Origin of the sequence: Prevotella melaninogenica, from assembly GCF_018128065.1 — a bacterium.
In the GTDB taxonomy this organism is placed as follows: Bacteria; Bacteroidota; Bacteroidia; order Bacteroidales; family Bacteroidaceae; genus Prevotella.
This window is the reverse complement of sequence record NZ_CP072359.1, coordinates 460,704-576,046: the sequence shown is the minus strand read 5'-3', so window position 1 is coordinate 576,046 and position 115,343 is coordinate 460,704. Positions and strand designations below refer to the sequence as shown.

Sequence of the window (115,343 nt, the reverse complement as noted above, 5' to 3'; positions counted from 1 at the left end):
CTTGTCAAGCTGTGCTTGAATCTTCTCCCAGATAGCATAGCCGTATGGCTTGATAACCATACAACCACGAACAGCAGACTGCTCAATCAAGTCTGCCTTTATTACCAAGTCATTGTACCATTGAGAGTAGTTATCTGCTCTCTTGGTCATTTCTTTCAGTTCTTTTGCCATAAATATATTATTCTATTTTTTATTTTGCACCTTTAGGGGATTTCCCATGCTATTATAGGCATTTCCCTTTTGCGAGTATGCCTTGAAACACTAACTTTGCACACAGATACGGCTGAGAAAGTCAAGAACAAAGGGAACCCCGTTCCCACTTGCTAATACCAGCCTATCCTTTGTGAAAATAATGCAAATGAGTGCAAACGAAACTTGCTTCACTTTGCCGAGTTAGCTTTATTTTTGCAAAAATACAAAAAAATGTTGGCAATGAATGCTATACAGCACATATTTGTTTAACTTTGCACGAATTAAAATGAATTAAGGTGCGGCTGTAAAGCCAAGCCAGAAGGTAAAAGATATTAATCAATAAGTACGTTTGATTATGAAGAATATGAAAATGATGGCAGTAGGTATGTGTTTCCTCACTGTCGTAAGTTGTCAGACAAAACAAGGTTCAGGTGCATTAATCGGTGGCGGTGCTGGTGCAGCATTGGGTGGCATCGTTGGTCAGATTATAGGTCGTAACGGTAAGAGCACAGCCATTGGTGCTGCTATCGGTGGTGCTGTAGGTGCTGGTGCTGGTGCCCTCATCGGTCGTCACATGGACAAGGTAGCACGCGAGGCAGCACAGCAGTTGCCAAACGCACGTGTTGACAAGGTGACAGATGCTAATGGTTTAGACTGTGTGAAGGTTACCTTCGACTCTGGTATCCTCTTCCCATTGAATGGTTCAAACCTCAGTGCTGCGGCTAAGAACGACCTCACAAAGTTCGCTTCTTTGATGCAGCGCAACTCTAACTGTGACGTTGCTATTCAGGGTTACACCGATGCTTCTGGTAACGACAACATCAACCTCCCATTGTCCCAGCGTCGTGCTGATGCTGTATCATCTTACCTCAAGGGTCGTGGTGTAAGCAGCCGTCAGATTCGTTCAGTACAGGGTTTTGGTAGTGCAAACCCTATCGAGAATAAGACTATTAGTCAGGCTAACCGCCGTGTAGAGGTTTACCTCTATGCTTCATCAGAGATGGTTCGTCAGGCAAACAACGGTTCATTGTAATCAAATTGAAAACATTGGGACATACGTGTCTCGTGTGTCCCACAAACTTTGCTAAATAAATTCTCACAAAAAGGATATTGCTTCGGCAGTATCCTTTTTTCGTGTTGACGAGTTAACGAGTGGACAAGTTAACGAGTTAATAGCGATAGGGGGAACTGAGACAGAGTATTAGAAGACAAAGTAACAGAAGAACGCCTTTTGCCCTTTGACGTTTAACCTTTGATTCTTGATGTTTGACTTTTGAAATATTATTACATTCTGCCTAACAAAAAGGCGAGGAAAAGAGCTAAAAACGAGTATTTTTAGTATCGTTGTAAGCCGCTTGTTATCAAATAGTTGCAAAGGTAGTTTCGAAAAGGTGCTTAATAAGACTTCAAAAGGGCGTTAGTAAGAGGCTTAAAGGGCATCTTTTGCAATCGAAAAGGGCGTTAATTGAAAGCCAATTAACGCCCTTTTATTTTTCAGTCTTTGATTTTTCTTTACAAAACGGAGTAGCGGATGCGATAGGAGAAACAAAATGAACAAGCGAATATACACGCAGCTCATCAACTACTCATAAGGGGGGGGACCCTCGCATTTCACTCCCTGAGACCTCACCCCCCAACCCCCTCTCCAATGGGAGAGGGGGAGTGCAGGAAACAATTCGCTTAGAAACTTCTAAAAGACTTTCCCTAATCAATAGGGGTAACACGCATTCTACTCCCCTCTCCAATCGGAGAGGGGCTGGGGGTGAGGCTTTTTTTATTATCTCCTTTGCACATTAAACCCAGCGCAAATTCCCATACCATTCTGCACATTGCTGTAAGTAGTACGGATGTTGGAGAGACCAGCTTGGGCAAGAGAGTTGTTTGAAACATCGTTCAACGCCTGCAAGAAACGGTAGTAGGCAGGGGTGATATGATAGAATTCCAATTCCACACCCTCCTCGATATTATACAATCTCTTCAGCTCCTTCGCCGCCTCATCAGACATATTTGTGGCACGCACAAACGGCTGAATGTTCAGATGAAGGGTATAAGTTTTGCCGTTGATAGTAGCATCATCAAAGATATAGAAGTTCTGATAGAAGTCACTACTAAAGTCGAAGTCATCGTCTATATCAGATAATGGATTCAACAGCGGTTCACTTGCCGTAGAAATCGGCACATAGAGTTGCTGTAATTGATACTTTACAGCCACGCTATCCCAATGTTCGGTCTTTCGTGCAGCCATAAACTCATCGTAAGAATAGAAGTTTATCACCTCTTGCATATAACCGCCAAAATTACGGAAGCATGTCACATAAAGGTAGGACAGCCTATTGGTTTTCGCACGTACAGCGTAATAATCGTGTGTCTCGGCAGGGTCGGTGAAGGTTGCTTGTAGCTGCAGGAAGTCTTTTACATTTGAGGAAGGGTCTTCCTTCATTCGCACCATACGCGTTGCGAGGTGGCTTATACCGATTGGTTGTGGAATCTCTGTGGATGTCTCAACAGCCTCTAAGCCCTGTGCTTCAACACGTAACTGCACCTTATCGCCCGCTTTCTGCAGTCCCACAACACGGTAGCGACCATTGCCCAAGGCTGTCACTGGCATCGCTTGTCCGTTCAACTGATAGCTGATAACGGCATTGTCAATCAGCGCATTCTGCTGTGTTGCGTTATATTGCTTTAACGGAATACTGCGTGACACGGTGATATAAGTGGTGTCAGCAGTAGAAGGCATACAATAAACCACCAACTTTGGCTTTGCATCAGGCAGATTGCTGACACTGAAATCATCCTTGCAACTCATTACTGACAGGGCAAGGAAGAGGAGAAATAATATCTTTTTCATGCTCGGAACTTAGAATTTAAATGTATAACTGAACGATGGGATAACAGGGATAAACGCCATGTTCTTAATCTTCATTTGGTTATTGCTGTTGATTTTCACACGCACCCACATAGAGTTCAGATGGCAATAGGCATTATAGAAGCTGAGGTTCCAAATGCGCTCATTGCCCTTCTTGGTCGTATGACGGAAGTCGAAGCCTATGTCAAGACGGTGATAAGCCGGCAGGATAACGTTATTAGGCTGTTCGTAAGCAAAGTTCAAACGGTTGTCGTCGGGCGAAGTAAAGTTCAATCCTCCCTCCGTCTGGGCTGGAACGTTAGGCAGTGGAATATACTGTGTAGGGATAGTCATGCGGTTACCGGTGCGGAAAGTCCATGCGGCAAAGGCTGCAATCTTCTTTGTTATGTTCCATCGTCCAGTGAGCGTGAGCTTATGACGGTTGTCAAACTTATCATAGTACCAACCATCGTAGAAGTCATTAAACTTCTTTTCAGTCCATGAGAGGGTATAAGAACCGTGCAGATTGAGGTTGGCAATGTTGTAATCAGCATCCAATTCAACACCGTAAGAGCGACCGTCACCCTCCATTACCATGTAGTCCCAGTTGGCAGCTGGTGGCTCTAATCCTGCCCAACTTGAATACTGCAGGATATGACTTGAACGCTTGTAATAAGCTTCCAACGAGAGCAACCAGTGCTTGTTAGGTTTCATATAGGCTCCTGCAGCCACCTGCCAAGAGCGCATTGGGTGTAGACGTGCAGTCGTTGGCACCCAGTAGTCGGTTGGTAGGTCGAGGAAAGAGTTGGCAATCTTATGCACAAACTGACTCATCATTGTGTAGCTTGCCTTGAAAGAAAGACGGTCGTTTGGCTGGAATTTCATCGCCAGACGTGGACTCAATGTTGAGAAGGTCTTACCGCTGATATGGAAGACATCTGCATTCACACCACCGTTGAGGCTCCATTGCTCGTTGAGTATCATCTCGTCTTCGGCATAGAAGGTCAACTGATGCGCCACATTCTTGTTATAACTGTGGCTGGCAATGGTGTCACCCTTTGCAGTACCATCGGTCTTATAGCTGTCAAAGCGGTTGTTGGTCTGTGGCTGGAAGCGGTGATAAGTATAGTCATGACCGAAACGAATGTGATGACGTGGATTCGGACGGAAGTCGAAAGCAGCACGATAGCCGATGTCATCAATAGAGGAACGATAGCCATGTGAGCTTGTCGTCAGCTGGTCTACCTGCTCATTTCTAATCACTTTCCATTCGTCCGAACTCGTTACCGTTGAACGATTGTGCGTGTAGACGGCTGTGAAGTTAGCAAAGAGCTTCGGTGAGAACTGGTAATTCCAGTCGAGTGCAGCATTGAAGTTGCCCCAGTGGAAGCGATTATCATAAATATCTATATCTTCATAACCATAACCATTTTTGTAATACGACTCGTCTTTTGCATCCAATCGGTCTTCACCCGAATAGACACTCAGCGACATACGTGAGCGGTCGTTGAAGATATTGGTCAGCTTAAAGTTTAAGTCGTGGAAGAAATAAGACATATTTATCTTGTCCTCGCTGTCTCTCTTGCTGTTCATAATCGCAAAAGCAGGGCGAGTCAAGAGGTCTAACCAGCTACGGCGCAAGCCGAAGTTATAGGATGTCTTGCCCTTTCTGATTGGTCCTTCTATGTGGAAAGCGCCATCGAGCAGACCGATACGATAGCTGCCGTGGGTGTGATAGAGGTCGCCATCGGCCGTACGCACGTCGATGACACTCGACAAACGACCGCCATAGCGTGCAGGGAATCCACTCTTATAGAAGTCGACATTCTTCACTACATCCGCATTGAACGAAGAGAAAAGACCTAAGGTGTGATTGGTATGATAGAGTGGTGTACCATCGAGGAGGAAGAGGTTTTCGTCGCTGTTTCCACCGTGTACGTAGAGTCCGCTGGCAAGTTCCAATCCGTCTGACACACCGCTCGTACGCTGCAAAGTCTTGATAACGTCTGGACTACTTAACAATGCGTATTCTGTCTTAATATCTTTCGGTGAAAGAGAAATCTTACCAGTCTGCGTTTTCAGCAAAGGCGAGTTAAGGTCGGTTGTCACCACCACTTCATCTAACTGTGCTTCGTTCTGAAGAATGATGTCATGGTTCTGATTGGCAGTAAGTTCTATGGTTTCGACAAGGGTCTTATAGCCTACGTAGCTACATCTGATTTCGTGCCATCCTTCGCCTAATGTGAGCGAGAAATGTCCGTAGGCATTGGTCATCGTACCCTGCCGTGTGGTGAGGTCGTAGATTGTTGCATTGATAAGTGGTTCACCATTACGGTCTTTCACATATCCACTGAGTGTAAAACGCTGTCGTGTTTTGTCCTCATCAATACCCCGAATTATTCTTTGTACAGGCGCATTACTTTTCAAAGTAGTAGCCTCAGTATCAGTAGTCTTATGTGCATACAAACCCAAAGGGCAGAGCCATAAGATAGCCATTAAGAAATGTTTATTCATCAATGTATAAAATTTAACGAGTGCAAAGATAAATATTTTAATTCAGAATTCACAATTATGATTACTGTATTAATTTATAATTCAGAATTCATAATTATTCGAACGGAGTTCTCAGCAGTACGTCATAACTATGATTACCGAAAAGGAAAAGGGTAAAAGGAAAGTATTCAAGTTCTTCACATATAGTAAGTTGAGGAGCGAAGAGAGTAGAATAGACAGAAATAATAAAAGACAAAGTAACAAAGGAACAGGAGACGGAAGACAGGGGAATGGAAGACAAAGTAACAAAGGAACTACACGAATGTCGCGAATAAGGGATAAGGATTTGCGTAATTCGTGTAATTCGTAGTCTTAGAAGTTAAGTTCAAAGGTAAAAGGTGCATCACTTCAAACTTTGGAAGAGTCTTATACTTTTCATTTTTTCTTAGGAATAATATTGAAGTGATAGACGGCATGTAGCATCACGTAGCGGGGAATAACATTACTGTAAGTTTCTGTGATTCCTTGTGCATTCATCGTCCGTGTGACATTATTCAGTTGACCAAGAATGTCGAAGCCATCAAGCAATAAGGTAAGTTGTCCTTTGAAGAATGATCGTGACAGACGGGCGTTCCACACCAAATCATCACTATTCATCGACTTATCTAAATAACCTCGGCGATTGTACATTGTCAGGTCAGTCCCAAGTCGGAAATCCCATGGCAACTGTAATTGTGCTGTTAAACCGTAATTGAAATCACTCACATTAAATGCCTCAAAGTCTTCACGAGTGCCATCGATATGTGCCCAGTTTCCTTTACTAATGAAACCAATGGAAGATTGCCCGAGCCTATAGTTCAGCTGTAAATCACCAATGTAGTTTACCGATTCTACTATGCTCCTATTAGATGCAGACGTGCCTGCCAAACCAATAAGGTCGACACTCTTCTCATATCTTAATCCAGCCATAGCTTTAAAATCTAACTTGCGATTTTTGGTCAATGGTCCAGCGCCACCTAAAGCAAGCTGACCTCGCCAATTACCATTCACATTGTCTGGTCTGAATGTTCGCTGTCCTGTAGCCTTGTCGTAGGTATAGCCCATAGCAATAGCGTTAACAGTGGGGATATATTGAGCCTCTATTAACCACATCATACCTTTTTTCGGATATATACGTAGGAAGTGTGATATAAGTTCGTGCTTATAGGATGGTTTCAAGTTGGTATTACCCATTGTTACGTTTAATGGATCAGTGGTATTGAGGATGTTTACAAACAGGTTCATGTCTGGAGCTTGCCCGTCCACATGATATTGAAGCATGAATTCATATTTGTGATCAGTACTACGCCATTTGATGAACGTACTATACATATTGTAAAGTATAGAACGTTTCGTAAAAGTCGTATCTACATTTCCACTATGATAATGCATCGTCCGTGAAAGCAGCGATAAATTAGGTACAAGCTGTGCCCACCACTCCGACTTCGTCGTTTTCTTATTCCATACAAGAAAGGCACCGAGGGTATGGGTATTATCCGTCTGTCTGCTGTCATAGCTATTATGAATATCCATTACTCTGTTATAAGCATCCACAGAAGGAAGTGTTCCAAGCTCGCGCGCTGAATTAATTCCCCAATCTGCTAACTGGTCAAGACGATAGAGTGAAGAATATCGGTTTGAGGTAGTCCGATTGTATTTATAACTAAAGTCGAAGAACAAGCCCCGCTTTACTAAATAGCTGTAAGTCACTTTACCTGTCATGCTGTAGCCGTGGTCAGGACGGTTGTTGAAATATCGATTGCGGAAGTCTGTATTACTTTGCTGACCGTTGGTATAATAATCAATTCGGTTACGGTCAAAGCTATCCTCTGTAGCATGCCTCAAAGAAGCATCAGCATAAAGGGTGATATGGTCGGGAGAGTGCTTGAACTTAATTAACGACTCCATCGAAACCGAACCTTCTAAAGAATGTCCAATTGATAATCCATTGCGAAGATTTCTGTTAATAGCTGTACGAATCAACTCCCTACCTATCATTGGTGTGTACAAACTATCCAACTGTGCCTTTGAGAAAGACGTAAAACTACGATTAAGCGTCAGCGAAGAATATCCGCTTTTATTGTTATAATATTGGTAGTTAAAACGTGGCTTGATATTCAAGTTGGCATTCTTAAACTCAAAATAGAACTGATGATCGGTGGAGAAAGTAAAATTGTGATTTCTATTATTAGCTACCATACGGTCGTATGTATCTCCGTTAGCAAGGAAATTTGTACGATTAGTGTTATTCACTATCGTGTTGTCAGCATGCCTAACCTGTGCATTTCCACTAAGTTTATACTTACCACTGCGTGCATCTATATTATAGTCAAGACCTCCTAACTGTTGCTGCGTCAACCCACCAAAAAGATCAGAAGGCGACCAATTGTCATTCTCACCGGGCTTACGGTCGTCGTTTAGATTGTTAATATTTCCATAGACAGCCAAACGGGAGTGATCAGTAAACCGCATAGCAAACAGACGAGCCAAGTAGCGTTCTTTTGTTCCTGCACCAGTTTCCACATTACCTACCCATCCAATGTTGTATTGCTTTTTCAGTTGAACATCCATCACGTATTTCTTGTCTCCTGCCACCTCTTGCCCGAGAAAACGACTATTTTCACCAAGACGGTCATACACCTTTACTTGGTTTACCATATAAGTAGGCAGATTCTCTAACATAACAGTATTATCTCCACGGAAAAAATCTTTTCCATTGAGAAGCAAACTCTCAACAAACTTTCCATTAACATATATGCGTCCATCCTTGCTTAGCTCAGCACCGGGCAACTGACGAATAAGGGCGTCGAGCATAGAGCCTTCACCTAACTGGAAAGCGTCGGCATTATAAACAATCGTGTCGCCTTTATGATAGAACTTCACCTTTGTAGCCTTAACAACCACCTCATTTAAGTCTACTGTTTTCGGTCGTTTCAGAAAGATGGTACCAACTTCTCTGCTTATCTCTCGCTTGTAAAAATGATGCAGTGGGAGCTTTACGTAGGTAGGCATAAAACCATCTTCGGTAACGCGAAGGATATAATCACCCTCCTTACGTGGAATCGTTATCCTATATTCAGATGTTTTCCAGCTCTGTTCGCCACTCTGATATTCTTCAAGAGCCTTCGTTGAAGCAACGACTGAGCTGTCATTAGCATTTAGCACTTCAACTAAGCAACCAGGGACATCTACATGAGTAACAAAGTCTTGCACTCTACCTTCAATGGTAATAGTATTGTCTAAAGTTTGTGCTGATATGCAGACAGTAAGGCATAACAAAATTAAAGTTGTACAAAAGGTTTTCATATTTTATTCTCAATGTTTGATTCGTATTGTTTACAATAGGTATGGTGTAATAGAGATTCCTCTAAATTATCTTTTAGGTAAAGAAATAACGCTTGCTTGTAGGTTGTAAATCCAGAAGATTCTTTCTAAGATATATCAAGAAGGTAGAGCATTTTAGCCATATCCTACGTTTTTGTCTGATCATACTCTGTCCAATAATGATTAGAGTTCTTGGACGAAAAGAACCGAATGGATTTTACAGGCATAAACCGAACTTTTCTATCCGTTTGCCTGCAATTATATTCTCTACAAGAGGTGTATTTCATAATTTAAAACTTGTCTATCAATCGTATTCTTTATATTAACACGCTGCGAATATACAAAATGTTTTTTTTTTAAACAAGAAAAATCGTTATTTTTTTTCATTGTCGCTATATCCGCATTGTTTCGTAGTCATTAAAGGTACATATCATAAAGTTCAATGTTCAAAACTCAAAGTTCAAAGGTAAGAGTTCAAAGGCTAAAGGGCATCTTTAGCAAGCCAAAAGGGCGTTAATTCACATGGAATTAACGCCCTTTTAAATCTCTAACACTGCTTTCTTCTCTTTATCCCAAGCAACTTGTTAACTTGTCAACTCGTTCACCATGTTACTTTGTCTTATTACTCAAGCAACTTGTTTACTCGTCCACTCGTTTACTTGTCCACTCGTTTACTTGTCTACTTCTCCGGATAAACGAGGTTGGCATCGGTGATATTGTCCAGCACCTCGGTGAGGAACTTACGTGACTCCCACTTCGCCATAGGCAGGTCGTGGAGCAGGTAGTTACCACAGTCGCGTGGAGCAGCACCAGGGATTTCACCCTCGAAGTCGGCAACGAATTGGAAGGTGCGGCGCATGAGGTCGACAATCTCTTTCGACTCAAGGTCGCCACGAAGGATGAGGTAGTTACCAGTCAGACAGCCCATTGGACCCCAATAGATAACACGATCTTTCCACTCGTCATCATTACGGAGGAAGGTGGCAGCCAAATGTTCAATAGCGTGGATAGCACCGACGTGCAACACTGGCTCACGATTTGGTTCTTTCATACGGATGTCGAAGGTGGTAACGGTCTCGCCACCCACTTCGTCCTTACGACTCACATAAATGCCACGCAGCAAACGCTCGTGGTCAATGGTAAAGGAAGGAATCTTGTTTAATTCAGAATTCATAATTCACAATTCATAATTATGATTACCGATGTAATCTATTTTTTTAACTCATTATTCTCACTTAAAACAGAAATCATATTTAATTCAGAATTCATGTTTAATTCATAATTCAAAATTCAGAATCCGTTATTAATTCAGAATCCATAATTCACAATTCATAATTATGATTACCGCTGTTAGCTTCAGTTTATTGCCACAAGTTGCTTGTAAACTTATAAACTCGTTATTTACCTATTAAGATTATCGATATTAGCTTCAGTTTATCCACGAACTTTAGATTATACGTGGGGAAAGGTAGCTAAAAGGAAATCTAACCATTTGTGGGGATTAAGTGGACGAGTAAATGAGTTGCTTGTACCTATAAACTCTACCCACATCGGTAATCATAATTATGAATTGTGAATTATGAATTCTGAATTAAATTAATAAATTGTTTCGTTACCTCAAAGCTGCCGTTGGCGATACGCTCCCAGAAGTCATAGTACTGGCTGGCTTTGTTGTCTTTGAGCGGAACATCGCTGATAACTCGGAAGGAAACGAAAGGTGTTTGATAGATATGGCAGACCTGCGCAATAGAACAACTCTCCATGTCAACAGCTGTTGCCTCAGGGAAGTGGTTCATTATCTCTTGCATCTTCTCACGTGAGTTGACAAACCATTCGCCACTAACTGTCAGTCCCGCCTTGACATGCAGGTCCTTACAATCAGGCAAGTTATTCAACGACAATGCCTTTTCAATCAGCTCAGCAGGAGCCTTGAAGCGAGCAGGCATACCGATAATCTGACCGAAAGCCACCTCATCACCACAGTAGGCATCATGATACGCACACTCTGTTGCCACCACCACATCAGTAACTTCCAATGAAGTGTCAGCACCACCAGCACAACCACTTGAGATAACAAGGTCGGGATGGTAATGGTTTATCATCTCCACCGCACCGATGGTAGAGTTAACCTTACCAATACCGCACTGCTGCAGAATGATTTCCTTCTCTCCCAACCGTCCCGTAACGAAGTCTTTATGGTTGAAATGCTCCGTCTCGGTATTGGAAAGAATTGCTTTAAGTTGCTCGAACTCTTTGTCCATTGCAACGATGATTCCTATTTTCATACTGCAAAGGTACGAAAAAGTTACAAGTTGGATATTGTAAGTGCTTTGTTTTTTGTAACTTTGCAGAGATTAATCCATAAGTCAGACAAAAGCAAAAATAAATAATAATGAAAACTTGGAAAAGATTTCTACCCGACGTAGTGGTAGTTGTGTTGTTTGCGGTCATCTCGTTCGCTTACTTCTTCGTGCCGGTTACTCAGGGTAAGATTCTCTATCGCCACGATGCCTCAGCAGGTGTCGGTTCGGCACAGGAAATGACAGAGTTCCAGAACCGTACAGGTGAGGCAACACGCTGGACAAACGCCATCTTCGGTGGTATGCCTACCTATCAGATGTCGCCATCTTATCAGTCAACAGACGGACTTTCGCAGGTGATGAACGCTTATCACCTCTGGTTACCAGAGAATGTATGGTTCCTTTTTGTCTATCTCTTAGGTTTCTATATTCTGTTGAGAGCCTTCGACTTCCGCCAATCGTTGGCAGCCTTGGGTAGTATCATGTGGGCGTTCTCGTCCTACTTCCTAATCATCATTGCTGCCGGTCACCTCTGGAAAGTTATGGCTTTGGCTTATCTTCCACCGATGATTGCCGGTGTTGTCTTGGCTTATCGAGGACGTTATCTGTCGGGATTTATCGTGACAGCCATCTTCACAGCCTTTGAAGTAAAGGCGAATCACGTGCAGATGACTTATTATTATCTGTTTATCATCCTCTTTATGGTCATTGGCTATCTCGTGCAAGCCGTTCGTGAGAAGCAACTTGCAGGCTTCCTCAAGGCTTCGGGTGTATTGGCAGTAGCGGCATTGATTGGCGTTGCCATCAATCTCTCAAGCCTTTACCACACATGGCAGTATCAGAAAGAGAGTATGCGTGGCAAGAGCGAGTTGCTGAAAGCTGATGGCGCGAACCAGACAAGTTCAGGACTTGATCGCGACTATATCACTCAGTGGAGTTATGGCATTGATGAGACGATGACCTTACTCGTCCCTGATGCAAAGGGTGGAGCAAGTGTTCCATTAAGCCAAAGCAGTACGGCTATGTCGAAGGTTGACCCACAGATACAGTCAATGATTCCACAGCTCTACGATGCTTTCCCACAGTATTTCGGCACACAGCCGGGTACGAGCGGTCCTGTTTACGTAGGAGCATTCGTCCTCTTCCTCTTTATCTTAGGACTTTTCTTGGTAAAAGGCACTACGAAGTGGGCATTGTTGGCAGCTACAATATTATCCGTTCTCCTATCATGGGGACATAACTTCATGGGCTTCACCAACTTCTTCCTCGATTACATCCCAATGTATGCGAAGTTCCGAACGGTGGCAAGTATCCTTGTTATCGCTGAGTTCACCATCCCTCTCTTGGCAGCTCTGACCTTAAAGCGCCTTATTGAGGAGCCAGAACTCTTAGGACAGAAGATGAAGTATGCCTATATCAGCCTTGCCTTGACAGCGGGTGTGGCAGTCTTAGTAGCTGTATTCCCAGACATGATGGGTCCATTTATCAGCGATCAGGAACGCCAGATGATTAATAGTATTCAGGGCATGGACGGCAATACGGCAGGAACAATCCTCGCTAATATCTCCGCTATGCGTGCTGCAATGGTCAGCTCAGACGCTTGGCGTTCGGTTATTATCATCCTCATCGGCTTCGCTCTGCTCTTTGTTTATAAGATGAAGAAGCTGCGTGCCGACTATATGATAGCTGCTTTGTTAGTCCTTAGCCTCGTTGATATGTGGCAGGTCGACAAGCGTTACCTCAATGACGAGATGTTCGTACCAAAGAGTGAGCGCGATATGCCACAGCAGCCAACGGCAGCCGACCTTGAGATTAACAAGGACAAGAGCCTCAACTATCGTGTATTGAACTTCGCTTCTAACACGTTCAACGAGAACGAGACTTCTTACTTCCATAAGAGTATCGGTGGTTATCACCCCGCTAAGCTCCGTCGTTATCAAGAGATGATTGATGCTTACATCGCTCCAGAAATGCAGAAGACGATGCAGGCGATTGCTGCAGCAGGTGGTAATATGCAGGCGGTAGATGGCGTAAAAACCTTCCCAGTACTGAATATGCTGAACACGAAGTACTTTATCCTTCCACTGCAGGGTGGCACAACGGCACCAATACAGAACCCATATGCACAGGGCAACGGCTGGTTTGTTAACAAGCTCACCTATGTCGACGATGCCAACGCTGAATATGCTGAGGTGGGTAAGATTGACGTGCGCCATGAGGCAGTAGCCGATAAGAAGTTTGAGGCAGCTTTAGGTCAGGCGAAGGCGAACGACTCTACTGCAATCGTGAAGCTCGATAAGTATGAGCCTAACAACCTGCAATACACTGTCAACTCAAAGAATGGTGGTGTTGTCGTCTTTTCTGAGATCTACTATCCGGGTTGGACAGCAACCGTTGATGGTCAGCCAGTAGAGCTTGGACGTGTGAACTACATCCTCCGTGCTGTGAGCGTGAAGCCGGGTAAGCACACCGTAGTCCTCGACTTCCACCCAACAAGTATCTCTACTACTGAGACTATTGCTTACATTTCTATCCTTATTCTCCTCTTGGCGATTGCAGGAGCAGGGTATATGGAGTGGAAGAAGAAGTAAAAGAAGAAGAAAGTAGTGGTTCCTCCCTCGTCCCCTCCCCCATAGGGAGGGGCGTGATTAGCGTGATACCCCTATTGGTTTAGGTAATGAAAGAAAGGCTTACACAAACCAAATCGTTCAAAAACGCTATAATCCTCAACAAATTAACTCGGATAAGGATTATCATCATCAAACAAATTTGCAACTCTTTAATTTGATACGCTCGGCATGAGTATTGTCTAATGGGCGTAAGTCCCGGTAAGCTCTAATAGCGAGAATTACATAGCCAAAGGCAAGGGTGTTTGTCGTGAGGTGAAATCTGAAGGAAGCCAGTGGCAAACATCTGACCTAACGGACAGAAACTTCATACAAGGCATATGAGCGTGAATGAGATTGCTAAAAATTATATAGGTGCCTATCCCTTGGAGAGAATGCTGCAATATAATTGGTATTTACTGAATGACAAAACGCAAGATGGCAAAGAGGCTCTTATCGCTCTACTCAAGAAGATGACCGATGAAGAGCGCAAGCAATTATTAGCTTCGTTGTAAATAAGTTTATTCTAAACAGAAACGAATAAGATTTGTTTAAGTTATAAATAATCTATATATTTGTAGTCATTAACAAGAATGAAGATGGAAGAGAACCTTTATAACATGCAAGAAATCAGTTCATACAGGGAGGGAAACCGACTGGAAGCTAAGAAGGCAAAAGGAGGTATCCCTAACTCGATGTGGGAGACATATTCTTCTTTTGCTAATACCGATGGTGGTATTATACTGCTTGGTGTTGACGAAAAGAAAGATGGCTCTTTTGAAGTGTCGGGTGTGCAGAATGCTGACCAAATGCTGAAGGATTTTTGGAATATGGTCAACAACCGCCAGAAAATCAATGTCAATCTTCTTGTTGAAAAGGATGTGACGGTAGAGGACTACGAAGGCAAGAAAATAATCTCTATTCGTGTGCCTCGTGCCGACCGATACCTTCGTCCTGTCTATGTCGGTCAAGACCCGATGTCCGGCTCATACCGGCGCAACGGTGAAGGCGATTACCATTGCTCTCACGAGGAGGTATCGGCCATGTATCGGGATGCTTATCAACTGACCCAAGACCGTAAATTGCTCAAACACCGCGATATGAAAGTGTTCTGCATGGACACAGTGCATAGCTATCGGAATATTTTTAATATTTCTCATATCAATCACGTTTGGTCGAAACTGGATGATGAAGAATTTCTTGGTAAAATAGGAGCCATTGGTTACGATGCAGATGAAGGTAAGTTTTATCCTACAACGGCAGGATTATTGATGTTTGGGTATGAAAACGAGATTCTCTCAGAATATCCTCAATATTTCCTCGACTATCAAGACCATCGAGATCCGAGCATCCGTTGGGTGGACAGACTGGCTTCTTCAACGGGCGAATGGAGTGGCAACGTATTCGATTTCTTCTTTGCCGTTGCTAACAAACTTAGCCACGACCTTCCTCGTCCTTTCAAGTTGGAGGGAATGATGCGAGTGGATGATACCCCACTTCATAAGGCCGTGCGCGAAGCATTATTGAACACGTTGGTTAATGCCGACTATTATGGCAGACGTGGGGTGGTCATCAAGAAATATCCTGATGGTTACACCTTCGAGAACCCGGGTGATTTCCGAATTGGTGTGAAGGAGGCCATGAGTGGTGGAGTTTCCGATCCACGCAACGCGATTCTCTTTAAGATGTTCGCACTAATAGACCTTGGAGAGCGCGCTGGTAGTGGCATCCCAACCATCATTGATGGCTGGAAATCGTCATATGGTGAGCAGCCAACATGGGAAGACACGCACAACCCTGACCGAACCATTTTGAGACTACATTGCAAAAACCTTTCGGAGGTGTTGTTTGAGAAGGCTTCCGGTAAAGATACTGTTACTGAAGATACTGGCGACAAAACAATGGACATATCGGCGATAAATCCAGAGACTGGCGATAAATCGGCGATAAATAACAATTCTGGTAATAAAAAAGATAACCAAACGGCGACAAATGCAGAAATTAGCGATAAAACCGGCGATAAAATGCAGATGATATTGGATTATATTGCGAAGAATGGAGAAGTCAAGACATCTGATATAATGCAAGCATTTGGATTGAAGTCATCGCAATCTCGTTATTATCTCAGTTCCTTAGTGGAACAAGGACTAATAGAAGCCTGTGGAAGTAATAAGAACCGAACCTATAAAGCCAAATAATCATTTAGCGTATGACATTGCACGATTTCTTTCAAGAAAAGATTACCCCTTTCTTTAAGGGTGATTACCAGAACTTCAGTTCAAAGGCTGTTGATGGATATTCACTTTTTATCGCCCAATGGGATAAGTCACCAAGACAGGCTATGATTACTTTTGATACACAGACTCAACTACAACGCATTTTTGAGAAATATTCTGCCTTCACGGATAGTAGAGAAGGCGATTTGCAAAGTTCGTAAATAAGTCGCTGGTATGTGAATGGCTTTACTTTGGTATACAATTACTGCCGGAGATACGATCTGGATCGTCTCTATGAGCATACGGACTTTGTGCAATTAGCAGAAAAATTAAAATCATTTGATAATGTCAATCGTGACGAATGGAACTTTGATATGTTCCGCAAATACACAATTAACTTTGGTCGGCATGAGGGCACATTGTTTTATGTGGCCGAGAAAGAAAGCTGTAGTGGATAAATGGCAAATGGGCAGGACGGCCATAAAGATAATACGAACAATTTCTCACCAATTGTATCTAAGGTAGAAAATGATTATCATTTCCCTGATGACTTGATGGAAGAACTTTATGAGAGTTTTAACGGAAAAATATTCAAAAACATAACCACACCAGAAGAATTCAAAAGCATTATTACCCACAGATCGCATATAGATTACCTCTCAGAATGCTCACAGAAAAGAATGCTCATGTATAAAATTCTTCATGATTTATCTCTCTTGTTGCCCGAGGATATTCGTGCCACTTGGTTCGAAGATATAGCCAAAGAATGTGGCTATAAAGTTGAAAATATTAACAAGAAGTACAAAGGGAGCGATAGCGTGACAGAAGAGTACCGTAAAAAGATGGAACAGATTCGGCATCTTTTCAGGAAATATAGTCGTACATGACAATTTTCTATATCTATCCTATACTCAAATAGCGTATCTCCACTTCGGAAATACGCTATTTGTGCGTTTCATACGATACCATGTGATTCCCAAACACGCCCACTTATCCCCACTTATCTGTCGTTGGCCAAAATACAGAGTAAAACCGCACATTGGAAGCTATTGTATATCAGTGGATTATTCACAAAAATATCAAAGGTTACATTTTTCTTTAGGTGCCACTTGCAGCCACTTTTCCACCTGTGATATTTGCAGCATAACTTTTAAATTTCGTGTTATGCAAGGTAATTTCATTATGCTGCAAAAGGAAGACCTCAAGGAGGCCATTGCAGAAGTATTAGAGATGATGGTGGGCAAGAATCTGCTGAAAGAACCTGTTTCGACAGCATCCACCGAGTATTTGACCCGTAACGAGCTTTGTGCACACCTTCACATTACTTATACCACGCTCTGGCGTATGGAGAAGCGTGGGGACATTCAGGTGCATAAGATTGGTAGGCACAACCTGTATTCTAAGCAGGAGGTGGACGCATTGATTTCCAAAGGGCTTCCTACTAACGCAAATAATCAATAGGGTAATGCTATGGATGAACTGATTAAGACGCTTCGCCAACCGGTAGACGTGGATTACATCCGGTCCTCCTTTCATGAGTTGCAGGAACAGGGAGCCATTGATGCCGGTGGCTTTCATGTGTCTTCCATGAATGACTGTGTAAGGAAAGGCAAGTCGCTTCCCCCTCTTGTGGTACTCTATCCCAATATTGTCCTCGAAGGTGACCTTTGCATCATCTTCGGACAGTCAGGTATCGGCAAGACCATCTTCGCCATGCAGGTGGCAAGAGATATTGCCGCACAGGGGAAGCGCGTACTCTACGCCGACTTTGAGATGACGCTGCGTCAGCTGGCCCTGCGGTACGAGGTTTCGGACTTCCCTCCTACTTTCTTCCGTGCGGAGATGGACAGGGACAATCTCGTTGATGATGTATTGAAGGGAATAGAAAAAGCAGCCGTGGCGAATCTTGCGGAGGTGGTGTTCATCGACAATATTACCGCCCTCAGCCAGTCGCTCGACAAAAGCTCTGACGCGGGCTCGCTCATGGCATCGCTGAACGCCTTGAAACGGAAGTATAACTGGACGCTGGTCGTCCTCAACCATGTTCCCAAGATGTTCTCCAGTTCAGTTCCTCTTTCCCTGTCGGCCATACAAGGCTCCGCCAAACTCAACCAGTTGATAGACGATGCCGTGGGACTGGGGCAGTCAGTCCGTGACAAGTCGTTGGTCTATGTGAAGCAGTGCAAGTGGCGCAACGGCGAAGTTGTGCTCGATGCCGACAATGTGGCTCTGTATGAGCGAGCCAAGAACAAGGACGGCAATCTTTGCTTTACCTTTCGCGGCTATGACACGGAGGCCGCCCATCTGGAAACAATAGGTACCAGTGGGCGTGAGGAACTGAAATCAAGGGTCAGGGAATTGTCCTCGCAGGGCATGAAACAGCAGGACATAGCCAGGGAATGCGGTATCACCCAAAGCAAGGTGTCAAGGCTCTTGAACCGTTGATTATTCACTTTATGCAGTTTATGCAATATGCATAAGTGCATAAACTGCATAAAACGCATAGCAAAAATGGAAAATCAGGACTTAAAGAGAATGTCGGTGAGCAAGGCCGAGCCCAATGATCAGATGTTGATAGAGATATCCAAACAGGATATAGGATGCCATTATTCTTCCCTTACGGATTATCTGGATAAGATGGCTGGTTATGATTCCAAACTGTTGTCGGGCATTGGTCGCTTGATGATGGGATTTCATTTGGGTGCCGTCACCAAACTGGTGAACGGACACTGTGGCACGGTGTTGCCTCGGATAAATCGGAACAACAAGGTCGTAGGAGGAAGTGTGCAGTACTTTGATACGGACAGTGGGGCAATCCTGCAAAGAGAGTCCTTGGTGGAACATCTTTATAGCTGGTATTGCTTCGACTATTATACGGACAAGGAGGTGTTCTTCGGTGAACATCTGTTATCAGGCAATCCTGTTGCCATTATCACAGAAGAAAAGGCCGCCCTGCTCGGTACGCTTGCCGAACCGTCCGTTGACTGGCTGGCGGTTGGCGAGGGCTGCAATCTTACCAATGGCATGATGAGTAAACTGGCTGGCAAGCGAGTGGTTCTTTTCCCTGATGATATAAGCTGTGATTACTGGAAAGAGCAGTTTGGGGCAAGGTTCAAGGTGGACCGTGGCTTTGTCCATCGGGACATTAACCGATACCTGATTGACAGAATCAGAGGTCGTGGCAGTCCTTGAACTCGGGGGGGAAGAACATGGCTCTGCCCTTGTTATAGCCCACTATAACTACCCGCTGCGCTTTCGTAGTTGTGGGCCCAAGACCAGCCTTGGGGAACCGGCGGGAGTGACTCTCTCCCTGCACCCTCCACTCGGTGGCATCTGCCCCCAAGACCCCTGACCAGAGCGTGACCCTCTCTCTGGACTCTCCGCTTAGGGAGCCTCCCTAAGAACCCATTGCAAAGAAAAATTTTCTACCACATTAAACATTGCTGATTATGACACAAATGACATCCGTACACATCAAGCCCTGCAATATCGGGCAAAGTGAGGCACACAACCAACGGACAAAGGTATATCTTGACCACATCAATGCCGAGAAGCTTTATATCAGAAAAGACCTGATACCTGAGAATCAATCGTGGACATCGGAACTGCAAGGCGATATGACCTTGCGGCAGTATTACGATGCCATTGGCAGAATGGTGAAGGAAAAGACGGGCAGGGCCATGCAGACCAAGGAACGGGAGCGAATCAACAAGAAGACGGGCAAGGTAACCAAGATAGCTGGCTGTACTCCCTTGCGCGAGGGCGTCGTGGTGTGCAAGGCAGACACCACCATGGAGCAGTTGCGTCATTTCGCCGACCTTTGTCGGCAGCGTTTCGGCATTACGGCCATACAGATACACCTCCATTGTGACGAGGGGCATTGTCTTGATCCGAATGACACATCTACATGGAAGCCTAACTATCACGACCATGTCATCTGGGACTGGATGAACCATGAGACGGGTAAGTCCTACAAGCTGGACAATGAGGACATCAGCCTCGTGCAGGACATGGCGGCCGAGGCATTGGGAATGGAGCGCAGCGTTTCCAAGTTGGAGACGGGCAAGCGGCATCTTGAACGGAATGACTATATCGTGGCAAAACAGAAGTGCGAGTTGGAGGAAAGCAAGAAACAAGCGGAGAAACTGGCAAAGGAGAACGAGCAGAAAATCCTTGATAGTGAAAAGTTGGACAGGGAAATTCACGACAAGCAGGTGAAAGGCAATCGGGAAAATGGCAATGCTATTCTATCCGGCTTGGCTTATATTGCAGGAAAGGGTAAGTACGCTCAGTTGGAAACGGAAAATGAAGAAATGAAGCAGCAGGTGGCACTGATTCCCGATAGGATAGCGGAAGGTGTGGCGGAGCGAACAGCTGAACTGGAGAGAATCTGTGAAAGAGAAAGGCAGATCGCAGAACTGCGCTTGGATGAGTACAACAAGCTCACTTGGAGTTACAACAGGTTATTGAAGAATTCCCAAAATGACAAAAGAACCTATGAGCTTAATCTCTCACAGAAAGATTATGCCATCGCCATCCTTAGAGCCGCTTTTCAGAAGATGGTAGAGTTGTTGGACGTTGCATGCCGCAAGGCTTTGCAAGCCGTCATCGACTTTGCCAAGAAACCAACTGCCAGACGGTTTACATTCGGGCAAGCCTGTGCTGTCAATGACTTTCTTGATACCGACACTGACAGACAACATGCTGCAACCACTTTGTCTGTACTATCCCATCCCTTTCTCACGGAAGACGAACACGCCAAAGGGAGATTGGAAGTACAGAATGTGGCCAACAACTTTTCAGAGTACGAAAGGATTAAGAATGAAAAGCAAAGATGGGACATCCGCCCATCGCGAGGATTGAAAATATAAGAAGTAAGATGTATCTTCGTGTAGCTATGAAAATATTGCTATCAGGTCGTCTGCCACTCTTGCTAAGTATTCTCGCTTCCTTAACCCATCAATGTACTTCTGGGGAATGGTATTATACCCGAATTTGGCCCCTAACACTGCGCAGGCTACAGCAGCATTTGTGTCGGCATCGCCCGCTTCGTTGACAACCGCTAACAATCCCTCTTCAAAATTGTGGGCATGAAATAAGCACCACAAGGTAGCCCCCATGGCCTTCAGTGTGTAGCCTATGCTCGACGGCTCATCAAGTTCCAGACGGTCAATGCTATCACAATATGCTTTGTCAATATATTCCGCTATTCTGTTGTCATATTGGTTGCCGATAGTGATTATTTGTGAATAGGAGAGTTGTTCGCCTTGCCATATTAGATGGCTGATGATTTCAGAGACGATAACACATGAGCCCACACAGCGGGAATCAAAATGGGTCAGCTTGCAAACATCCTCGGCAGTCTGTGCCACATTGTTCTTCAGTAACCCGGTTATCGAAGTTCTCATCACAGCACCATTGGCAGCATTCTTTGTGCGCGACATCTTCCATATCAGCTCTGCCACCTGCTGCGGTTTCTCCACGTAGTCCGCTATTGCCAGCACCTTGTAGGTGGTTTGTCCTACGCCCCGCGTGTCGGGAGCATAGAACCAGTCCTTGAAGTTTCTCGCTATTGTGTGCAAGTTTATCCCTTTATCCTCGATGATGGCATTGGCTATACAAAGCATCATGTCTGTATCATCGCTCCACATCCCCGGCTGGAAATTGATCCGATGATAATCTCTGATAATTTGACTATATTCCGTCAATCCATTAGGATATTTTTCTTTTGCCTCCGTCTTCGTCATAAACTCTGTGCCCAGGCCAAGCGCATCACCGATGGCTTGACCAAAGAGACAACCATAAATTTTGTCTTTTATCCCCATCTTCATATTTTATCTTTATCATAGATTGCGACGTATACAGAACGAGCCACCTTTCCGCGCCCTGTAGCAGTCTATGGCTGTTTTGCGTCTAACATAGGTAATCGTGCCATCATCACTTGAGTCCTGTTGAAAACCCATAGCCTTGATTTGTTTGATATAAAACCAGTAAGCATTCTCGTTGAACACCTCGATAACAATACATGGGCCGAATCCCACAGAGGCAATTTGTATGATACAGCTGTTACCTTTGTCAAAGTATATAGGTTCGCCTTTCCTGTTTAATCGGCAATTTTTATAATAGAAGTCGGCTCCGTAGAAATCATTCAGTCTTTCGGCGTGAATCCAACCTTTATGTTTGTAGCCTTTCTTTTTCAATGTAGGCACTATGCTATTTCCCTTTTTATAAAGAGTTGCCAGTTCTCGCATACTTGCCAAGTCTGAAAGAGACTGAGCATGAGCAAAGAGCATGAACAATAAAATTATTGTTGTAGAAAGAAACCTTTTCATAATTCGCACAATAGGATCTAAAGGCATCCAAGTTTATACTTAACTGTTTTACTTTTACTTATTTTGTGCTACCAAATAAAAAATATCCATAGTAGACCTTTGGCTTCGGAAATAATGCCATCTATAAAAATAATCTCAAGAATTGAGTCTGTACGACAGTATCCTATAAAGAATACTATGGTCATAATTTGGCTGATAATTCCATAAAGGTACAGGAGACAGCCACCAACATTAGATAAGAAATTACTTGATTCCATAATTTAAGGGTTATAAGATTGAGAATCTTTGAATGAATAATTTAATGTACCCCTTTTCGGCCTATCCAGTGGGTACTTACTCTTTTCCATGTTGATGTTGATGGGGTTGATTGACTTCTACGAAGCACAATACAATAAGGAAAACAGCGACGACAACATCAACCACATTCCATAGCGTTCTTCCCAAAGCTATTTTGAGGAAAGGTTGAAAGAGTACAGCCAGTGCAACAAAGGCTGTGCCCAGCCCGTTTTGTTCTCGACTATAATAATGGTATGCCATGATGGCAAAACCAAACATGGCAATAAAACGAATTAGCTGATAATACCCGTATGGCATATGTGCGAGGCAGAGCAGCAGTAGGACTGATAAAATGATGTGCAGATACTTCATTAACTTTAAATATTGATATTAACTTTAGAACCAATTTATAACAAGATAGATGGCTGTCAGGATTTCAACGGTAGCAACAACTGGCCTTGCTATGACTACTCCAAGTGTCCTTGTAATAAATACCGCCAGCAAAGGCAACCAAGTTACGCCAGAAAGGAGAGTAAAAGCTAAAAGCCACCAAGTCGTAGAGAAACACAGAATAAACAATGTTATAATTCCGATTACATTACATAGAATGATAGCACCTTTATACCAGGGCTGCCAATATAGAAGAGGAATATCATTTAGTTTCTGCTCTATATAATTACAGTAATTCTCTTCCCAAGCTACGAGCATGAGAATGCAATAGGGAATAAACAAGGGAGATGCAGTAAGTGTATCCATGCTTTTACGCTATTTTATTAGTGTACGTAGAGCTTTTAAATCGCTATTAGAGAAATTTGCCGTATATGTTTTTTGTAAACCATTCTTGATATATGTGTTTATATAGCACAAACCTATTCCGCATTGCGCACAAAGAAGAATTATTTCCTGGTCGGGATTTTCCTCGTTTAAGAACGATTGGGATATAAACTTCTTAAATTGAGAATCTGTTATATCTATTGGCTCTGTCACGTAAGTCATAGAAATGTGTAGAATGTTATTTCGTATTTCCCTTGGTCCCATTTTTAGGATGTGAGGGGCACTGCTGGATAGGTTTACTAATCCCATATTGTCATAAGCAACTATAGCCTTTAGTCTTTGCAAGGCCGTTGTAGGTGAATTTAAGATTTTCCCTGTATGTATTTTAGAGGTAATAGTCAATCCTGATGATTTTCCTTTGAATACTAAGTTTACTTCAGCCTTGTTTTTGAGAATTTTAGGTGTGAGAAAAGAGAACAGTCCTTTATCCCCCAAGAAATAAATACAGCATTGTTTTCCAAAGTCTGAGTTGTTTTTTAGTTGATTCATCGTGGTACCATTCGGTGATTCATTTACATCGCAGTTTATAGAAATCACATTGTTATTATAGTTCCAAGAACTGATTTCACAGAAATCAGCCATTGGAATAGGAGCCTCCTCATTTATCTTCTCTAATTCGGTCTGCAAAGATTCTGAATCTATTAAATCAGTATTGTCGTCTAAAGCGATGTTCACAGTATGAGATTTTGAACCTTTTTGCTTTAAGATTCTAATAGTGGTCTTGAAATCATCTACAATATAATCTGCGAAAGCCTTGTCTGCTACTATCTTATTTGCTGTATTCTTGTCTTTGACAATGCTATAAATATTTCTTGGGTTTGCAAACTCACAATAAATATAATCAACTATGCTGTCGTTCTTTTTTACATAACAATCGATTTTATCTTGTTCAACGTTATATTCCCAGATATTATATCCATCAATATCAGCAAATTCTTTTGCATTAAGAATCCTGCTGGGATTACCATGCGTAGTTTGCAGATCCTTCAATGATATTTTATTCTCAAAACCATGAAAAAAGGACATATCCACAGCACTATAGATATTATGCACTTTGTAGTTTTCAATACTCCAACCTAAATTTGTAAGTATTGTTCTTGTACATTGGTTGCATGATGAGAGGAGTGACAGGATTACCAGCCCTCCAAAGCACATACAAAAAGACCTTAATACTTTCATATCTTTCAAAGTATGTGGATAGTGCTCCCACACATATACCGTATTTTTTGTTTACATTTACATATACGAAAAAGCGTGGGAGTCTGTACCTGTTACCCGTCCCACAACCTTAGGCGTCTCGCATTGCCCATTGCAGTCTGAACGAGCAACGCAGAAGCCCACGCCGATATGTAAATCTATTGCACATAACCCAAATGGTCATATAACAATAAGGTATTACACACCCATGGACATCTACCGCTGCTATGTTCTTTGACTGCTAATGAAATTTGCGAGACTTCAAGGTTGTCAAGAACAAAGCGTCAAGTAAACGCCTTATCATATATGTATCCCCACCCTCCGGACTTCTGCTTTCACAGGAAGTCCATCTGATAGGAATGTTGCAAATTTAGTATTTTATTTTTGATAAAGCAATAAAAAGCGAATAAAATCTTATGTAATCTTCTGTAATCCAATTATTACAATAATTCAATCTTTGCGCTCAGAAAGGTCACCTAAAGGTCACCATAAAAAGAAAAAGCACCTACAAAATCTTTGTAAGTGCTTGATATTCAGCGTGGACCAGCCTGAACTAATCCACAATATGTCCTTATCGCTGTTAGCTAAATATTTACCTTTTTGTACTGACAGTCTCTGTAGCAGAAATGTAGCAGTAAACTGACTGGTTTATGACCGCTATTTTGACTATCTATTGAAAGCACACTCACTCCCATTCTCAGAGTACAAAGTTAGATCTTTTTGTTTATATCTCCAAATCTTTGTGCCATAAATATTTAGAGATTTTACTGCTACATTTTCCAGTGCAAGGTGCAAGCCCTTATATATAAAGGGACTTGCACCTTGCACTGGAGTTTTACAAAACAATAATAATTATACAAAGATATAAGAGTGATAAAATGTTTTAGATTTAGTTCGTTATATTTATTGGTACACTGTGTATTCCGCTACTAACAAACAAACTTGCACCGTCTGCAAGACGGATTGCATAGTGTACAAACATTTGCATGTGGCGGGTTGCTCTTGTAACGGTGCTTTAGTAACTTTATAAGTATGAAAAAGTTATTGGAAATGCTGAAGTCAGCAAGAGTGAAAAATGGTTATTCGCAGGAGTATCTGTCTGTTATTCTGAAAGTTAGTTCGAGTCGGATTTCGCGCTGGGAAAGAGGAAAGACAGCAATGACTCTTGAACAAATTCTGATGTACGCTTCAAAGGTGGGCATCCAGTCTACCAAAATATTTGAGTTTCTTGCACGTAATGGGCAACCTGGCCCTTTACCTATAGCAGAAATTCATCTGGAGGTTTTTACTGAGGAAGCATTCAGAAGACTTTCACAGTTAGTCAGTGAACTTGGAATAGAACATGTAACAATTAAAACCAAACGATTACGCTGATGGAAATAATAGCAGTAGAAAGCCAAGCCTATCAAGAACTGATAGACAAGCTCAATCGTATTGAGCAGTATGTTGAGCGCACCTCCCGTCTTATTCAAGACATTGACGACGAGCTGGAGATGACCACGAAAGACCTAATCGGGACTCTGAATATTTCAGAGTCCACCCTTTACCGCTGGCGCAAGAAGCAGTTGGTACGGTATCGCTACACGGAGGGCGGTGATGTGCGCTACTTTTTCAAATCAATTATTATTGCCGTGAAATGTAACCGACTCCGCGTATCAGGTATGAGAAACGATGAAGTTCTTGGGCGACTCAACCGTTTCAAGGACAATCTCATCATGAGTTCATGTCTTAACCCTAAAAACCGACAATTATGATAGAAAAGGAACAGATTCTTTTACTTACACAAGGAGGTCTGAATGTGTTTTCACATTTCCTTGGCTTTGAGGTAAACCTTCATCGCAACTTCCGAAGTCCTTTCTATGACGACAGGCGGGCTTCCTGCCATATCTACTACGACAGGAAGACTTCTTCTTACAAATTCTATGATCATGGAGATACCACCTATTCTGGGGATTGCTTCTGGTTTGTGGCAACCCTCCGTAATTTGAACCTGAAAACAAGTTTTCCCGAAGTATTGGAAACGATAGTACAAGAACTTGGATTGTATTCTTTATGTAATGGTGAAAAGCATAGCAGCCATATCACGTCAGCATATAAAGAAACTATTGTTCCCACTCCTAAGGCTGATATGAACAAGTGTACGGAAGAACGTCCATATAGTTTTGAGATACAGCCATTTGACGATGGGCTGCTGAACTATTGGGCACATTATGGCATCCATGAGGATACACTCCGTCGCTTTCGTGTACGGAGTCTTAAACGCTACGAAAGTGTATCTGCTGAAGGCAAGAAGTTTGAACTTTATAGCTCACCTACGGAACCTATGTTTGCCTATATCGGAAACGGCTATGTAAAGATATACCGACCTCACAGTCCAAAAATCCGCTTTCTTTATGGTGGACGGATGCCTGCCACTTATTGCTTTGGAATGGAGCAGATTCCTGCCAAAGGAGATATGCTTTTCATTACAGGTGGAGAAAAAGATGTCCTCTCATTGTATGCACACGGCTTCAATGCAATTTGTTTCAACAGTGAAACGGCACAGATACCGACAAGTATCATTGAGAGCCTTCAGCTTCGTTTTAGGCATATAATACTCTTGTATGATGCGGATGAAACAGGTGTACGAGAGGCACATAAACAGTCTGAACATCTGGCGGAATACAAGGTCTTGAACCTTTCACTTCCGCTCTGTGGCACGAAGTCCGAAAAAGACATTTCAGATTTCTTTGCCTTAGGCAACGGGGCAAAGGAACTGAAAGAGCTGCTTGCCAAGATGTTCTCAGATCTATATAGCCAAACCATGATGATGTTACGTTCCTGTGAGATTGATTATGAGAATCCACCAGACATTTCCAAATCGGTTGTGGCTGTGAATGGTGTTCCACTAGGAACGCAGGACAATCTGTTCTGCATTACCGGAGGTGAAGGTACAGGCAAGAGCAACTATGTGGGTGCTATCCTTGCCGGGACATTGGGAGAAAAACGATTGCCGATAGAGAAGACCTTGGGATTGGAGATTACCGCCAATCCCAAAGGCTTAGCGGTCCTACACTATGACACGGAACAGTCCGAGGCACAGCTGCACAAGAACTTGGGTAAGACACTGCGTAGGGCTTCTTTGACGGCAGTACCGGAGTTTTGCCATTCCCTGTACCTTGCCTCTATGTCCCGTAAGGACAGGCTGAAACTTATCCGTGAGAGTATGGATTTGTTTCATCACAGGCATGGAGGTATCCATCTTGTGGTGATTGACGGAATAGCCGACTTGATACGTTCTGCCAACGATGAAACGGAAAGTATTGCCATTGTGGACGAGCTCTATCGCTTGGCAGGGATTTATAATACCTGTATCATTTGCGTGCTACACTTCGTACCGAATGGTATTAAACTCCGTGGGCATATCGGCTCAGAATTGCAGCGCAAGGCAGCGGGAATTCTTTCCATAGAGAAAGATGACAATCCCGAATACTCGGTCGTAAAAGCATTGAAAGTCCGTGACGGAAGTCCGTTGGACGTACCGATGATGCTTTTCGGCTGGGATAAGGCAGAGGACATGCACGTCTATCGTGGCGAGAAGTCTAAAGAGGACAAGGAAAAGCGCAAGACTGAAGAACTCATTGCCGTTGTCAAAGAAGCCTTCCGAAATTCTTTCAAGCTCACTTACCAAGAACTTTGTGAGGTTCTGATGCGCGAAATGGAAATCAAGGACAGAACAGCAAAGAAATACATCGCCTATATGAAAGAACAACGTATCTTGGCACAAGATACCAATGGTAACTATCAAAAAGGAGAACTATGCCGTACATAGATTATAAAACCGAAGACACTTGGCAAAAACGCCTGTTCGACAAGCTGATAAGCGTCGAGGATAAACTCGACCGCCTGCTTGTCCTGCAGGATCAATCTGTTGACACAACCGTCCATCCTCCCTTGAAACCCGAATACTTGGATATCATTGATGTATCCAAGATTCTCAAAGTGGAGCAAAAGACCGTTTACAACTGGGTTTGGGCAGGAAAAATTCCTTATCTCAAAGCCAATGGGCGATTACTTTTTCTCAGGGAAGAGATTGACGAGATGCTGAGAAGGCGAGATAGTTGGTAATGCGTATTTGTTGGTTTTTATTGTTGTTTTTTTGTGTAAATGCAAGCAGTTACATTACAAAATAACGGTTACAAAATTGATAATACGTACATTAATACTGGCATAGCTCGTTAAGCTCGTACTTTTCTCTGTTTTTTGTGCTGATTATGAGATTTTATATGTACCTTTGTTGTCGTGAATAATGCATTATTTTGCGACAAAATACAATTATAATTATGACAAAAAGCATTGAAAGTAAAATACTTATAAAATCAAAAAAGTGCGGACGTGGTTCTGTTTTTTTTGTGGGGGATTTTATTTCGTATGGCAATCGAGATGCCGTTAATAAGGCTTTGGAACGTCTCGTAGAAAAAGGACAGATGCTTAGAGTTGCACGTGGCATTTATTGCTATCCCAAAATGGAAAAAGTATATGGTCTGGGTATGGTTCCTCCATCGCTTGAGGATATTGCCAAAGCAATGGCAAAAAGGGATGGCGCAAGAATTGTCCCAACGGGGCTTTATGCCCAATACCAGTTAGGACTGACTCAACAGATACCGATGAACATAGCTTACTTAACCGATGGCGTCTCACGTACTATAAATCTTGGCGAAGGGAAAAACATAAAATTCAAGCGCGTCTCTCCCAGATATTTCTCCATCCGTAGCCGGTTGGCCCTTCTCTTAACAACAGCTCTTAAAGACTGGAAAGTAGAGAACCTGACTGATGAGCAGGTTGCTACCATTAAAATGAAGTTAAACGAAAATCCTCACCTTCAAGTTGCAGACCTCAAACTGATGCCTTCAAAGGTAAGGGAATTTATAGTTGGTCTATATGAATAGGTTTCTTGGATTATCCGACTCACAACGGAAAAGCGTCTATGAATCAATTGCAGATAAAGTCGGGTTACCCGCACAAGTGATAGAGAAAGATTTTTGGGTAACTGCAATCTTGCAAACTATCTTTTCACTTCCTATAGCAGAGCATCTTGTTTTCAAAGGCGGCACAAGTCTGAGCAAAGGTTGGAAACTTATAGAACGATTCTCGGAAGATATAGATGTTGCTGTCAATCCTGTTTTTCTTGGTGCTCCTGAAGGAGATCTCACGAAAAAACAAATCAAGAAATTGCGTAAGGCATCATCGCTTTTTGTTTTAGAGGAACTAACCCCTATGATGTGTGAAGAACTAAAAAGACAAGGCTTGCTGTCGTTTGTCACAGTTAATGCCCAACCCAATGGCGAAGGTGACGCCACCTATCCCGAGCCACGTCAGATTTATCTTCACTACAAATCAGTTTTTGACAAGGAGCTTACATATCTCCGCCCTGATATTGTATTGGAAGTGAGTGCACGTTCATTGCTTGAACCGACAGAATCAATACAAATTAAAAGTATTATTGGAGAGCATCTTCCGATTACACCATTGGCTGACAGTGCCATTTATACTGCTATTCCCGCAAAGACATTCCTTGAAAAGGCATTCTTGCTTCACGAACTCTTCTCCATTCCCGGACACGGAATGATAGCAGAGCGCAAGAGCCGACATCTTTATGACCTTTACACCATGATGAATAAAGATTTTGCACAGAAAGCCATTGAAGATGATGCATTATGGGAATCTATTCGTCATCATAGAGAAATTTATACTTCAGTGAAAGATGTGGATTATACTCCCGATGTACGCAAACGTCTCCGGATTGTCCCCCGAGAAGATATTCTTGAAGAATGGAAATCAGACTATCAGGCAATGATGGAATCAATGATTTATGGGAAAAAACCTTCATTTGAAGAACTATTAGCTGCACTATCCGAACTTCAAGAAAGGTTTAGGATAAGCAAATAGTAAACAACACAAGCAATCTATTAGATTTTGGCAATAACAAGCGTTATTTGCCAAAATCTAATAGAGAGAACTAAGGTGGAATAACGTTAAGGATAATGCCGCCATTTCGGTTTGAAACTCTGCGAATGTTTCTCCTCTTTTGCATCCTGAACAGAAAGGTTATCATTCCCTTTCCCGACAGAATGATTGTTGCCGGACAGACCCTCTCCTTGTTTCATTTCATCCTTTGCATCTTGTTCCTCTTCCTGAGGTGAAAGTGTTAAGGCTATTTTTCTGTCCAGCTCTGCTGCCTTCCCCTTGAGCGCACGAAGTTCGTCCTCTTTTTTCCAAGAACTGTTAGCAATGTTAGTGTAAACGTCTTTGTTGGACAAAACCTTTGCCATTTCCTTCTCATGCGACTCTATTACCTTTGGAATACGCTCCAAGGCATTAATGAAGTTCTGACACGCAAGTTTCGGGTCAGTTGCCAACTTACCGTTATTATAGGTATAGTAGATACTCTCCTGCCCTTTCACAAAGAAGCGGTTCACCGAACAGTCGAACAAGTCTTTGGAAGTACTCTCCGTCTTGACCATTATGGAAAAACCATAAACTTCACCGATTTTGTTGTATTCTCCTTTGGTGCGTGCTTTTTCGTCAATCTCTTGCAGACGGGTAGCAATGGCCTTGATGTCGGTACTGTCTTCCATGCCCTTGATAGTCAGTTTGTTAATGGGCTGCCCATCGGTATCACGTTCTACACGCTGCTCAAATAGAGCTAAGTCTGACTGTGCCTCTTTGATTTTGTCCGAATGGAAGGACACTGAACTCTCAATCTCTGCCAACTTGCCGTTTGCTGCATCACGTTCACGGAGGAAGTTCTTGCGCTCGGATTCCAAAGTGGCAATCTTCTTGTCGAGTTTGGCTTTCTCTAACAAGTCCGTATTACCAGATAGCACGGCAACATACTCTGAAAAGTTCATACCGCTATCCTCGTCCATCGAACCCTCGTCAATGGTACGACTGCCGAGCGTGTTGGTCTTCAGCTGATTGATAAACAATTGCTTGTTATGTAGTAGGTTGAACTTATAACTGTCCAACGACCGCTCCACGGCATAGATAATCACATCGACCTTGTTGTCCGCAAATTCTTTGGCAACCATATTGCCTTTACGGATTGCCCGACCATTGCGCTGTTCTAAATCTGAGGGTCGCCAGGGTGTGTCAAGTTGATGCACCGCCACCGCACGTTGCTGGGCATTAACTCCCGTTCCAAGCATGGATGTAGAACCGAAGATAATGCGAATGTCACCACGGTTCATGGCATCTACCATCGCTTTCTTTGCCTTCTCGTTCTTGCACTCCTGAATGAAGTGTATCTCGTAGGACGGGATATGATAGTCTTCTACCAGCTTACGCTTGATTTCCGAATAGACATTGAAGTCTCCACCGGGCTTATAAGTACCTAAATCAGAGAAAACAAACTGTGTCCCTTTCTGTGCGTCGAACTTTTGGTAATAGTCATTGAGCATCTTGGCACAGTGACTTGCCTTGTTGTCGATATGGTCTGAGTAAACATTTTCATCAATCATGCGTAAATCAAGGCTCATCTTGCGGGCATAATCAGTCATTAAGAATTAAGGGAAATAGGGGGAAACGCAAGGAATGTAACTATTTGAAATAATATCATTTAGCATTTTCTTACTATTTTGAGGGTAAGCAAGAACGAGCATCAAACGGCAGGAGTTCCGTTACCAAATCGTAACCCATCAGGGAAAAAGCAAAAAGGGGTTACGAATTGAATGTAAACAACTGTGTCATAGGTTTTTATTCTTCATCTTTCATTTTTCTGCATCGCTCAGGAATACTTGTTCATCTGTACCTTTGCAAGCAAAGGAAATTTAGAAAAAACGACAGAAAAATGAAAGAAAACAAACTCAAAGTATCGTTCTTCGTTCAGGCGAAACGAACCGACAAGAGAGGACTTGTGCCTGTCATTGGGCGAATCTCCGTTGGCAGAACCCATTCGGGCTTCTCCACCAAGTGCAAGACTCCGCTCACTCTTTGGGACAGTCGTAAGCAAAGGCTTATCGGCAAGAGCAGCATGGCTGTGTCCGTCAATCAGAAACTCGGTGAATGCACCGCACTTATCCACGCACGCTTTCACGAATTCAGTGAAAGAGAAGAAACTTTTACCGCCACAGACGTGAGAGATGCCTATCAGGGGCAAATCCACCGTCAGGCCTTGCTCTTGGAGAGTTTTGGGGAGTATCTCACACTGACAAAGGAACGTATCGGTATCGACCGAGCCTTAAAGACGTTCAAACTCCGTACCTACCAACTCTCCCTGCTTCGTGAGTATGTGCAGAAGAAGCACAGGGTAAGCGACGTTCCCCTTTCACAGTTGGACAAAGCCTTTATCGAGGGCTTCGAGTATTATCTCACCATTGACCGAAAGCTGAAACGCAGCAGTATATCGAGTACCTTGTCTACTTTGCAGACCATCGTCCGCATGGCGGTGAAGAAAGGCGTGCTGGACTTCTATCCGTTCTTGGGCTACAGTTACGAGCGACCAAAAGGCGAACCGAGAAGCATTACGCAGGAAGAACTTGAGCGCATCATCGAGTTGAAGATTGAATGGGAAAACTACCGCATTGTCCGTGATTTGTTCGTCTTCTCCTGCTTTTCAGGGCTGGCAATCTCCGACGTCCGTAATCTTCGGGAGGAAAACATCGTTTTGGAAGAAGGCGAACTCTGCATCAAGGGCAGACGAATGAAGACCAAAACCCCGTACCGAGTACAGGTACTTCCCCCTGCTTGGGCGATAATGGAGCGGTACAGGGGAAAGCGTGCAGGTTTTATATTTGATGTTCCTACTACCGATATTATTCTCAATGGAATGCACTACATACAGAGAAACATCGGGATGGAAACTCCGCTGACCTTTCACATGGCAAGACACACCTTTGCATCGCTTATCACGCTTTCGGCAGGTGTACCTATTGAAACGGTGAGCCGTATGCTCGGACACACAAATTTGAGAACAACACAAATCTATGCAGCTGTTTCCTCCGAGAGAATCCATCGGGACATGCAGGAAGTGCAACAACGTATACAAGATACATTCACCTTAAAACTTTGACATTATGGCACGAAGCACATTCAAGACACTCTTTTATATCAACCGTTCCAAAGAGAAAAAGAACGGCAAATGCCCGATTATGGGACGCATCACCATAGACGGTGAGCAGGTGCAATACAGCACGGGTAAGGAAATCGCTCCCGAACTTTGGGACAGCCATAAGGGACGGTGCAAAGGAATAGGCGAAGAAACAAAGGAAATCAACCGCTACTTGCAAACCAAAGAGGAACAAGCCAAAGGCAAATACCAAGAATTGGTTTGGCAACGTGGCTATATCACCGCCGAGTTACTGAAGCGTGAACTCATGGAAGAAGACAAGCCCAAAGGTTTTCTTTTGGAGGAAGCCCAACTATTTATTGAGGAAAAGCGTCCTTGCGTAGGAATAACGGTAGCCAAGCCGACCTTTGCCAACTACATCTATGCAGCACAGCTTATCGAGTCCTATCTGCGTGAACGCTTGGGGCTGGAGGATATTCGCTACTCATCGCTTGACTATGGTTTTGTCGAAGGGATGGACTTTTACCTTAAATCAGAGCGCAACCTTTCTCTTGCCACTATTCAGGTAGCGATCATCTTCCTTAGAAAACTCATCGGCATAGGTCAGCAGAAGAAGTATATCCGCATCGACCCCTTTGTAGATTACAAGGCGGAACTACCACACCGAACACGCAGGTATCTCACAACCGAAGAACTGCAACGAGTACTACAAACGCCCATTATTGACAAGCAGTTCGAGCGTGCAAGACAGCTCTTCCTTTTCTGTGCCTTTACTGGTCTGGCTCGTGTGGATATGCAACGGCTCAAACCGAAGCATATCATCCGTAATGCAGACGGCACGGAGGAAATCCGCATCAAAAGGCAGAAAACGGACGTGGAAGCCATCATTCCACTTCTACCTATTGCGAGGCAAATCCTTTCGCTCTATGTCAAGGACAAGAAATCGGACGACTTGATATTCCCCAATCTTACAATAAGGAAAGCATCCTTTGCGTGTGTGAACATCGGGCAGATATGCCGGATAGATAAGGGCTTGACCTTTCACATGGCTCGCCACACATTCTCAACCACGATTTGCCTTTCCAATGGTATTTCGATGGAAACGCTCAGCAAGATGCTCGGACACAGCAATATAGGTACGACACAGATTTATGGAAAGATAACCGACCATAAGATACAAGAGGATATGACTGCACTCACAGACAGGGAGCATTCTGTTTTTGAGGGTTATTGTGAGTCTATAGCACGGCAAAACGTTCCATTGCAACAAGCATAAAAGGAAGTAATTACCAAACATTTATTATTCACGATTAAAGACCAAATGATAATGAAACAGAACAACAAACAGGAACTTTCCTATTTTCGATTGAAGTTAAGAAGTTATATGAGTGAGCATCACCCCGAAAGATTGCACGACACGGAGTTTATCACCGCTCGGGCTGATATGGCTCTCACTGCCTACTGCGATGCCGTGGCGCAAGGTTTCACTCACCCCGAAGCGGAGAGCATAGCAAGTGAGGTGTTGTATCAAGGTTTGCACTTTTCCAAGTACGACACGCTTGTATCTGTATTGGAAAATGAGTTTGAAAGGGAACTGCCTGCACCCCTCCCCGATAAGCTTGCACCCATATTGTTGTCGAACAAGGCTGTTCAAGCCACATTCGACAAGTTCGGTTTGACGGACACATTTGCCGCAAGCGAACAATACGACCGTCTTTACACCGAACTCACAGGCACAATAGTGCTGCTCACCAAGAGCAATCATTTGCCAATAGTCGGTCAGTCAGGCGGATAACCCCAACATTTTTCTTCGTACACTTCGTAAGCCATACTTATGCAAAGCCCCTGATGCCGTTTCTTATCGTGCAAATGTACAACGGCAGCCAATCTTCCCTGACAAGGTCAAGTCCTGCGGATGGAGAGAAGAATCTCCACCGCAGGATTTTTCTGTTTCAAGGCGGTATTGCCATTTTCTGTATTCGTGCGGTCGTATTCATCTCTCCCAACCTTGCAGGGCAGGGCTGCCGTAAGAGAGTATAGGCACGACAAGAATACGGCATACTCAGGCTCTTTGGACGCAAGGCGTAACAACCAACAACAGATAGGACTGACGATAATACAGACAATCTGTTGTTTGTACAATTTGTTGTCATGACTATCTGTTGTCAAAACTATCTGTTGTCAAAACTATATATAGTCAAAATAATCTATCGATAAAACTATCTATCGATAGTTCTACATATCGATTTGTCGAACTATCGAACTGTCGAGAGAATAATTGCTATGTGATAAAAGGAAAGAGCCGGCACCTCTTCTCGTTACCGCAATCATACCATTCTTATACAAAGCATAAGAGTTTTTCTGCGGCGACTCCAAATCTGATAGGGAAAGCTACCAGCCTTTGCCCTTAAAGATTATAAGCTTTCTATGAAAAGCTTATAAGCAATCTATAAAAAGCTTATAAGTAATCTAACAAAAGCTTATAAGCTTTTTGCTAAAAGCTTAAGAGCTTTTTGGCGAAAGCTTAGGAGCTTTTCAGACTGACAAACTAATTTCTCTTCTCTTCCTTCTATTTCCTTGCTTTTCTGCGTTGCTTTGTTCAATGTAGTTCTACGCTTACCTTTGCGTACGACAATAGTGGCAACAGACTGTATATGAGTTTGTTTGCCGAGTAACAATAACGTAATCAAAATAAAAAGAATGCAATGAAACTTATCATTATCGACCGCAAGGCGTGGGAGCGACACCACTCCGAATTTGCAGACTTTATCCATCGTATCGAACAACTCATCGGCAATCCGCCCGAAACGGACGAATGGCTTGACAACGAAGCCGTGTGCAAGCGTTTGGGCATCAGCAAGCGTACCCTGCAATCATACAGAGATACGGGAAAAATCCCTTTCTCAATGATTGGACATAAGTGCTATTACAAGGAGAGCGACATCACGGAATTACTGAACGCAAACAATGAATGAATTATGTCGGAGAATGAAATTATTACGCAGGAAGACCCTCAGATGCTGATGTTTTCACAACTGATGGAGGGCACATTGAAGAAATTGGAGCGGTATTGCGCTACCGCCCGTCCGATGCTGGGCGGAGAGGTTTACCTCACTGGCGAAGAGGTTTGCAGCCAATTACGGCTCAGCACACGTACGCTCCAAGAGTACAGAAACTTAGGAACACTTCCTTTCTACAAAATCGGAGGGAAGATACTTTACAAACAGAGCGACATACAAACAATGCTTGAAAGGCATTATAACGCAATACCCAAGAAATTATGGCAAGAATAGATGAACAAAGGAAACAGCGTATAGAACAAGCCCTTCGAGATATGGGCAATTATGGCGTTAAGCTCCGCAAGCCCGAAGAGTTGCCCGATTTTGATCAGCCCATAGATTATGAAGAGGAAAAGAAAAGATTTGAGCCTGTTAAAGTTGAGGAACAAAATGACAAGGAGAGTCACAAGGACTATTCTCAACCGTCCAATCAAGAAACAGAGTTGTCACCAACGGAAAGGGCTACTTCTACCGAAGAGAATCATCAACGAATGGGAAAAACAAGGGACAGGAAGCAATTATCCGAGTTTCAGGGGAAATATCTCCAGCCCTTTCGCAACAGCCACCGCAAAGCCGTGTATGTCTCGGAGGAAACCCAAAGGAGACTTGACTATGTGGTGCGGAAGATTGGCGAGCAGGGTGCAAGTATTTCTGGATATGTGGAGCAGGTGCTCCGGGAACACCTTGACTACTACAAAGATGATGTGGAAACGTGGCGGAAGCTCTGAACTGCTGCGTTCACCGAACGCAAGCCTACGCTGAGTTACTGTATTCAATGAATGCAGTAACACGGCATGGGCTTATAATCCCATTTTCTACATCAGCAAGGTGTGTCTTTGTACCACAAATTGCCATTTGTACCACAAAGCCCCTTGCCCCAATTGGGGATTAAATCACTCCAAAGTCGTGATTAGAAAGCAATGAAAAAGCAGAAACAAAAGAAGCCAGACGGCAGATGTGCCACCTGCCCAAGATGGGACAGATGGCACATCAGGATACCTAATTCTGAAGACCAGCAGAAGCTTATCAGACTCTACCGCAAGTCGGGAGCAAAAACGAAAAGTGATTTTGTCCGAGCAAGACTTTTAGGTGGAGCCTTTAAGGTCATCATCCAAGACCCTGCCAAAGAACCTTACTTGGAGAAACTCTCCGAAATCGTCTCCATGACTCATAAGATAGGCGTGCTATACAACGAAGCCGTGAAAGCCCTCAATACTTATCATTCTGTCGCCACTGCTCAACGAATACTGGATAAACTCGAAACTTATTCTCAACTTCTCATCAGATTCCAACATCAAGTAGTGCAACTGACAAAATCTCTTGACTTACATCGATAGCGCTGTTTCTCTGTACTACTTTTACCACTTCTGATAATACGATTAGAGTTGTAATGTGCTCATCAACTAATAGTTCACCATACGGCAGGTAAGCATCATACTGGGTGATGTTGGCTCTGTCGTCTGTGATGTAGGATGTGCTGCCGAGGTGGTCACTGTGATAGAAGAAGGACTCCTCCTTCGTTGTGTCGTTTGGAATGTAGCCATATCCAGCCTGTGGGTCATCAGGGTTGCTCGGGTCATTCCAGCTTACAGGTGGACTGGGGTTAGTATTCGGTGTGGTGTTAGGGCGTGGAGTCTGAATCCAACCCTGTGGCACATCATGGTTGCCGAGTTCTGTGAGGACGGCATTATAACCAACACCCGTGTTCTCTGGGTCACCATACGCACCCTTCATTGTAGGTACACCAGGAGCTACACCTACCTTCTTATAGTACGCCTCCTTCTGTGTCTGAATCTGATTCATACGCTCAGCGTAGTCCTGCTGACCGGCAGTTACGTATGAGCCGTTGCGTCCATAGACGTTGTTAAACAGTCCCGTCCCTATCCTTGAAGCAACTCGTTTGGCACCAAGGAAGTAATGCTTTGTGAAGCGATTCTTGTTGATGCTGATTATCGAAGCAGGATAAAGCGTGAAGTTGTCAGTCTCATGGAATGTGATGCCCTGCGGTGCACCATTGATATACACACCCTCCATCGTGCCGTAGCTCTTCATGATACGTTCACCGGCTGCATTATACGTATAGCGTGAGGTTTTGCCATTGTCAGAGAGTACCATCAGGCGGTTGTCCTCGTCCCAGTACATCTCACGGGTAGCGTTGGTCGAGTCGTTGGTCATGTCTGTCTCGCCCGCGTCGGGGTGGTTCACCATCAGCTTGCGTCCCAGCTGGTCGTATTCGTATCTGGTCTCCCTGCCGTTAAGGTGCGTAACCGTCGTCACCTCGTTCACGGGATTGTAGGCATATTTCAAGGTAATGTTCTCACCACCGTCCTATCGGGGACATCCGTCACCTTCGTCTCCAGCATCGGAATACCCTTGCATGAAGAAAAAGGTATCAATTTCCGTCACCACTTTCACTATTAATAAGTATCAAAACTCTTCATCTATCCAATATCTTACCTCATTGAACCTTATATCAATTAGTTAAATCTGATATTTCTTTTAAAATCTGGTCACATTTAACTAATGAAAATTTAATCTCATTTGAATAAGGGATTTTGATCCAATCTCCACCATCATCATCGAGTGCAGAGTAAGCTATCGGCCGAATACAAATATTACCAGAAATAAGGCAGAAGCCATAAAACTCTTTCATTTCGAATATAGAACGAAGAGATTTAGGAAAGCTCAGTACCTTTTTATTTATGACTTTCTGTACCATAGGTGTAGTTATAAGGTTAACCTGATATACATTGCCTTTCCTAACAATAAAAGTAAAAGGCTTTTCACTGTAGCCCCTATGAAACCCTTCGTCTATAACGGAATACAGAAAACTTACGAAATTGTCCTTCCTATATGAAAATAGTTCTATGTCCTCGATAAAAGAGTGATTTGAATAACTCTTGTACATTTTATCACACATAAGTGATATGTGATTTAATTTATTAAATAGAATTCCTCCATCTTTTCTTATATGTAAGAAAGTATTCTCTCCTGAGACAATTGTATCTATTTTTACAAAAGAGTTTCTTAAATTACTCTTTCTACTATCATTTAAATACAGTTTAATTTGTTCTGGTAAAGTTATTTTATTATTGTCAATTGAAGCAGTGTTAACTGTAGCAATATAAACTTGACTCATATTGCTTTTTGTGTTTAGACTTTTACCTTTGCAATACAAGAATGTTCCTATAGATAAATCATTAGGATGAGAATATACGTTTTTATTAATTTCATACTCTTCTTTATTATTTAGTTTAAATTATCTTGAGGGTATTTTAATTTTAGATTCTTTGTATCCCTTAAATGGATCCGCTGAAAAGATCTTATAATTTTCAGCCATTTTGGTATCATATTTGTTATCTTTATAACTAGGACCATTATAGAGACGTGCAAATGTAGCCCAATCATGATTTAGCAAAGCTTTTCGCATTGCATGATTAGCAGAAATATAATTTGTAAATGCATCGAGCATTTTATCCTCGTCAGCACTAAACATAGCGTCACCAAATTCCTTAGCAGATTTATAACCTGCATCCTTATAGTTGCTCCCCATAATTTGAAAACTCCCATAAGATATTGAGGAATACGCTGCTTCCTCATCCAGTTTTTTAGCCTTCTCAAACCGACGATATTGGTTAGAAGGATTGCCATATTGATCAATTTCAGGAGTTGCCACTTCTTTGCCTTTCTCCTTATGAGTTTTCCCTTTAAAGGGAGTAGGTGCTGATATATCTCTATCTTTATTATATTTACCATGTGTAAATTTACTAAAATAATGGCGCTCATACAAAATCTTTATACGACCATCCTTTGTATAAGTTTGACCTCCTGTCTCCGTCTGAAATACAGCCCTAATGACAGATAACTCTACACCTAATTTTTTAGCAGCCTTTCTCAAGGCTGAAAGAGATGGCTTGTAACCAACCTCATCTATAAATTTCACAGGGTTATCGAGCGTATATACATAACCACATACTGTTGGATATTTCTCTGTTAGTTTGTCCACCCCATACCACAAACTCGTTACTGGGTTCATGTACCTTGCACCATAATAGTACAAACCTGTCTCTTCATCGAAATGTTTACCGTTGAACTTGTACGGTAGGTCTTCACTGCTGCTGTGTTCATCAACGAGGAGTTCCCCGTATGGCAAGTAGGCATCATACTGGGTGATGTTGGCGTGGTCGTCCGTGATGTAAGACGTACTGCCAAGGTGATCACTGTGATAGAAGAAGGTTTCCTCTTTCGTAGTGTCATTAGGGATGTAGCCATAACCAGCCTGTGGGTCATCAGGGTTACTCGGGTCATTCCAACTTACAGGTGGACCGGGGTTGGTATTCGGTGTGGTGTTGGGGCGTGGAGTCTGAATCCAACCCTGTGGCACATCATGGTTACCGAGTTCTGTGAGAACGGAATTATAACCAACACCCGTGTTCTCTGGATCACCATACGCCCCCTTCTCTGTCGGTACACCAGGAGCTACACCCACCTTCTTATAATAAGCCTCTTTCTGCTTCTGTATCTGATTCATACGCTCTGCATAGTCCTGCTGACCAGCCGTTACGTATGAGCCGTTGCGTCCGTAAACGTTGTTAAACAGACCTGTTCCTATTCTTGAAGCAACTCGTTTGTCACCAATGAAGTAATGCTTCGTAAAGCGATTCTTGTTGATGCTGATTATCGAAGCAGGATAAAGCGTGAAGTTGTCCGTCTCGTGAAAAGTGATACCTTGTGGTGCACCATTGATATACACACCCTCCATCGTACCATAACTCTTCATGATGCGTTCGCCGGCAGCGTTGTAAGTGTAACGACTCGTCTTGCCATTATCAGAGAGTACCATCAGGCGGTTGTCTTCATCCCAGTACATCTCACGAGTCGTATTCGTAGAGTCGTTCGTTACCAGCGTTGGATTACCATTGGCATCGTATGTATAATGGTCGTGACCAATCTGTGTTGGAGCCGTCGGGTGACTGCTGTCCTCGTACTTATAAGCAAAGTTATAAGACTTCGCAGTTGTTGTTGAATCCACCTTCTGCACCTTTGTCAGCGGTTCACTCATCCGTCCGAACGACATCACCATATCATACGATGCACGCTTAGCCTTACCACTTGCATGAACAAGGCGGTTCAGCTCATCATACTCATACGTATGCGAACTCCTTCCTCCCAGCTTCGCCTTGTTGAGTTTTGTAAGCGACGTTGGGTTAGCAGCATTAGTGATACCAAGGATATTATCCACAGCATCATAACGGTACCTATTCTCCATCACAGTCTGACCATCCGCTGTAAGGTTCATCACCTGCAGACGTTCACGCTGCTTATCGTAGGTATAGGTTGTCTCCGTGCCATTACCAAGCTTCGTATAGACCGTATGGCCCTCCTTATCGTAACCTATCCTATCAACAATAACGCTCTGACGTCCCTGTTTATTGCTCGTAAGACTCTCCACCTGTCCTGCAGCATTGTAGTGATAAGTCACCACTTCACCATCAGGGTAAGTCATCGTCTGCACACGGTTCCAACTGTCATACGTAGCACCATAGACATAAGTCCTGATATCCGCCACACTTGCCATGACTGTACGTACAGTCTTTGTCACCTCACCCTGTCTGCCATAGTAATACGCTTCACCACCCGAAGCATCCTCAACGAGGGCAAGACGACCGGCACGGTTATACTTATCGCCAGCCTTACCATAGGTATAAGTAACACGATTGAAGAGATTTTCTGGATAAAGCACCTCATGGAGTCGCTCGAAGTCGTAGGTGTAAGAGATATACCCCTTGTCAGATATCGACTTCCTAAGCTCTGCCGTGAGCTTCGTCAGGAGGTTGCCTGCCGCATCATAGGTCATATTCGTTTCTCCAGCATCAGGATGGTTCACCATCAGTTTGCGACCAAGCAAGTCGTAGGCATACTTCGTCTCCCTACCGTTAGGATGCTGAACTTTCATCACCTGACCAACAGGGTCATAGCTGTACTTCACCGTGATATCCTCACCACGAGCATGCTGCACCGTTTCACGGTTGCGCCCCTTGGCATCGGTATAGCTCTCCGCATGTCGTCCCAGTGCATCCGTGACCGTTGTCTGGAGCATTGGTTCACCGTCATGGCTACCGATACTGTAGGCTGTGCGTGTCACACTGCCATCAGCAAGCGTCACACTCGTGGTACGGTCGTGCGCATCATACTCTGTCTTTGCCTGCAAATCACCTGTAGCATGGTTGTAAGTACCAATATTACCATGGCTCTCCGTCATTGGATAATAAGCCGCAATATTACGTCCAAAGGCATCGATAACAACCCTTCCACTGACGATGGAGACCTTTTGATTGCTGCCACCAGACCACACCACACCCGTCTGCTTCGTCTGGACGGCACGCCTATGGTAAGAACAGGGATTACTATGCACATGAACTTGTTACGAGTGAATATCTCTATACCGCTGATGGAAAGAAACTGCAGGGCGCTGTCTATGACTACGACCTGAAGACACTTGCCGTTGGTAATAATACGACAGATGCTGTTGTCTTCCCTGCCCTAAAGACACTCGTTCAAAGTAACTTTGATGAAGTCAGTGGGGACAGTCTGTCGGTTGCTGTCAGCAATACTTACGATGACTATGGTAACCTACAGGGATATAAGGAGACTACAACAGCCTATAGCTTAGAGGCAAACATTAACTATCATAAGATTGCCGACAAGTATATCGTCAGTATCCCGAGCCATATCACTGTCAGCAGTGGTAGTAAGATTTATCGTGAACGCTCAACGAAGGTAGACGGCAACGGTGAGATAACGGAAATCATGCTCCATAACGGTGACAAGCCTTCTGTCTATAACATGACTTACGATGGCTATGGCAACATCACACGCATGACGAAGCCGGAGAACTATAACCATCAGCGTATGTTCTATGCTTATACGTATGATGACCTCTATCACAGTCTTGTGACAAGTGTCAAGGATGCCTACGGCTATAGCTCCAGTACGGCTTATGATGGTCTTTGGAATGCTCCGGCCGTAACGACCGACCTTAACGGGCAGAAGATGGAATACACCTACGATGCACTGGGCAGACAGAGGACTATCCGTGCTCCGTATGAGATAGAGAGCGGTCAGCCGTTTACTATCCGCTTTGAGTACTTCCCTGCAGAACGTAAGGCACATACCATTCATTATTCTAAGGAAGGCAACATAGATACCTACACCTTTGCCGACTCGCTGATGCGTGCCGTCCAGACGAAACAGACAGGTGTGGTCTGGTCTGGTGGCAGCAATCAAAAGGTCTCCATCGTCAGTGGGAGGGCTGTTATCGATGCCTTTGGACGTAATATTGCGGCTTATTATCCAATGACGGAGAGCCATGGTAATATTGGTACTTACAACCATGCTACAGGTGATCTGCAGGCAAAGACAGAGTATGATGCGCACGACCGTACCATGAGTGTTACGCTTGCTGACGGCAGTGTGACACGCACAGCCTACAGTATCGGTAGTCATGACGGTGAACCGATGCTTCAGACAACGGTCACGGATGCACTGGGACGACATGCGGAGAGCTATACCGATGCCAAGGGGCGTAACCGGGAGACGGTGCAGCATGCTCGTGGTGAGGATATCACGGTGAAGTACAGCTATGACCCTGTCGGTCAGGTGATGACAGTTCAGCATCCTAACGGTAGGGAGACGAAGTATGCCTATGACTTGCTTGGTCGCAAACTGATGGTGAACCATCCTGATGCAGGTGAGACGGATATGACCTATGATGCGGCAGGCAACCTCCTGACGAAGCTCACGGCAGAACTTAGGAAGTCGATATCTGACAAGGGTTACATCTCTTACACCTACGACTTCGAACGGCTTCACGAGGTGCTTTATCCCGAAAATCTCTTCAACCGTGTTACTTATACCTATGGTAAGGCTGGCGATAAGTACAACCGTGCCGGTCGTCTTGCCCTCGTAGAGGATGCGAGTGGCGGTGAAGTCTACTACTACGGCAGACAGGGTGAGGTGACAAAGACTGTCCGTACGGTCATGGCGAGCGTGGCGGATATCAGGACTTATGTCTATGGTGCTACGTATGACAGCTGGAACCGTGTGCAGACGATGACTTATCCTGACGGTGAAGTGGTGACTTATCACTACAATGCTGCAGGACAGGTTGAGAGTCTTACGAGCAATAAACAGGGACGTCAGAGCGTTATTGTTGACAGGATAGGTTACGACAAAGAGGGTCATACGGTCTATACGAAGCTCGGTAACGGCACGGAGACTACCTATACCTACGACAAGCAGCGTGAACGTCTGCAGGTGATGAACCTTACAGCGGACGGTCAGACTGTGATGGAAAACAGATATCGTTATGATGCTGTGGATAATATCCTCGGTATTACGAATGCTGCCAACCCAACGTCGCTGACGAAACTCAACAAGGCGAAGCTGGGAGGAAGGAGTTCGCATACGTATGAGTATGATGAGCTGAACCGTCTTATTCATGCAAACGGTAAGGCAAAGCGTGCATCGTATGACATGGTGATGTCGTTCGGACGGATGAGTGAACCGCTGACAAAGGTGCAGAAGGTGGACTCAACGACGACTGCGAAGTCTTATAACTTTGCTTATAAGTACGAGGACAGTAACCACCCGACGGCTCCAACACAGATTGGTCACGACCATTACACATACGATGCTAATGGTAATCCAACACTGGTAACGAACGACTCAACGAACACTACCCGTGAGATGTACTGGGATGAAGACAACCGTCTGATGGTTCTCTCTGACAACGGTAAGACAAGTCGTTATACTTACAACGCTACTGGCGAACGTATCATGAAGAGTTACGGTACGATGGAAGGTGTGTATATCAACGGTGCACCACAAGGCATCACGTTCCACGAGACAGACAACTTCACGCTTTATCCTGCAAGTATTCTCTCTGTAAACAAGAATAGATTCACGAAGCATTACTTCATTGGTGACAAACGAATCGCCAGCCGTATCGGTACAGGATTGTTCAATAACGTCTATGGACGCAACGGTTCATACGTAACGGCTGGTCAGCAGGACTATGCAGAACGTATGAATCAGATTCAGACACAGAAAGAGGCGTATTATAAGAAGGTGGGTGTAGCCCCTGGTGTACCTACAGAGAAGGGTGCGTATGGTGATCCGGAGAACACGGGTGTTGGTTATAATGCCGTTCTCACAGAACTTGGTAACCATGATGTGCCACAGGGCTGGATTCAGACTCCACGCCCCAACACCACACCAAATACCAACCCTGGTCCACCTGTAAGCTGGAACGACCCAAGCAACCCTGATGACCCGCAGGCTGGTTATGGCTACATCCCTAATGACACAACGAAAGAGGAAACCTTCTTCTATCATAGTGACCACCTCGGTTCAACGTCTTACATCACAGACGATCATGCCAACATCACCCAGTATGATGCTTACCTTCCATACGGTGAACTGTTAGTTGACGAACATAGTAGCAGTGAAGAACTGCCATATAAGTTCAATGGCAAACAGTTCGATGAAGAGACCGGCTTGTACTATTACGGTGCAAGGTACATGAATCCTATGACAAGTCTATGGTATGGAGTGGATCCTGAAATCGAAAAAGTTCCAGGATGTTCACCTTTTACCTATACATTTTCTAATCCTATTACTCTAATAGATCCTAACGGGCAATCCGCAAAAGTTACTGTAAATGCTCATTCTAAAACAATAGTAGTAAGTGCCACTCTTGTTTTTTATGGAGAATGTGCTTCTGCTGCAATTGCAGCACAGACAGCTGCAGATATTCAGAATGGTTGGAATGAGGCTCATGGTACAGTAAAATTAGGTAATACCACTTATAATGTAATATTTAAAATTAAGGGAGAATATCGTGATGTAAGTGGCTGGTTAGGATTAAAGCGAGCTGAACTTAAGTTGGAAATGGCGAAGAATACTGATCCTGAAATAAATTACATAGAAGTTGTTAAGTATGCTACCAAAGGTAGTATTCCAGGTATTTCTAATTTCGACATAGGAGGAAACCGAGGTGAATTTCAGTATAATAATATTCAAGGCTCTGGTACAACAACGGAAGCGCATGAATTTGGTCATGGATTAGGGTTGAAACATCCTGATAGGGATCTTCGAAAGAAAGGGCAACCTGGAATAATGGCTCCAAGAAATACTCTTGTAGATCCTAAATACCAGTATAATCCGAAAGCAAAACCTGATTCACGTAACGGAGGAACTCTGAATCCAGCAAAGAGAAAAGTTACACAAGAAGATATTGACAATTTAAAAATTAATAAATTACATTTTAAGGATGGGAAAGCATATCTCGGTCACGCCACTTAAATTTTTGATGGCATTGTTATTATGGATATTTTTCTTGGCTTATTCTTGCAGTAATCGTGTTAAATCTTATATTGATTCTAACCAAATAGTGGGATGTTGGCATTTAGAAGATGAGAGTGGTGCCTTATGTTATAATCAACTAACATTCTATAAGGACTCAACAGCAATAGTTGATAATAAAATAGATACGCTTATGTATTTTAGATATAAAATAATAAATGATACATTATATCTAAGAGATATAGATAATCGTATAACAATCGGAGTTATCAATTCCTTGGATTCATGTGAACTGCTATTTGATAATTTCCGAGAAAAAAAGCATAAAATGGAATATATTAGGGTTAAAATGGATACTAAAGATTTGGACAGCTCTTTTGTTAAAGAATTTATCCCCAATTGAAAATAGTAAAAAAATATAAGGTCCTTTTGCATTGTTAGGTTGTACAACAACTGCAAGTATGATGCTGTGGATAATATCCTCGGCATTAGTAATGTAGTGAATCCTCAAGATATAAACAAACACAACCCGGCTAAGCTCGGCGGTGCGTTCAGCCACAACTATCAGTATGACGAGCTGAACCGCCTTATTCATGCAAGCGGTAAAGCAAAGCGTGCATCATATGATATGGTGATGTCGTTCGGACGTATGAGTGAGCCACTCACTAAGGTGCAGAAAGTGGACTCAACGACGACTGCCAAGTCTTATAACTTTGCTTATAAGTATGAGGACAGTAACCATCCGACGGCTCCAACACAGATTGGTCACGACCATTACACATACGATGCTAATGGTAATCCAACGCTGGTAACGAACGACTCTACGAATACTACCCGTGAGATGTACTGGGATGAAGACAACCGTCTGATGGTACTCTCTGATAACGGCAAGACGAGTCGTTACACTTACAATGCTGCTGGTGAGCGTATCATGAAGAGTTACGGTACGATGGAAGGTGTGTATATCAATGGTGCACCACAGGGTATTACCTTCCACGAGACGGACAACTTCACGCTTTATCCTGCAAGTATCCTCTCTGTTAACAAGAATAGATTCACGAAGCATTACTTCATTGGTGACAAACGAATCGCTTCAAGGATAGGAACGGGTATGTTTAACAACGTTTATGGACGCAACGGTTCATACGTAACGGCTGGTCAGCAGGACTATGCAGAACGTATGAATCAGATTCAGACACAGAAAGAGGCGTATTATAAGAAGGTGGGTGTAGCCCCTGGTGTACCAACAGAGAAGGGTGCGTATGGTGATCCGGAGAACACGGGTGTTGGTTATAATGCCGTCCTCACTGAACTCGGTAACCATGATGTGCCACAGGGTTGGATTCAGACTCCACGCCCCAATACTACACCGAATACCAATCCTGGTCCACCTGTAAGCTGGAACGACCCAAGCAACCCTGATGACCCGCAGGCTGGTTATGGTTACATTCCAAACGACACCACAAAAGAGGAGACCTTCTTCTATCACAGTGACCACCTCGGCTCAACGTCTTATATTACAGATGATCATGCCAACATCACACAGTATGATGCTTACCTGCCGTATGGTGAGCTGTTGGTTGACGAACATAGTAGCAGTGAAGAACTACCATATAAGTTCAATGGCAAACAGTTCGATGAAGAGACTGGCTTGTACTATTACGGTGCAAGGTATATGAATCCTGTCACCAGCTTGTGGTATGGAGTGGATCCAAAATGTTATAAAAATATTCATTTAGGTAGTTATGTTTATTGTTCCTCAAATCCAATAGTTAGAATAGACCCAAACGGAGAAGATGATTATGTTACAAATGTAAAGACAGGAGCTATAGCTATTATTCGAACTAAGGATAATACACATTCGTTCTATATAACGAATGGGCAAAAAACTATAGAAGTAGGAACATATAAATATAACAGTCATAATCTTATAGGTATGAGTGGCAAAGTTTCTTTCTCTAATTTTGAGGGAGCAGAGTCTCGTATAACATTTAAGTCTGGTAATGAAAAGGAAAATTATATTAGTCCTTTGGCTTTAGCAGCATTGATAGGAGCAACATCAGATGTTGGTGCTAATGATGTTTATGTTAATCATTTTAGCAACGCCGATGGTTCTTCTCCAGCACCTAGCCATTCACATAAAAATGGAATTAACGGTGATCTTCGTTATTTTAGTAAAGATCATTCTGGCTCTAGGAGACTTGTGTCCGATGCTCAGTTTGATGAAGAGAGAGAGATTCGCTTTGTAAAGGCTTTGCATAAATATGGGTGGGCTCAGACGAAATCTATGATGGTTTCTGAACGATATGGTAATCATAAATTACTACCTTATACTTGGTCAGCAAAAGAGCATAAGATTCCGTCTGCTCATAATAATCATTTACATCTTCAAGGATTTAGGCCAAATGTTTCAACCATGTATTATGGTGGAAATCTAAATGAAGTAGTTGTCACGACAAAAGTAAATCATCATGAATAAATATTTTTTGCTTGCATTTATAGTACTCTCTCTCTCTCAAGTTTTGGGGCGATGTGGTACTCTGACACTTAATACTAAGAAAGAAATAACAAAAGTAGTTTCTCAATATAGAGACACCTTGAGCATTGTCTGTTTATATCAAGACTCTCTGGGAAATGCTATTTCAACAGATAGTGTATATATTTTGTATAATCAAGATATGACACCTTTTTGTAAAATTGAGAAAAATGAAGAAGGAGACCCTGTTTGTGAGAAACTAAAAGGAAAGATAGTCTCATATTACCCTAGTTGGTCTATTATAACTTTATTTAGTAGAGACTTCAATAAAGAGTATATGGAGGTAGAGGTTGGTGGGACTTGGAAATTATTAAACAAAAAAAGTATTCACAGGTCTTGTGATCTAAGAAATTTTTTACAGAGTTTATGGTATACTCCACAGTTAGGGGATAGCCTTTATTCGTTGGACAGAAAATCAATTAAGAAAGTTAAGAAATCGGATATGACCTTTAATATTATTGATGTTCAAGGTGATTGGATAAAGCTAAAAGCTCTTAATAATCCAAGTTGTTATTGGTTTAGATGGAAAAATAATTGTAGAGTTTATCAAGATAGATTAATGTATGAATGAGTATTTCCCTCAACGAAATAGGAATTAATTCCGGCAAGAAGCTACAGAGAGGCATCTATTCCTATAAGCTCATTGATGTAAAGGATACTCGTAAAGCCGTAGGTACAGTCGGTGCCCATCACGATAACATCGAGATTCTCTTCCCGGCACTTTCCGCCCTCAGCCAGTCCAACTTCGACGAGCAAAGCGGCGACAGTCTGATCACCAAGGTTGAGAACGCCTATGATAACTTCGGTAACCTCGTGACCTATAAGGAGACGGCAGCAGGTGAAACGCTCGATGCCAAGATCGACTATCACAACCTCTCTGATAAGTACATCGTCAGTGTACCAAGCCGCATCGTGGTAAGCAGTGCGGGCAAGACCTACCGTGAGCGTTCCACCGAGGTGAACCAGAACGGCGAGATTACCGAGATAACGCTCAGCAACGCACCCAAAGCCATCAGTCTATAACATGACTTACGATGGCTATGGTAACATCACACGCATGACGAAGCCAGAGAACTACAATCATCAGCGTATGTTCTATGCTTATACCTATGATGACCGCTATCATAGTCTTGTGACAAGTGTCAAGGATGCCTACGGCTATAGCTCCAGCACGGCTTATGATGGTCTTTGGAATGCTCCGTCTGTAACGACTGACCTTAACGGACAGAAGATGGAATACACCTACGATGCACTGGGCAGACAGATGACAATCCGTGTTCCGTATGAGATAGAGAGCGGTCAGCCGTTTACTATCCGCTTTGAGTACTTCCCTGCAGAGCGTAAGGCACATACCATTCATTATTCTAAGGAAGGCAACATAGATACCTATACCTTTGCCGACTCGCTGATGCGTGCCGTCCAGACGAAGCAGACGGGTGTGGTGTGGTCTGGTGGCAGCAATCAGAAAGTCTCCATCGTCAGTGGAAGGGCTGTCATCGATGCTTTTGGACGTAATATTGCGGCTTATTACCCAATGACGGAGAGCCATGGTAATATTGGCACTTACAACCATGCTACAGGTGATTTGCAGGCAAAGACAGAGTATGATGCGCACGACCGTACCATGAGTGTTACGCTTGCTGACGGCAGTGTGACACGCACAGCCTACAGTATCGGTAGCCATGACGGTGAACCGATGCTTCAGACAACGGTCACGGATGCACTGGGACGACATGCGGAGAGCTATACCGATGCCAAGGGGCGTAACCGGGAGACGGTGCAGCATGCCCGTGGTGAGGATATCACGGTGAAGTACAGCTATGACCCTGTCGGTCAGGTGATGACGGTTCAGCATCCTAACGGTAGGGAGACGAAGTATGCCTACGACCTACTTGGTCGCAAACTGATGGTGAACCATCCTGATGCTGGTGAAACGGATATGACCTATGATGCGGCAGGTAACCTCCTGACGAAACTCACGGCAGAGCTTAGGAAGTCGATATCTGACAAGGGTTACATCTCTTACACCTACGACTTCGAACGACTGCATGAGGTGCTTTATCCAGAAAATCTCTTCAACCGTGTTACTTATACCTATGGTAAGGCTGGCGATAAGTATAACCGTGCCAGTCGTCTTGCCCTCGTAGAGGATGCGAGTGGCGGTGAAGCCTACTACTACGGTCGACAGGGTGAGGTGACAAAGACCGTCCGTACAGTCATGGCGAGCGTGGCGGATATCAGGACTTATGTCTATGGTGCTACGTATGATAGCTGGAACCGTGTGCAGACGATGACTTATCCTGATGGCGAGGTGGTTACCTACCATTACAATGCTGCCGGACAGGTTGAGCGTCTTACGAGCAATAAACAGGGACGTCAGAGCGTTATTGTTGATAGGATAGGTTACGACAAAGAGGGTCATACGGTCTATACGAAACTCGGTAACGGCACGGAGACTACCTATACCTACGACAAGCAGCGTGAACGTCTGCAGGCGATGAACCTTACAGCGGATGGTCAGACTGTGATGGAAAACAGGTATCGTTATGATGCTGTGGACAATATCCTCGGTATTACGAATGCCGCCAACCCAACGTCGCTGACGAAACTCAACAAGGCGAAGCTGGGAGGAAGGAGTTCGCATACGTATGAGTATGATGAGCTGAACCGTCTTATTCATGCAAACGGTAAGGCGAAGCGTGCTTCGTATGATATGGTGATGTCGTTCGGACGGATGAGTGAACCGCTCACAAAGGTGCAGAAGGTGGACTCAACGAACAGCTAAGTCTTATAACTTCGCTTATAAGTATGAGGACAGTAACCATCCGACGGCTCCAACGCAGATTGGTCACGATCATTATACCTATGATGCTAACGGTAATCCAACACTGGTAACGAACGATTCGGCGAATACTACCCGTGAGATGTACTGGGACGAGGACAACCGACTGATGGTCTTAAGCGATAACGGCAAGACGAGTCGATATACGTATAATGCTGCCGGTGAGCGCATCATGAAGAGTTACGGTACGATGGAGGGTGTGTATATCAATGGTGCACCACAGGGTATCACCTTCCACGAGACAGATAACTTCACGCTTTACCCTGCAAGTATCCTCTCTGTTAACAAGAATAGATTCACGAAGCATTACTTTATCGGTGACAAGCGAATCGCCAGCCGTATCGGTACAGGATTGTTTAACAACGTTTACGGACGCAACGGCTCATACGTAACGGCTGGTCAGCAGGACTATGCTGAGCGTATGAATCAGATACAGAAGCAGAAAGAGGCATACTACAAGCAGCAGGGCATTGCCCCAGGTGTACCTACAATGAAGGGTGCGTATGGTGACCCAGAGAATACAAAACGAGGATATAACTCTATCATTGACACACTCGGCAACCACGACGTGCCACAGGGTTGGATTCAGACTCCGAAGCCGAACACCACACCAAATACCAACCCTGGTCCACCTGTAAGCTGGAACGACCCAAGCAACCCTGATGATCCACAGGCTGGATATGGCTATATTCCAAACGACACAACACGTGAGGAGACCTTCTTCTATCATAGTGACCACCTCGGCTCAACGTCTTACATCACAGACGACCATACCAACATTACACAGTATGATGCCTACCTCCCGTATGGTGAACTACTTGTCGATGAGCATAGTAGTAGCGAGGACATGCCGTATAAGTTCAATGGCAAGGAACTTGACGAAGAAACGGGGCTGTACTATTACGGAGCCAGGTACATGGACCCCAAAATCTCCATGTGGTTGGGGGTAGACCCATTAATGGAAAAGTATACAAATGTCAGTGGATATGTTTTTTGTCATAGTAATCCAATAGTTAGAATTGATCGTGATGGATGTGCAGATTATTTTAGCATTAGTGGCAAGTTCATTAGATCGGATAAATCAAAAGATAAAATATCTACATAAGAACTTCTTCTGGTAACGTTTTATTATCTAAATATAATTTCAAGAGAAATTTACGTGCTATGATGCGTATTACGTATCATTATGCTAAGGAAGTTGGGTTAGAAGGTAAGGCTAAGTCTATTGGTGTAAAATCAATGAAGTCGAATCCTGAGGGAGAATTAGCGATAACAACATATGATAATAGGATAAGAGTCTCTACTGTTAATGGGCATTTTAAAAAATCAATGGACCAAATATATAATTTCAGAAGTACATTAGCACATGAAGGCTTTCATATAGATACTCCAAATGGAGTAGATGAAGAAGTTCTTGTAATCATGAAAGAGATGAGTAGGAAAGAATTTGGAAAAACAACACGGTCTTTTAAAGATAATACAGCTGGATATCTTCAAAAAGAATTGGAAAAGTTGTATGCTGTATCAGGTCGTAATTTTTATAAGGTGATAGGTAAGGCACAAAAATGTTAAATAAATATGGGGCTAAAAGTAGTTATGAATTTATAGAAGGAGGAAATAAGATTCATTTTTGACAATAATGAAACATATACATATAATAAAATTATTGCTAATATCCTCATTATTAGTATCATGCCGAAATAATAATGTTAAAGAGATTCTAACTGGGGATAGATATAGATATTGGTATAATGAGAGTGATACAATACTTAATCTTCCTTTATACTTTATTTTAACAAAGATGGACAATTGCAAGTAAAAAGTCAAGACGAAAGGGGGAGATTACAGGACTTTGTTTTCTCCCATGATGTAGAATGGGATCATCGTTGGAGTATAAAAAATGACACATTACTATATATGGGATTGTATGATAATTATTTCGTTATATCAAGGTATAATGATTCTATTGTCACCCTTACACAGAATAACCAGAATATAGTATTACATGCGATTAGAGATCCTCGTATGTTTATACAAAACATTCACGCTAAGAGAAAAAATATTATCGATAGTATTCAATGTATAAATTATGATATACGAATTGATAGAATATGCCCTAATGGCAACAATTATATTCTAAAAGATATTTCTTCCTCAGTTGAGATAAGCAAAGCAGATATGAATATCATAACTCCCCAAAGAGGAGACCGTTTAGTCAAAGAAAAGAATTATGTATTGTTGAATAGAATAACTAATGATTCAATTTATCTATATCGATATACTGTTTCAGGAGAGCATCCAGTTTTATCGATTCTCCAAAGTGGAGAAAAAAAGAATTTCATACAAAGAAATGGGATTTATCAGAGATAAGTGCATTGCTTCTAAAATCGGCACGGGGCAGTTTTATAATGTTTATGGCGTCAATGGCAACATTGTAACGGCAGGGCAGCGCGATTATGCAGCCTGGATGCAGAACATAGAAGCACAGAAGGAGGAATACTAAAAGCAGTTAGGTGTTGTTATTTCTGTAGGTGCAAGTTTTGTAGAGAAACTTATTAACAATGGAGGTAATGTAATTATAGCTATACATCAAATTGATTGGGGAGGTGCTTCAATAGACGCAGCTGTAGCAGGTGCAACCTCTATAATATTTTCCAGTGCCTCTACTGCAAAATTGATTAAGAAACTTACCTCTACAAAGATTGGTAGGTCTAATCTTGCAAAGGTAATGACAAGTATAGTGGCAAATATGATTACAAACATTTCTGCTTCTGTGCTTATATCTTTGAATATGGTAATACTCTTAATACCCTATGTGTCACTTGAAATAACTAAAGCATTAGATTATTATCTTTATGTAACAAGTTGTACGTTTTCTATTGTTTGGTCCAGTTTCTACACCTTAAATATATTGAGGAGTAATGGTATTAAAGGGCAAATTACCGAAGAACTTCAAGTTAAACATTATACCCAAAGTGGTATTGCAGGAAGATCAACTAGTGGCGGTATTACATGTGAATATAAAGGGGATGCCTTACATTTATCTACAACTCGAGAATCTGAGAAACTTTACAAAATATATGGTGACTCTGTAATTAGCCATATAAAAGTTCGCTTAGCTCTAAAAGAAACTTTACCTTATGTGTATTATGTAGATGATGCGTTAATAACGTATTCTGAATTCTATTTAAAATACATATTCGGACATCCCTTTTCGTCATCAAATACACGAAAAGATGGGATACCAGAATAGTCTTGTTTTTTCGATACAACTTTAAAATAAGAAAGGGGGTAAATGATAATCACGACTTCGGAGTGATTTAATCCCCTTTCGGGGCAAGGGTCTTTGTGGTACAAATTGCAATTTGTGGTACAAAGACACACCTTGCTGATGTAGAAAATGGGATTATAAGCCCATGCCGAGTTACTGCATTCACTGAATACAGTAACACGGCGTAGGCTTGCATTCGGGGAATGCAGAACTTCAGAGTTTCCGCCATCTTTCCACATCATCTTTGTATTGGTCGAGATGTTCTCGAAGCACCTGCTCCACATATCCTGAAACGCTTGCTCCCTGCTCACCGATTTTCCGCACCACGAAGTCCAACTTTCGTTGAGTTTCCTCTGATACATACACGGCTTTGCGGTGGCTGTTGCGAAAGGGCTGGAGATATTTCCCCTGAAACTCGGATAATTGCTTCCTGTCCTTTGTTTTTCCCATTCGTTGATGATTCTCTTCGGTAGAAGTAGCCCTTTCCGTTGGTGACAACTCTGTTTCTTGATAGGACGGTTGAGAATAGTCCTTGTGACTCTCCTTGTCATTTTGTTCCTCAACTTTAACAGGCTCAAATCTTTTCTTTTCCTCTTCATAATCTATGGGCTGATCAAAATTGGGCAACTCTTCGGGCTTGCGGAGCTTAACGCCATAATTGCCCATATCTCGAAGGGCTTGTTCCAGACGTTGTTTCCTTTGTTCATCTATTCTTGCCATAATTTCTTGGGTATTGCGTTATAATGCCTTTCAAGCATTGTTTGTATGTCACTCTGTTTGTAAAGTATCTTCCCTCCGATTTTGTAGAAAGGAAGCGTTCCTAAGTTTCTGTACTCTTGGAGCGTGCGTGTGCTGAGCCGTAATTGGCTACAAACCTCCTCGCCAGTGAGGTAAACCTCTCCTCCCAGCATCGGACGGGCGGTAGCGCAATACCGCTCCAATTTCTTCAATATTCTTTCCATCAGTTGTGAAAACAACTGCATCTGAGGGTCTTCCTGCGTAATGATTTCATTCTCCGACATAATTCATTCATTGTTTACGTTCAGTAACTCCGTGATGTCGCTCTCCTTGTAATAGCACTTGTGTCCAATCATTGAGAAAGGGATTTTTCCCGTATCTCTGTATGATTGCAGGGTACGCTTACTGATGCCCAAACGCTTGCACACGGCTTCGTTGTCAAGCCATTCGTCCGTTTCGGGCGGATTGCCGATGAGTTGTTCGATACTGTGGATAAAATTTGCAAATTCGGAGTGGTGTCGCTCCCACACTTTGCGGTCGATAATAATGAGTTTCATTGCATTCTTTTTGTTTTGATTACGTTATTGTTACACGGAAAACGAACTGTTATGCAGTCCATTGCCGTACTTATCAAGTGCAAAAGTAAACCCTCGGAAGCACCGCTGCAAGAAATGAGGATAAGCAGGGAAATAGAGAGAAAACAAGAGAAAATACCAAAGGGAATCCGTCTGTGTTATTGCGGTAATGAGATGAGGTGCCGGCTTGTTCCTTTTATTATTTTGTTGTTTTATCGATAATTCGATAGTTCGACAAATCGAGATATCGAAGTGTAGATATATAATTTTATCGATAGATTATTTTGACGATATATAGTTTTGACAACAGATAGTCATGACAACAAATTGTACAAACAACAGATTGTCCGTATTATCGTCAGTCCTATCTGTTGTTGGTTGTTACGCCTTGCGTCCAAAGAGCCTGAGTATGCCGTATTCGTTCGGGCATTTCTCTTTGGCGGTCAGCCTACTTTCGCAAGGTTGGAGCGAAAAATACGACCGCACAAAAGATTAGTTTTTGCAAGTATGACTGTATCAAAATGCAGAGAAAAGCCCTGCGGTGGAGATTTTCCGCTCCATCGGCAGGACTTGACCTTGCAAGAAAGTAAAGTCAACCGCCATATCTTTGCCCGACCGAATACGGCTTCAGGGGCTTTGCGTAAGGCTGTTTATAAAGTGTAAACAAACGTTTTATCTGTCCGTCTGACCTACTGTAGGCAGATTATTGCTCTCAATGAGCAGCACTATCGTGCCTGTGAGTTCGGTGTAAAGACGGCCGTATTGCTCGCTTGTGGCAAATGTGTCCGTCAAACCGAACTTGTCGAATGTGGCTTGAACAGCCTTGTTCGACAACAATATGGGTGCAAGCTTCTCAGGGAGTGGTGCAGGCAGTTCCCTTTCAAACTCGTTTTCCAAGACAGAAACAAGCGTGTCATACTTGGAAAAGTGCAAACCTTGATACAACACCTCACTTGCTATGCTCTCCGCTTCGGGGTGCGTGAAACCTTGCGCCACTGCATCGCAGTAAGCAGTGAGAGCCATGTCTGCTCGTGTGGTGATAAACTCCGTGTCATGCAATCTCTCGGGGTACTGCTCACACATATAACTTCTTAATTTCAACCGAAAGTAGGAAAGTTCCTGTTTGTTGTTCTTTTTCATTTTATCCTTATTCAGTGTTGATACTTAATGATGGTTGTTTAACGGTCTAAGAAAAATCATTTTATCCTATGCTTGGCTTTCTTGGCGGACAAACACGCAGGGCCTTTCGCAGCTCCCTTGTGGTATTGCTACCCATGAGTGGCTGCATTTCACGTGCAATCTTGCTCTTGCTAACCTTCGCATAGAGTTCAGTAGTGGAAATAAAGCGGTGTCCGAGCATCTTACTGACGGTTTCTATCGGCAAGCCGTTCTCCAAACAGATGGTCGTGGCAAAGGTATGTCGTGCCGTGTGCGAGGTGGCTTCGGTATGAGATGGGAGTCCAGCCTTGATGATGATGTCCCTTATCTTGCGGTTGAAATGGCTATTCGTGGGGAACTCACGAAAGAGCAAACCCTCCTTTTGTCCGTCGCTGACAATGGTGAGTATCTCTTCGGCAATGGGTAATAAAGGAACAATGCTTCTGTTCTGAGTTTTTGTGCGACAGAGCGATATGTACCTGCGCCCATCGTCAAGTGTGTAAACATCGTCCAACCGTAGTTTCTTTAAATCAGAAAAAGCTAGCCCCGTAAAACAGCCCAATAGGAAGATGAGCCTGCAATGGTTGTCCACCGAGCGGTGAGGACGATATGAGAGAATTTTGTGTAAATCGTCAGAAGTGAGGGTATTGCGCTCGTAGGTGGGCGTTTCAATGTCTATCAGTTCAAAAGGGTCTGCATGGATATACCGCTCCTGCTGTGCCTTTCTAATAACCTGATGCAGGTGGCGCAGACGGTTAGAGACGGTGCTTTCCTTGTTTCTTAAGTCCCTAAGCATGAACAGACGGTAGCTTTCTATTAGGTCCTTGTCGGCTTCTTTGGGAAGACAGTCCTCATTCCTCCTTGTTTTCAGAAATTGAACAAAGCTCTTCCTGCTGTCCCTAAAAGCCCTGACGGTAGCCTTTCCTATAGTCTTGCCCTGCAATTCCTCCTTACTTTCGCAGACAGCTTGGTAAATCTCTATGAGTGTTGGGGTAGGTTTTCCTTGATGCAGGAACTGCTCCTTAAGATATTCTGCCGTGATGTAGTTCTCTTCCCTTAACGTGAGTTCATAGAGTGCGTGAAGTCGTTTATCTATTGAGTCCAGTTGATGATTGACATCATTCGCTCTGTTAGCTGCCACTTTTATACGTCCTATCTTTGATTGCCAATCATCGGGAGAGGTGTGCAATCCTGTTGAGAATGAAGAAGACGCACCATTGCAGGTGATACGGCAGCGGATAATGCACTCGTTATTCTCATTTGTCTTGCTTCTGTCTATATAGAATAGAATTGAAAATGTACTTTTCATTGTTCTTGGACTTTTAGTTGATTAAACGATATTGTGCGATGAGAGGGAGAATCTTCTCCACATCCCGAAAGACACGCTCTGGAGAAGTCTCTGCATACACCTGTGTGGTCTTTATTTGGCTGTGTCCGAGCATTTTTGACACACTCTCGATAGACACGCCTTCAGAGAGTGTCATCTGCGAAGCAAAGGTGTGGCGAGCCATGTGAAAAGTCAGCGTTTTCTGAATACCGCAAAGCCGTGCTATCTTTTTGAGGTGTATGTTTACCGTATCGCAGCCAGGTATGGGCAGCAGATACCCTTTGGGCGGTTCGTGACGGAACGCCCTTGTATGGATACCCCTGTACCGCTCGATGATGGCGGATGCTTCGGGCAATAGCGGAATGTGGCATATATTGCCTGTCTTTATTCTCGGCTTTCGTATCCAATTCATACCAGACTCGTGGATGATATGCTCTGACGTGAGGTGGTACACATCCGTATAGGAAAGACCGGTATAGCACGAAAAGAGAAACATATCTCTTGATACCTGCTCGTAGCCTTGCAGTTCGTTATCGCTTAATGCTGCTATTCTGTTTACTTCCTCCCTTGTGATGTATCGGGGTGTACCCACGTCCCAACGGATAGAGTGAGCGATGAAAGGATAGATGTCTATGATGTGCCGTTTGTGCAGGTCCTTGAGTAGGGATGCCAGCATTGTAAGATAACCAGCTGAGGTGTTGAGTTTAAAACCCTTTTCTTTGGCAAAATACTCCTCCAAGTCTTTGATAAGGGCAGTATCGGCTTTTTGCACGGGAATATCGTTCACATGGTAGCGATGTCTGAGAAATTTTGCCAGATGCTTACGGAAGAGCAGCAGACATTTCAGTCTTCTTTCACTGCGGTCTATGCCCACCCACTCACGGAAACGGTTGATATACTCGTCCGTATGATGAAGCAGTCCCTGCGATCCGCTATTCAACCCGAAAACAAGTTCCTTTACCTGCTCTGCCCTTACTGAGACATTAGACTTCTTTAAAAGCATCTCATAAACTTTACAGACACTTACTTGCAGTCGGTCAAGTTCGTTGTTTACTGATATGGCTTCTGCACTCTTGCCCACAAGTCTTTGTTTGCGACTGTCCCATAGATTGGGTGTACAGGCATATTTGCAACTGAACTGAACCATTGAACGACCGATACTGATGCGTCCCATGATGGGACTTTTTCCGTTTTTGTCCTGCGTACCTCTCTTGAGGTAGAAAAGCAGCTTCATTTTTTCTTTTTCCATTGTTTTTTTGCTTGCAAAATTACACTTCTTAGAGGAACTTTGAGTGATGCAAAACATTGATAATGAAAGAGAAATCACCGTTTTAGTTACCACTTTTAGCTGTTCTTTTCCTTTCATCGTTTCTCGAACGATTTGGTAACTGAACTCTTGCTTTTTCACTCCTTTCTTTGCCTATTTCTATTGATGCAACTCAATGAGTAAACAGGCAATATATCCTCTATTTCAATCAGATACGCATTCTTCTCCTTTTCTTGCTTCCAACTCCTATACTTCCGCATAAAACGCAGCCAGCTCTGGCACCTTGATAAATGTTCTGAACCGTTCCTTCTGTATGATGTCATTCGTGATGGAGAACTCGTAGTCTGTCGACTTCTTGGCAAAGACTGCCGCCCAAGCATCAAAACTGTTGATACCCTGCTTCTCCAAAGCCTGCGGGCGCAGATACTTGAACAGAAGATACAGTTCCGTCAGGCTATTGGAAATGGTCGTTCCCGAAAGGAAAGTGGCTCCCAAGTCCTTGCCGGACCTCTCCTGTATGGTACGAATGGCAAAGAGCATGTTTAAGGCACGCTGTGAACCATCAGGATTGCCCAAGCCCGACACACGATCGTGGCGTGTGTTGAACATCAGGTTCTTGAATTGGTGGCTTTCATCGACAAAGAGGTGGTCGATACCCATCATCTTGAAATCTACGGCATCGTCCTTACGCTCTGCGATGCTGTCCTGTATGTTCTGTAGCTTTGCTTCAAGTGTCTGCTTGCGCTTCTCCAATCCTTTGAGCATCCCACGGGAGATGTCTCTTCCTTGTTGCCGCAACACTTCGAGATTTTCTTCCACGGAGTCCAGTTCCTTTTGCATAATCGCTTCCTGTATCTCCAAAGCTTGCGGTATCATACCGAACTGTTCATGCGTCAAGATAATGCAGTCCCAGTCGTTGTTCTTGATGTCGTTAAAAATACGTTGGCGGTTCTGCTTATTAAAATCGTTCTTACCTGGATAGAGTACCTTAGCATTGGGATAAGCTTTCCTAAAAGTGTCGGCAATATCGAAGACGTTTGCTTTCAGTCCGATAATCATCGGCTTGTTTGCCAGTCCCAATCGCTTCATCTCGTAGGCAGCTGTACACATGATGAGCGTCTTACCCGCTCCCACCTCGTGGTCGCATATACCGCCACCGTTGGTTTTGAGCATCCATACGGCATCCTTCTGACTCTTGTAAAGGTCATCAATACCCAATCGTTTGAGGTCAAGGTCGGGAAACGTCTGGTGCGTACCGTCAAAGTTGGGTCGCACAAAACAGTTGAAAAGGCGGTTGTACCTGTCGGAGAGTTGTTGTTTGAAGGTATCGGGTGTGCGTCCGAGCCAATCGACAAAGCCCTGCCTGATTTCCTCAATCTTGGCATTTGCCATCTGGATGGCATGCCCGTCCCTTACTTTGATCGTTTTCGTCTCTCCCGTAACCTTGTCCGTCACCTCCTTACTCTTGTTGATGTCTGGAATGGTATTGTGAAGGGCGTGCTTCAGGAGATTGATGCCGTCATAGCGGCGGAACTCACCCTGTACGGCATACTTGTGCCAGATATTGGCATTCTTATGGTCACATACAATGCTGTACTCGTCCATGTTGGAATGGTAGGATACGCCAATGTCCGTCCCGAAGAACTCCGAAGCGAACCTGCCATAGACTTTAGCAGGTATCCAGCGTTCACCGAGATTAAAGTCAAGGTCTGCAAAAGGAATGGGTGTTGGCGTGGCTGCACGCAAGGCAGCAAGGCTCTGCTTTGCCTCTTCGTGGTCGGGATGGTCCAAGAGCCACGACTCGATACGCTCCGCCTTTTCTATTACATTGCCCGAAATGAACTTGTCCGCCACTTCGTAAGCATTCTCTTCAGGGTTGAAATAGATGCGACCTTCCAAGGAAGAAATGATGTCGCTTTCCTCCATATCAGGTAAAAGCGAACTCATGTAGTCAAGTTCCACCGTACCGTACTTGTTGAGCGATGCACCCAATGCCTCCATCGGGTCTGTGGCAACGGTCAGTTCCGTAGTAGAAAATGCCGTTGGATGGTCGAAGATGTCCGCCTTGACGTACCTGCCGTTCTCAGAGCGTTCCAAGAAGAGCATTTCCACGCCTGTAGTATCCATCTTGATAATGTCAGTATTCGCCTTCTGATTGAAGTAGCCCCCGCGTGCAACATAGTCATCATACAGGTGGTTGAGCCTGCTACGGTCTTCCCTGTCTTCTGCATGGTTCTCTGCTTCGTAGTCATATAGACGATGATAGCACTCCCGTATCTCGATATAGGCTTTGAGACGGGAAAGCTGCGCATACGGCAAGTCCATCGGGTTGAAGGTCGGATGTCGCTTCAGGTCAGAAAGAAACCCCACCTGACCTTTCTGCACGACAATGGAGCCGTCTCTCAGGTGAGAGTCCGGCGAAGAGAGAAAAGGGCGTGGTGAAGCGTCAAACTCCTTTCTGACTTCCGCTATCGGTTTTGGCTTGCGCTCCTCGGCTTCGTTCATGAAGTCGAAAAGTGACGGCTCACGTGAAGAGGAAGAAGCTGCTTTCCTGCTACTACGGGTACGACGTTGAGGAGAGGTTGCCACCTTTTGCATCTTGGACTCCGATGATTTCTGGGGAGCAGTTTGAGTTATAGGACGGCGCACCTGTGAAGTTCCTGAATTATCCTTGATTTCATGGTTCACACGGGTAACTTCTCTTGTCCAAAGGCTGTATTCCTCTGGGGCAAATAGTGACAGTTGCTCCGGTTGTCCGATGTCTTCCATGTTATTGTCCACCACCGGATGATGATCGTCGTCAAAGAATATCGTCTGCCCGTTCATCTCTCTCGGGGCTTCAATATCCGTACGGATTTCCTGTGGTTCCTGCTCGTATTGATGATGAAGTGTCAAGGCGGGTACGCCTTCGGGAGCAGGTTCTATAGTCATGGAAGGCTGTTCTGATACGAATTGTTGTGGGGCAGACTCTGATGATGACGGCTGTAATGGGATTGTCTCGCCGTTAGGAACGGTATTTTCCATTATCTGCGTATCGTTCTCAGAAGCAATGGTTACAGTCTCCTTAACCTTATTCTCTGTTTCTGCCTTTGTTATCACTTCTTCCTTGATTTCCTCTGCCACCACTTCTTCTTTGGTATATTGTCCCCTGACTATTTCTTCCAGTTCGGCTATCTCGTGCAATTTCTTAGGAGAGAAGTACAGGTCACGTTCAATGCCCAGTCCTCTTACTTTTACGCCTTCCATCTCATCGAGGGACATATTGCCAAGCTCCCAGCCGTAACCCATCGTGACAGCACCGAAGCCAATGCGGCTCTTAGGATCATATTCCAGAAGGTAGGCTGTATATGCTCCCATAGGGAAGAAATAGCGTGCATAGGCAACCTTATCGCCAATGAGTTCCTTTTCCGTGCTGTAAAGTTTTGGCAGTTGCTTCCTGATACTGTCGGGCATGAGGTTATAGGCATCGTTTATACCCTTGTCTTCAGTCTTTGTCCTCTCTGTTTCTTCTTCCCGACTTATGGTAATACCCAACTTGCGGAGCTGTTTCTCCGCTTCTGCCTCTCGCTCTACCTCTGTCATCGGTATACCTGTTTCATATAGCTTACGGTCGATACGTTGTCCCATTTCAAGGGAGAGCCGTGTTCGGAGACTTTCTGCCATTTCCTCAATCCCTCCTGTGAACCGATACTCCCATGCAGGTCTTCCATAAGGGTCTGTACCCATTATGCGCTCCGTGGCAATGGTGCGATGAGATATATCCTTCCAATCTCCTACAAAAAGTGAGTTGTGCTTGAAGACGACAGAAGAGCCTTCTTCTTTGGGAACGGAAAGAGTTTCTACGAATTGCTGCTCAATTCCCTCGCTGGTTTCTTTACCTGTCTGCTTCTGCAGGACGATGAGGTCACTGCCCACGTCCGTACCTGCATTGTCTGAAAACATACCTGATGGCAGACGGAGAACAGAGATAAGGCGGCTGTTCTGCATGAGGTAACGGCGTATGGCTTCATTGCGGGGACTGTCTAATACGCCCTGTGAGGTGATGAATGCCAAAATTCCTCCTTCCTTGATGCAGTCCAGACCTTTCACGAAGAAGTAATTGTGAATGGCACGTGTGGACTCACGTTTAAGAGTGTCCTTGCCTTTGTTATACTCTCGGTCATAGACCATGAAATCACCGAAAGGAATGTTACTTGTAATAAGGTCGTACTTGTCTTTGTTTTCTAACTCCCCAATGGCTTCAAAAGGCTCATTTCGGACGAAGATATTGCCTTTTCCATAAGGGTGCAGGGCTTGTGAGATGCGGGCAGTGAGCAGGTCCTTTTCCATTGCATCTACAACACCCGCTTGCTTTGCAAAGGTCTCGGCAAAGGCTCCCATGCCCATAGAAGGGTCTAAGCATCGTCTTACCTGCAGGTTTGTGGAGGCAAGTGCGTCTGAGATGGCAGAAACGATACGGGTATCGGTATAGAAGGAGGTCAGTACACTTGCCTTGATGCTCTCCCAGTACCGCTTGGCGGTATTGGCATCTACAGCTTCACGGTAAATCATCTGTTTGAGCTGCTGGGTAGGTTCAAAGAGATTCTGCTCTGACTTGCTCCAATAGCGTATGTCATCGGGGTTATCTGTACGGTTGAGTACACATTTCAAGCCACCGAAGCCCTGATTGTTTCGTAAGATACTTTTTTCAGCTTCGGTGGCTTCGCGGCGTTCTTTTTCCAGGCGCAAGACCACACGGATAGCCTCCGTGTTGGCTTGCAGGACTTCTTTCTTATTGTATGCCATAAGGTATAACGTATTCTATTATGGGAATAATCACTCTGACACCTAAGCTTGACTGTAATGTCAGACTTTAGTATCAGAAATGAAGTAGTATGCTATTTCCGTTTCTTGTTTTGTTCAAACTCAAAGGTGGTGGTATAATCGTCCTTCAAAACCAGTCGGGCGTTGAACTTCTTGCCAGCCTTGCTGGTCAGTCCTTTAAGGATAGGCGTACGACCAGAACTTATCAAGTCACGGATATTATCTTCAGAGAGATGTATGCCGCAGACTTCACGAAACACGTGGAAACCACAGGTTTCATGCCTGCACTTGGCTACCTTGGCATAGATGCCGACACTCTGCTGTCCGCACTTTGGGCAGCGGTAGACAGGATAGGACTTCTGCTCTGAAGAAAGTGAAAGGAGTTCCTCGCAAATAGTTCCCACGTATGAGTTGATGCCTTGTGAGAACTTATCAGATGGCATCTTTCCTACTTCAATAGCGGCAAGGGCAAGTTCCCAACTGCCTGTCATCTCCGCATTGGCTATCTTCTTGTCCTTGACAATCTCATAGACAGCTAGGCCTTTTTCTGTCGGTATGATGGCTTTCTTGTCCCTTCGGATATAATCACGAAGGATCAGCGTTTCAATGATGTTGGCACGGGTGGCAGGTGTACCGATACCACACGCTGCCATTGCTTTCTTGCTTTCTGCATCTTTGACCTCTTTTCCGGCATTCTCCATAGCAGAGAGGAGCGTTGCCTCTGTATAGAGAGGCTTTGGCTTGGTCTTATGCTCGGTGATTTCTGCATTGACAAGTGGTAGGACTTCTCCTTCTGGCAAGTTGGGCAATGAAGACAAGAACTGTTCGTCATCATCTTCTTTCTTATCTGCCTCCGCTTCTTTACCTTTCTGTACGGCTTTCCAGCCTAAAGAGATTTGTCGGTATGCTTTCCAAGTAAAGGTATTGGTGCCGTCAGTGAACCGCACCTGCATACGTTCTTCCTCGGAATCGGGAGAAAAAGCTTCGACAAAGCGATTGACCACCATCTGGTAGACGGTCGCTTCATCTGCCGACAATCCTGATGGTGTTTCACCAGTCGGGATGATGGCGTGGTGGTCGGTTACTTTTGTATTGTCCACCGAATGGCAATTAAGTGTATTTGATAGTGGCATGCCTATCTTACGCAGCAAGGCGGGGATTTCCTCGAAGACATCTTCACTGATGTATCGGCTGCCAGTGCGGGGATAGGTCGTGATTTTCTTCTCATAGAGACTTTGGGCTATCGAGAGGGTTTTGTCTGCAGAAAAGCCGTGGCGTTTGTTGGCATCCTTCTGCAAGGCAGTGAGGTCGTACAAGAGGGGTGGCGCGGTATGCGTTACCTTTCTTGTGACCGTTTCTACCGTAAGCTGGCTCTGACTGCGAAGCATGGCGAGAGCAGTCTGTGCCGATGCTTCACTCTCATAGTCTTTACAGCCAACGGTTTTCAGCGATAAGCCCTCTTTTTCTGTAAGAACGGAGAGTTTCCAATAGGGTACGGAAGCAAAATCACGGTTCTCTATGTACCGACGGCAGACCATAGCGAGTGTCGGAGTCTGTACCCGCCCCAAAGAGTAACCGCCTTTGCGAGCAATGGACAGGGCACGGCTGGCATTGATGCCCACAAGCCAATCGGCTTCACTTCTAGCCTTGGCGGTGTGATAGAGATTGTCATACGCAGTTCCTGCCTTGAGATGGGCAAGTCCTTCACGGATGGCTTTATCCGTAAGCGAGGAAATCCAAAGTCTGTCAAAAGGCTTGTGGCAGTTCAAATGGTGATAGATATAGCGAAAGATAAGTTCACCCTCACGCCCTGCATCGGTAGCTACGATGATGCGGTCTGCTCTGTCGAAGCAACCCTGGATAGCTTTGAGTTGCTTGAGGGCTGCGGGGTCGGACGTGTAGTCCTTGTCCTTGCGCACTTGACGCACGATAAGCCTGAAAGGATTGGGACGAATGGGCAGGGCTTCAGCTTTATAGGCAGAAAAACCGTAGGCTTCGGGCATGGCAAGGGCTATGAGATGTCCCATTGCCCAAGTGACGAGGTAGCCGCAGCCTTCCATATATCCGTCTTGCTTGCTCGTTGCTCCTACGATGCGGGCTATGTCTCTGGCTACCGAGGGTTTCTCGGCAATAATACATATATTCATTTGTTTTTATAATATTTATTTGTAACTTTGCAAAATATTAATTAGCATTTGTTTCGGCATAATGCTGCTCTTTAATGTTCCTCTTTATCCCAACTTAATAGAGCTAACTTTGAGTGTTTCGACACTATTTGTGAATTATATTAACATAAAGGATTATATTATGATGGATACAGAGAAGACTATAACTTTTGGAATTTGGGGAGAAATGGGAGTAAGAAGTTCCGTTAAAGCCAATATTATGTCGGTAAAAATAAATGATTTCCCCCTCCCTCCAATACGGAGAGCCACTTGTGTGGCTCTCTCGTTTTACATTTTGCGTCCACGAGACTTCTTCTGTTTGTTCTCGTCCTGCTTCTGCTTTTGGGCATCAGTGGGCTGTGTCTGCCCGGACTTTAACGGCTCATTCACATTTTTGGTGGCTTCGTTGGTCTTGCCTTGGTTGTTCACGGCAACCTGCGTCTTGTGTTCTTCGGCTACGGCTACCACCTTTTCCTTGCCGGTCTCCTGCTTCTTGTCAGGATTCCATTTGTAGAAACGCGGGCGGTTCTGTTCCTTGTCCATCTTGACGTAGGCATTGAAGGGTTGCCCTTCCTTGTCCACCATGTTTTTCAGATAAAGTGTTCGTCCGCTGTCCAAGGCTTCACGCTGTTTTTCGCTCAGTTCCAAACCGCAGAGTTTATGTGGTGCGCCTTGTTGTCGGGTGTGCTGCTGTCGTTCTTTCAAGCCTTGCTTGTTATCGAAGATAAACTCGATGCCTTTCTTCTCGGCATTGACCTGCAAAGTAGCATTGAAGGACTTACCACTCTTGGCGGTCATTCCTTCCACTTTCACGGCTTTGCCCTCTACAAGGTCTTTGTACTGCGCATCGGAAAGCGTAACGCCTTTGATTTCCTTGGGGATGTTCACGCGGTCGGCACGCAGGGCAATAATCTCATTGGTCTGTGGGTCGATGGAGACGTAGGCGGCAAACGGTTCTCCGTTCTTTGGGGTTACCTCAATGGTCTTGCCAAGATTACCCGTAGCAAGGAGCTGTTCTTTCTCTTCGGGAGAGAACTTGTAACCCATATAGGGAAAGTCAAGCTGTGGTTCTTTTCTCAAAGGATGAATTGCCAAACCGATATTGCCGTTATCGTCCGTACGGAATGCAAGGCGTGCTTCAGTGTAGATGGTAGTGTCTCCAATAGGTACGGCAATCGTCAAGAGATTGCTCTTCTGCCAATTGAGCATCTTTTCCAATTCTCCACTCTGCTCCAATCGCTCACGGGAAAGACCGAGGGTGTCGAGCTGCTTCCAGTCAATCTTCGACTCGTCAATAGCGGTGGCGTTCTTCTGTTTGGGTAGGAAGTCCTCAAAGCGCACCTGACTGTAAGCCAACTGCTGCTTGCTTTCGGGCTTTTCACGGTTTTGCAGCATGGTGCGCAGGTTGTCCACGCTCTGCTCCACATTGTCTGCTACGACCTTGTATAACCCGAAATGAGTCGGGTTGTTGAACTGTTTGAGGAAGTTGGTCATGAAGTTCTTCAGAAGTCCGTCCTTGTTGTTGAACTTCAAGAACGCTGCTTGATTGGCAGCGACAGCCTCAGTAGTTTTGAGGTTACCCTTGTCGTCAACACTGGACACGACGGACAACTTCCCTGCTTCCTGCTCATTCTTCACTTCCGTGCGGTCTTCCAAGACCAGCACGTAATTGTCATTGCTGTTTGATTCCATTACTTGATAATTTTAATGGTGAATACTCTTATCAAGCAGCTAAATTATAGGTATATAAAGAGAAATAAAAGTTTTTGGGAAAAGCAGGAAATAAAGGGAGATTACAGGAAATAGTCGTTTGTGCGTTGTAATATCTTACTTACAGGAATTCTAAAATGCCGCTTTGCTAAGTAAGATATAGTTGCTATAATAAGAAAATTCCCCAATTATCACGCTGGATAAGTGGGGAATCTCTTTGGATTGTATCGTTTAATCCAAACACTTTTTTATGATTTCATCGCTGATGCCATTTTCTTTCATTCTTTCAGCAACTACTTTTTTATAATTATTTACTTCATGGTAGTGGAATATCATGTGTCCAAGTTCCTCTAAGGCATTTTCTATGCGTTTTCTGCCTTGCTCCGTATTCACGTCAATATCGGCAAACTTTGAACGGTCACGGTGGAGATTGAGGTAGTATATCCCCCCTATAATCAATGCAGATATAGCAGATATATCTATATCCTTAAATTTCCCCTCGTAAGTATTGACAAGAGGTAATGTGTGCATTTCCCTAAGCATAGCTGTACGAACCGTAGTTTCATTTCCTTCCGCTATTTCCCAACGTAGTAATTCCAACATCACGGATTTGTCTTGAAGTGACTTGTGTACATCCTTGAAAATACTGATATAACCTAATTCAGAATCTGTAGGAAATGGGATTTTAGTCAGGACATCCTTAAACCAATAGTCGTACTTCTTAACGAATTCATCATAAAATTCGCTAAGATTATCATATCTGTTATAAAAGACAAGCGGTTCAATTCTGGCTTTCTTAATAAGTTCTGTCACCAGCATTGATGCAAAGCCTTTTTTCTTAATCAGACTTTCTGCTGCCTTGATAATGTCTGCCTGTATATCGACGTTTGTCCTTCTGTATCTTTTGGTTTTGTTTTCTTCTTCTGCCATTTAAAAAGGTATTGATTTTCTGATTTCCACAAGAGCGGTTACCAATTGTTCCAACTGTACTATTTCGTGCGAAGCCAACACGCTGACTCTAAGCCGTGCTTCCTTAGTTCTTACCGCAGGGTATGTGATACCGCTTACAAAGATACATCTTTTTTGCAATTCTCGTGCTATTTCGTATACTTTTTTATTGTCTCTTACCATAATAGGAAATATGGCTGATATGGAGCAGCCTATATCAAAGCCTTCCTCTGTCAGTCGTTTGCGCAGATAATTGACATTAGTCCACAACTTCTTGCGAATCTCTGGTTGTGTCTGTATGAGTTCCAGTGCCTTTAGGGAAGATGCTGCAACCTGTGGAGTCATTGCTGCGGAAAAGACATTACTGTCAGCATAATATCTCAGATACTGAATCAGTTTTTCTGACGCGGCAACAAAACCACCGACACATCCGAAAGACTTACTGAAAGTTCCTGTAATAATATCTACTTGTCCCAAGCAATTATAATATTCGGCTGTTCCTCTGCCGTTTTCTCCCATAACTCCAATGCCGTGAGCGTCATCCATCATAAGAAGACAATTGTGTTTCTTGCAGACCGCAATGTATTGGGGAAGTTTTGATAAATCTCCATTCTGGGAATAGACCCCATCGATGATGACCAATCGAGTCTGATATTTTCCCGTTTCCCGTTCAAGGATCATGTCAAGATAGTCAATGTCGTTGTGTCCTATATGCTTTACATTGGTTCCAATTAAACCACTTGTGGCACTGGTATGGATATACGAATCAATGTAGGCTATGTCATTTTTTCCCAATATAGCACGGAGCAAACCTGCATTGGCACCAAATCCAGATGAGAAGAGAATTGCATCTTCCTGACCAACGAACTTTGCAATGCCTTGTTCCAACTGCTGATGGATGTCTAAATAGCCTCCTATGGCTTGAGCGGCACTTGCCCCTGTACCGTATTTCAGGACGGCATTTATGCCAGCCTCCTTGGTCTCTGGTCTTTGCGACATACCTAAATAGTCGTTGGAAATATATGCTGAAACTTCACCGCCATAGCCCTCTATTTGCATCTTGGCTCCAACGCCTGTTCTTGCCATGACCCAATAACTCTTGCAGCCGAACTGATTCATTTGGTCAATATAACTCTGGAAGTTTTGGCTACGTTCGATAACATTCTCGCTGGGAGTAATCTCGAAATCTTTTAATGTAATAAATCTTTTTTCCATATAAACAATGTATAGGTAGTAAATAATGCTACAAATATAGCTAAAATACTAAGAAAATACAAATTCTGGGGAAAAAAAACTATTTTTCTTGTTTTTAAACAATATGTATATGTATATTTGCAGTGCCAAGAAGATAATTTGTCGACAATATTATTGAACAGACATTACAAAGCAATGCCGGAAGCTAAAAGAAGGCAAATTAAACATCAAAATTATGAAGAAGATTAATAAAATCACAATTCTTAGTGATGACTTACTCTCTGAAACGCTCGGAGGATTATCCAATCGGACAGAAATCGAATCTCCATTCTTGGATAATTGCTCATGCACAAGACAGGATTCGTCTATTGAAAACACATTCTTAGACAATTGTAACTGTAAATAAGCAGAAGTATTAATTTGATAAGTGCAAGGAAATCTTGCACTTATCAAAATTATTTAAATATGAATATCAGTAAATATAATCATTATATAGAACAAGGAGAATCGTGTATTATCTTCAATGCCTATACTGTATCCTTTTTAATTACCAATAAAAGAGGGTCTTCCGGAATTTGGAGTGATGGTATTATACTTTTCAGGCTCCCTTGTTGATAAAAAAGTATTGTAAACCCTTAAATATAAGCTTTTTGTGGTGTGGATAGCCCATGTAAGATAAGTATAGATTTTGTAGCCTTTATTTTAGCACTTTATATTCTTTAATATTCAGTAAACAAAGGGATTTGGAAGAATAGAACTCACAAAAGTTATTGATAATCAGATATTAAATGATATCACTCCAAATTCCGGAAGAACCATAAAAGAGATATAAATAAGTTTCTTTTAATGGAGAATTTTGAAAAATTAGAGAAAGAACAACCCCAACTATTCTATGATCTGTGTAAAAAAGGTATGCTTATACCTGATTTCTTTGATGAAAAAGCAACTTATATTAGCGATGTTATGGATAGGAAATTCTCGGGCAAAACTTATCACATGATTATCAATATGACCATGGATTGTAATTTAAGATGTTGGTACTGTTATGAAAACCATATTGATAATTCTGTGATAGGAGAAGATACAATCTCTTCTATTATAAAGCACATAAAGTTAAAATATGACAAAGCACCCTTTGAGTTGTTGACTTTGAGCTTTTTCGGAGGAGAACCTTTATTGTATAAAGAGAAGATTCTGCATATATTATCCCTAATAAACCCTATTGCTAGCATTAAAGGGTTTAAAATAACCATAAACTTTACCACAAACTCTACACTATTAACAAAAGATTTTGTAGATGCAATAAAAGGATACCATTCTACATTCCAGATAACTCTTGATGGATGTAGAAATATTCACAATACAATAAGAAAGTACAAAGATAAGAAAGCAATTGGTTCATATGACAGAATCTTAGAATCTTATCTTTAATAAAAGAGCATCTTTCTGATTATGAGTTAGTATTGCGCATAAATGTTTCTCCACAGACAAGTGTAGGATTGCAATCAATGGTATCTGATATAGAGCCTTTCTTGGATCCACAAAGAGCAACAATTGCCGTACATAAAGTATGGCAAGTGAATGAAAAGAAAATAGACGATTGCATAATAAATAACTTTGTAAAGGAATGTCAAACAAGAGGATTTGTATGTACATATCTTGACTTGAAATATAAACTTTGCAGTTGTTATGCCGACAATCTAAATGAAGTTGTGATCAATTATGATGGTCGTGTTTATAAGTGTACAGCTCGAAAATTTAATGAAGCTAATTCTTGCGGATTTCTTAGAGAAGATGGTGTAATAATATGGGACTACACTAAATTAATGAACAGGATGAATTTACAAATTCCTGAACGATGCATAAATTGTGATATGCTTCCTGTCTGTTCTAAACGTTGTTCGCAGTCTCTATTAGATGAACCGAAAGAGTTTTGTGTATTGAAAGAAGGTTATTCAAAAGTTGACTATATTATTGAGTTATTGAATAATTCAATAGTCTCAAAAAAAGAGCTAAATAAGATTAGGTGTCTTTATCTTTTTATCAATAATTTAATGCATATATATATGAGGTATCTTCTGCTAATTCTTTTTGGGACTATATCATTTACATCTTTTGGTGAAGGACTTAAAGGTAGAGTAATAAATGCAAAACAAGCAACAATACCTTTCGTAAATATTTTAATATATGTACAGAATAACAATAGACCTATTGGGGGGACGACAACAGATGAAAATGGAGAGTTCACCATTAACAACCTTACCAAAGGGAATACATTAACATTTTCCTCTATCGGTTATAAAACTAAAACATGGCTATATGATGGACAGGACTCTGTAAATGTCATGTTAGAAGAGGAGACACAAGTGCTTAAAGAGGTTGTTATCAAAGCTTCAAGATATAAGAAAATGGTGGATAGATTAATAATATATCCAAATAAAGAGCTTAGGGAAAGTACTAACAATGTATGGGGGGTACTTAATAAGCTCCATTTGCCTAATGCTATTATTTCCAAAGAGTCAATGGGAATTACAATGTTTGATGGAAAAAGCGTCGCCTATCAAATAAATGGCATGCCAGCTACTGCTGATGAATATCTTGCAATTTTACCCAACCAAATAAAGTCGATAGAGTTTATAGATAATCCTGGCGTTAGATATGCTACTCAAAATTTTGGTGGAATCCTTAATGTCAAGACTAAGGAAGGGGTAAAAGGTTATGGATTTGGATTCAAAACAATGGATGCTGTCACGACTTTATCAAGTGAAAATAACATCTTTCTGAAACTTAATAACGTAAAGGATCAAATCACGTTTATTTATAGCAATAAGCTCAGGCATTATACCAAGAACAGAATTGACACAAGGCTTGTATCCGATCCGCTTTCGCTCTTACAGATAAAAGAAGGCGACAACTCGGTTTATAGTTATCGGCAACATAGTCTTAAAGGTGTGTATAGTCATGTTGCTAAATCACTTCTTTTGAACGTTAATTTCAACACAGAATTCTACAATAATGACAAAGATGAAACCTTACAGAAAGTGTACTCATTCAATAATTTCATAAGTAACACCGCTTTGACACCCACGTACAAATCAAATTTATATTCATTTGACATATATGCATTCCAAAAGATTTCGAAAAAGGATAATCTGATATTTGACTTGTTAACAACATACAGAACCAGTAATTATAGATATAATTTTATGGAGAGGGACCAGTTTTCCATGATTTCATTTAACAATCAGTATGGTGTGCGTGGTAAGCGTCTATCGTTTATTCCGGAACTCTTGTACGAACATAAGATAAATGACATGAATAATCTTTCTATAGGAGTAAGGATAAATTATGCCAAAACAAATAACAACTATAGCCAAGATATAATGAAGAAAGACCATTCTGACAGCTATGACATGTTTAGTTATGTACAATTGCTTGGTCGCTATAAGAAACTAAGTTATCAGATTGGACTTGGAGGGAATATTGTTAGCTATAACAAGGACAGTATCTCCTATACGAAAAGATTCATGCGCCCCATGATTAAATTTTCATATGCTCCAATCAATAATTTGACTTTCTCTTTAAATACAGAACTTATTCCCCATATACCAGAGTTGACAGATATGGCAAATATCACAAGAAAGTTGAATTCCATAGAGATAGAAAAGGGCAATCCTGACTTACGTCCTTACATAGAATATAATAATAGACTTGATGTCACCTACAATATCAGCAGATTATATTTTCAGCTAGCTTATTCGTATAGGTTCAGCCGCCATCCTTTTGCCCCGAACAGCTATATTGATGATTGTGCTATTTATTATGTTACGGATAAATATAATAAAAGTCGAGTTCATACCCTAAGTACCTTTCTCAATTATGAAGTTATTAAAGATCGATTAACATTATCGGGATCCTGCGCTTTTTCAAAAACTTTATTTCAGAAAGACAATCTCGACTACTCGAAGAAAATATGGAACTACTACGTAGAGGGTAACTTGAACTTAACAAAGAACTGGAGTATGAATTTTGGTATTATTAATAACCGTAAGGAATTTAGAGGTAATCTTTACTTAGCACAAGAAGATGCTGTCTATTTCTCTACATCTTATCACCTTAAACAATGGATGTTTACCGCAGGGATATGGGATCCATTTAGAAGTAAGATTAAGCTTTCCGAAAGGAATTATGCTAATAGCAAATTTACCAAAAGCATCATATCGTGGAATGCCGATAAAGCCAATATGGTGTATATACAAGTTTCGCTTAGCCTCAATAAAGGACATAAAGCTCAAACATTGAGGCAAAAGATTCACAATATTGACGATGAGGATGGCATTGTTAAATAAAAGTTATAAATTTCCAAATCAATTGCAACATGATACTATGCAGTGTGGAGTAGCATGCTTAGAAATGATATGCAAGTATTATAAAAAAAATATTCTGCAAATTACCTGTCTAAGATGTGCCGTCCAACAATAGAAGGCGTATCCATGCTAAGCATCAGGAACACAGCATATGCGTTGGGGTTTGATTGTGAATGCGGTAAGATAAATGTTGAGGAGATAAAAGACATATCCTCTCCCTGCATCCTCCACTGGAATCAAAACCACTTTGTTGTACTCTACAAAGTTAAGAAAGGAAAAACTTTCTACATAGCTGACCCAAGTAAGGGACTTGTAGAATACAATATAGAAGAATTCAAGAAGCATTGGATAAGTACCTGTTCTGGTAGCGAAGAAAAAGGTATTGCAATGTTTTTAGAACCCACTTCAAAATTCTATGCCAATCCGTTTCAAAAAGATAATCAGAATGGGCAACGCTCTTTCAAGTTTCTCTTTGGTTATATTAAAAAGTACCGCCGTTACTTCGGGCAGATTGTCCTAGGTCTACTCGTAGGTAGTCTACTACAGCTCATTCTACCTTTCCTTACCCAATCGATCGTGGATGTAGGCATCAAGAACCAAGACATTGGTTTTATTTGGTTGATACTCCTGGGACAACTAATGCTCACCTTCAGCCGTACAGCTATTGACTTTATTCGCCGTTGGTTGCTGTTACAGATCTCTATTCGGATAAACATTTCGCTGGTGAGCGACTTCTTCATCAAATTGCTTAAGTTACCTATGTCATTTTTCGACACAAAGATGATGGGTGATCTCATGCAAAGAATGAACGACCACAGTCGCGTTAACAGTTTCCTTACACAGCAGACACTGAATGTCACCTTTTCCATATTTACATTCGTCGTATTCAGTATTGTATTGCTATCATATAATTGGCAAATATTCCTTATTTTCCTTTTGGGGAGCCTTTTATATGGTGGATGGTTGATGCTCTTCCTGAGACGAAGAAAGGTGTTGGACTATGAATTATTCGAACAACAGGCTATCAATAATAACAAGACCTATGAATTCATCACTTCCATGCAGGAAATAAAGCTACAGGACTGTGAGCAACGACGTCGCTGGGAATGGGAGGACGTGCAGGCCGACCTCTTCAGGGTGCAGATGAAATCGCTGAAGCTCCAGCAGACACAGGAGGCGGGCAGCATCTGCATCAACGAGCTGAAGAACATCGTCATCACGGTGGTGGCAGCAACAGCCGTGATTCACGGACAGCTTACACTGGGTATGATGCTCGCCGTACAATACATCATCGGACAACTCAACTCTCCCGTAGAACAACTGATGAATTTCTTCTATTCGGTGCAGGATGTAAAAATAAGCCTTGAGCGTATCAATGAGATACACCGCATGGACGATGAGAACGGAAAGCAAGGATTGGAAATGGCACTGAAAGAAGAAAATCAAGGCATAGACCTTGAAAACGTAAACTTCAAGTATGACCCTCATGCACTGAAAACTATCATTGATGATGTGAGCCTTACAATCCCCAAAGGCAAGGTAACAGCTATTGTGGGCGCATCGGGCAGCGGTAAAACTACTCTTATCAAACTGATGTTAGGCTATTATCCCGTATTGGGCGGACAAATCACCATTGGAGGAACGGATGTAAACACACTCAACAAGAAGTGGTGGCGCAGGCAGTGTGGGGTGGTGATGCAGGACGGAGTAATCTTTGCGGAGTCGATAGCACGTAACATTGCCGTCGATGATGGCGAGATAGACAAGCAGCGGTTACAGAAAGCTGCCGAGATAGCCTGTATTCACGATTATGTGATGGGGCTGCCCTTAAAATACAACACAAAGATTGGTCGCGATGGTGTGGGATTGAGCCAAGGGCAGAAACAACGTATATTGATAGCGAGAGCCGTCTATAAGAACCCCGACTATATTTTCCTTGACGAAGCCACCAACTCGCTCGATGCCAATAATGAGCGCATGATAGTGGAACATTTGGACGAGTTCTACAAAGGCAAGACAGTAGTTATCGTGGCACACCGCCTAAGTACGGTGAAGAATGCCGACCAAATAGTGGTATTGGATAAAGGCAAGGTGGTAGAAATCGGCAACCACGAAGTACTCACAGCAAAGAGAGGCGCATATTATAACCTTGTGAAGAATCAATTGGAATTGGGCAACTAACAGCAGAAAAAGGAAGATTATGGCAGACGACAAGATAGAACTCCGTAGCGAAAAGGTAAGGCATATCATTGGAGAGATACCATCAAGGATTGTCCGTTATGGCATCACGATCATCACCATTGTGGTATTGGGGCTACTGGCAGGTGCATACTTTATACCTTGTCCCGAAACCATCAGTGCAAAGGTACAGATGACAAATGCCCGTCAAGGCACAATAGACATTCCCTATAAATACGTGAATACGATAACGAGAGGAATGACGGTAAGCATCGAAATTGAGGGTTACGATGCAGAAACATACGGAGCAGCCCATGGTATCATAACATCCACATCACATACACCTTGGCAAACAGCAGAAGGCAGCGTGTTTATGGCGCAGGTAAGGATAACGGATTGCAAGTATAAAATTATCAGCAGAATGACTGGTGCAGCATCTATATTAATAAGCAATGAAAGTATACTTCAAAGGATTATAGGGCGAATTATAAATGTCCAGTAACTTCCTTTTTAATTGTAATAAAGCGATGAAAGAGGGCAATATCCATGTTAGTATGTCCACATTGCTGTTCAATGGAAATGATCAAAAATGAGAAGAAACGCAATGGCAAACAATGCTACTAATGCAAACATTGCCAGAAACGTGTTATTACTGGCTACACCGACAAAGCCTATTTTCCTAACACTGATTCTGAAATCATTCAACTGACCAAAGAAGAGCTGGGTATTTGTAGTATGGCACGAGTATTGGAAATTTCAGTTACCACTTTGCTTAAAAGGATTTTACAGATAGCAAGTAAAATCAAACAACCGCCTATCGCTGTAAGATAGAGAAATAAATCATGTAGTTGCCTTCAATGTAGGCAGAGTACCAATCGTACTTTGTCGGTAATACTTAAAAGCTCTTTCCTCTTCAAAGCCAAATTTATTTATACCGATAAATTGAAAAACTATGGCTATCTTATCAGTTAGGAAATACACCATACCCGTTTTTCATTCCACCAACCATATCGAGCTGTACAATCTTACACTTCTCACTCACCTAAAACGACTAAATTGAAAAACGATTTGTTACAGCCATAGTTTGTTAGTACTGACAACTATCATAAGAATTTACTTGTGAGTATAACTCTGTTCTTTAATTACCACACCACATCCACAACGCTATATCTGTGCTTGCGCTACTTGTCTGGAAAGAGATGGGATAAGACAGGGGTATTCTTTATCCTTTGAATCTCTGTTTCCACAAGCGATAGTATCTCTTGCTTCACCTTGCGATAGTTGACTTCGATGGTCTCTTTGAGATTATCGGATCCATCTTCGTTTGTAAAGTCTGCAATCGTGGGAATTGATTCGTAGGTCTTTGTTTCTGCAGATACCTTAGCACTATCCACCACAATCTCAGCATGGAAAATCTTTTGGTCGATACGTTTATCGAAGTTATCGGATACTACACCTTCAAACATACCCTGACCCGTTGGCGGAATTAAGGCCGAGTTTACCAAGTCTTTTGAAAAGAATTGCATATATTAAGGATTTTTGCGAAATTCGCATATAAGTTGTGCATACGGATTATTGAACTTAGTGTGTTGGTTATTACTAAGTTACAAAACATCTTTTATATGCAACTTTTCTTGCATATTAATTTATGCTTTAATTTAATTCCGTCAACGAGTTATATATAGTAAATAATACAGCAAATATAGTAAAAATACTAAGGAAATACAAATTTTTGAAAATAAAATAACTATTTTCTTGTTATAAACAATATATATTTGTATATTTGCGACAAGAAAAGGAAAATACCATTTTAGTATAATTATCTAGCAGACCATACTGTAAAAAGGAGCGGAAGCCGAAAAGCTTACGAGTAGGCCCTAACTTACCTTAATTAGACATGAACATACATACTTTAAAAGTAACGGCAATTCTTTCCGTATTTCTATTTCTTTGTATGCCGACAATGGCACAACAAAGAGGTAAAAATGAGAGCTTAAGGAAAGTCTTAGATAAAATGTTTGCGCACATTGACAAAAATAAAGTGCCAACAGGACTATTAAGAGATTATGCAGAAGAGTATGAAGATCTTGATATATTTACGGGAATAGTGCCCTTAACAGAACATAACGCTGCTGATTATGTAAGATTTGGGTATTTGTTGTCAACTATTAAGTCTGCAGATTTAATAGGTGAAGTAAGTAAAGACATAGATGTTTTTTTCCGTCAAAAAAAATCTTATGATGAGAATAACTCTATATCATTAAGTCTTGCATTGTACAAATATTCTCAAATTAAGGAAAATGCATTAAAAGATGGATTAATAACCTACAAAAACGATCAAGTATATACTACAAATAAAGATCCGTATAAGCAAGGTTACCTGTTCGCTTGTAGTTCACTCGTAGAAAACACAACTGAATCTTCCATTATTATAAGTTTACCCAAAAGTAACCTTCTGACTAACATGCATTTAAGTAAACTTGAAGTTAATCTGGGAAATGGCTTTCAGGAAATGGGAGTGAATAAAAAGGTTAAAGCGAATTTACAACAAGGAAGAAATGAAATAATAATAAAGGCAACATTGGATAATGGACAATCATTATTATCTCACATGTTTATAATAAAATTAGAACGTAAGCCTGATGGATTAACAAGAGCTTCTGAATACAGCTTTCTCTCCAATCCCCTTTCAGATACAATAGTTATAAACGGAGATGATTATCGTGGTATATCTACAAAAGCAGAAGTTACATATTGTTTATCAGGTAATCATACAACTATTGTGAAACCTTTGATTATTGTAGAAGGTTTTGATCCTAGATTACCTAACAAGTCTAAAGGCTTTACGCATTACAATAATGTCGTTGCTCCAAATTCTTTCTTAGAAATGTTAAGAGAAGGTTTTGGCTATGATCTTGTATATGTAGATTGGAAGAGCTCTGGAGAATATATTCAGGCAAATGCATATACATTGATATCTGTTATTAACTGGATAAATGAGCAGAAAGCTATATCTAATAGCAAAGAAAAAAACACAATAATCGGGCATAGTATGGGAGGGCTTATCATAAGATATGCTCTTAAAACAATGGAGGATAGGAATATCAAGCACCAAACTCAGACTTATATAAGTTATGATGCTCCACATTTAGGTGCTTATGTTCCTTTGGGAGTCCTATATGGTTATAAAGCTATTCGCGACTGGTGCGCAGATAAAAAATTTCTTAAATCTGTAATAAAAACATTTAGTGGTAAAAAATTTAATGTGGATGAGTTAATACAATTGGGAAATTCATTGGCATATTCAAGTGCTACAGCCCAATTATTGGTCGATTATGTAAACCCAGAGGGAAATTTGGATAATCGGGAATATATATTATGGCAAAAGGAACTCTCTAAATTAGGATTCCCTAAAGGTGATAATGGGCATGGACTAAACATGTTTGCTATAGCTAATGGCTCATATAAGGAACCGATTATTCCTGATCATTATTTATCAGCCGATGCCAATGCAGGAATAGGCCCACTCGACATTCTAACCCCATTAAATCCATTTATTTATGGACTTTCATTGAATGATATAACCGCAGCACTAGTTAGCATGATACCTGGTAAAACAAAGGTAGATGCCGACATAAAAATCTCTCCTGCTAAAAAAGTTGGAGATGAAGTTACTTATTTTAGAATAAAAATTAAGAAAAAATTTCTTTGGATAGGCCCCACTATTAGTCACACTAACTTTAGCTTTGATAGATACTATCCCAACATACCGCTTTATGATACTTATCCCAGTTCAAAATACGATGTAAGGGGATTCACAGGTAATCTAGATGGTAATCTTGGAGATAAGTTGAATGTTCCTGATATTCTATTGCAAAGAGAAATTTTTGTTAAGCCTAAAGCTATCCCTTTTGTTCCAACCTCTAGTGCCTTGGCTATAGGGTCAGGATTAACTCATAACCCTGAGCTTTATAAAGCTGAACCGCAAAGTATGGCCAGTGCTTTTGGCAAAAACTATTTTGTTAATAATGAAAGTCAAGAACACTCTTCTTTTTTAAAAGAAAAGCAAGTAAATAAGTGGATATTATCAAGGCTCTCTACTCTAATCGTTGGACCTATAAATGCTTATACCAATGCCCAATATTTCTTGACGAACGCTATAGGGGTGACAAGTTGGAGCACAGATAATTCAAAGATTGCGACTATTAATTCAAGTGGAATACTTACCGCAAAGGGGAAAGGAATTTGCTTTGTAGAGGCATCTAATAATGGAATTAAATATAGTATGCCAATAGTCGTAGGTAATCCAAGATACATACTTAAGGGTTCTTACAGTCCAGGAGGCTATTTGCTTAAAGCTGAATGTCTTGATACTGAATTTAAAAACTCACAGGATCTTATAAATGACGCTTTCAAATTCAAATGGGGTATTAAGTATGGCAATAGCCCAATAGAATGGATAGAAAACACTAAACCTGAAATTCTTTTTAGACAAACTTCAGATAACGAATACTGTGTTTGTTTTCTTGAAGTTTTGAATAGTCAAGGCGAACGAGTATCTATACAAAATATGGAAATTAGTTCTCTGAATATTTATGATATTGAAAATTCTACTTTCTACATAGACAGGAGTGGTAATTTATATGATGGAATAAAAAATAAATATGATTTTGACTATGCCAGCATATATTTCTCTCGCAAGAAAAATATTAGCAAAGCATTTGATGATAGTTCTTGGGATGCCATAACTGCGTTGTCAGTTGACCCTATTGGCAAATATAAAGAAGTTACTATTGACGAGGGAAGTATTCCTTTGAAGGATATGTTTGCAGAAGATGCTATAGAGTATATGAAGGCGCATTCAGAAGAAGGACAACAGTATATTTATACAATTGTACTTCTAAATTATGAAAATAAGTCTTTACAGTATATCCCTATTAGAGTTATCTACAAAAGTGATATTAACAAATAAAGAATAGAATTATGGTAAAGTTTTTAAAAGTCTCTTTAATATTGTTATGCAATATTTTCCTTCTTTCAAGTTGTATGAAAGAAGTGGAAGGATATGATACCTTTGCAACGATAACGCTGAATGGAGAAGTATATAAGAATTATGATTCTTGGAACTGGCTGCGTAGCTCATACAATCCTGTCTTTTTATCAAGATTGGAATGTGAGGAACAACTAACAGAATTGGACCTATATCTCCGAAAACAGCCAGACAATCGTTCGAATCATGCATATTCTCTTGATATCATCTTTGATTCACCGTTGAAGAAACTAAAGTTAAAAGAGCCTTATACTATAGTTTCTACTGCAGACACTTTACTCTATAAGAATAAACCTTTGGATTTTTACAAAAAGATATGGGAGGACAGGCGACATCTCCCTACATTTGGTAGCGGAGGAGTTTGCATTTTAAGTACAGTAACTGGATATATAAGAACAGCGGTAGTCACCTCTCTTTCAGGTACCTGTGTACTCAATGATTTTGATAAAAAAGGGTTTGCTCATGGATATCTAAAACTCTCAGGCATTTGGCCTACAGGTGAAAGATATTATCTTGAAGGAGATTTTACTGCACATGCTGGAGGCCCTGAAGATATAGAACAAAAATAAATTTAAATTTATCCTAAATGAAAAAAATAAATATAATACTCATAATGATATATGTCATTTTTGCAACCTCTTGCAATGATAACGTTATAGAGGATATAGACAATAATATGACTGAATATCAGAAAGAGAATAAGCCAAGGAGCAATAAAGAAAACATATATATGGAGCAAACTGATCATATAGCTATGCTTACAAGACTTGTTTGGTTTGATAAAGGCAGTAGTAAATACATCTTAGCCTTATCAAAAGAAGATGCATATAAGATGGGGTTCACGCTAAACGAATATCTTTCTGTAGAAAATTATGTAAAAACTCTCAATCAAATAAAAGTATTACACAAATAAAAACCAATCAAATTATTGTATTATGAAAAGAAAAGTATTTTTGGGGTTGATAGTAATTGTTGCTATCTTCTCATCGTATTCATGTTCAAATGATGAGACTGTTGAAGGTACAGTCGAAGATATTTCTATATCTCAATCGTCTCCAGAGTTTGTTGCAAAACTATCAGAACAACAAAAGATTAATATCCAGAAAACAGGAGAAGCATTCTTGCAGAATCAGCAAAGACATGCTTTTAATGCAACAATAGCCAAAGATATACCTACGAGATATGGCATATATTCTTTTCCTCAAACTGAAACGCGAGCCGTTGGCATTTGGGGGTCATATCCTGCACAATATTGGACAATGATTAGACTTAGAAAAGCAAAAGTTGTAGGAGGTGAGGTTTTGGCATCGCACATAAGAAGAGCAATCAATGAAGCTGTAAGTGAAATGGAACATAATACAAATGTAAGGTTTTATAATTCGGAAGGCGAGACAGAAGTGCTTGCTAGATATGGTATAAAACTACCTAATGTTTCAATAGGATACGACCTCAGTAAGTATGAAGGAACGGGTAGTTTTGGTCTTGTTGGTGGGGAGCAGTTTATTAGTATTCCTCAGACATTTAATGATGACAAATATAAGTTAGGGGCTGGCTATAAGCAATTAGTCGCATTCTTGTTACATGCTTTCTGTAATGCTGCAGGCATGTTCAATGAACAACAACGCCCTGATAGAGATAAGTATGTCAAATCTACCGAGATAATATCAAAGATGGCTATCAAGCATATTTTGAGAAGTGTGGCAGAAACTATATAATGAATGGCTCTTTCGATAAGAATTCTATTACTATAGCATCTTCTAAGGCATATAGCAAGAATGGTAATCCTACTATTAAATTAATAAGTGGAGGAGAAATTCTAAAGAATCTAACCTTATCCGATTTAGATAAGTACTTTTTAAATCAGCACTACTTACCATATATAGCTCGAAAAGACAACTATACAGAACTTGATAGTATCGTCTATATTAATGGCAGAAAATTAACAGACGAAGAAAGATTAAGATTACAACATCAACTCAACCAACAACGCGGCTTATTTGGTGAACCTTCTGCTGAAGGTAGATCTCCAAAAAGAAATCCTTGGTAATATATAATTCTGTAACCAACAGAACTATATTCCTTTTAATAAAACACTTAGTTGTGGATTATTCTTGATACGTTCAATCTCCGTATCTACAAGAGTTAGAACATCTTGTTTGACACATTTATAGTTGGCTTCGATAGTCTCTTTGAGATTGTCGGAGCCATCTTCGTTTATGAAATCTGCGATTATGGGGATGGGTTGGTATACTTTCATCTCGGCAGAGATCTTAGTACTATCCACAACAATCTCAGCGTGGAAGATTTTCTGGTCAATACGCTCGTCAAAGTTGTCGGACACTGCACCCACAAACATTCCTTGTGTGAGGTTACTGATTTTGGATGCTGGAATGAGACTGTCCATCTGTGTGGAGATAGACGTAGACTTGTCGTTGCGGTTGATGGTCATAGACTGTCGTTGCTGCAAGACCTTACCAAAGCGCTCACTCAATGTCTTGGCAGTTTCGCCTACTACTTGACCAGAGAAAACATTGCCCACCGTATTTTGAATCACCTTACTTTCTTTGTCTCCATAATCACGGGTAAGCTGTGAAAAGTCCTGAAAGCCTAAGCAGACTGCTACTTTATTGCTTCGTGCAGTAGCTATGAGGTTGTCAAGCCCACGAAAGTAGATGGTTGGCAACTCATCGTAAGCATCCAAAATTAGCCGTCTTTTGTGGATGCAGCATTGTTGCTACCTTTGCACAAAAAAGATGTTTGCACTGAATGAAACAAATGTTTATCGGGTTTGTTGTTCTCCTGTGGATATGCGCCAGGGGATGCTTCGATTATGTCAATTCGTCCGTGGTAACGATTTTAATCCATCTGATGGTTGTGTTTATGTGTTCTATAATCGTTCTCGCAATCGTATCAAGCTGCTTCATTGGGAACGATGTGGTTTTGTCGTATACCACAAGCAGATGGCACAGGGTTGTTTAAGTGGTAAAATCATGCAGCAAACCAAGGGATTTTATGAACTTCGATGGGATGAATTGGTCCTTTATATAGAAGGTATAAATCCTCATTGTTATCGAAGAAAACGTTACAATAAACCTTAGAAATTTCTTGCAAAATCCATATATTTTTCGTACCTTTGTATCATATAAATAACTGGTTTTCTGATGAATACATCCAACAATAAGCCTGCGTCTAACTATCATTTTTTAACTCGAGAAGATGTTATAAATCTTCTTGAGCAGAAAGACATGGAGCTTAAAAGTAAGGATGTAGAACTTAAGCAAAAGGATGCAGAACTTAAGCAAAAGGACGAAGAGCTTAAGCAAAAGGATGCAGAGTTAGCAAGAAAATCTCAACGTATTCTTGAACTTGAGCGTATGGTATTCGGTAGACGTAGCGAAAAGCGTTTACCTGAGAGTCCCAACGGCTGGGCAGGTTCGTTCTTTGATACAGATTGGGCAAAAGAAGGTAAACAACTTTCGGGGGAAATACCAACTATCATCAAGGAAGTAGAGAAGCAAGCTAAGCAGCGCAGGGAAGCAAGCCGCAACGCTCCTTCTACGAGAAAAGGCAAGCCATATGCCTCTTATGTTCCTAATGATATAGAGCGTGTGGTTACTGAGATTTATCCAGACGGTTATGATGAAAACCGTATGGTTATCATCGGTCACGATAAGACAGAACACTTGTGCTTACGTCCCTCAAGCTTTTATGTTAAGGTTGAAGACCGCATCGTCTGCCGTTTGAAAGATGCAAAACCCACGGATGCAAAGATTGACATACTGGAAGCTCCTTTACAGAAGCAAGCTGTGGATTGTTTTGCCGATGCCTCTCTGCTGGCTGAGATTATCACAGGAAAGTTTGTCTATCATTTGCCAGAGTATAGACAAAGCACCAGATGGAAAAGCATGGCATCAACATCCCAACCTCTACCATAAACAGCTGGGTTCACAGCACAGCTAATGCTTTATATCCTCTATATAAACTCCAAGCGAAGTTGATTTTACAGAGTCCCTACTTGCAAGTTGATGAGACAAGCGTACAAGTTGCCGACCGTAAGGGTAAGACTCGCAAGGGTTATCTGTGGGGAGTAAGAGATGCGCTGCACTGCCGAGGGGTCTTCTTTCATTGGAAGGAAGGTTCACGATCGGGAGCCGTACCCGACGAACTCTTCAAAGGCTATCATGGTGCTATACAATCCGATGGGTATGAAGCTTACAGCAGATTTGAAAACGTTCAAGGCATAGAGCTCTTGGGATGTATGGCACATGTCCGGCGAAAGTTCGAGCATTTATCGACAAATGATAAGAATGCCGCCCATATCGTTAAGATGATCGCTGTACTCTACGAGTTAGAAGCAAACTTAAAACACAGTAACGCCAGCTACGAAGAGATTCAGGCTGAAAGAAAATCCAAAGCATATCCTATATTAAAGGCTCTTGAAGCATATATGAAGGAGGTACACAAGGAGTATCTCCCTGGCGAAGCTATGGAGAAAGCTCTGCGTTATGCTTTCGCCGTATGGATACGCATCAGCCGATACGTACAAGATGGGCGTTTCAATATAGACAACAATCTTATGGAGCAAGCCATCAGACCCATTACATTGGGAAGGAAAAACTATCTGTTCTGTGGCAACAACGAAGGAGCCGAAAACAATGCCATCTTCTATACGTTCATGGCATGTTGTAGGGAAGCAAAGATAGAACCTAATGTGTGGTTAAGGCAGGTATTAGCAAAACCCTTGCTGGACATGGAGGATGAGGAATTGATTAAACTGCTACCCATAAACTATAAATAGCATAGAACCCTTATATGAAGCCAGTCATATAAGGTTTTTTTGTGAAGTGACAAGACGGCGAATTTTGGATGCTTACAACTCATCGATAATCACTGAGGATTTGAGTTGCTTCTTCTTGTTGATGAGCTTCACAATACGACTGTTATACAAACCGAGTGCTGCCGAATAGATATTCTGGCGGTCGGGGTTGTTACCCACAACAAGGACTTTCGGCTCATTCGGATTATTGATGTCAAGTGAGAAATCGTCACCCGTCATCACCCAATAAAGGGCAGGGCTTATCATACGAGACAGTGGTATTTTGGCACTGGCTATCTGTCCCTGCAACTGGTCTTGGGCGCCTCCCTCCCAAGCATCCATGAAAGGAGAAAGGTAATTGGCAAGTTCATCGTAGGAAGTGAGTATCGGGAATATCTGTGCGTAGGGACGATTCAGAAATTCGATGGCATGGGGAAAGGTGCAATACTTCCCGTCCTCATAGATTTTCAGAAACCAAATGATGGCAGCCAGCAAGATAATCGGCGACTCAACAAAGAAATCTCCCTGCTTCTGTATCCATGTACGGTTAAGATTCAGCATGATGGTATAAGCACTCTCATAGGCATCAGAAATGTCCGTCATAAAGGATGGATTGATGGGGTTGCAATGATGCGACTTGCGAGGGTCGTCGAAATTAATTACAAACTAAAGTTTCCCACCCCTTAAAACACAGGCTTTTCTCATTCATCTTTGCCTGTCGTCCCCCATATCTATTGACTTTTAACACATGCCTAACAGGAATTATGTAGTCTGTCCATATACTTCATCCCACTTTTTTAACGCTTCAGCCATTACAAGGATTTTGCTCATCTCTTTGTCGTTTTCGCTGATTGTAGCCATAAGCTGTTGGGGCGTCATCCCAAGTGTTTCTCCTAAAATGCGAAGAATTCGTTCGATGCAGGTAAGAACTCGCCTCCATAACGTGAGTGCCATGAGATTGCCCTCCATGTCCGAAAAGAGTTCGCCCATGGTTTGATATTCTGTGAACCGCTTTTCCAAAGCCATGACGGTATATGTAAGGTAACACAGCGTAGCGTCGGCTATCTAACCATTCTTGTCTTGCCGTCAAAGAATGCACAAAGTAGCAGCTTGTAGCCCAATACACATCTGCCTTTCATAGGATCGAAAACACGACTGATACCTTCCATCCTCACGCCACTCTTCTCAAGCACTGTGTCATCTATAATGAAACATGTAGTGGTATCTGATAGAGGAACTTCGCCATACTTATGCAATAGGTACACATATAACGCAGGGCAAAGTGGTTCATCAATCGTCTCCAATCCATCTGCGGGCGAATCATCATGCGATAGAAACAGTTCTTACCATGATTTGAAAGCTCATATATCTTATGTTTGCATCTACTGGGATGCTCTCACCGACAATGCGGAAGAGGCAAAGAGAAAGGATCAACTCCGAAGCAGAAACTCCGTCCTGTTTCTCCAATGACAGGCGAGATAATAGATGACCGATGCCAAACTTGCCAAAAAGATGGAAAAAATCATCACTCATACGAGTTTTAACACTCAAAAGTTTGGATAACTCGCTTATTTTCTCTATTTTTGCTTCCATAACAGTTTTGTTGTTTTGTCTTTAAAATCAGTTCTTTAGCAATTACTAATTTACAAAGAAAATTCGACAAACTGTTATTTTACTATCTATTTTTTGGGGTGGGAAACTTTAGTGACCTATATGCTTTGTATGTGTTCCTATCAACCCACTCGTAGCACTGGTATGGATATATGAATCTATATAGGCTATATCATTTCTACCTAAAATTGCACGTAGAAGCCCTGCATTCGCTCCGAATCCTGACGAAAAGAGAATTGCGTCTTCCTGCCCAACAAAAGTTGCTATTTCTTCTTCTAACTTTTTATGAATATCAAGATATCCACCTATCGCTTGAGCAGCACTTGCACCAGTGCCATACTTTAAGACTGCTTCAATACCGGCCTTTTTAGTTTCCTCCCTTTGTGACATTCCAAGATAATCATTAGAGATATATGCAGAAACGACACTGTCATAACCTTCAATCTCCATCTTAGCTCCGACACCCGTTTTTGACATAACCCAATATCCCTTACAGCCGAAGGTCTTCATCTGGTCAATATACGCTTGGAAATTTTGGCTTCTTTCAATGATATTCTCTTTAGGAGATAGTTCAAAGTCTTTTAAAGTAATAATAGTTTTATTCATATAAACAATGTATATATAGTTAATTTCACTGCAAATATACTGAAAGTACTAACAAAACAGAAATTTTGAAAAGAAAAAAGCATAAAAATTTTGTATTAAACAATAATGTTTGTATATTTGCAGTTGATATAACTATCAACTAAATATAAAATTATTAGCTTGTAAAAATATACTATGAAGTGGAGTAAATATAATATTCTATTTAAAGTGCAGACAGAAGATAACTATCTTTTGTTTAATACGATGTCTAATTCTGTTTTGAAACTTGATAGTGACAATGCCAAGACTCTAATGGATATCAAAGCAGGGGATTTGAAAGATTCAGAACTCGACCCTGTATCTTACGAAGAATTAGTTCAAAAAGGAATTTTAGTTGAAGATGATGACATTGAACTTGCTAAATTCAGATTGTTGAAGCAATATAATCGAATGGATAGTAATTCGATGTCACTAACAATTGCTCCAACAATGGCATGTAATTTACATTGTACATATTGTTTCGAAAACAGTCATCCCAAAATATATATGGATGATAGTGTAGAGGATGCAATAATAGCATTCATTAAAGGACATAAAATAATAGAACATCTTCATGTTTCTTGGTTTGGAGGGGAACCTTTATTAGCTTTCCCTAGGATAATTAGCTTGACAAGGAAGATGCTTGCTTTATCAAATGTAAAACGATATGAGGCCGAAATTATCACAAATGGAGTTAATATGGACGAAGAGAAGGCTAAAGCCTTAGAGTCCTTAAAGATAAAAACAGTTCATGTGACTATTGATGGATTAGGAGAGGCTCATAACATAAGACGAAAAGGAGGCAGAGGAGAGGATACTTTTAGTAAAATTCTAAATGGGCTAGACGTTTTGTCGCATTATGATGATATTTCAAAGACAATTAGAGTCAATGTTGACAAAAACAACCCAGAGCAATTCAACAAAGTGTATGAAATGATTCGCCAAAGGTATAGGAATCTCAACTTTAACACTTATATAGGTTTTATAAAAGATTCATATGGGTGTGGAAAAAGTTGTACTGGATGTTACTCTAGCGAGGAGCAGGCATCTTATATAATTAGTGCATATCAAAAGCTAGGATTACCTACAGAGTCTTTATTACCTTTAAGATATAATTTTGAATGTATAGCCAGGCAAAAGAATGGACTTTTGATTGGGCCAGATGGTTGGTTGTATAAGTGTTGGACGGATTTAGGTAATGAAAAAATGCGTCTGGGAAATATCAAAAAAATAGATCAGATTTCATTAGATCTACTGGCAGAGTACATGGTAGGTGCAGATCCATTTTGTGACGTAGAGTGCCAAAAATGCATCTTGTTGCCTTTTTGTGGAGGTGGATGCCCTCATTCGAGGGTTATGAATAAATTTTATGGAACAAATAATAATTGCTGCCATTTTGCAAAAGGTCATATAGAGGAATTTGTAGAAACTTATTTCAAATTAAAGCAGCAAATTTTCTAATTATTTAATTTTTATAGTATGGTTAAATTATTTTTCTCAGAGTTAAAGGCAATACGTCCTATGGAAAACGATGCCAAGTTTGCAATCGCTCGAGATCTGACAGTAGAATTGCAGTCAAAGATCCTAGGTGGAGTTAATAACATTAGTAATGAAGATATGTCACAAATGCCTATTTGTAATGCTGTTTGTTACCCATCAGAAATGGGAGTGTGTCATTGTTACAAAAATTTGGCATAGCATGAGCTAAAAAGGGTCACATTATAGGTTCGGCTTATGATGTGACTCGAAATATTGAAATAAAAGGAATAAATGAAATTATATACCGCCATAATATTGGGAAACATTTTATTCCCAACATCTGCGATAGCACAGAATGATACTATCTATTCTTCAAAGTCTTTGAAGGAAGTGATGGTAATTGGGAAATTGATTCAGCAGGAAACTGATCATTATAACTGTATCCCTACAAATAAGCAACGCAGACATTCGCATACAGGACTTGAATTAGTAAGAAATATGATGATTACAGGTGTAGATGTAAACATCGAAGATGGTAAGATCCTGACTCCGGCAGGTCCTGCAACGTTATATATCAATGGAAGGGAAGCTTCATTCAGAGAGGTTCAAGGTCTGCGTCCAAAGGATGTTATACGAGTGGAATATTATGATATTCCTACTGGAAAGTATGCTAAGGATAGAGCCGTTTTAAACTATGTGGTAAAGAATTACACAGCTGGAGGCTATACACAGTTAGAAGCTCTGCAGACTGTAGGATTCTTACGAGGGGATTATAATATAATCTCGAAATATAGTTTCAATAATTATAATGCCAATATCTGGGCAGGTTATAAGATAGAAAATCCTAAATCAGATTTTTATTCTTTAGAGCACTATCGTTTATCTGATGAAATTACAAAACAAACTACTTATCCCCATCAAGATGAAAAGCAGACAGTGAAGTATTTTATTGCTAGTTTAAGTCGGATGACAAATAAGCAAACCTGGATGATACGTGTGGGTATAGAAGCAAAAGATGATAGGGATAATGCGCATGTAGGTAGTGTTCAATATGGGTCGGCTAGTGGTGTCAATATGATTAACAGTTCGCTATTTAGTCACGAAAAATCGTTGAAACCAACCGTTTATATATATTATAATCGTTCTATTAGCAAGAATCAGAGTATTGATGCAGTTGTAGATGGTTATTATGCCCGTAATAATTATAATCGAACATTATCTGAGCAAAGTATACTTAGGAATGATGTTACCGAGGATTATTTCTATTCAAAGCTGAATGTTAATTATAATTTCTTATTACCAAAGACCAGCAGTCTGACATTTAGCTTTCATGAATATTTACGTAGCTCTCAAGATAACTATGCCGGTTCTTCACCTTTGTTTCAACATCTACGTTCGTCTGAAACAATATTCTTTGCAGACTATAACAAGCGTTGGAAGAAGGCAATGATAGATGTTAATCCTGGAGTTTCTTATCTTATGTATAAGTTACATGGTAACAGTGCGACTAAACAACTTGCACCTCGATTGCAAATATCGGCATCATGGATGCCAGATAGGATACAACGTCTTAAAGTATTCTTCTCGCTTGGTAATACTTTTCCGTCTTTAAGCTCAACAAATCGGGCTGAACAGCAGATAGACCCTATTATGATTCGTCGTGGAAATCCAGATATGGATAATTCAACACTATTAGGACCAGGGCTCACCTATTCTGTAAATTACAATCAATGGTCTGCACTCTTTTCTACTTACTATATGTATATGAGTAATGCTATTGTAAATACTTATAGTGTAGAGGGGCAACATATTGTAAATTCATTTAGCAGTAACGCACGTAGCCACCAGAGTTCTACCTCACTTTCTCTTACATGGAAACCTAGCAGTAGCTTTAATGTAAAATTAGACGGGGCTTATTCTTATTATGCTGTTAACCGGGAAATCCATGAACGACAAGCTGGTTGGCAGGTAGGTATGCAAGCTAATTATTATTTAGGTGATTTTTTATTTTCGGCATTCTGTCAATCACCGACCAAATCTCTTGAAAATTACCAAAGGCATGTTAAGACTCCGTGGCAGTATGGGTTGACTACAGAATGGAGTCATAATAATCTTTCCGTAGTCCTAACGACAAATAATCTTTTTTTGCAGAAGAACAGAATAACCCAAGCACTCTTTTCTGACAGTTATGATGCCTCTCAGGCTATTAGGCGAGATATTAATAATGCTTACGCTTCTATTAAAGTTCTTTATACACTAGAGTATGGAAAGGCAACACGCCGTTCTCCAAAGTATAATATAAAAGATTCAGAGAGTACTATTTTACGATAGGTATAGTGTAAAAGAAGTAAAAAGTATGAAAGAAAGTAATTATAATATAGTATTAAAAATTTCTGTGTGGTGCATTAAGACGTCATTGCAGCTGAATTAAATTCAGATAATGTTTCTGGCTTATTAACTAAATGAAGAGCGGAATCAGTAATATTTTCAGGCATTTGAAAGTTGTCTTATAGAATATTCTGGCTGACACGTTCTTAGTGATAAATATAGGTGATTGCATTAATAGTCATGATTAAAAAGAGAATTCACTAAATATAACGTGAGTTCGACGAATTTAGAACAGAGCAAGCTGTGTGTCAATAGTCCTTTGTACATTGATACACGGCTTCTTTGGGAACAGACAATAGGCAGCAATAGCACCCAATAAATTGACAATGAAATTGTCAAAGCATCTATGTCTGGAGTGCTCCACCTGCGCAATATTCTTAAGCTCATCATTCACGGTTTCTATAATGGCTCTTTTTCTGAGTAAGAGTCTGTCAGAAACACTCATCAAAGCTCCTTTCATGTTGCTTTTCAGCTTGGTAATAAGTTGTATTCCATCCACACACAACCTTTGGAAGAGATTTTTGCTGATGTACCCCTTGTCGCCGACCAGCTTGCCATATATGAAATCTACAAAATCTTTGTATTCCAAAGGCTTACGGTCATCAACATCTCCCGGTGTTATCATAAAATTGAGAAGCTCTCCTTTCTCATTGCAAATCAAATTCAATTTGAAACCGAAGAACCAACCCATAGAGCATTTTCCTCTTTGGGCTATACCTTTGAAAACCTTGTGAATATGTATTCTTTGGTTCTTGCAGACACGCAGTGGTGTGCTGTCAACAAAACTTATGCCCGTGCATTTGCCCAACAATACTTTCTTGATAAATAAAGCGAGTGGAATGACAACCTTCCTTTCCAATTCTACTATACGGTTGTATGAGACAATTTTAGGAAACAAATGACGCAGACGCTTACATACTTTTTCAAGATAGAAATGTTTAAAGCGGCGATAACCAGAGTCGTGAAAAAGAATCATTATTAGCATGACTTCTGCCTTTGACATCGTGGAATCTCGATGATACTTTCTTTTTCCAGTAGGCTTTAGCGTATATTTTGCCACCATTGCATCAAAAAAATTGCAGAAATCATCTGCCATACAAAATATTTCAGTAACTTTGTCCTCGGTGATCATAGCGATTTTTGTTTGTAATTGTTTGTAAATCAACACCTTAAAATTACAACAAATTTTGCTAATCACCAAATTTATAGACACTTATAATTCATCGAACTCACGTTAATATATATTCTTCTCATTATAGTCCACGAGTTATTTCTTCCGTTGTTGGTGGATGGGTAGGTGCTTGGGCTGGAGCTAAAGTTGGTGCAGCCGCAGGAACTGGTATAGGAGTTTGGGTCGGTGGTGTCGGAGAATTTGTTGGTGCACCTCTTGGAGGAATTATTGGAGGTGTTGCCGGATACTTCACAGGAAAATCCGTTTCAGAAACGGTGTATGATAGAATTACCCAAAAAGGAATTCCTTTGCGGCACAGATAATTAAAATTAAGGTGTCTCTTTTGTTATTTCGAAAGGGACACCTTGTAAAAAGAAGTATATGATTGTAAAAGACATTTTATATAGAAACAAGGATATTGATTATGGACTTAATATCATCTTTAAACTGGATGACAATAAATTTTTGCTGTTTGATTCTATTGGTTTCTCTTTTGTTGAAGAAATCAACCTGATGGACAACAGGTGGAAACATAGTCTACATTGGGGCAACAAATTGCGAATAGACGGTATTTATGAAGATGAGTTAACTGCTTATTTTGTTGTATTCTCAAACGGTAATATACTATATATATATCAATCCATTAATGGAGATGAAAAGATCAGACAAGAAATGCGTTTTGTTTTGCCAAGTGATTCAGATTATAAAGACATAGTTTCTTATATGAATGAGGAATGGATAGATGTATGGTATAGTAAGGCGGGGTCAATTAATAACATCATTTTTAGTTTAGGAGATAAAACTTGTAAGTAATGGATAGCAATACATGATTGCAAAACGGGTAGTCCTAAACAAAAATTGTACGTTGTCAAACAAAAGTGCACAACTTGACCTCCAATTAAGTTTGGGGTTTTAGTTATAAAATTATTAATAAAAAAGTATATTTGCACTATGACAACAAAAAAGAATTTTTGATAATAAAACAATGAAATATCAGAGTAAATAACTACATTTGCAGTTGTGCACTTTTGTTTGACAACGTACAAGAGTTATGAAGTCGTTGAGGATAGAAAAGTTTAGAAAACTTCTGGAAATGGCAGAACGTTATAGAAGAAAGAATCAGTATGTTTAATTAGAATAATTGATGCTTGATGTTATTAGATAGGTCACAAATGGAACAATGGGCAGATACCTATAATGCCAAGGGCGATTTCCCGTTGTTAATACAGAAACTAGTATATGCTTCGACACCAGAGTTGACGAAGTGTAATATACCTTTTGGGAGTGCAGTGAATATGGGCGGTTTTGATGGTGAAGTAGAATCTGCTAAAGGGTCAGCGTATATTCCCAAAGGGAAGTGTATCCTAGAGTTTGGAACTAATAAAGATTTCAAAACTAAGGCAGAAAAGGATTATACCACAAGATCTAAGAAAGATTATGAAGGGTTAAACAAAGCTGAGACCACTTTCATATTTATGACACCAAGGTGTTGGGGCAACAAAAAAGACTGGGAAGAAGAGAAAAAGAAGAATAGTATTTGGAAAGATGTTCGGGTATATGACAGCACATTGCTAGTACAATGGATTCTGTCTGTTCCTTCTGTAGATATTTGGTTTTCACGATTGGTTGGAATGCCTGTTAACAACTTAATATCAGGTAGTGAACGTTTGAAAGAATTTTTGGAATGGGAAAGGATAAAACTAGATGCATCCTTTTTTACTGCAGGTCGTGAGGATATTGCCATGCAGTTGAAAGATTTAATCACCAGCCCAACTATAAGGGCATATCGTGCGTCGTCGAAAGAAGAGGCTTTGGCATTTCTATTGGCTGTAGGAAAGCTGTTCCCAGAAAATGAGCAAAAGAATTTTTATGCTAGAACTGTTGTTGTGGACGATAAGGCTGCATTTAGGCAAATGGGTGTTCAGTGCGGAATGATAAACCTTGTGCCAGAATTTGATGACCCTTCTGTTCTGTCCCAAGCAGTAGCCCATAATAAGATAGTGCTTGTACCATTGGGACCTGGTGACGACTTTAATTTGGAGGTTGTAGAGCTCCCCAGCCCAGACAGATTCCGATTAGAAAGCGCTTTAGTGAAAAGTGGTATTGAGGAGGAAAAAGCAAAAAGACTGGTCAAAGATTGTTCGTGTAATCTTACGATGATAAAAAAGACTTTAGGCTTCCCTATATTTCAGGTGGACTGGTTATACAACGATGATGTTATAGAAATAGTGCCTGCGCTTATCGTTGAGAGATGGAATGAGAATTGTGATGGTGATAAAGAGGTGATGGCCTCATTGTCAAAAATGGAATATAACGATTTCCAAACATCAATGATTCGTTGGTCTCAAAAGCCCGTTCCACCCGTCATGCCTGTAGGTGCACTTTGGAGGATTACATCGCCTTTGTCTTTATGGTCGGATATGTCCCGTCTCATTCGAAAAGAACATATAGATGAATTAAAAGCATTGTCGGTTAAGGTGTTGTCTTGTGAGGATGACACATATTCTCATCAACTTAAGCAGGGACTGCTTAATTCACTGATTATACTTGCATGGCATGGGGGTCAAATACTAAAGGTAGAGTGTCCTTCGCAAAAGGAGGTAGACGACGCGCTGCGACAAGTGGTAAGCGGAGCAAATGCTTGTAGATGGAACAGTATAGCGACAGTTCTTCCTTTGATCGCAGAGTCTTCTCCATCGGTATTTTTGGCGGAAGTGAAACGCTCCTTAATGGAAGAAAACTCTTCTGTAATGTCTATGTTCAATGAGAAGGAAGGCATCATAGCGCCAGAAAGCAACCATCCTTATTTGCTTTGGGCATTAGAAAGTCTTGCTTGGATACCAGAATCATTGAAGGATGTGACAGAAATACTGTTGATGTTGTCGGAGAAAGATCCAGGTGGAAGGCTTAGTAACCGACCTTTTAATAGTTTGGTTGACATTTTTCTCCCCTGGTTACCTCATACTACAGCAACGATAGATCAAAGACTGTCTATTATAGATGTTTTATTGAAATGTGATTATTCCAAGAATTGGGATTTCCTGATTTCGCTATTACCGAAACGGCATGCCGTCTCTTCCGGCACTCACAAACTTAAATGGCGTGGTTATGATATGGTTGTGCCGAAAGGTGCGACTGATGCAGATATTTGGAAGACAACAGAGTTTGCCTGTGAGAAGCTGATGGCTGTATATGATGGTGATGATCACAGATTGGCTGAGCTAATTGATAAGATGGAACCAATACCTTATGTTTTCAGAAAGAAGCTGATAACTTGGATAAAGGAAACAGTAATATCTTTGATAGGACAATTTCCTGAAACGAGGAAAGAACTTCGCGAAACATTATGGTATCAGAATGTCATTAAAACTGACAATGATTTGCGAATGACCGAAACTGAAATAAGTGATATTAAATCGGCATACGAAGCCTTGTCGCCAGCTGATATCATAGAAAAGAATAAATGGCTATTTGATGAGATGTCGCCCAAACTCCCCGAAGAGAAAAGGGGAGAGAATGAAAAAGACATTCAATATTATATTAAGGTCTTGGATAAAATGCGAGGCGACACAGTAAAAGAATGGCTGGACAATTTGACTATTGATAATGTTCTTGAAATTAGAAAGAGTGTTAAAGAGCCCTATGAATATGGTCGTTCGTTGGGATGCTTTTATATGACTGACGGTTTGACAGAAAAAGTGTTGACGCTACTTGGAAATCAAGATGAGAGGAGATTTGTAAATGGCTATATAAGAGGGTACGAAGGTGCTGCTGGTGAGCAAGGACTAATCAATTACTTTGATGGCATTCGAAATGAATTGACCGAAGAGAAAGTTGCTATGTTTCTGTTAGATATGTGGCCCTCTCCGCAATTGTTTGGATATATAGAAACGCTACCAGGAAAAATTCAAACACGATATTGGACAAGTTATCGTGGTGGTACTTATGGGCTTTATGGCGAAAATACTTTGTTTGTCTTAAACAAGTTGAGGTCGGTAGGCCGCTCTTTGGATGCCATGAATGGATCCTGGCATTATTGTAAAGAGCTTCCCACGAGTATGCTACAGGATCTTCTTTTAGAATGTCTAAGTTGTTCGTTAGATGTTAACGAAAAAATAGATATGCTGGCAGTTAAAAGCTATATGGAAGAACTTCATAAGCGATCAGATGCAGATAAAGAGATTCTGTTTAAGTTGGAATGGTTGTTTGTTCCAATAATGAGACACCACTTCTCGAAATCTGATGTCAGCTTAATTTATGAAAAAATGACAGAGAAACCGCAGTTGTTTGTAGAACTCCTAACATATTTATATAGACCAGAACACGAAACAGAAGCGGTAATAAATTACGTCGAGACAGAAGAGGATGTGACGATTAAAGAGAACAATGCATTGAGAGCATTATATCTTCTAAGGAATTGGAATACAATACCAGGTGTTGACAAAGATGGTAATATTGATTTAGGCTATCTGAAAAAATGGACGGCGAAAGCTGTGGAATTGGCAAAAGAGAAGGATAGGGAAAAAATCGCCTATCATCAGATAGGAGAGTTATTTGCGAAGTATCCTGAAGGTGTGGGGAATTGGCCACCAATGGAACTTTTTGGCCTAATGGAAGAATTAAATTCGGAGGAATTGTTCCATAATTATAATATCGGGTTATTCAACAAAAGAGGTTTTACATCACGTGGAGGTTATGATGGTGGGGATATTGAGCGTAATAATGCAGAATACTTTGATGATTTAAGAAAGAAATGCCAGTTGCTATATCCGCGTGTGGCGAAAGTCTTTAGTGACCTCTCTGAGCAATACTTAGGCATGGCAAAAGAAATGGATAATCAGGCCACAATCGCAAAGTTGGATTATTAGTTAATATTGGTATTGGTAGATAAATGGAACAAGAAGGAAAGCCCTGTGGCAAATCGCAGGGAAAATTGGCAAACCGCTATGACATATTGTATCATGCCAAAAGAAGAATTTGAAGTTTTGCAGTTGGATTTGCAGCAGGGTGGCTAGTTTATCAAAGAATACCTGCATGATGCCGGTGTCAATTATTCCACCTATGTACGTTGTCAAACAAAAGTGCACAACTTGACCTCCAATTAAGTTTGGGGTTTTAGCTACAATTATTAACAAAAAAGTATATTTGCACTATGACAACAAAAAAGAATTTTTCAGTAAATCCTAATCAAAGTTCTTCGGAATCCTTATTAAAGGATATTCGTCGCAATACGAAACGTATTTTCACTTGAGAACAAAAAGTTTTGATTGTGATGGAAGGAATCCGTGGCGAGCATAGTATTGCCGAGCTCTGCCGTAAATATGGCATATCAGATAGCACTTACTACAAATGGAATAAGGATTTTATCGAGGCCGGCAAAGCTCGCCTCGATGGTGATACCATTCGTGAAGCAACGAGCGACGAGGTAAAGGAACTTCGTCAGGAAAACATTCGCTTAAAAGAAGCCCTTGCCGATTTGGTAGTTAGATATGATGTTGTAAAAAAAGCTTGAAACTCATCGAATAAGCCCTATGCATGAATCGTATATTCGTTATAGTGCGGAAGAGAAAGAGAGCATCATTCTAACAATAAAGCGTTCATAGTTAAGTATTGTTCAAGCACTTAAGCGTTTAGGAATCCCAAGGCGTACCTTTTATAATTGGTATAAGAAATATGCTATAGGAGGTTTGAATGCTCTCAGAGCAACACATTGTAGAGCACCGACAACGTGGAACCGCATACCTGATAATATTCGACAAATAGTGGTTGAACTTTCTTTAGAACATCCAGAGCTCACCCCCAGGGAATTGTCAGTTCTTTTATTGGAAGAGAGTCAGATATTTGTTTCAGAGTCAAGCTTTTATCGTATATTACACGAAAGAGGGCTATTAGAACGTATGGAGCATGATTTTATCTTTGCAGCTGATGAATTCCATCATAAGACTAAATTCGCTAATGAGATGTGGCAGACCGATTTTACCTATTTCAAAGTCAAGGGTTGGGGCTGGTATTATCTCTCTACTGTAATTGATGACTACAGCAGGTATATTATCCATTGGGAGTTATGTTCGAGTATGACTTCTGATGATGTATCCAGAACAATAGATAAAGCAATTGAGAAGGCAGGAGTTACATTCCAGAATCCTCCTTGTCTGTTATCAGATAATGGACCATGTTATATTGCTTCCTCTCTCAAACAGTATCTCTGTAAGGAATATAATATCAAGCATATTCATTATTTTTGTCCCTCTGAATTGGAAAATGCTATCGATGGGTGGGTGAAATATTATAATGAGAGAAGGTTTCATGAATCGTTAGATAATCTTACACCCAAAGACGTATATTTAGGGCAAGGGGAGAAAATCAAAAAGACAAGAGAAATAATAAAGCAAAATTCAATCAACAAAAGAATTTTTGATAATAAAACAAAGAAATATCAGAGTAAATAACTACATTTGCAGTTGTGCACTTTTGTTTGACAACGTACATGAAAATATATTTATCTACGCATACACATTCTCCGTATGATCCCATTGGATTGCCCATTTATTACTAATAAAAGATTCTCCTATGTTAAAAATAAAATTAGTTTCACGAATAACAATAGCGTCTACATTTTTAATTTGTCAGATGCTGTCATCTTGCATCACCGGAATTGACACGGTACATTCCATAAGAGTCAGAAATTGCACCCACGACACATTGATTATAGGTGGATCTTTATATAACTGCATTGATAGTGTAGATGTTTTTTTAGAAGCGAGTAATGACACTGCATTTTATGGTTTTACCAGTATTGACGAATCCGGGCATTTGAATATTCATGGAAATTTCATTTTACCAGACTCGATCGGCAGAACTACATATTCGTCATTGTTTAATCACAATCATACAGGATACCTATTCATAATTAAATTAAGCAATGCAAGAAAATATACGTGGGTTGATATATGCAAACACAAACTTTATGACATAAAAGTAGTAACTGCAGATGATGAATTACAAAACAACAACAAGATTATAGAAGTTTATAGTTCTAAATAAAATTATAGTTATCAGGTCTCTGAGAATAAATAGCATTTCTCAGAGACTTACCAGATTACTACAACATCATGAATTCTGTTATCTTATTCACTATGAGTATGAGCAAAATAAATCTATTTGTGTGTATTCCTATTGTTATTTGTTCATTATCTTCATGCATCCCTATATGTGATTCAAGGACTATCGCCATTTTCACGAATCGTACGAATGACACCTTATTTATAGGTGCCTCCCACTACGATACGATTGATAGTGTGGATTGTCTATTGCAACCTACATATTTGCCTATTGATAGTGACCTCTATCCTTCTAAGGTGACGTTGTGGAATGGTATTGATGTCCAAGGTGACATCGTATATCCAGACTCGTTGTTTACCATAGATGGCAATTATCTATTCAACAATACCGATACCTGCTATTTCTTCTTAATCAAATGGAAAGATGCTAAAAATCATTTATGGGATGAAATCCGCATGAAGAAGTTATATCGTCGAAAAATAGTTGTTCGAGATTGTAACGGTAAGTTTGATCAGACGATTCAATAGAAAGATCCTAACCATGTCCCATACTCGTCGAAGGATACGCTATAGCATAAGGTCATAGATGAGTTACAAGATATGTTAACCCGCTGATAACTGTAGATATATAGATTATCAGTGGGTTTTCTTGGCTTTTGGAAAAACTATCGTGAATTGGTTCTGTTCACCATTTTTCGATTGCCCTTTGAAAATTTTGAATATGTTCAACTCTTTGTATGCCATAATCTCTACAATTTTATTCCACCAACGGGTTACTATAGATTTCTACAAGATTATTAGTGCTATATTTTATAGCAATATACTGAATATTATCCGTTTACAAGATTACTAAGCATGGAATCGTTTTTAATGCGCTCAATTTCAGAATCAACCAGCAAGAGTATTTCTTGCTTTACCTTACGATAGTTGGCTTCGATAGTTTCTTTGAGGTTATCGAAGCCTGTACGTTGTCAAACAAAAGTGCACAACTTGACCTCCAATTAAGTTTGGGGTTTTAGTTATAATTATTAATAAAAAAGTATATTTGCACAATGACAACAAAAAGAATTTTTGATAATAAAACAAGGAAATATCAGAGTAAATAACTACATTTGCAGTTATGCACTTTTGTTTGACAACGTACAGTTTTACATATTATGAAGAAATTTGTTTTTGCTGTAATTATATTATCTGTAACTTTAACAAGTTGTTTGAGTTTCTTTCCTAATCGTTATGAGAAATCTCTCATATATAATGGCTTTCGGGCTAACATGACTACAATGATTGGTACAAAAGTGAACATAAAAGGTTATTATTCCTTAGTTACGGACAGTAATATATCGACATCCAAAGGAGATTTTTCAGTAGTTGATAATGGTAGAGCATCAACACTTGCAGGCTATAATCCTTTCATCCTTTATGAAGATGGGACATACGGAAATATTCTTTTCAATGCCGTGGGGAAAGATTTTTCAGCAAATGAACATTATAAGAAAGTCGATATGGAATTAGATAAGGAATGTATGCCTTTGAATAATATCTATCTCATGAGGAGTGGATATTATAAAGTAAAAGAGGATACTATCTGCGTAACGACGTATATATATTATTTACTACGAACAGAATTGGTACTATTGAGATATAAAATCATCGATCGCAGTCATTTACTACTTTTAGATGAAACTTACATTTCTGGAAATAAAAATGATAACGATACTTGTGTTCGGAATAGGATATTTGAATTTATTCCTGCTAAAACACTTCCGTCTCCATCTATATTTCCAATTAAAAAGAAAAGATGGGCTTGGGCTAACAAGAAAGATTGGAAGCGTTTTAAACATAGTATTGCAAGAATATCAAAAAATAAATTGGAATAGTATATAGATTTTACGATGCTATTGGTGCTATATTGAATGACAATTATTGAATATTATCCTTTAATAAGATTACTAAGTACGGGATTATTTTTGATTCGTTCAATCTCTGAATCAACAAGCGATAGTATCTCTTGCTTTACCTTACGATAGTTGGTTTCAATAGTCTCTTTGAGGTTATCGAAGCCATTTTCGTTAGTGAAGTTTGCTATTACAGGGATTGATTGATAGGTTTTCATCTCTGCAGAGACTTTTGCACTGTCCACGACAATTTCCGCATGAAAAATCTTTTGATCGATTCGCTCATCAAAGTTATCGGACACTGCACCCACGAACATACCTTGTGTGAGGTTTGAAATCTTGCTTGCAGGGATAAGACTGTCCATCTGTGTGGAGATAGACGTGGACTTATCATTGCGATTGATGGTCATGGACTGCCGTTGCTGCAAGACCTTTCCAAATCGCTCAGAAAGTGTCTTGGCGGTTTCTCCTACGACTTGACCACTGAACACGTTGCCCACGGTATTTTGTATCACTTTACTTTCTTTGTCCCCATAATCGCGAGTGAGCTGTGAGAAGTCCTGAAAGCCCAAACACACTGCTACCTTGTTGCTTCGGGCGGTAGCAATAAGGTTGTCCAGCCCACGGAAATAGATAGTCGGCAACTCGTCGATAATCACAGAACTTTTGAGCTGTTTCTTCTTGTTGATGAGTTTCACAATACGACTATTATAGAGTCCAAGAGCAGCTGAGTAGATATTCTGACGGTCGGGGTTGTTACCTACTACAAGAACTTTCGGCTCATTGGGATTGTTGATGTCAAGTGAGAAATCATCACCTGTCATCACCCAGTATAAGGCGGGAGAAATCATGCGTGAGAGCGGTATCTTGGCACTTGCTATCTGTCCCTGCAACTGATCCTGCGCTCCACCCTCCCAAGCGTCCATAAAGGGCGAAAGATAGTTGGCAAGCTCATCGTAGGAAGTGAGTATCGGAAATATCTGTGCGTAGGGGCGGTTAAGAAACTCAATGGTATGAGGAAAAGTACAATACTTCCCATTTTCATAGATTTTCAGGAACCAAATAATAGCTGCAAGCAAGATAATTGGCGACTCCACAAAGAAATCTCCCTGCTTCTGTATCCACGAGCGGTTAAGGTTGAGCATGATGGTATAGGCACTTTCGTAAGCGTCCGATATGTCCGTCATAAAGGCAGGATTGATTGGGTTGCAACGATGGCTTCTTCGTGGGTCGTCGAAGTTAATCACAAAGAACTGCGGCTTTACTTGGTAGGCATCAAGGTGGTTGAGCAAATGGTTGTAGGCAATTTCCGAAAGGTCAGGAAACTTATAGTCGTAAATATACATCGCAAAACCCTTCTCTATCTGCTGCTTGATGTAGTTGTTCACGATGGCGTATGACTTACCGGATCCGGGAGTGCCAAGTACCATTGATGCACGGAAGGGATTGACCACATTTATCCAGCCGTTGTTCCACTTCTTTTTATAGTAAAAGCGTGTAGGTAGGTTTACCGAATACTCATTGGTCATCAATCGTGTTTCCTGCATGAAACTCTCGTTCTCCGTGTTGAACACATCGGCCATCAGGTTGTTTTTGAGTAGTCGGCTCATCCATACACCACCCATCAGCAGACAGATATAGCCCATAGACAGCGTGAAGATGTAGAGCGAAGCCGCTCCAATTTTTCCTATCGGCAATGCTAAGAGCCACCAGTTGAGAAAGAAAAAGACAAAGCCTGAGAAAAGCACCGTCCAAATCTTTGGCCATGTGATTTTCTCCTCCTTTACGCCTTTCGTGCCCAAGCAGGAGAGCGCAAGGAATACTACACAATAGAGTTTCGTCCATAGGATAGATGAAAATAATCCCGTGGTGCGTTGAAAGTTCATCAGTATCTTGTTGATGATACCGAGCGTGAAGTGCCACTGCTGAAACGCCTCGTAGCAGAACCAGTAACAGTTAATCAGGAGGAAAATCACCGAAATTCCCCGCATAAAGTCCATGACTTTACCTAATGCCCTTAAATCATCTTCTTGTGCCATAATACTATTTTATTGTTGTTAAAAAATCGTTTGAATGTTATTTGAATGGTGTACTTAACGCTTCCTGCGTTGAAGACTTATCTTGCTTTGTCTGCGAAGTTTACGCTGCCATGCCGCTTCTTTCCAATCATCATTACCCGATGAAGAAAAAGATTCTCCCACCATATCGTCTATAAGTTCATCGACAAGATTGTCGCTTTCCTGCTCATCCGACTGTATTGTCTGCATCTGTTGTTGAAAGGTGGTATCAATCTTACCATAAAGCGATTCATCCAAGAATGGATTTTTCTCTGGGTTAGAGAAGTACTCGTTAAACTTATTGGCGGTATATCCTTTACCCAATCGAGAACCATTGAACGCAATGCCTTTTTCATCATCAATGAATGTAATACCATAGATGCGTCCACCCTCATTCTTGCGGATTACAACACACAAGCCTTGTTCCTCCAATCTTTGTCGAAGTCTTTCCTCCGTTTGGGGAGAAGTACGCATTACTTCTAATACCTTTCTTCTGACGGCTGGTATCAATGGCTTAACCATCTGCTTCGATTTTTGCATCTTGTTTTGAACGGCAGCATAGCCTACACCTCTGCCAATGTCCGAGGCATGAATGGGCGTGCTCACTTTATTGCCCTTGTCATCTGTAGGCACATAGACCAGTCCATCATACCGTTTACCCCTATACTCGGTCTTTACCTCTTCTACGGCGAGATTATATCGGGAGAGTATGGCGTTTAGCTCACCCAAGGAGCAGAATGAATAATGCTTCAGAACCGAACGAACGGTGTTAGATACCTGCTCCTTGATATTCCCTTGCGTAGCATCAATCTTTGGCGTTTCTGCTGTCGGCTTCTCACTGACTTTTGAACTTGGGATAAGGTGATACTTTTTCTCCAGAGCATCAGTAATCTTTTTGCTTCGTCTGCCCTCATACTTGTCATTGATTTTTCTGCCTTTGCTATCCACTCGAAGCGAAACGATGTGAATATGCTCACGGGCAATGTCATTATGCTTAAAGACGATGTAGGGTTGTTTTCCGTAGCCGAGTGCCTCCATATACTCCTTGGCTATCTGTGTGAGTTGCTCATCGGATAGTTTCTCGTCCGGGTGCGGATTGAGCGAACAGTGGAACACCGTTTTCTTGGTACGGCAGTTCTTCGGTATCAATGCCTCCATATCAGCAAGCACGTCCTCCATCGTATAACGTCCTTCCTTGCTCTGATACAATTCAGCGGCAAGAAGAATATTCGCTTCTCCTTTTTCCACCTTTTTGAAATTGTAGCCGAGTGCTCCTCCGAGGTTCTCCGTTGCTGAAATTTTTGCTATCATTTTTTTTACTAACCTGAACTCGGGATAAGAAATGTCTGTAAAAAGTTGGTAATCTCATTATATTTTTGTAACTTTATAGTTGAAAATCAATTATTTACAATAAACATAACGATGATTACCAAGGACAAAATTACTGAAATTTTCTGTATTGCAGATGACTTTTGCAAAGAATTTGAGTTAGAAACTGATAAAATAGGTCTCTCAGAAAGGAATAAAGGATGTCATCGCCATCGCAGGTGGCGTATGAGTAAGTCTGAAATCATAACGATATTAATTTGCTTCCACTTTAATTCCTATCGTAATTTTCGTCACTATTATACCTTTTTCGTAAAAGAGCATTTAGCAGATTTATTTCCAAATCAATTGTCTTATAATCGTTTTCTTGAATTAGAGGCAAGAGTCTCTGTAGAGATGATGATGTTCCTGCAGATATGTTGTTTTGGGAGGTGTACTGGTATTAGTTTTATTGACTCAACTTGTATTCCAGTTTGCCATAATAAACGTATTTGTCGCAATAAGGTTTTTAGAAATTATGCAACAAGGGGTAAGAGTACAATGGGATGGTATTTTGGATTCAAACTACATCTTATCTGTAATGAAAGAGGTGAGATTCTAAACTTTATGCTCACTAAAGCAAATGTTGATGACCGAGACGAAAATGTATTTAACAGATTGACAGACAATGTGTTTGGTAAATTGTTTGCAGACAAAGGGTACATTTCTCAAGGATTATTTGAGCGATTGTTCAATGATGGAATAAATTTAGTTACTGGCATTAGGAGTAACATGAAAAACAAACTAATGCCACTTTATGATAGACTTCTTCTAAGGAAAAGATCTGTAATAGAGACTATCAATGATGAGCTAAAGAATGTAGCTCAATTAGTGCATTCAAGGCATAGAAGCATATTTAATTTCGCAATGAATGTTCTCTCTGCTATTGCAGCCTACTGCTTCTTTGAGAAGAAGCCAGCAGTGAACATAGATTTTGCTATAGAGCAACATTCGGGACAGCTTACATTATTCTAAAGTAATCTGTTTTATTATTATCTTTAGACCCAATCAAAAGATTGAGTCTAAAGAGCCGTTGTACTAAACCAAACAGAAGAGTGATATGATACTTATCCCGAGTTCAGGTTACTAAATTCTCAATACTTCTTCTTTCTATAATCAATGGTTAGATTGATTGCCTGCTCCTGCAAAGTGATGATTTGAGCAGACAGTTTCTCCAACTTCTCAAGCATAATCTGTGCAGTCTTCACGCTGTGATAACTGTTGATAGCACGCACGACTTGGTTATACAGCACGCCAATCTTATGGATTTGTGCCGTCAGGTCAGAGAGTTTTCGGTAATATTCCACGGCGGATTTATCCACCGTTATCACCTTGAAACTCTCTCCAAGAATACGACCACGCACGAAATCCGACTTGGTCTCGGCCCCTGAACGCTGAAACAAATCAATCGCTCTCTGCTGGTCTTTGGGGTTAGGCAACCGTACATGCCAGTTGTCCCAACGTGGCTTTTCTACTTGTTTTCGTTCTGAACCATGTTCCTTGTCCTTATTCATATCCTTTCTGTTTTCTTAATTACGACTTTGGAGTAATTCATCTCCCCTTCGGGGCAAGGGTCTTTGTGGTACAAACGTCGGTTTGTGTTACAAAGACACACCTTGCCAATATCAAGAGTTGATACGATTGAAGTATCCACCTGTAAGGGTGTCTGCTTCGAAGAGTATAGCTTCATATATTCTATCTGCCTGCAAAGTTACGGTAGATTTTCAAATATCTCATTATCAATGATATTCACTCTTTTTCCTTTCATTTCCTTGTACTTCTATCGCATAGAAATATCTATCGAAAAAGCTTTTATTTTGCAGATAAAACGAACGTGATATCGTTCGATAGAACTATTTAAATAACGATATGACGATCTCTATTTCAATCGTTCAATATATCGTCAGATAGAACTATCGAGATGTCGACAAATCGACAAATAAAACGATAGATACTTCGGTATTTCGACAGATAGAAGAATTAATAATTCGCTCTGAAGATTACTCTAACGAACTACCATTCAAATTATAGTTCAAACGATAAAAATATCTATAGTATGGAACAGATACAAACATCGCCCATATTTCTGGGCTTCTCCTCTCAAAAGGGAGGTGTTGGCAAAAGCACCTTGGCTGAGATTATCAGCAGTATTCTTTACTACGAAAGAAATATCCATCTTTTTGTGGTAGATTGTGACTTGTCTCAGGACTCATTCTATAAACTCCGTGAAAGGGAAAAGGCTTGCATAGAAGGTGATCCACTGCTTTCCAAGCAGATGAAGCAACATTTCTCCTCTTTGAAGCGTACAGCCTATCGCATACTCAAGGCAGACCCTAAGGAGGCAATAGAAAAAGCTAACGAGTATATCCGTAAACATCCGTCTGAGAAGTTTGATTTGGTCATCTTCGACTTTCCTGGTCATGCTGGTACAAGTGACCTTTTGCAGCTATCGCTGGAGATGGACTATATTCTTTCACCTTTAGAGCCTGACGTTCAGTCAATGGTTGCCTGCCTTACCTATATCAAGGCGGTAAACGACTTGGGTGTATCCATGTCAAGTGTCCGTATCAAGGAAGTCATTCTCCTATGGAATAAGGTTGACCGAAGAGTTAAGAACACGCTCATAGAATACTATAGTAGGTATATCAAGAACGAAGATTACACGCTACTTGACCAGTATGTCTATGCAACTCATCGCTTCAGCCATGAACTGGAGCAATACGGATTCCGTGGAGTATTCCGTTCCACTTACCTGCCTCCCAATAAGTCTTTACGAATCGGGACCGGCATTGATGAGCTGACAGAGGAATTGCTTACCCATATTCAACTTAAATAAGACAGCACTATGGCAAGGATACAGGAACAGCGACAAAAACTGGAAGCCAAGCTCAAGGAAATGGCAGAAGACGGGGTAATGAAGACACCACCCAAGGAAACGGTGGCTTTTGACCCTCCTGATGAGGAAGAGGATATGAAAACAGAGGTCGGTGGCAACCAAAAGGAAAAACAACATTTGGTAAAGGAGCTTATGCCTACTTCGGAGGATAAGCAGGAGAAGACCTTGTGTAAAAGCCACGAGAGAGGAGATGATAGAAGTGCGGAAACACCTCGTACTTCTTTAGAGGACTACCGAACACGTTATTTACAGTCAATCCGCCTTCGAGAGCGAACCAATTTTACAATGAGTGCTGATACACTCCAAGTGCTAAGAAACGTCTTACAGGACTTGGGAGAGCGGGTATCGATGGCTTGCTATATTGATAATATTCTTCGTGAACACCTCAAGGAGCATAAGGAACTACTCAATAATGCTACAGCAAAACATCGACGCAAGGTGGCAATAGACTTTTGAACATAGAATAATTGACAAACAAACATCACCATTATGCAAACAATACTATTCAATATTCTCCTGCTTTTGACTGTGATATGGTTGCTTGTAGGAATACTCTTTCTTTGGCAGCAGTTACATACTGTGCGCCAAAAAGTGGAAGAAGAAAGTAAAAAGAAAAACAAGCAGAAACAAAAGCAGAGTACTTCTTCTGTTACGCAAGACCAGCTTGAGCAGGCACGGCAAATACTTGTCGGTAAAAGTAAGTCATATAGGGAACGCTATGACGAAATTTCAAAAGAGATTACGACAAATTCTCAAAAAATCCCTGATGTTCCCGATACTTCATCAAAAGAAAAATCAGCTGATAATCCAAATACCTTTGCAGGGAAAAACTCAGCTGTGTCCGAAGGAAAAGAAAGTGAGAAAGAACCGGATGAAGAAAATGAGATACAGATTGACTACACAATGGACGAATCTGACGAAGACACTATCATCCGTGAGGAACTGCAAATTGCAGACGATTCTTTACCAGAAGTCTCACCGTCCGCTATTCTTACAAGGGACTTGTCCCGTATAAACGGCTGGCACAAGAATGACGACACGCTTGATGAGGAAAACGAAACCGAAGTGCAGGATACGCTGCAAAGCATACGGGGCACACAGCTAATGGACTATATTAAGGAGGCAACACTTAAGCAGGAGAAAGACCATCAAAAACTGCTTGCTGCCATTCGCAAGGCGGAAGAAGCGGAATTAGAGGAAAATAATATAAACTCTTCTTCAGACTTTGAAACGAACTCAAACGTAGAGAGCAGAGACAGCGATGTTTTGGAAGATGACGAGCGTCCACTTTCATACTATCTGTAAGACTAATGTTTTTATTCATATTGTAAAGTGATCAAGGGGTGGCTCAAAAGTAAAACAATCAACCAATATCAGTCATACGATAAAACCGAGCCACCCCTTACCATCTCTACCCAAAAGAAAACAATTCATTTAACAACTTAAAATAAAAAGAACAATGAACAACAAAAAGAAAATCACAATGCTTCTCCTAATGGCTACCACTGCCGTAGGAGCATACGCACAAGGCAACGGCATGGCAGGTATCAATGAAGCCACAAAGATGGTAACAAGCTATTTTGATCCTGGTACAAAGCTTATCTATGCTATCGGAGCCGTAGTAGGTCTGATTGGAGGAATAAAAGTCTATAATAAGTTCTCAAGTGGTGACCCCGATACGAGCAAGACCGCAGCCTCTTGGTTCGGTGCGTGTATTTTCCTCATCGTGGCTGCCACTATCCTGAGAAGCTTCTTCCTGTAAGACGATGGCAGCATTTGAAATCAACAAGGGTGTAGGCCGGACGGTAGAGTTCAAGGGCTTGAAGGCACAGTATCTCTTCCTCTTTGCAGGAGGTCTGCTGGCAGTCTTCATTCTCGTGGTCATTCTCTATCTCTGTGGAGTCAGCCAAGTTACCTGTCTTATCATAGGCGTAGTGGGTGCCAGCCTTGTGGTATGGCAAACGTTCGCCATGAATAGAAAGTACGGGCAATATGGGCTAATGAAGAAAGGAGCAGTGCGTATGCACCCACGCTACCTTGTGAACCGCCGAACGGTCTGCCACCTCATCCGTAACCTTCAACCAAAGAAAGCGAAAAAATGAGAAATAAAAGCAAGATAACCACCTTGGAGTCGAAGTTTCCGCTGCTCTCCATTGAGCAAGGCTGTATGGTGAGCAAGGATGCAGACATCACGGTGGCTTTCCGTGTGGAACTACCCGAACTCTTCACCGTTACCTCTACAGAATACGAAGCAATGCACTCTGCCTGGCATAAGGCAATCAAGGTGCTACCCAATTACAGCATCGTACACAAGCAGGACTGGTTCATTAAGGAGGACTATCAAGGAAAGCTCTCTGATAGCGGACTGAGTTTCCTTGCCCGTTCCTCTGAACGGCATTTTAACGAACGTCCGTATCTCCACCACTCAGTCTATCTTTTCCTTACCAAGACGAACAAGCAGCGTATGGCACAGCAGAGCAACTTCTCTTCGCTCTGCCGTGGACACCTATTGCCCAAGGAAATTACCAACAAGGATGAAGTGATGAAGTTCATGGAAGCAGTAGACCAATTTGAGCGTATCATCAACGATACCGAGCAAATAAGGATTGTTCGCATGACAGAAGAGGAATTGATAGGTACAAAGGAAAAAGGCGGTCTCTTGGACCGTTATTTCTCCCTCTCGGAAGAAGGACACGCTTCTTTGGAGGACATTCGCTTGGGCGCAGACCTTGTGCGTGTGGGCGACAACCGCCTGTGCCTGCATACGCTTTCCGACACGGACGACCTACCGACAACGGTCAGCACGGACAGCCGATACGAGCGACTGTCCACCGACAGGAGCGACTGCCGCCTGTCCTTTGCCTCGCCTGTGGGCTTGATGCTGCCGTGCAACCATATCTATAACCAGTATCTCTTCATCGAAGACAGCGATGCCAACTTGGAACGCTTCGAGAAGCAGGCAAGGAATATGCACTCGCTGGCACGCTACAGCCGTAGCAACCAAATCAACGAGGAGTGGATACAGGAGTATCTCAATATTGCTCACTCACAGGGGCTGACATCTATCCGTGCCCACTTCAACGTGCTGGCATGGAGTAGCGACAAGGAAGAACTTCGCCAGATCAAGAATGACGTGGGCTCTGCACTTGCTCTTATGGAATGCCATCCTCGCCACAACACCATTGATGCTGCAACGCTCTACTGGGCAGGCATTCCCGGCAATGCGGCAGACTTTCCCGCAGAAGAGTCATTCTATACTTTCATCGAGCCTGCCCTCTGTTTCTTTACGGCAGAGACGAACTATAAGGACTCGCTCTCTCCCTTCGGTATCAAGATGGCAGACCGCCTTTCAGGAAAACCTGTTCATCTGGACATATCGGACTTACCGATGAAAAAGGGAGTCATCACCAACCGTAACAAGTTTATCTTGGGTCCTTCGGGAAGTGGTAAGTCTTTCTTTACCAACCACATGGTACGCCAGTATTACGAGCAAGGGGCACATGTCCTCTTGGTTGATACGGGTAACTCATATCAAGGCTTGTGTGAACTTATCCACCGCAAGACCAAGGGCGAGGACGGCGTATATTTCACCTATACCAATGAAAGTCCTATATCTTTCAACCCTTTTTATACGGACGATTACTTCTTCGATGTAGAGAAAAGGGAGAGTATCTGTACGCTGCTGCTTACACTTTGGAAGAGTGCCGATGAGCATATCACAAAGACCGAGGCAGGCGAACTTGGTTCTGCCGTAAACTCCTATATCGAGCTTATATGTGCTGACCATAGCGTTATACCCTGTTTTAATACCTTCTATGAGTATCTGCGGGACGTGTACCGAAAGGATATGGAAAAGCGTGACATCAAGGTAACGCTCTCGGACTTCAATATCAACAACCTCTTGACGACATTGAAGCAATACTATCGTGGTGGTCGATATGATTTCCTGCTGAACTCGGACAAGAACATCGACCTGCTAAGTAAACGCTTTATTGTCTTTGAAATTGACCAAGTAAAGGACAATAAAGATCTCTTTCCTGTGGTAACGATTATCATCATGGAAGCCTTCATCAACAAGATGCGCCGATTAAAGGGTATCCGCAAGATGATACTCATAGAGGAAGCATGGAAAGCCATAGCTTCGGCAAACATGGCAGACTACATCAAGTATCTCTGTGCGCCCGTAAAGGTTGCATCGTAAATATCTCTTTGGCAAGAGATTAGGAAAGTGTTCTTTGAAAATAACCTATCATCAGCCGACTTATCTGTTTCGGGAAAACTTAACCGAGCAGGGAGTGTAGCATGTCGGAAAAGTCATAAGTCAGTTAGTTACCAAACTGCGACTGAATGGCGAGATGAAAAGATAGATATGAGGATAAAGTCCGAATTGATTGAACGATAGTCCGAGTGGTCCCCCTTGAGGCTATGGCGTAAGGTAACTATCAATCGCCATATCGTGATACTACTTCAGTGTAAAGGTATGAACGTAGCAAGAACTTATCACGACACAACCGCAGTAAGCTAGTAAAGGACGGAAGTCGTATCCGACAATCTATCATGCCAACAGTTACGATGTAATAAACGGGGATTACCTATCCCGAAGTGCCGAAAGGCTATTAGGTTCGACCTATGAAAATTCGGAGTGGTAACGGAGCTTCCATAGTAGTCCGAGCAAGGTAACGCCTTGTACATGGCGAAGGGAAGCAGCTAATTATTAATACAATTAA

Annotated in this window: 86 protein-coding genes and 11 pseudogenes (1 of these 97 only partly in view); 60 read left to right on the top strand and 37 right to left on the bottom strand. The window is 41.6% G+C overall.

Annotated features, from left to right (window positions below):
• Positions 1 to 171: the 5' end (the start) of a proline--tRNA ligase gene (proS, locus tag J5A56_RS02485; RefSeq protein ID WP_021672432.1), read on the bottom strand. It extends 1,311 nt beyond the left edge of the window; only the first 171 of its 1,482 coding nucleotides appear in the window; the start codon lies at positions 169 to 171; its stop codon lies off the left edge, out of view.
• A gap of 376 nt (positions 172 to 547) precedes the next feature.
• Here proS and J5A56_RS02480 point away from each other — a divergent pair, with 376 nt between their 5' ends.
• Entirely contained in the window at positions 548 to 1,225 is a 678-nt protein-coding gene (locus J5A56_RS02480) for an OmpA family protein (RefSeq protein ID WP_021672430.1), read from the top strand.
• A 744-nt stretch (positions 1,226 to 1,969) separates the two neighbouring features.
• Here the strand turns inward: J5A56_RS02480 and J5A56_RS02475 are convergent.
• From J5A56_RS02475 to J5A56_RS02455, 5 genes are all read right to left on the bottom strand, one after another.
• A complete protein-coding gene (locus J5A56_RS02475; protein ID WP_021672429.1) occupies positions 1,970 to 3,040 on the bottom strand; it encodes a DUF4249 domain-containing protein in 1,071 nt (356 codons plus the stop codon).
• Between the two features lie 9 nt (positions 3,041 to 3,049).
• Entirely contained in the window at positions 3,050 to 5,551 is a 2,502-nt protein-coding gene (locus tag J5A56_RS02470) for a TonB-dependent receptor (RefSeq protein ID WP_021672428.1), read from the bottom strand.
• 414 nt (positions 5,552 to 5,965) lie between these two features.
• A complete protein-coding gene (locus J5A56_RS02465) occupies positions 5,966 to 8,875 on the bottom strand; it encodes an outer membrane beta-barrel protein (protein ID WP_021672426.1) in 2,910 nt (969 codons plus the stop codon).
• A gap of 697 nt (positions 8,876 to 9,572) precedes the next feature.
• Positions 9,573 to 10,067: an S-ribosylhomocysteine lyase gene (locus tag J5A56_RS02460; protein ID WP_013265890.1), complete on the bottom strand. Its 495-nt coding sequence runs from the start codon at positions 10,065 to 10,067 to the stop codon at positions 9,573 to 9,575.
• 403 nt (positions 10,068 to 10,470) lie between these two features.
• Complete coding sequence (locus tag J5A56_RS02455) at positions 10,471 to 11,178, bottom strand: 5'-methylthioadenosine/adenosylhomocysteine nucleosidase (protein ID WP_021672425.1); 708 nt, start codon at positions 11,176 to 11,178, stop codon at positions 10,471 to 10,473.
• A 107-nt stretch (positions 11,179 to 11,285) separates the two neighbouring features.
• On the opposite strand from J5A56_RS02455, the gene J5A56_RS02450 reads away from it, so the two are divergent.
• The 9 genes from J5A56_RS02450 (at position 11,286) to J5A56_RS02410 (ending at position 20,886) form a co-directional block, all read left to right on the top strand.
• The gene (locus J5A56_RS02450; protein WP_021672424.1) at positions 11,286 to 13,784 is read left to right on the top strand and encodes a YfhO family protein; all 2,499 of its coding nucleotides are present in this window, start codon (positions 11,286 to 11,288) and stop codon (positions 13,782 to 13,784) included.
• A gap of 356 nt (positions 13,785 to 14,140) precedes the next feature.
• Positions 14,141 to 14,314, top strand: a complete 174-nt coding sequence (locus J5A56_RS02445) for a hypothetical protein (protein WP_021672423.1) — start codon at positions 14,141 to 14,143, stop codon at positions 14,312 to 14,314.
• Between the two features lie 78 nt (positions 14,315 to 14,392).
• Positions 14,393 to 15,997, top strand: coding sequence for an RNA-binding domain-containing protein (locus J5A56_RS02440; RefSeq protein ID WP_021672422.1), 1,605 nt, complete (start codon positions 14,393 to 14,395; stop codon positions 15,995 to 15,997).
• 11 nt (positions 15,998 to 16,008) lie between these two features.
• A complete protein-coding gene (locus tag J5A56_RS02435; RefSeq protein ID WP_021672421.1) occupies positions 16,009 to 16,236 on the top strand; it encodes a hypothetical protein in 228 nt (75 codons plus the stop codon).
• Between the two features lie 237 nt (positions 16,237 to 16,473).
• Entirely contained in the window at positions 16,474 to 16,902 is a 429-nt protein-coding gene (locus J5A56_RS02430; RefSeq protein WP_021672419.1) for a hypothetical protein, read from the top strand.
• 277 nt (positions 16,903 to 17,179) lie between these two features.
• Positions 17,180 to 17,476, top strand: a complete 297-nt coding sequence (locus J5A56_RS02425) for a helix-turn-helix transcriptional regulator (protein ID WP_021672418.1) — start codon at positions 17,180 to 17,182, stop codon at positions 17,474 to 17,476.
• Between the two features lie 9 nt (positions 17,477 to 17,485).
• Positions 17,486 to 18,460 carry an AAA family ATPase gene (locus J5A56_RS02420; protein WP_021672417.1) on the top strand — a complete coding sequence of 325 codons (975 nt, stop codon included), beginning with the start codon at positions 17,486 to 17,488 and terminating at the stop codon, positions 18,458 to 18,460.
• 27 nt (positions 18,461 to 18,487) lie between these two features.
• Positions 18,488 to 19,207 (top strand): DUF6371 domain-containing protein, encoded by a 720-nt coding sequence (locus J5A56_RS02415; RefSeq protein WP_021672416.1) that lies wholly within the window; start codon positions 18,488 to 18,490, stop codon positions 19,205 to 19,207.
• A gap of 257 nt (positions 19,208 to 19,464) precedes the next feature.
• Positions 19,465 to 20,886, top strand: coding sequence for a hypothetical protein (locus J5A56_RS02410; RefSeq protein WP_021672415.1), 1,422 nt, complete (start codon positions 19,465 to 19,467; stop codon positions 20,884 to 20,886).
• A gap of 24 nt (positions 20,887 to 20,910) precedes the next feature.
• Here J5A56_RS02410 and J5A56_RS02405 read toward each other — a convergent pair whose 3' ends face one another.
• From J5A56_RS02405 to J5A56_RS02385, 5 genes are all read right to left on the bottom strand, one after another.
• Positions 20,911 to 21,840, bottom strand: a complete 930-nt coding sequence (locus J5A56_RS02405; RefSeq protein WP_036920130.1) for an ADP-ribosylglycohydrolase family protein — start codon at positions 21,838 to 21,840, stop codon at positions 20,911 to 20,913.
• A gap of 18 nt (positions 21,841 to 21,858) precedes the next feature.
• Complete coding sequence (locus J5A56_RS02400; RefSeq protein ID WP_036920116.1) at positions 21,859 to 22,347, bottom strand: hypothetical protein; 489 nt, start codon at positions 22,345 to 22,347, stop codon at positions 21,859 to 21,861.
• A 333-nt stretch (positions 22,348 to 22,680) separates the two neighbouring features.
• Positions 22,681 to 22,995, bottom strand: a complete 315-nt coding sequence (locus J5A56_RS02395) for a DUF6804 family protein (protein WP_021672411.1) — start codon at positions 22,993 to 22,995, stop codon at positions 22,681 to 22,683.
• A 24-nt stretch (positions 22,996 to 23,019) separates the two neighbouring features.
• Entirely contained in the window at positions 23,020 to 23,379 is a 360-nt protein-coding gene (locus tag J5A56_RS02390; protein ID WP_021672410.1) for a hypothetical protein, read from the bottom strand.
• Positions 23,380 to 23,388: 9 nt separating this feature from the next.
• Positions 23,389 to 24,636: a hypothetical protein gene (locus J5A56_RS02385; RefSeq protein WP_155945356.1), complete on the bottom strand. Its 1,248-nt coding sequence runs from the start codon at positions 24,634 to 24,636 to the stop codon at positions 23,389 to 23,391.
• Positions 24,637 to 25,686: 1,050 nt separating this feature from the next.
• Between J5A56_RS02385 and J5A56_RS02380 the strand changes: the two genes are divergently transcribed.
• From J5A56_RS02380 to J5A56_RS02355, 6 genes are all read left to right on the top strand, one after another.
• Positions 25,687 to 26,028, top strand: a complete 342-nt coding sequence (locus tag J5A56_RS02380) for a helix-turn-helix domain-containing protein (RefSeq protein ID WP_021672407.1) — start codon at positions 25,687 to 25,689, stop codon at positions 26,026 to 26,028.
• On the top strand, positions 26,028 to 26,408 hold the full coding sequence (locus J5A56_RS02375) for a hypothetical protein (protein ID WP_021672406.1): 381 nt from the start codon (positions 26,028 to 26,030) through the stop codon (positions 26,406 to 26,408). Before J5A56_RS02380 ends, J5A56_RS02375 begins: the two co-directional genes overlap by 1 nt.
• The gene (locus tag J5A56_RS02370; protein WP_021672405.1) at positions 26,405 to 28,465 is read left to right on the top strand and encodes a bifunctional DNA primase/helicase; all 2,061 of its coding nucleotides are present in this window, start codon (positions 26,405 to 26,407) and stop codon (positions 28,463 to 28,465) included. The genes J5A56_RS02375 and J5A56_RS02370 overlap by 4 nt, the downstream gene beginning before the upstream one ends.
• Complete coding sequence (locus J5A56_RS02365; protein ID WP_021672404.1) at positions 28,453 to 28,761, top strand: helix-turn-helix domain-containing protein; 309 nt, start codon at positions 28,453 to 28,455, stop codon at positions 28,759 to 28,761. The genes J5A56_RS02370 and J5A56_RS02365 overlap by 13 nt, the downstream gene beginning before the upstream one ends.
• Before the next feature lie 215 nt (positions 28,762 to 28,976).
• Positions 28,977 to 29,582: a DUF6088 family protein gene (locus tag J5A56_RS02360; protein ID WP_021672403.1), complete on the top strand. Its 606-nt coding sequence runs from the start codon at positions 28,977 to 28,979 to the stop codon at positions 29,580 to 29,582.
• Entirely contained in the window at positions 29,575 to 30,582 is a 1,008-nt protein-coding gene (locus J5A56_RS02355) for a nucleotidyl transferase AbiEii/AbiGii toxin family protein (RefSeq protein WP_021672402.1), read from the top strand. Before J5A56_RS02360 ends, J5A56_RS02355 begins: the two co-directional genes overlap by 8 nt.
• Before the next feature lie 86 nt (positions 30,583 to 30,668).
• On the opposite strand, the pseudogene J5A56_RS02350 reads toward J5A56_RS02355, so the two are convergent.
• Positions 30,669 to 32,195: pseudogene (locus J5A56_RS02350) on the bottom strand (helicase-related protein); the annotation flags it as partial.
• Positions 32,196 to 32,482: 287 nt separating this feature from the next.
• Here J5A56_RS02350 and J5A56_RS02345 point away from each other — a divergent pair.
• Genes J5A56_RS02345 through J5A56_RS02335 form a run of 3 tightly spaced genes read left to right on the top strand, consistent with a single transcriptional unit; the run spans position 32,483 to position 35,495 of the window.
• Complete coding sequence (locus J5A56_RS02345) at positions 32,483 to 33,703, top strand: site-specific integrase (RefSeq protein WP_021672400.1); 1,221 nt, start codon at positions 32,483 to 32,485, stop codon at positions 33,701 to 33,703.
• Between the two features lie 4 nt (positions 33,704 to 33,707).
• Positions 33,708 to 34,976 (top strand): site-specific integrase, encoded by a 1,269-nt coding sequence (locus J5A56_RS02340; protein ID WP_021672399.1) that lies wholly within the window; start codon positions 33,708 to 33,710, stop codon positions 34,974 to 34,976.
• 51 nt (positions 34,977 to 35,027) lie between these two features.
• Positions 35,028 to 35,495: a DUF1896 domain-containing protein gene (locus tag J5A56_RS02335; RefSeq protein WP_211815487.1), complete on the top strand. Its 468-nt coding sequence runs from the start codon at positions 35,028 to 35,030 to the stop codon at positions 35,493 to 35,495.
• A gap of 107 nt (positions 35,496 to 35,602) precedes the next feature.
• Here the strand turns inward: J5A56_RS02335 and J5A56_RS02330 are convergent, their stop codons facing one another.
• A complete protein-coding gene (locus J5A56_RS02330) occupies positions 35,603 to 35,869 on the bottom strand; it encodes a hypothetical protein (RefSeq protein ID WP_021672396.1) in 267 nt (88 codons plus the stop codon).
• A 536-nt stretch (positions 35,870 to 36,405) separates the two neighbouring features.
• Here J5A56_RS02330 and J5A56_RS02325 point away from each other — a divergent pair.
• The 4 genes from J5A56_RS02325 to J5A56_RS02310 all read left to right on the top strand — a co-directional run bounded on the left by J5A56_RS02325 (position 36,406) and on the right by J5A56_RS02310 (position 38,096).
• Complete coding sequence (locus J5A56_RS02325; protein ID WP_211815486.1) at positions 36,406 to 36,675, top strand: helix-turn-helix domain-containing protein; 270 nt, start codon at positions 36,406 to 36,408, stop codon at positions 36,673 to 36,675.
• 3 nt (positions 36,676 to 36,678) lie between these two features.
• Positions 36,679 to 36,993, top strand: a complete 315-nt coding sequence (locus J5A56_RS02320; protein WP_211815485.1) for a helix-turn-helix domain-containing protein — start codon at positions 36,679 to 36,681, stop codon at positions 36,991 to 36,993.
• Positions 36,981 to 37,487, top strand: coding sequence for a DUF3408 domain-containing protein (locus J5A56_RS02315; protein ID WP_211815484.1), 507 nt, complete (start codon positions 36,981 to 36,983; stop codon positions 37,485 to 37,487). The genes J5A56_RS02320 and J5A56_RS02315 overlap by 13 nt, the downstream gene beginning before the upstream one ends.
• Before the next feature lie 192 nt (positions 37,488 to 37,679).
• Positions 37,680 to 38,096 (top strand): hypothetical protein, encoded by a 417-nt coding sequence (locus tag J5A56_RS02310; RefSeq protein ID WP_021672388.1) that lies wholly within the window; start codon positions 37,680 to 37,682, stop codon positions 38,094 to 38,096.
• A 55-nt stretch (positions 38,097 to 38,151) separates the two neighbouring features.
• Here J5A56_RS02310 and J5A56_RS02305 read toward each other — a convergent pair.
• The 3 genes and pseudogenes from J5A56_RS02305 to J5A56_RS02295 all read right to left on the bottom strand — a co-directional run.
• Positions 38,152 to 38,964: pseudogene (locus tag J5A56_RS02305) on the bottom strand (RHS repeat-associated core domain-containing protein); the annotation flags it as partial.
• A 268-nt stretch (positions 38,965 to 39,232) separates the two neighbouring features.
• Positions 39,233 to 39,898 carry a hypothetical protein gene (locus tag J5A56_RS02300; RefSeq protein WP_231370787.1) on the bottom strand — a complete coding sequence of 222 codons (666 nt, stop codon included), beginning with the start codon at positions 39,896 to 39,898 and terminating at the stop codon, positions 39,233 to 39,235.
• A gap of 120 nt (positions 39,899 to 40,018) precedes the next feature.
• Positions 40,019 to 42,337 (bottom strand): N-acetylmuramidase domain-containing protein, encoded by a 2,319-nt coding sequence (locus J5A56_RS02295; protein WP_432757713.1) that lies wholly within the window; start codon positions 42,335 to 42,337, stop codon positions 40,019 to 40,021.
• 1,232 nt (positions 42,338 to 43,569) lie between these two features.
• Between J5A56_RS02295 and J5A56_RS13375 the strand changes: the two genes are divergently transcribed.
• From J5A56_RS13375 to J5A56_RS02245, 9 genes and pseudogenes are all read left to right on the top strand, one after another.
• Positions 43,570 to 47,124 (top strand): RHS repeat-associated core domain-containing protein, encoded by a 3,555-nt coding sequence (locus tag J5A56_RS13375; protein WP_349251575.1) that lies wholly within the window; start codon positions 43,570 to 43,572, stop codon positions 47,122 to 47,124.
• Positions 47,093 to 47,527 carry a hypothetical protein gene (locus J5A56_RS02285; RefSeq protein ID WP_036919112.1) on the top strand — a complete coding sequence of 145 codons (435 nt, stop codon included), beginning with the start codon at positions 47,093 to 47,095 and terminating at the stop codon, positions 47,525 to 47,527. The genes J5A56_RS13375 and J5A56_RS02285 overlap by 32 nt, the downstream gene beginning before the upstream one ends.
• Before the next feature lie 225 nt (positions 47,528 to 47,752).
• Positions 47,753 to 49,603, top strand: a complete 1,851-nt coding sequence (locus J5A56_RS13370) for an RHS repeat-associated core domain-containing protein (protein ID WP_249112067.1) — start codon at positions 47,753 to 47,755, stop codon at positions 49,601 to 49,603.
• On the top strand, positions 49,596 to 50,231 hold the full coding sequence (locus tag J5A56_RS02275) for a hypothetical protein (RefSeq protein ID WP_021670946.1): 636 nt from the start codon (positions 49,596 to 49,598) through the stop codon (positions 50,229 to 50,231). The genes J5A56_RS13370 and J5A56_RS02275 overlap by 8 nt, the downstream gene beginning before the upstream one ends.
• A 242-nt stretch (positions 50,232 to 50,473) precedes the next feature.
• A pseudogene (locus J5A56_RS02265) lies at positions 50,474 to 53,607 on the top strand (RHS repeat-associated core domain-containing protein).
• Complete coding sequence (locus J5A56_RS02260; RefSeq protein WP_211815500.1) at positions 53,598 to 54,074, top strand: hypothetical protein; 477 nt, start codon at positions 53,598 to 53,600, stop codon at positions 54,072 to 54,074. The pseudogene J5A56_RS02265 and the gene J5A56_RS02260 overlap by 10 nt, the downstream one beginning before the upstream one ends.
• 237 nt (positions 54,075 to 54,311) lie before the next feature.
• Positions 54,312 to 54,872, top strand: coding sequence for a hypothetical protein (locus J5A56_RS02255; protein ID WP_249112052.1), 561 nt, complete (start codon positions 54,312 to 54,314; stop codon positions 54,870 to 54,872).
• Positions 54,853 to 55,005 (top strand): hypothetical protein, encoded by a 153-nt coding sequence (locus J5A56_RS02250; protein WP_021672382.1) that lies wholly within the window; start codon positions 54,853 to 54,855, stop codon positions 55,003 to 55,005. The genes J5A56_RS02255 and J5A56_RS02250 overlap by 20 nt, the downstream gene beginning before the upstream one ends.
• A 225-nt stretch (positions 55,006 to 55,230) precedes the next feature.
• Positions 55,231 to 55,755 (top strand): hypothetical protein, encoded by a 525-nt coding sequence (locus tag J5A56_RS02245; RefSeq protein ID WP_155945354.1) that lies wholly within the window; start codon positions 55,231 to 55,233, stop codon positions 55,753 to 55,755.
• Between the two features lie 231 nt (positions 55,756 to 55,986).
• Here the strand turns inward: J5A56_RS02245 and J5A56_RS02240 are convergent, their stop codons facing one another.
• From J5A56_RS02240 to J5A56_RS02230, 3 genes are read right to left on the bottom strand one after another with little or no spacing between them, the layout of a single operon-like run.
• Positions 55,987 to 56,493, bottom strand: coding sequence for a DUF3408 domain-containing protein (locus J5A56_RS02240; protein ID WP_211815481.1), 507 nt, complete (start codon positions 56,491 to 56,493; stop codon positions 55,987 to 55,989).
• The gene (locus J5A56_RS02235; RefSeq protein WP_211815480.1) at positions 56,481 to 56,795 is read right to left on the bottom strand and encodes a helix-turn-helix domain-containing protein; all 315 of its coding nucleotides are present in this window, start codon (positions 56,793 to 56,795) and stop codon (positions 56,481 to 56,483) included. The genes J5A56_RS02240 and J5A56_RS02235 overlap by 13 nt, the downstream gene beginning before the upstream one ends.
• A gap of 3 nt (positions 56,796 to 56,798) precedes the next feature.
• Positions 56,799 to 57,068: a helix-turn-helix domain-containing protein gene (locus J5A56_RS02230; protein ID WP_211815479.1), complete on the bottom strand. Its 270-nt coding sequence runs from the start codon at positions 57,066 to 57,068 to the stop codon at positions 56,799 to 56,801.
• 318 nt (positions 57,069 to 57,386) lie between these two features.
• Here J5A56_RS02230 and J5A56_RS02225 point away from each other — a divergent pair, with 318 nt between their 5' ends.
• Entirely contained in the window at positions 57,387 to 57,749 is a 363-nt protein-coding gene (locus J5A56_RS02225) for a hypothetical protein (RefSeq protein ID WP_211815478.1), read from the top strand.
• A 9-nt stretch (positions 57,750 to 57,758) separates the two neighbouring features.
• Here J5A56_RS02225 and J5A56_RS02220 read toward each other — a convergent pair whose 3' ends face one another.
• The 8 genes from J5A56_RS02220 to J5A56_RS02185 all read right to left on the bottom strand — a co-directional run bounded on the left by J5A56_RS02220 (position 57,759) and on the right by J5A56_RS02185 (position 71,679).
• Positions 57,759 to 58,226, bottom strand: coding sequence for a DUF1896 domain-containing protein (locus J5A56_RS02220; protein ID WP_021670484.1), 468 nt, complete (start codon positions 58,224 to 58,226; stop codon positions 57,759 to 57,761).
• A 61-nt stretch (positions 58,227 to 58,287) separates the two neighbouring features.
• Positions 58,288 to 59,553 (bottom strand): site-specific integrase, encoded by a 1,266-nt coding sequence (locus J5A56_RS02215; RefSeq protein ID WP_036918392.1) that lies wholly within the window; start codon positions 59,551 to 59,553, stop codon positions 58,288 to 58,290.
• Positions 59,554 to 59,566: 13 nt separating this feature from the next.
• Complete coding sequence (locus J5A56_RS02210) at positions 59,567 to 60,820, bottom strand: site-specific integrase (RefSeq protein WP_036918398.1); 1,254 nt, start codon at positions 60,818 to 60,820, stop codon at positions 59,567 to 59,569.
• Between the two features lie 264 nt (positions 60,821 to 61,084).
• Positions 61,085 to 65,623, bottom strand: coding sequence for a DUF2958 domain-containing protein (locus J5A56_RS02205; protein WP_021670480.1), 4,539 nt, complete (start codon positions 65,621 to 65,623; stop codon positions 61,085 to 61,087).
• 92 nt (positions 65,624 to 65,715) lie between these two features.
• On the bottom strand, positions 65,716 to 67,788 hold the full coding sequence (locus J5A56_RS02200) for a type IA DNA topoisomerase (protein WP_211815477.1): 2,073 nt from the start codon (positions 67,786 to 67,788) through the stop codon (positions 65,716 to 65,718).
• Between the two features lie 306 nt (positions 67,789 to 68,094).
• The gene (locus J5A56_RS02195; RefSeq protein ID WP_211815476.1) at positions 68,095 to 69,498 is read right to left on the bottom strand and encodes a DUF4099 domain-containing protein; all 1,404 of its coding nucleotides are present in this window, start codon (positions 69,496 to 69,498) and stop codon (positions 68,095 to 68,097) included.
• Positions 69,499 to 69,747: 249 nt separating this feature from the next.
• The gene (locus tag J5A56_RS02190; RefSeq protein WP_021670475.1) at positions 69,748 to 70,446 is read right to left on the bottom strand and encodes a TetR/AcrR family transcriptional regulator; all 699 of its coding nucleotides are present in this window, start codon (positions 70,444 to 70,446) and stop codon (positions 69,748 to 69,750) included.
• Positions 70,447 to 71,679 carry an aminotransferase class I/II-fold pyridoxal phosphate-dependent enzyme gene (locus J5A56_RS02185; RefSeq protein ID WP_021670474.1) on the bottom strand — a complete coding sequence of 411 codons (1,233 nt, stop codon included), beginning with the start codon at positions 71,677 to 71,679 and terminating at the stop codon, positions 70,447 to 70,449.
• Positions 71,680 to 72,504: 825 nt separating this feature from the next.
• Between J5A56_RS02185 and J5A56_RS02180 the strand changes: the two genes are divergently transcribed.
• The 4 genes and pseudogenes from J5A56_RS02180 (at position 72,505) to J5A56_RS02165 (ending at position 78,705) form a co-directional block, all read left to right on the top strand.
• Positions 72,505 to 73,089 carry a radical SAM protein gene (locus tag J5A56_RS02180; protein WP_211815475.1) on the top strand — a complete coding sequence of 195 codons (585 nt, stop codon included), beginning with the start codon at positions 72,505 to 72,507 and terminating at the stop codon, positions 73,087 to 73,089.
• A 77-nt stretch (positions 73,090 to 73,166) separates the two neighbouring features.
• Positions 73,167 to 76,007, top strand: coding sequence for a carboxypeptidase-like regulatory domain-containing protein (locus J5A56_RS02175; RefSeq protein ID WP_211815474.1), 2,841 nt, complete (start codon positions 73,167 to 73,169; stop codon positions 76,005 to 76,007).
• A pseudogene (locus tag J5A56_RS02170) lies at positions 75,991 to 78,206 on the top strand (peptidase domain-containing ABC transporter). The gene J5A56_RS02175 and the pseudogene J5A56_RS02170 overlap by 17 nt, the downstream one beginning before the upstream one ends.
• Positions 78,207 to 78,225: 19 nt before the next feature.
• Positions 78,226 to 78,705: a hypothetical protein gene (locus J5A56_RS02165; protein WP_021670469.1), complete on the top strand. Its 480-nt coding sequence runs from the start codon at positions 78,226 to 78,228 to the stop codon at positions 78,703 to 78,705.
• A gap of 679 nt (positions 78,706 to 79,384) precedes the next feature.
• Here J5A56_RS02165 and J5A56_RS02160 read toward each other — a convergent pair.
• Positions 79,385 to 79,681: pseudogene (locus J5A56_RS02160) on the bottom strand (conjugal transfer protein TraG); the annotation flags it as partial.
• A gap of 485 nt (positions 79,682 to 80,166) precedes the next feature.
• On the opposite strand from J5A56_RS02160, the gene J5A56_RS02150 reads away from it, so the two are divergent.
• From J5A56_RS02150 to J5A56_RS02130, 5 genes are read left to right on the top strand one after another with little or no spacing between them, the layout of a single operon-like run.
• Positions 80,167 to 83,175, top strand: coding sequence for an esterase/lipase family protein (locus J5A56_RS02150; RefSeq protein WP_051305119.1), 3,009 nt, complete (start codon positions 80,167 to 80,169; stop codon positions 83,173 to 83,175).
• Positions 83,176 to 83,186: 11 nt separating this feature from the next.
• Positions 83,187 to 83,822: a hypothetical protein gene (locus J5A56_RS02145; protein WP_081691245.1), complete on the top strand. Its 636-nt coding sequence runs from the start codon at positions 83,187 to 83,189 to the stop codon at positions 83,820 to 83,822.
• 17 nt (positions 83,823 to 83,839) lie between these two features.
• The gene (locus J5A56_RS02140; protein ID WP_021670464.1) at positions 83,840 to 84,166 is read left to right on the top strand and encodes a hypothetical protein; all 327 of its coding nucleotides are present in this window, start codon (positions 83,840 to 83,842) and stop codon (positions 84,164 to 84,166) included.
• 22 nt (positions 84,167 to 84,188) lie between these two features.
• Positions 84,189 to 84,968 (top strand): hypothetical protein, encoded by a 780-nt coding sequence (locus J5A56_RS02135; protein WP_021670463.1) that lies wholly within the window; start codon positions 84,189 to 84,191, stop codon positions 84,966 to 84,968.
• Entirely contained in the window at positions 84,968 to 85,300 is a 333-nt protein-coding gene (locus J5A56_RS02130; protein WP_021670462.1) for a hypothetical protein, read from the top strand. The genes J5A56_RS02135 and J5A56_RS02130 overlap by 1 nt, the downstream gene beginning before the upstream one ends.
• 24 nt (positions 85,301 to 85,324) lie before the next feature.
• On the opposite strand, the pseudogene J5A56_RS02125 reads toward J5A56_RS02130, so the two are convergent.
• A pseudogene (locus tag J5A56_RS02125) lies at positions 85,325 to 85,942 on the bottom strand (TraM recognition domain-containing protein); the annotation flags it as partial.
• Positions 85,943 to 86,006: 64 nt separating this feature from the next.
• Here J5A56_RS02125 and tnpB point away from each other — a divergent pair.
• The 3 genes from tnpB (at position 86,007) to tnpC (ending at position 88,051) form a co-directional block, all read left to right on the top strand.
• Positions 86,007 to 86,351: an IS66 family insertion sequence element accessory protein TnpB gene (tnpB, locus tag J5A56_RS02120; RefSeq protein ID WP_211807225.1), complete on the top strand. Its 345-nt coding sequence runs from the start codon at positions 86,007 to 86,009 to the stop codon at positions 86,349 to 86,351.
• Between the two features lie 63 nt (positions 86,352 to 86,414).
• Entirely contained in the window at positions 86,415 to 87,188 is a 774-nt protein-coding gene (locus J5A56_RS13365; RefSeq protein WP_249112037.1) for a hypothetical protein, read from the top strand.
• Positions 87,149 to 88,051, top strand: a complete 903-nt coding sequence (tnpC, locus tag J5A56_RS13360; protein WP_249112049.1) for an IS66 family transposase — start codon at positions 87,149 to 87,151, stop codon at positions 88,049 to 88,051. The genes J5A56_RS13365 and tnpC overlap by 40 nt, the downstream gene beginning before the upstream one ends.
• A gap of 75 nt (positions 88,052 to 88,126) precedes the next feature.
• On the opposite strand, the pseudogene J5A56_RS02110 reads toward tnpC, so the two are convergent.
• From J5A56_RS02110 to J5A56_RS02100, 3 pseudogenes are all read right to left on the bottom strand, one after another.
• Positions 88,127 to 88,735 (bottom strand): annotated as a pseudogene (locus J5A56_RS02110) (conjugal transfer protein TraG); the annotation flags it as partial.
• Between the two features lie 96 nt (positions 88,736 to 88,831).
• Positions 88,832 to 89,662, bottom strand: a pseudogene (locus tag J5A56_RS02105) (hypothetical protein).
• A gap of 111 nt (positions 89,663 to 89,773) precedes the next feature.
• Positions 89,774 to 90,286, bottom strand: a pseudogene (locus J5A56_RS02100) (aminotransferase class I/II-fold pyridoxal phosphate-dependent enzyme); the annotation flags it as partial.
• A 174-nt stretch (positions 90,287 to 90,460) separates the two neighbouring features.
• Here J5A56_RS02100 and J5A56_RS02095 point away from each other — a divergent pair.
• Positions 90,461 to 91,765, top strand: a complete 1,305-nt coding sequence (locus J5A56_RS02095) for a radical SAM/SPASM domain-containing protein (RefSeq protein WP_021670857.1) — start codon at positions 90,461 to 90,463, stop codon at positions 91,763 to 91,765.
• Between the two features lie 309 nt (positions 91,766 to 92,074).
• Positions 92,075 to 94,114: a hypothetical protein gene (locus tag J5A56_RS02090; protein ID WP_021670859.1), complete on the top strand. Its 2,040-nt coding sequence runs from the start codon at positions 92,075 to 92,077 to the stop codon at positions 94,112 to 94,114.
• 283 nt (positions 94,115 to 94,397) lie between these two features.
• On the opposite strand, the gene J5A56_RS02085 is transcribed toward J5A56_RS02090, so the two are convergent.
• Positions 94,398 to 95,303: an IS982 family transposase gene (locus J5A56_RS02085; RefSeq protein ID WP_081691254.1), complete on the bottom strand. Its 906-nt coding sequence runs from the start codon at positions 95,301 to 95,303 to the stop codon at positions 94,398 to 94,400.
• Between the two features lie 420 nt (positions 95,304 to 95,723).
• Here J5A56_RS02085 and J5A56_RS02080 point away from each other — a divergent pair, with 420 nt between their 5' ends.
• The 5 genes from J5A56_RS02080 (at position 95,724) to J5A56_RS02060 (ending at position 102,931) form a co-directional block, all read left to right on the top strand.
• Positions 95,724 to 96,155: a hypothetical protein gene (locus J5A56_RS02080; RefSeq protein ID WP_021670861.1), complete on the top strand. Its 432-nt coding sequence runs from the start codon at positions 95,724 to 95,726 to the stop codon at positions 96,153 to 96,155.
• 359 nt (positions 96,156 to 96,514) lie between these two features.
• Positions 96,515 to 100,210 (top strand): hypothetical protein, encoded by a 3,696-nt coding sequence (locus tag J5A56_RS02075; RefSeq protein ID WP_155945327.1) that lies wholly within the window; start codon positions 96,515 to 96,517, stop codon positions 100,208 to 100,210.
• Positions 100,211 to 100,614: 404 nt separating this feature from the next.
• The gene (locus tag J5A56_RS13890) at positions 100,615 to 100,854 is read left to right on the top strand and encodes a transposase (protein WP_021670864.1); all 240 of its coding nucleotides are present in this window, start codon (positions 100,615 to 100,617) and stop codon (positions 100,852 to 100,854) included.
• 97 nt (positions 100,855 to 100,951) lie between these two features.
• Positions 100,952 to 101,791: a transposase gene (locus J5A56_RS13885; RefSeq protein WP_432757712.1), complete on the top strand. Its 840-nt coding sequence runs from the start codon at positions 100,952 to 100,954 to the stop codon at positions 101,789 to 101,791.
• A gap of 849 nt (positions 101,792 to 102,640) precedes the next feature.
• Positions 102,641 to 102,931, top strand: coding sequence for a hypothetical protein (locus J5A56_RS02060; protein ID WP_021670868.1), 291 nt, complete (start codon positions 102,641 to 102,643; stop codon positions 102,929 to 102,931).
• A gap of 302 nt (positions 102,932 to 103,233) precedes the next feature.
• On the opposite strand, the pseudogene J5A56_RS13880 reads toward J5A56_RS02060, so the two are convergent.
• Positions 103,234 to 103,365 (bottom strand): annotated as a pseudogene (locus tag J5A56_RS13880) (TraM recognition domain-containing protein); the annotation flags it as partial.
• A gap of 195 nt (positions 103,366 to 103,560) precedes the next feature.
• Between J5A56_RS13880 and J5A56_RS02055 the strand changes: the two are divergent.
• Positions 103,561 to 104,280 carry a hypothetical protein gene (locus tag J5A56_RS02055; protein ID WP_021670869.1) on the top strand — a complete coding sequence of 240 codons (720 nt, stop codon included), beginning with the start codon at positions 103,561 to 103,563 and terminating at the stop codon, positions 104,278 to 104,280.
• 53 nt (positions 104,281 to 104,333) lie between these two features.
• On the opposite strand, the gene mobC is transcribed toward J5A56_RS02055, so the two are convergent.
• Together mobC and mobB are read right to left on the bottom strand one after the other, a co-directional pair.
• A complete protein-coding gene (gene mobC / locus J5A56_RS02050; protein WP_021670870.1) occupies positions 104,334 to 106,337 on the bottom strand; it encodes a conjugal transfer protein MobC in 2,004 nt (667 codons plus the stop codon).
• 54 nt (positions 106,338 to 106,391) lie between these two features.
• Positions 106,392 to 107,666, bottom strand: coding sequence for a conjugal transfer protein MobB (gene mobB / locus J5A56_RS02045; RefSeq protein WP_211815473.1), 1,275 nt, complete (start codon positions 107,664 to 107,666; stop codon positions 106,392 to 106,394).
• A gap of 111 nt (positions 107,667 to 107,777) precedes the next feature.
• Between mobB and J5A56_RS02040 the strand changes: the two genes are divergently transcribed.
• A complete protein-coding gene (locus J5A56_RS02040) occupies positions 107,778 to 108,695 on the top strand; it encodes an IS982 family transposase (RefSeq protein ID WP_021670875.1) in 918 nt (305 codons plus the stop codon).
• Between the two features lie 119 nt (positions 108,696 to 108,814).
• Here J5A56_RS02040 and J5A56_RS02035 read toward each other — a convergent pair whose 3' ends face one another.
• Positions 108,815 to 109,234, bottom strand: a complete 420-nt coding sequence (locus J5A56_RS02035) for a hypothetical protein (RefSeq protein WP_021670876.1) — start codon at positions 109,232 to 109,234, stop codon at positions 108,815 to 108,817.
• Positions 109,235 to 109,776: 542 nt separating this feature from the next.
• Here J5A56_RS02035 and J5A56_RS02030 point away from each other — a divergent pair.
• The 6 genes and pseudogenes from J5A56_RS02030 to J5A56_RS02005 form a co-directional block, all read left to right on the top strand.
• Positions 109,777 to 110,556, top strand: coding sequence for a ParA family protein (locus J5A56_RS02030; protein WP_021670878.1), 780 nt, complete (start codon positions 109,777 to 109,779; stop codon positions 110,554 to 110,556).
• A 9-nt stretch (positions 110,557 to 110,565) separates the two neighbouring features.
• Positions 110,566 to 111,072, top strand: a complete 507-nt coding sequence (locus J5A56_RS02025; protein WP_021670879.1) for a DUF3408 domain-containing protein — start codon at positions 110,566 to 110,568, stop codon at positions 111,070 to 111,072.
• A 33-nt stretch (positions 111,073 to 111,105) separates the two neighbouring features.
• Positions 111,106 to 111,921 (top strand): hypothetical protein, encoded by an 816-nt coding sequence (locus tag J5A56_RS02020; protein WP_021670880.1) that lies wholly within the window; start codon positions 111,106 to 111,108, stop codon positions 111,919 to 111,921.
• Positions 111,922 to 112,075: 154 nt separating this feature from the next.
• Positions 112,076 to 112,378: a DUF4134 domain-containing protein gene (locus tag J5A56_RS02015; RefSeq protein WP_028905775.1), complete on the top strand. Its 303-nt coding sequence runs from the start codon at positions 112,076 to 112,078 to the stop codon at positions 112,376 to 112,378.
• Positions 112,379 to 112,382: 4 nt separating this feature from the next.
• A complete protein-coding gene (locus tag J5A56_RS02010) occupies positions 112,383 to 112,718 on the top strand; it encodes a DUF4133 domain-containing protein (RefSeq protein ID WP_021670888.1) in 336 nt (111 codons plus the stop codon).
• Positions 112,715 to 114,805 (top strand): annotated as a pseudogene (locus tag J5A56_RS02005) (TraG family conjugative transposon ATPase); the annotation flags it as partial. The gene J5A56_RS02010 and the pseudogene J5A56_RS02005, both read left to right, overlap by 4 nt.
• Between the last annotated feature and the right edge of the window lie 538 nt (positions 114,806 to 115,343).

Coding starts and splice junctions, on each gene's coding strand:
- J5A56_RS02480 (WP_021672430.1), top strand. CDS start 548: ATGAAGAATATGAAAATGATGGCAGTAGGTATGTGTTTCCTCACTGTC.
- J5A56_RS02475 (WP_021672429.1), bottom strand. CDS start 3,040: ATGAAAAAGATATTATTTCTCCTCTTCCTTGCCCTGTCAGTAATGAGT.
- J5A56_RS02470 (WP_021672428.1), bottom strand. CDS start 5,551: ATGAATAAACATTTCTTAATGGCTATCTTATGGCTCTGCCCTTTGGGT.
- J5A56_RS02465 (WP_021672426.1), bottom strand. CDS start 8,875: ATGAAAACCTTTTGTACAACTTTAATTTTGTTATGCCTTACTGTCTGC.
- J5A56_RS02460 (WP_013265890.1), bottom strand. CDS start 10,067: ATGAATTCTGAATTAAACAAGATTCCTTCCTTTACCATTGACCACGAG.
- J5A56_RS02455 (WP_021672425.1), bottom strand. CDS start 11,178: ATGAAAATAGGAATCATCGTTGCAATGGACAAAGAGTTCGAGCAACTT.
- J5A56_RS02450 (WP_021672424.1), top strand. CDS start 11,286: ATGAAAACTTGGAAAAGATTTCTACCCGACGTAGTGGTAGTTGTGTTG.
- J5A56_RS02445 (WP_021672423.1), top strand. CDS start 14,141: ATGAGCGTGAATGAGATTGCTAAAAATTATATAGGTGCCTATCCCTTG.
- J5A56_RS02440 (WP_021672422.1), top strand. CDS start 14,393: ATGAAGATGGAAGAGAACCTTTATAACATGCAAGAAATCAGTTCATAC.
- J5A56_RS02435 (WP_021672421.1), top strand. CDS start 16,009: ATGACATTGCACGATTTCTTTCAAGAAAAGATTACCCCTTTCTTTAAG.
- J5A56_RS02430 (WP_021672419.1), top strand. CDS start 16,474: ATGGCAAATGGGCAGGACGGCCATAAAGATAATACGAACAATTTCTCA.
- J5A56_RS02425 (WP_021672418.1), top strand. CDS start 17,180: ATGCAAGGTAATTTCATTATGCTGCAAAAGGAAGACCTCAAGGAGGCC.
- J5A56_RS02420 (WP_021672417.1), top strand. CDS start 17,486: ATGGATGAACTGATTAAGACGCTTCGCCAACCGGTAGACGTGGATTAC.
- J5A56_RS02415 (WP_021672416.1), top strand. CDS start 18,488: ATGCATAAGTGCATAAACTGCATAAAACGCATAGCAAAAATGGAAAAT.
- J5A56_RS02410 (WP_021672415.1), top strand. CDS start 19,465: ATGACACAAATGACATCCGTACACATCAAGCCCTGCAATATCGGGCAA.
- J5A56_RS02405 (WP_036920130.1), bottom strand. CDS start 21,840: ATGGGGATAAAAGACAAAATTTATGGTTGTCTCTTTGGTCAAGCCATC.
- J5A56_RS02400 (WP_036920116.1), bottom strand. CDS start 22,347: ATGAAAAGGTTTCTTTCTACAACAATAATTTTATTGTTCATGCTCTTT.
- J5A56_RS02395 (WP_021672411.1), bottom strand. CDS start 22,995: ATGAAGTATCTGCACATCATTTTATCAGTCCTACTGCTGCTCTGCCTC.
- J5A56_RS02390 (WP_021672410.1), bottom strand. CDS start 23,379: ATGGATACACTTACTGCATCTCCCTTGTTTATTCCCTATTGCATTCTC.
- J5A56_RS02385 (WP_155945356.1), bottom strand. CDS start 24,636: ATGAAAGTATTAAGGTCTTTTTGTATGTGCTTTGGAGGGCTGGTAATC.
- J5A56_RS02380 (WP_021672407.1), top strand. CDS start 25,687: ATGAAAAAGTTATTGGAAATGCTGAAGTCAGCAAGAGTGAAAAATGGT.
- J5A56_RS02375 (WP_021672406.1), top strand. CDS start 26,028: ATGGAAATAATAGCAGTAGAAAGCCAAGCCTATCAAGAACTGATAGAC.
- J5A56_RS02370 (WP_021672405.1), top strand. CDS start 26,405: ATGATAGAAAAGGAACAGATTCTTTTACTTACACAAGGAGGTCTGAAT.
- J5A56_RS02365 (WP_021672404.1), top strand. CDS start 28,453: ATGCCGTACATAGATTATAAAACCGAAGACACTTGGCAAAAACGCCTG.
- J5A56_RS02360 (WP_021672403.1), top strand. CDS start 28,977: ATGACAAAAAGCATTGAAAGTAAAATACTTATAAAATCAAAAAAGTGC.
- J5A56_RS02355 (WP_021672402.1), top strand. CDS start 29,575: ATGAATAGGTTTCTTGGATTATCCGACTCACAACGGAAAAGCGTCTAT.
- J5A56_RS02345 (WP_021672400.1), top strand. CDS start 32,483: ATGAAAGAAAACAAACTCAAAGTATCGTTCTTCGTTCAGGCGAAACGA.
- J5A56_RS02340 (WP_021672399.1), top strand. CDS start 33,708: ATGGCACGAAGCACATTCAAGACACTCTTTTATATCAACCGTTCCAAA.
- J5A56_RS02335 (WP_211815487.1), top strand. CDS start 35,028: ATGAAACAGAACAACAAACAGGAACTTTCCTATTTTCGATTGAAGTTA.
- J5A56_RS02325 (WP_211815486.1), top strand. CDS start 36,406: ATGAAACTTATCATTATCGACCGCAAGGCGTGGGAGCGACACCACTCC.
- J5A56_RS02320 (WP_211815485.1), top strand. CDS start 36,679: ATGTCGGAGAATGAAATTATTACGCAGGAAGACCCTCAGATGCTGATG.
- J5A56_RS02315 (WP_211815484.1), top strand. CDS start 36,981: ATGGCAAGAATAGATGAACAAAGGAAACAGCGTATAGAACAAGCCCTT.
- J5A56_RS02310 (WP_021672388.1), top strand. CDS start 37,680: ATGAAAAAGCAGAAACAAAAGAAGCCAGACGGCAGATGTGCCACCTGC.
- J5A56_RS02300 (WP_231370787.1), bottom strand. CDS start 39,898: ATGAGTCAAGTTTATATTGCTACAGTTAACACTGCTTCAATTGACAAT.
- J5A56_RS02295 (WP_432757713.1), bottom strand. CDS start 42,337: ATGGCAAGTGTGGCGGATATCAGGACTTATGTCTATGGTGCTACGTAT.
- J5A56_RS13375 (WP_349251575.1), top strand. CDS start 43,570: ATGCTCCATAACGGTGACAAGCCTTCTGTCTATAACATGACTTACGAT.
- J5A56_RS02285 (WP_036919112.1), top strand. CDS start 47,093: ATGGGAAAGCATATCTCGGTCACGCCACTTAAATTTTTGATGGCATTG.
- J5A56_RS13370 (WP_249112067.1), top strand. CDS start 47,753: ATGGTGATGTCGTTCGGACGTATGAGTGAGCCACTCACTAAGGTGCAG.
- J5A56_RS02275 (WP_021670946.1), top strand. CDS start 49,596: ATGAATAAATATTTTTTGCTTGCATTTATAGTACTCTCTCTCTCTCAA.
- J5A56_RS02250 (WP_021672382.1), top strand. CDS start 54,853: ATGGGATTTATCAGAGATAAGTGCATTGCTTCTAAAATCGGCACGGGG.
- J5A56_RS02245 (WP_155945354.1), top strand. CDS start 55,231: ATGACAAGTATAGTGGCAAATATGATTACAAACATTTCTGCTTCTGTG.
- J5A56_RS02240 (WP_211815481.1), bottom strand. CDS start 56,493: ATGGCAAGAATAGATGAACAAAGGAAACAACGTCTGGAACAAGCCCTT.
- J5A56_RS02235 (WP_211815480.1), bottom strand. CDS start 56,795: ATGTCGGAGAATGAAATCATTACGCAGGAAGACCCTCAGATGCAGTTG.
- J5A56_RS02230 (WP_211815479.1), bottom strand. CDS start 57,068: ATGAAACTCATTATTATCGACCGCAAAGTGTGGGAGCGACACCACTCC.
- J5A56_RS02220 (WP_021670484.1), bottom strand. CDS start 58,226: ATGAAAAAGAACAACAAACAGGAACTTTCCTACTTTCGGTTGAAATTA.
- J5A56_RS02215 (WP_036918392.1), bottom strand. CDS start 59,553: ATGAAAAGTACATTTTCAATTCTATTCTATATAGACAGAAGCAAGACA.
- J5A56_RS02210 (WP_036918398.1), bottom strand. CDS start 60,820: ATGGAAAAAGAAAAAATGAAGCTGCTTTTCTACCTCAAGAGAGGTACG.
- J5A56_RS02205 (WP_021670480.1), bottom strand. CDS start 65,623: ATGGCATACAATAAGAAAGAAGTCCTGCAAGCCAACACGGAGGCTATC.
- J5A56_RS02200 (WP_211815477.1), bottom strand. CDS start 67,788: ATGAATATATGTATTATTGCCGAGAAACCCTCGGTAGCCAGAGACATA.
- J5A56_RS02195 (WP_211815476.1), bottom strand. CDS start 69,498: ATGGAATCAAACAGCAATGACAATTACGTGCTGGTCTTGGAAGACCGC.
- J5A56_RS02190 (WP_021670475.1), bottom strand. CDS start 70,446: ATGGCAGAAGAAGAAAACAAAACCAAAAGATACAGAAGGACAAACGTC.
- J5A56_RS02185 (WP_021670474.1), bottom strand. CDS start 71,679: ATGGAAAAAAGATTTATTACATTAAAAGATTTCGAGATTACTCCCAGC.
- J5A56_RS02180 (WP_211815475.1), top strand. CDS start 72,505: ATGGAGAATTTTGAAAAATTAGAGAAAGAACAACCCCAACTATTCTAT.
- J5A56_RS02175 (WP_211815474.1), top strand. CDS start 73,167: ATGGTATCTGATATAGAGCCTTTCTTGGATCCACAAAGAGCAACAATT.
- J5A56_RS02165 (WP_021670469.1), top strand. CDS start 78,226: ATGGCAGACGACAAGATAGAACTCCGTAGCGAAAAGGTAAGGCATATC.
- J5A56_RS02150 (WP_051305119.1), top strand. CDS start 80,167: ATGGCACAACAAAGAGGTAAAAATGAGAGCTTAAGGAAAGTCTTAGAT.
- J5A56_RS02145 (WP_081691245.1), top strand. CDS start 83,187: ATGGTAAAGTTTTTAAAAGTCTCTTTAATATTGTTATGCAATATTTTC.
- J5A56_RS02140 (WP_021670464.1), top strand. CDS start 83,840: ATGAAAAAAATAAATATAATACTCATAATGATATATGTCATTTTTGCA.
- J5A56_RS02135 (WP_021670463.1), top strand. CDS start 84,189: ATGAAAAGAAAAGTATTTTTGGGGTTGATAGTAATTGTTGCTATCTTC.
- J5A56_RS02130 (WP_021670462.1), top strand. CDS start 84,968: ATGAATGGCTCTTTCGATAAGAATTCTATTACTATAGCATCTTCTAAG.
- tnpB (WP_211807225.1), top strand. CDS start 86,007: ATGTTTGCACTGAATGAAACAAATGTTTATCGGGTTTGTTGTTCTCCT.
- J5A56_RS13365 (WP_249112037.1), top strand. CDS start 86,415: ATGAATACATCCAACAATAAGCCTGCGTCTAACTATCATTTTTTAACT.
- tnpC (WP_249112049.1), top strand. CDS start 87,149: ATGGAAAAGCATGGCATCAACATCCCAACCTCTACCATAAACAGCTGG.
- J5A56_RS02095 (WP_021670857.1), top strand. CDS start 90,461: ATGAAGTGGAGTAAATATAATATTCTATTTAAAGTGCAGACAGAAGAT.
- J5A56_RS02090 (WP_021670859.1), top strand. CDS start 92,075: ATGAAATTATATACCGCCATAATATTGGGAAACATTTTATTCCCAACA.
- J5A56_RS02085 (WP_081691254.1), bottom strand. CDS start 95,303: ATGATCACCGAGGACAAAGTTACTGAAATATTTTGTATGGCAGATGAT.
- J5A56_RS02080 (WP_021670861.1), top strand. CDS start 95,724: ATGATTGTAAAAGACATTTTATATAGAAACAAGGATATTGATTATGGA.
- J5A56_RS02075 (WP_155945327.1), top strand. CDS start 96,515: ATGGAACAATGGGCAGATACCTATAATGCCAAGGGCGATTTCCCGTTG.
- J5A56_RS13890 (WP_021670864.1), top strand. CDS start 100,615: ATGGAAGGAATCCGTGGCGAGCATAGTATTGCCGAGCTCTGCCGTAAA.
- J5A56_RS02055 (WP_021670869.1), top strand. CDS start 103,561: ATGAAGAAATTTGTTTTTGCTGTAATTATATTATCTGTAACTTTAACA.
- mobC (WP_021670870.1), bottom strand. CDS start 106,337: ATGGCACAAGAAGATGATTTAAGGGCATTAGGTAAAGTCATGGACTTT.
- mobB (WP_211815473.1), bottom strand. CDS start 107,666: ATGATAGCAAAAATTTCAGCAACGGAGAACCTCGGAGGAGCACTCGGC.
- J5A56_RS02040 (WP_021670875.1), top strand. CDS start 107,778: ATGATTACCAAGGACAAAATTACTGAAATTTTCTGTATTGCAGATGAC.
- J5A56_RS02035 (WP_021670876.1), bottom strand. CDS start 109,234: ATGAATAAGGACAAGGAACATGGTTCAGAACGAAAACAAGTAGAAAAG.
- J5A56_RS02030 (WP_021670878.1), top strand. CDS start 109,777: ATGGAACAGATACAAACATCGCCCATATTTCTGGGCTTCTCCTCTCAA.
- J5A56_RS02025 (WP_021670879.1), top strand. CDS start 110,566: ATGGCAAGGATACAGGAACAGCGACAAAAACTGGAAGCCAAGCTCAAG.
- J5A56_RS02020 (WP_021670880.1), top strand. CDS start 111,106: ATGCAAACAATACTATTCAATATTCTCCTGCTTTTGACTGTGATATGG.
- J5A56_RS02015 (WP_028905775.1), top strand. CDS start 112,076: ATGAACAACAAAAAGAAAATCACAATGCTTCTCCTAATGGCTACCACT.
- J5A56_RS02010 (WP_021670888.1), top strand. CDS start 112,383: ATGGCAGCATTTGAAATCAACAAGGGTGTAGGCCGGACGGTAGAGTTC.